Here is an 89,822-nt window from a genome sequence, read left to right as displayed (position 1 = left end):
CGCGCCGAAACGGCGCATCGAGCCTGTGGATAACTGACGGAGACACGCTAGTCAGGGACCGTTCGGAGAGCAAACCCCCAGCGTGAATCCGGCCCGCGTGTCCCCTGGGGATGCGCTGCGAGGTTGGGGATAATGTGCGCCTGCGGATCGGCCGGTTTGAGTTATCCCCCGTCCCGACGTAGCCTTAGTCGGTTGACTTATGCCTATACGGCAGTCCCCGATCCGCATCATCCCCGGTATGAGCTCCCGGGGAACACCACCTCCGGAGTGACCTCATGAGCAAGCGTACGTTCCAGCCGAACAACCGTCGCCGCGCCAAGAAGCACGGCTTCCGTGCACGTATGCGCACGCGCGCAGGCCGCGGCATCCTCTCCGCTCGTCGCGCCAAGGGGCGCACCGAGCTGTCCGCCTGACCTGCCCCAGTGCTCGCGAAACCGAACCGACTCACCCGCGGATCGGATTACAAGGCCACCGTCCGGCGAGGTACCCGGTGCGCAGGAGCGCACACCGTCACCTATGTCGGGCGTGCCGGTGATCCCGCGGTGGCTCGGTTCGGTTTCATCGTGAGCCGGCAGGTCGGACCGGCCGTCGTGCGCAACACCGTGCGCCGGCGCCTCAAGGCCGTGTGTGCCGAGGTGCTCCCCACGATGCGGCCCGACGTGGACGTCGTGATCCGCGCACTGCCGAGCGCGGCGACCGCCGATTTCGCATCCCTGCGCGCCGAGGTCACCCGGTGCCTGCAGCGGAGGGCAGCGGCGTGAGCGTCGCGACTCTCCCCACTGCCTTCGTCGGGTCGGCCACGCTCACGGCCCCGAATCTCGTGCGCGCACTGCCGCTCGTGCCGCGCAACGCCGGCCTGGCCCTGCTTCACGGCTATCGCGCAACCATCTCCCATGTATATGGCGATGTGTGCAAGTACTATCCCTCCTGCTCGGCGTATGCGGTCGGCGCTGTCCAGCAGCACGGACTGCTCAAGGGCGCGGCGCTGGCGGCGGCACGCCTGGCACGATGCCATCCCTGGGCTCAGGGCGGCATCGACGACGTGAAACCGCACCGCGCTTTCCGCTACGACCTCACCCCGCACGGTTTCGTCGTGCCCCCTGGAAAGGACTGATCCGTAATGGATCTCATCGGAATCATCCTCTGGCCGCTCAAGTGGGCCGTGGAACTCGTGCTCGTCGGGTGGCACGCACTCTTCACACTGATCGGCCTTCCGCCGGCGGACGGCATCACGTGGGTGCTGTCCATCATCGGCCTGGTGATCGTGCTGCGATCGGCGCTGATCCCCCTCTTCGTGCGGCAGATCAAGAGCCAGCGCAAGATGATGGAAATTGCCCCTGAACTGCGGAAAGTTCAGGAGAAGTATCGCGGTAAGAAGGATCAGCTCTCGCGTGAGGCGATGAGCCGCGAGACCATGGCGCTGTACAAGAAGCACGGCACGACACCGGTGTCGAGCTGCCTGCCCCTCCTCGTGCAGATGCCCATCTTCTTCGCCCTGTTCAGCGTGCTCAACGACGTGCAGAAGATCGCGAAAGACCCGACGTTCAGTGGTGTGGGTCTGCTCGACAACGCGCTCACTCAGGAGTTCTACGACGCCAAGCTGTTCGGCGTCGCCTCCCTCCACGAGACGCTCATCAACGCCGTCGAGACGAGCAACGGCGTGGCGATCACGATCCTCGTCGTGCTCGTGATCCTCATGATCGCCTCGCAGTTCTTCACGCAGCTGCAGATCATCTCGAAGAACCTGTCCCCCGAGGCCAAGACCGGCCAGGCCTACCAGATGCAGCGGGTCATGCTGTACATCCTGCCGTTGGCCTTCATCTTCTCCGGTGTCTTCTTCCCCCTCGGCGTCGTCATCTACTGGTTCGTGAGCAACCTGTGGACGATGGTCCAGCAGTTCATCGTGATCCGTGAAATGCCGACACCGGGTTCGGATGCGGCCAAGGCCCGCGAAGAGCGGCTTGCGCGCAAGGGCAAGGCGATCGATTCCAGCGGCAAGGTGGTCTCCATGGAGAAGTACCAGGCCGAGCAGCAGCGTCTCCTCGAGGAGGCCGAGCGTGCGCGTGCCGCGGCGCCCAAGCGCCAGCAGCCGGTCGGGAAGCAGCGTGCGAAGAAGCAGGCCCCCAAGCAGCCCGGAACCAAGCAGCCGGGACCGGGTCAGCAGGGACCCAAGCGCCCCTCATCCGGTGGCGCGCCGAAGCCCGCCGACGGGTCTCCCTCCCCCGACTCCCCCACCACCTCCTGACGTACGAAGGACGATCATGACCTCCGAATCCACTGACGTCGCCCCCGCCGCCGCGGTCGACGCCACAGACGAGCAGCTCGAGCAGGAATCCGACGTCGCAGCGGACTACCTGGAGGAGCTCCTCGACATCGCCGACATCGACGGTGATCTGGCGCTCGAGGTCCGTGGTGGTCGCGCCTACGTCTCGGTCGAGGCCGAGGCATCCGATTCGCTTTCGCGTATCTCGGACCCCGACACGGTGCAGGCGCTGCAGGAGTTGACGCGGCTCGCCGTGCAGAACCGCACCGGCCGGTTCTCGCGCCTCATTCTGGACATCGCCGGCTCGCGCGACATCCGGCAGCGGGAGCTCGAACAGTTGGTCGAGCGCGCCGTCGAGCGCCTGGACGAGGGCGCCTCACAGGCGTCTCTTCCGCCGATGTCGAGCTACGAGCGCAAGCTCATCCACGACATCGCGGCCGACCGTGGACTGGTGTCGGAGTCGTACGGTGAGGGCGCCGACCGCCACACCGTGCTGCGTCGCGCCTGACGTTTCACGTGAAACATCGATGATCGACGTCGAACCCGAACCCCCCGCCGCTGCTGCGGTCTTCGGCGACCGGATCGAGGTCGCCCGCGCATTCACGGATGCACTGGCGCGGCACGGCGAGGAGCGCGGCCTGATCGGACCCCTGGAGCCGGCGCGGATCTGGTCCCGTCATGTGCTCAACAGCGCGATCATCGCCCCTCTGTTCTCGGGACGGGTCGGCGATGTCGGCTCGGGGGCAGGGCTGCCCGGCCTGGTGCTCGCCATCGCCCGACCCGATGTGTCGTGGGTGCTGATCGAGCCGATGGAGCGCCGCACAGCCTGGCTCACCGAGCAGGTTGCGGAGCTGGGCCTGGCCAACGTCGAGGTGGTGCGTTCTCGTGGCGAGGAGTGGGCGGGAGCGGGCACCCTCGACGCGGTCACCGCCCGCGCAGTCAGTGCGCTGCGCACGCTCATCCCGTTCACCGCTCCGCTCGTGCGCGATGGCGGAGAACTGATCCTCCTCAAGGGCGCGAACGCGCAGAAGGAGATCGAGGCTGCGGCCAAGCAGATCCGTGCGCATCGTCTGACCGACGTGCGCGTGGAGACCATCGGGGCCGACGTCCTCGAGGAACCGACCAGGGTCGTACGCGCGCGGGTCCGCGCCTAGCTCGATCTTCGCTCTGCGAACGATTGGTGAGCCGACCTGCCCGCTCGGACAGACACACACCGGAGTTGGTTGTCCATGGAGCGGACGGCATGGCGGGGCCGGTTGAATTTCGCCGTGCCATCCTCGCTCAGGGGAGAAGCGACCCGAAGTCATGTGGCCCCGGTTGCGTATAGCGCCGTTTCACGTGAAACATCCTGCCCTGGGGCGTCAAAGGTGGCTTCGGCGATGTCCACCGGCCCAGGTGCCGTGGCCGCTGCGGCAGCAGCGTAAGGGGAGCGGGGCTCACGCAGAACTCCGGCGATCCGCCGTCGGGCGCCGGATGCAGCGGCGCAAGGCCCATCGCCCCGAGTTCTGCGCGACGTGACACGATCTGACACGACGCGGTGGCGGACCGCCGCGGCATGCCCGGCCCTTATTCGTAGGCGGCCGCAGCGGCAACTGGCGGCGGGCGTCCACGTGGTGGGCGGGCGGAGGCCTCGCAAGACGCGGCGCGGCACCCGTCATTCGCGCAGAACTCAGGCGATTCCGCCCGGGGCGGCGGATGCAGCGGCCCGAGGCCGATCGCACGTGAACTCCGCGCGGCGCGGCACCCGCCGTTTGCGCAGAACTCAGGGGATTTCGCGTTGTTCCGGGGATGTGGCGGCGTACGCCGAACGCACCTGAAGCCTGTGCGGCGCGATGGCCGCGACCGACTCATCCGGCACGACCGGCCCTATCCGTGGGGGCCTCAGCGCCCGGGCACCGAAGTCCCGGCGGGGCCGGCGCAGGCGCTGCGTGGCATCCGCTGTTCGCGCAGAACGCATGCGATTCCGCGCTGCGGCGGCTGATGCAGTGGCGTAAGGCCGATCGCGCCTGAATTCCGCGCGAAACGACGCGGACAAACCCGACGATGCCCGCCGCGGTGCCCCCTCGGGCCAGACGTCAAGTCCGGGCTGCGTCCCCGCCTGCCTCGATCCCGCGGCCGGATGGCTCAGTGAAACGGGCCGATGTTTCACGTGAAACGCGCGTGCGCAGGGGCGACGCCACGCCACACCCTCGTCATCTGGCGTCGGCGGTCGCGGGTAGACTGAACCGTCTGGATCCGATCGCCGAGGGAGAGCGTTTCACGTGAAACAATCCGACGACTCCGGGTCTGGCGTCACCTTCGACTCGCCGATCGCCCGTGAGTTGGCGGATCTCTCCGCCCGCCGGCGCGCACTGGAGGAAGTGGCGGTGGAAATGCCGACGCAGACCCGCGTCTTCACCGTGTCGAACCAGAAGGGCGGCGTGGGAAAGACCACGACCGCCGTGAATCTGGCCGCGGCCCTGGCCGGCGTCGGCGCCCGCGTCCTGGTGATCGACCTCGACCCGCAGGGCAACGCCTCCACGGCGCTCGGCGTCCCGCACACGGCCGACACCCCGAGCGTGTACGACGTCCTCATCGATGAGTTCCCCCTCGCTGACATCGTGCAGCAGAGCCCGGAGTCGGAGAACCTCTTCTGTGCACCGAGCACGATCCACCTGGCCGGTGCGGAGATCGAGCTGGTGTCGCAGGTGGCCCGCGAGCATCGCCTGCGCACGGCGCTCGATGACTACCTGGCTTCCGACGACCACCGCATGGATTTCGTGATCATCGACTGCCCGCCGTCGCTGGGTCTTCTCACGATCAACGCCTTCACGGCGGCATCCGAGGTTCTGATCCCGATTCAGTGCGAGTATTACGCGCTCGAGGGTCTCAGCCAGCTGCTGGGCAGCGTCCGGATGATCCAGCGGCACCTCAACACCGGCCTGCACGTCTCCACGATCATGCTGACGATGTACGACGGGCGCACCCGTCTGGCCCAGCAGGTGGCCGAAGAGGTCCGAGCGCATTTCCCCAAGGAGGTGCTCCGCACGGTGATCCCGCGGTCGGTGCGCGTGTCGGAGGCTCCCAGTTTCGGTCAGACCGTGATCGCCTACGACGGGCAATCGGCGGGCGCGGTGGCCTACCGCGAGGCAGCGGTCGAGATCATTCAACGCGGTACGAAAGAGAAGGAATCCTGATGGCGAAGCGGACTGGACTGGGACGGGGGATCGGCGCGCTGATCCCCACGACGGAGCTGTCGGAGGCACGGCCGGTCGACGTCTTCTTCCCCGGCGCGCCGGAGAGTGCGTCGGCGGATGCGGCGACCGAACGTGCGGCAGCGGAGAAGGCGCAGCAGCAGAGCGACCTCGTCGCGGTTCCCGGTGCGCGCCTGGTCTCCATCGACCCGCACGCCGTCGTACCCAACCCGCGACAGCCGCGCACGCACTTCGATGCGGATGACCTCGCGGAGCTGGTCCACAGCGTGCGTGAGTTCGGGGTTCTCCAGCCGATCGTCGTCCGTGACGTGGGGGAGGGCCGGTATGAGCTCATCATGGGTGAGCGCCGCACCCGCGCCGCCCGCGATGCGGGCCTGACGTCGATCCCCGCCGTCGTCCGCGAGACCGCCGACGAGCACCTGCTTCGTGACGCTCTGCTGGAGAACCTCCACCGGTCGCAGCTGAACCCGCTGGAAGAGGCGTCCGCCTACCAGCAGCTGCTGGAGGATTTCGGGATCACACAAGAGGAGCTGGCCTCCCGTATCGGCCGGTCGCGCCCGCAGATCAGCAACACGATCCGACTCCTGCGCCTCCCGATGCCAGTTCAGCAGCGCGTGGCAGCGGGTGTGCTCAGCGCCGGCCACGCGCGCGCGATCCTCTCACTCGAGGATGAGTCATCGATGCGGAAGCTCGCCGACAAGATCGTGAACGAGGATCTCTCGGTGCGTGCAGCGGAGGCAGCCGCGAAGAGCGCGGACGCCGGGGCGCGTCGTACTGCTCCCAAGGCCGGCTCGCGGCGCGGGCACTTGGAGGAGGTGGCCGAGCGACTCGGCGATCGCCTCAACACGCGTGTGCGTGTGTCCCTGTCCGCCAAAAAAGGCCAGGTCGTGATTGATTTTGCCACCATCCAGGACCTGAATCGCATCCTGGCTGAACTGGGTGAGGACGGATTCGGGGGCTGAGCGCGGCGTACATGCCGATGACGGCATGTACGCCGGATTATCCCCTGATCGGCAGTGGCGGTCGATGGCGCGACGGGCCGTCGTACGCTGGAGGTATGGCATCCCACGACGACTCCCCGCGCCGCAGGGCGAGCCTGGAGCTGTTGCGGGCGGAAGCCGCGGATGAGCTGTCGGTGCTGGTGCACGAGCGACTCATGGACGGCGAGGACCCGTGGGAGTTCATGGAAGACCTCCCCACCGTCGATGAACTCGTGGTGCTGACCCTCCGGGCCGAGAACATCGCCGAGAACGGCGGCGTGCGCCCCAATCGGGCACGTCACTATCGGGTGCTCCGCCAGATCGCGATCGAGTATCCCGCGCTCACCCGCGCTGTGTGGCGTCTGCTGGGCGAGGACGAGTCGTACCGCCGGTGGGACGCCACGGTCCGCTCAGACGCCACCTGAGCCGCGCCTGACGCAACGAAAACCCCCGGCACTCCGCAGAGGGCCGGGGGTGTGTCCGAGGGTTTCTCAGCCGATGTACTGGGCCAGGTCCTTCTCGAGGGCGAACTTGGGCTTGGCGCCGATGATGGTCGTCTTGACCTCGCCACCCTGGAAGACCTTCATCGCCGGGATCGACGTGATCTGGTACTTCATGGCCAGGTCGGGGTTCTCATCGACGTTGAGCTTGAGAACGGTGATCTTCTCCGGGTTCTCGGCCTGGATCTCGTCGAGGATGGGGGAGACCATCCGGCACGGGCCGCACCATTCAGCCCAGAAATCCACCAGTACGGGACCTTCGGCGTGCAGCACGTCCTGCTCGAAGGTCGCAGAGGTCGTTGCCTTTGCGCTCATCTTGTTCTCCTTTTCGGGAAGCTTGTCTTAGCGGTAACGCGCCGGCGCGCGCGATTGTTCCTCAGGCCGCTTCGGCGCCGGGGAGGCCTTCGATCTGGTCTTCGCTCACTTCTGGCTGGCCGGCCTGACCGCGCGCCGCGAGGTAGTGCTCGACATCGAGGGCGGCCACGGTCCCGGTGCCGGCGGCGGTGATCGCCTGCCGGTACGTGGGGTCGATGACATCGCCGGCGGCGAAGACACCCGGCACCGAGGTGCGGGAGGAGCGTCCGTCGACCCAGATCGTCCCCTCGGGGGTGAGGTCGAGGATGCCGTGCACCAGGTGCGTGCGCGGGTCGTTGCCGATGGCGACGAACAGGCCGTCCAGGGCCAGCTCGCGCGTCGATCCGTCGACCGTGGAGCGCAGGACGACGCCGTTCACCGCATCCTCGCCGAGGATGTCGGCGACTTCGGCGTTCCAGATGAACTCGATCTTGTCGTTCGCCAGCGCACGCTCCTGCATGATCTTGGAGGCGCGGAGGGTGTCCTTGCGGTGGATGATGTAGACCTTCGAGGCGAACTTGGTGAGGAAGGTCGCCTCCTCCATCGCGGAGTCGCCGCCACCGACGACGGCGATCGTGCGGTCGCGGAAGAAGAAGCCGTCGCACGTCGCACACCACGACACTCCCCGGCCGGAGAGCCGCTCCTCGCCCGCGAGGCCGAGCTTGCGGTACGCCGAGCCGGTGGCGTAGATGACGGATGCGGCGGTGTGCACCGCACCGCTTCCCAGCGTGACCGTCTTGACGTCGCCGTCGAGGTCGAGCGACACGACGTCGTCGTAGATGACCTCGGCGCCGAAGCGTTCGGCCTGCTCCTGCATGCGGGTCATGAGGTCGGGGCCCTGGATGCCCTCGGGGAAGCCGGGGAAGTTCTCCACGTCGGTGGTGTTCATGAGCTCACCGCCCGCCTCGACGGAGCTGGCGACCACGAGCGGCTCGAGGTTCGCGCGAGCGGCGTAGATGGCCGCGGTGTAGCCTGCGGGGCCGGATCCGATGATGATGACGTGACGCACGTGCGTCGCCCCCTTCGTGTGTTCCTCGAGTGTCAACCCATCGTATCCCCGGGTTATTCCGCGGCCCCGGGGGTCATCCGCGTGGCAGAAAACGGCGCAGCATCCCGGCCGCGGGGGCCAGTTCGGGAGCCCGCATGAGCGCGAGGACCCCGACGTACACCACGAGCACGACGGAGCCGATGATCCCGGCGCCGAGCGCCCCCAGAAGCTTGTCGGCCGTGGTCCACCCCCCGGTGCCGCCCAGCAGGAGGAAGACGCCCCATCCGGCGGCGGCAGCCGGCACCGCGGCGATGACGAAGCGACCCAACGCGGTGAGCCACGCGCGCACGCCGATCCCGCCCAGCCGCCGATGCAGGAGGATCGTCGCGATGATCACCTGCACGGTGCTCGCGAGCGCCTGGCCGAGCGCGATCGCGGCGGCGAGGTGTTCGATGCCCAGCACCCCGGCGTTCAGCGCCGCCTGCGCGCCCAGGGCCGTCGCGGCGACGAGGGCCGCCTGCAGGAGGGTGAAGAAGAAGGGCGTGCGGGTGTCGTCATAGGCGTAGAACGTGCGCTGAACGACGAACAGCACGGCGAGGGGGATCAGGCACACCAGGAAGCACAGCAGCACGCCGGCGGCAGCGACGGCTTCATCCGTGCTGCCGGTGAAGATCCGGGAGGCGGGCACCGCTGCCACGGCGAGGGCGGCGGTGGCGGCCACGACGAAGAGTCCCAGGATGCGGATGCTGCGGATGATGTCAGCGCGCACGTCGTCGTCGCGGCCGGCTGCGGCGTGCTGGCTGAGGCGGGTGAAGAAGGGGGTGCCGATCGAGAGCACGATGATCGAGTACGGCAGCATGAACAGCAGCCACGCGTTCTGCGACACCATGACGCCCGGGTACAGCTGGGCGGCGTCCGAGAGCACGCGCGACTGCACCAGTCCGGCGAGCTGACCGACGACGACCATGAGGAAGGTCCAACCCGCCAGGCGCCCGATCTGATCGAGCCCGACGCCGCGCCAGCGGAAGTCGGGGCGGACTTGCAGCCCGGTGCGGCGCCAGAAGGCGAACAGGATTCCCGCCTGGACGACGATTCCGAGCGTGGCCGTGCCGGCGAGGACGGCGATCATCTCGGGCGTCCAGGAGTCCACGGCCGAGATGGAGCCGAACAGCACGATGAACGCGCCGAAGCCGGCGATCGAGACGACGTTATTGACGATCGGTGCCCACGTGAACGGGCCGTAGACGCCGCGGGCGTTCAGTGATTCGCCGACGAGGGCGTACAGACCGTAGAACAGGATCTGCGGCAGGCACCAGTACGCGAACGCCGTCGCCAGCGCCTGCTGCTCCGGGGGGAACCCGGGTGCGTACAGCTGCACGAGAAGCGGTGCGGCGGCGGTGGCGAGCACCGTGACGGCCAGCAGTGCGACGGTGCCCAGGGTGAACAGCTTCGACACGAACGCGCGCCCGCCGTCGTCGTGCGCGGCAGCCTTGACGATCTGAGGCACCACCACGGCGCTCAGCAGGCCCGTGGAGATGATCGCGTAGATGTTGTTCGGCAGCTGGTTCGCGATCGCGAAGGCGTTGCCGGCCTCGGTGGTCGCGCCGACCGCGGAGACCAGCACGATCGCCCGCAGGAATCCGGTGAGCCGGGAGACGACGGTGCCGGCGCCGATGAGGAGGCTCGCGCGGCCGAGGCTGGTCACGAGGTCACCTCCGGTCCGGGGTCGTCGGTGCGGACCTCCGGTTCGAGCGAGGCTTCGGCCTGCTCGAGTGCCCGGGCGCGACGTCGCCGCACCGTGCGGAAGATCCCCAGTCCTACGAACAGCACCATGAGGCTGACGAGGATCACGAGGCCGATGGTCTCCCATTCGGCGCGCACTTCGACCTCGGCGCTCTGCACCGCGCCGATCGGCACGCCGGTCGGGCTGTACAGCTGCATCGTCAGGGTCACCCTGCCGTTGCCGATCCGCGCCTGCACCGGGATGGTGACGCGTGTGTTCTGGGCGGCGGCGGCAACGACCTCGGTGCGGTCGGTCACCACCAGGCGCGGGTCGTTGGGCTGGGCCATGAGGACCAGGTTCGCCTCGTAGGGGAGGTCGTTGCGCACCCACGGACCGAAGTTCGCGTCGTAGCTGATGAGGTTGAGCGTGCTGGAGGGCAGGATGCCGACGGCATCGAGGGTCTCGCGCGTCTGCTCGCGGTGTGCCGTCAGCGCGGCGGTGGCGGCGTCGGGGTCAGCCCGCCATGCCACGGCCAGGAGCTGCAGGATCTCCGCGCGCTGGCGCCCAGTGAGCAGGGCCGGATCCGTCAGGATCGTCGCGAAGCTCGCGATCTGGGCCTCGTCGCCGAGCAGCTGCGTGAGCTCGGCCACGCGGGCGGCGTCGGCGGCGATCTCCCCGACGGTCACGTCGACCGGTTCGGCGGCGGTGAGGGCCGGCAGCTCCACCGCGGTCACGCCGGGGGCCAGCGCCGCGGCGTTCAGCGCGGTGCGCAACCCCACGCGCTCGCGGTCGGTGCCGCGGTCGACGGTGACGAGGATCGGCTGCCCGCCGCTCTCGCGCGCCGCGAAGGCCAGGTACGCGGTGGCCTCGGTCAACGACGCGGCCCGGCGGGGCGTGTCGGTCTGGCCGGCCGCGCGGTGCAGCGCCGCGGAGATCTCGGAGTCGTACACGAGCAGCTGTGCACCTGCGGCCGTCGCGCGGGCGCGCACGGTGCGGTTGTCGCTGCCCGCCGAGGTCGTGTCCGAGGGGACCAGCGTGAGGGGGGAGCCCCGTCCACCGTGGTCGCGCCGAGCGCGGCGATCACATCGCCGCCGGCCGAACCGGTCGCCGGCCAGAAGATCCCCGCCTGGCTCGGATCTCCGATCGCGGTCAGCTGGGCGAGGTCGGGCAGAGCATCGGTGTCAGCCGGCTCGTCCGCGGCATCCGTGGGCGCGGGCGAGCCGGTGGGCGTCGCCGTGGGCGTGGGCGTGGGCGTCGGGGGGTCGGCCAGGACTTCGGGCGAGAGGTAGGACGCCAAGGACGTCGGCTGAAGGGGCGTGGGCAGGCCCCCGTGCACCTGCGTGGCGAGGTCGGCGTCACCGAACTGCAGCGCGAAACGGGTCAGCGGCGACGCCTCCAGGCGCGCGAGCCACTCGATGGCGCTGTCCGGCGCTGCCGATCCGCGCGCGCGGATCGCGGCGGGCAGGGCCGGATCCACGGCCAGGATGGCGTTCGTCCCCTCCACGGCATCCAGCTGCGCGGTGAGCTCGCCGTCGGGCGCGGTGAGCTCGGCGAGGTCGTCGATGCCGAGCAGACCCGCGGTTCCGGGTGGCGCGGTGATGGGCACGACCACGGCCACCGACGCCGCCACCGCGTCGTCGGGAACGATCACGACGCTCGTGGAGGCGAGCGTCTCTCCCGCCACGACGGCCGACGCACGCAGCGGGTACACCCCCGCCCCCCGCTCGGCCAGGGTCGGCGTTTCCGGGGGCACCACGATCGCCGAGGTCGCGTCGGCGCCCGAGGCCACCGCATCCACGGGCGCCTCCGCCACCGGAGTGAGCGGTGCCGGTGCCGAGTCGGCCAGCCACGAGGCCAGTGCGCTGCGGTCGGCGATCGGCTCGGGGCCCAGTTCCAGGGTCACGGTCGTGCCCGGCACGGTGGACGCGGTGCCGTTGACGATGGTCGCCGACACGGCCAGCTGCTCGCCGGGGCGCACGATGCCGTTGCCCACCGGTGACAGGGTCAGTTCGGTCTCGCCCGACAGCTCAGGGCCCGACGGCGTCGGCGTCGGCGTCGCGTGGGCGGGCACGGTCAGCATCGGCGCCACGAGGGCGGCGACGACCAGCGCGGCGCGGCCGGCGGCGCGGAGGCGTCGCAGCGGGCGGGAACGCGGCGTACGGGCCGGGGCGGATGTGGTGTCGGTCATGTGGCTCCGGCGCGGGCAGGAGGGCGACCGCACCGCAGCGATTCTAAGGGCGCCGCCTCCGAGAGGCCCGTGCGCCTCGCGGGGCGATTGAATGGACGGATGCTCCCGCACCCCGAACCCGCTCTCGCCGCGGCCCTCGCCGCCGATCTGCGCGCCGCCGGCTTCACCTCCGACGGCCTGCGCTCGGCGTGGACCGCGCAGGCGGACGACGCGATCGCGCGCGGCCTGCGCCGGCCCGCCCTGCGCGCGCTCGGGGAGCGCACCGACGCGCTGGCGGTGCTCGCGCGCCTGCTGGGCCTCGGGGTCGCCCAGCCGCGTGCGGCGGTGGATGCGGCCCTCCCCGCCACCGGCGCGGAGGGCCTGGCCCGGCTCGGTCTGGCCGAGATCGCCGGCGACACGGTGCGCCCTGCGGCCATGGTGCGCCCGCAGTCCTTCGCCGACCACGCCGGCGACGGCGAGTGGTGGATCGCGAGCGACCTCGACGAGGCGGCACGCGGCGGCGGCGCTCTGCCGGAGGACCACGTGCTCGGCGTGGGCGGGGCATCCCTCACCCTCGCCGGGCTGCAGCTGCCGGATGCGGCGGAGACGGGGCTGGATGTGGGCACCGGATGCGGCATCCAGGCCCTGCGGATGCGGCGGAGCGTGTCGCGCGTCGTGGCCACCGACGTGTCGGAGCGCGCCCTGGCGTTCACGCGGCTGAACGCGCTCCTCAACGGCGTGGACGGCATCGACGTGCGCGCGGGGAGCCTGTTCGACCCGGTGGCCGGAGAGCGGTTCGACCGGATCGCGACGAATCCGCCGTTCGTCATCACGCCGCGGCGTGCCGGCGTGCCCGCCTACGAATACCGCGACGGCGGGCGGGTGGGCGACGCGCTCGTGGCCGAGGTGATCGGTGGCGCCGGAGCCCACCTGACCCCCGGGGGCGTCGCCCAGCTGCTCGGGAACTGGGAGAGCCGCGACGGCGACGACGGGCTGGATCGCGTCCGGGGGTGGGTGGAGGCTTCGGCCGTGCCGCTGGATGCGTGGGTGATCGAGCGGGAACGACTCGACCCCCTCGCGTACGCCGAGCTGTGGGTGCGCGACGGCGGGACGGTGCCGGGGAGCGCCGAGTTCGCCGACCTCGTCGACGCGTGGCTGGACGACTTCGCCGCACGCGGGGTCACCGGTATCGGTTTCGGATACGTGCTGCTGCGCCGGCCCGCCGACGGCGCCCCGACCCTCGCGCGGTACGAGCGGGTGGCCGGCACGGTGGAGTCAGCCCCGGGGGCGCACCTGGCCGGTGCCCTCGCCGCGCACGACCGGCTCGCCGGGCTGGACGACGACGCGCTGGCGGCATCCCGCTTCCTCGTCGCGCCGGATGTGACCGAGGCGCGACACCACCGCCCCGGCGAGGAGGCGCCGACGGTCATCGAGCTGCGCCAGGGCGGCGGGTTCGGCCGGGCGCTGGCGGTGGATCCCGGCCTCGCCGCGCTGGTAGGCGCGAGCGACGGCGACCTCGCCGTGGGCGTCCTCGTCGATGCGATCGCCCAGCTGCTGGAGGTGGATGCCGCGGCGCTGCGCTCCGACCTCCTCCCGCGTGTGCGCGAACTGGCCTTCACCGGCTTCCTCCGCTTCGCCGACTGACCCGGCCCCGGGCCGCGGTTAGGCTCGACGCATGCTGAACATGGCCGAGGGTGTCGCGCGCCTGGACGCGCTCGCCGACTCCGCCGTCGTGGCCCGCCTGGGTCGCGCCTTCGCCGACGCCGGCCACGAACTGGCCGTCGTCGGCGGGCCCGTGCGCGATGCGCTGCTGGGACGCGAGACCCACGATCTGGACTTCACCACCGACGCGCGCCCCGACGAGATCCTGCGCATCGTCACGCCCATCTCCTCCGCGCGCTGGGACGTCGGGCGCGATTTCGGCACGATCGGCGCGCGCGTCTCGGGCGAGCAGGTGGAGATCACGACGTACCGGGCCGACAGCTACGACGGGATCACGCGCAAACCCACCGTCGAGTTCGGCGACACGCTCGAGGAAGACCTCTCGCGCCGCGACTTCACCGTCAACGCCATGGCGCTGCGCGTGCCGGGCAAGACGCTCGTGGACCCCACCGGCGGCGTCGAGGATCTCATCGCCGGTCGCCTGCGCACTCCCATCGAGCCGGCCGTGAGCTTCGGCGACGATCCCCTGCGGATGCTGCGGGCGGCGCGGTTCGCGTCGCAGCTCGGGTTCCAGGTCGATCCGGCTACCCTCGCCGCGATGGCGGAGCTGGGTGAGACCCTCTCGATCGTCAGCGCCGAGCGCATTCAGGCCGAGCTCGTGCGCACCCTCACCACCGACGACCCCGTGCGGGGCATCCGGATCCTCGTGGACACCGGGCTCATGGAGCGCTTCCTGCCGGAGGTGCCGGCCCTGCGGCTCGAGGTGGACGAGCATCACCACCACAAGGACGTCTACGAGCACTCGCTGACCGTCCTGCGTCAGGCGATCGAGCTCGAGCACGCGCGCCATCCCGGCGCCGCCCCCGACGTGCCGCTGCGGCTGGCCGCGCTCCTGCACGACATCGGCAAGCCCGCCACGCGACGCCTCGAGCCCGGCGGCGGCGTCACCTTCCACCATCACGACGTCAAGGGCTCCCGCATGGCGCGCAAGCGCCTGCAGGCGCTGCGATTCGACTCCGACACGATCGGCTCGGTCGCGACCCTCATCGAGCTGCACCTGCGCTTCTTCGGGTACGCCGAAGGGGCGTGGACGGATGCGGCGGTGCGCCGGTACGTCCGCGATGCCGGGGATCAGCTCGAACGGCTGCACATCCTCACGCGCGCCGACGTCACCACGCGCAACAAGCGCAAGGCCGCACGTCTCGCGGGCGCGTACGACGACATCGAGTCCCGCATCGCCGCGCTGCGCGAGCAGGAGGAGATGGACTCGGTGCGTCCCGACCTCGACGGCAACCGCATCCAGGAGATCCTCGGCATCCCCCCCGGCCGGGAGGTGGGCGAGGCATACCGGTTCCTGCTCGAACTGCGCCTGGACGAGGGCCCGCTCGGCGAGGAGGAGGCCGAACGGCGCCTGCGGGAGTGGTGGGCCGCGCGCGGCTGACCCGCCGCGCTGCGGCCGATCCGCCGCATCCGCCGCGCTGCGGCCGTGGCGTCGCACGCAAAGTCGGAGATTCGTCCCGGCGTCGGATGATGCGGCCGGAATCCTCCGACCTCGGTGCGAATCTCCGACGGCGTTCGTCAGCCCCCCAGTGACCCCATCACGCCTCTGACCACGTACCAGGCGATCACCAGGACGATCACCACCACCGTCCCCCACGAGAAGCCCCGCTTGAGCCGCCGTCCTCCGGGAGCGACACCGGCGGGAGGCGGGGTCAGCATCGGTGCGGCGGCCGCGCCGGCGGGCGCGGCATCGCCATCCGCGGCGGCCATCGGCGCATGGGCCAGCCGGTCGTCGCGCCACCGGGCCCACTGGTCGAACTTGTCGAGGAGGGCGGCGACCACCGAGAACAGCCACGCCCACGTCGCCGGATCGAGGGTGGACAGGTCGCGCTTGGCGTACAGGAAGAGCCAGTCGTCGACGATCTCCACATCCAGGGCGGCGGCGTTGTCGATGAAGCGCGCCATGATGTCGGGCGTGAACAGGTACAGCGCGTCGCGCTCGTAATCGGCCGGGCAATACAGCGAGAAGTAGCGGTCGAAATCGCCCTCGAGGCTCAGGCGCTGGTCGCGATCGAACGCCGCGGGAAGGTTGGAGACGCCGAACAGGCCGTTGTTGCCGATGGCGTCGAGCACGATGTGCGGCAGGGGCGTGTCCAGCTTGACCGCGACGTATCCCCACTTGTGAGTGGTGCGATTCTTGCCGGATCCCGTCGTGTAGCGGTAGTTCGCGAACTCGACGAAGCGCGGCTGCATCCCCGGACGATGTCGCTGGACGCCCGGGAGCTGCCGCGCCCGAAGATCAGCCCCGGCAGAGACGGCGCCGCGACGGCGGGGAGGAAGCTCATGCCGTTCGTGCGCGCGAAACGGTCCAGCCGGTACCAGCGCTCCCTCCCCCGCCGCTGCCGCGGATGATGGCCACGAGCACCACCGTGATGATGCCGCCGATGAAGAGGAACGGGGCCACGACGAACAGTGAGGCGAACCCGCCACCGCTGAGGATCAAGCCCCCCAGGGCAGTGAAGATCGAACCGAACACGCCCAGCATGAATACGCCGATCACCACGAACGCGACGATCGCTACGACCCCCATCCCGGCGGGCGCCTTCCCCTGGGAGCGGAGCTCGCGGGCGAACTCCTTCACCGCCGCCCGGTCGACGGGTTCGGTCAGTGGCCGCGCGTCGAAGGCGACCGGCGCCGGCGCGGTCACGGGCGGGCCCCCCGACGGCCGCTCGGCAGGCGGGTGTCCTCAGGGGCGGCATGGTCGGCGGTCCACAGCATGCGCCTTACGTTATCGAGCAAGGCCCGGTGAGACACCACATTCCGCCCGAGACATACCGCGTCGCGCGGTGTCTCGGACGGAAAGTGGTGTCTCACGGATGGCGCGAGGTCGCCGACGTGCACACGGCAGTGCCATCCGATACACTGTGAAGGTTGTCCGGCGACGCCTCTGCGCGCTCTCACCCGGACGACATGCACACACCCTCCTGCTGACGGGAAATGCCCGTCAGCCGTTCTAGTCCGAAGGAGGTGGGTTAGTGACGCACCAGTACGAACTCATGGTCATCTTCGACCCCGAGGTCGACGAGCGCCAGGTCGCTCCGAAGCTCGATGGTTTCCTCAAGGTCATCACGACCGACGGAGGCACCGTCGACAACATCGACATCTGGGGCCGCCGCCGTCTCGCGTACGAGATCAAGAAGAAGACCGAAGGCATCTACGCCGTCGTGAACTTCACCGCGAGCAGCGAGGCCACGCAGGAACTGGACCGTCAGCTCAAGCTGAACGAGCAGATCATGCGCACCAAGGTCCTCCGTGCCGAAGAGGCCATCGCGCTCGTCGCCTCCGAGGCGCTGCGCAAGGAGGCCAAGGCCGCCCGCAAGGCGGCGGCCGCCGAGACCCGGACGGCCCAGAAGGACGCCTGATGGCCGGCGAAACCGTCATCACCGTCGTGGGCAACCTCACGGCCGACCCCGAGCTGCGCTACACGCAGAACGGGCTGCCGGTGGCGAACTTCACCATCGCATCCACCCCCCGCACGTTCGACCGTCAGGCCAACGAGTGGAAGGACGGCGAGGCGCTGTTCCTGCGCGCATCCGTGTGGCGCGACTTCGCCGAGCACGTGGCGGGTTCGCTCACCAAGGGCGCGCGGGTCATCGCGACCGGTCGCCTGAAGCAGCGTTCCTACCAGGACCGCGAGGGCCAGAACCGCACCTCGATCGAGCTGGAGGTCGACGAGATCGGCCCCTCGCTGCGTTACGCCACCGCACAGGTGACGCGCGCGGCCAGCTCCGGTGGAGGCGGCGGAGGCGGCCAGCCGCGTCAGCAGCAGGTCGCCGCGGATGAGCCGTGGTCCACGCCCGGTTCCGCCGGCGGCGGTGCCAGCGGCGGTGCCAGCGGCGGTGCGGATGCATGGTCTGCGCCCGGCAACTACGGGGACGACACCCCGTTCTGATTCACGCCGGATGCCGCGTGCGCAGTGAGCCGCAGCATCCGCGTTCCATACGAAAGAAGGAAAGATGGCTGGAAAGTCAAGCGGCGACCGCCGCAAGCCGCGGAAGGGTGGCAAGCCCACCGCTCCCGCGAAGCCGACCCGCGTCGGCGTCATTGATTACAAGGACGTCCCGACCCTCCGCAAGTTCATCTCGGAGCGTGGGAAGATCCGCGCCCGTCGTATCACCGGTGTCTCGGTGCAGGAGCAGCGTCTGATCGCCCGCGCGATCAAGAACGCGCGCGAAATGGCGCTCCTGCCCTACGCCGGCGCCGGCCGTTAAGGGGCACCCGCATGGCAAAGCTGATTCTCACGAATGAGGTCGCCGGGCTCGGAAGCGCCGGCGACGTGATCGAGGTCAAGAACGGGTACGCCCGCAACTACCTCATCCCCCAGGGCTTCGCGGTGGCGTGGACCCGTGGCGGCGAGAAGCAGGTGACGTCCATCCGGGCGGCCCGCGAATCCCGCGCGATCCACGACCACGAAGAGGCCGTGTCCCTGAAGAACACGCTCGAGTCCAACAAGGTCAAGCTGTCGGTGAAGGCGGGTGCCGAAGGGCGCCTGTTCGGCTCCGTCAAGACCGGCGACGTCGCCGACGCGGTCAAGGCCGCCGGCTTCGGAGACCTGGACAAGCGCAAGATCCACATCACCTCGCCCATCAAGGCGATCGGTGAGCACGAGGCGACGATCCGCCTCCGTGACGACGTCACCGCAGTGATCACCCTCCAGGTGGTCGCCGCGAAGTAACGCGCGCAGCGTCCGCCCCGTCGGACGCCCCCGGATGCCGCGGACCCCAGTGGTCCGCGGCATCCGTCGTTCCGCGGCGGCGTGTGGCGCGCGGCGTGTGTCGCGTGTCGCGTGTCGCGTGGCGCGTGGCGCCGAGAGTGCATCACCTCGCCGAGCGTGCACCGTTTCTGGTGCACACTCGGCGTTTTCGTGCACCTTGGGCGGAAGGGGAGGAGTCTCGCGACCAGCAGCACCGCGGGCCCAAGACGACTTGACAGCGACCTCGATCGTCACTACGAGCACGCCGTTATCCCCCGATTTGTACACAACCCTCCACCCGCATCGGCGAACCTTCAACCCACACTTAAACCACATCGACGGTGAGCCCTTGTGGACAGAGAAGTGCCTGGTCAAGCGGCGATTCTGTGCACTCGATCCAAAAGTTGTCCGCGGTTGTCCACAGGCGTTGTGCACAGGTGCGACGGCGTTTCGCGCAGTTCCTCCACAGACTTATCCACAGCCCGGTTTGCGCGGGGTCTGACCCGTACATAGCGTGGGTGCAGTCCATCAAGGACGAGCCGCTGCAGGTCGACGAGGCCGTGTCGGGGGTCTGTGTTCCGATAGGAACGCGGGATGACGCGTGCCCGGAGACGAGTGCTCCCAGCGGTGTCTCATGCTGCCTTGATGGACCCACCCGTGCCCGACGGAGAATGGAGAGCGCGTGTCGATCGCCGACATCTCGGAAGAGCGCCTCGGCGGACCCCGCCAGGCCGAACGCACGCCCCCTCACGACCTGCTCGCCGAGCAGAGCGCCCTCGGCGGGATGCTGCTGTCGAAGGATGCGGTCGCCGATGTCATCGAGACGCTCCGAGGCGCGGATTTCTACATCCCCAAGCACGAGCTGATCTTCGAGGCGGTCCTCTCCCTCTACTCGCACGGTGAGCCCACCGATGTCGTGGCGGTCACCGACGAGCTCATCAAGACCGGCGAGCTGCAGCGCGCCGGCGGTGCGGACTACCTGCACACGCTGACATCCATCGTCCCCACCGCAGCCAACGCCGGCTACTACGCCTCGATCGTCGCGGAAAGGGCTCTGCTTCGCCGTCTGGTGGAGGCCGGCACGCGCATCGTGCAGATGGGGTATTCGGGGCAGGGCGACGCGCTGGACCTGGTCAACAACGCGCAGGCGGAGATCTACAACGTCTCCGGCGCGGAGACCGCCGAAGACTACGTTCCGCTGACGACGGCCGTGGATGCCGCGGTCAACGAGATCGAGGCCGCCCGCGGGCGAGACGGCCAGATGACCGGCATCCCCACCGGGTTCGCCGGCCTCGACCAGCTGACCAACGGCCTGCATGGCGGCCAGATGATCATCATCGCCGCCCGCCCGGCTATGGGTAAGTCCACTCTTGCGCTGGACTTCGCCCGCGCGGCGGCGATCAAGCACAACCAGCCGACGATCTTCTTCTCCCTCGAAATGGGCCGGAGCGAGATCGCCATGCGCCTGCTCAGCGCGGAGGGCGCCATCCCCCTGCAGAGCATGCGCAAGGGAACGCTGGACTCCCGCGACTGGACCACGATCGCGGCCACGCGCGGTCGCATCAACGACGCTCCCCTCTACATCGACGACAGCCCCAACATGACCCTCGTGGAGATCCGCGCGAAGTGCCGGCGGCTCAAGCAGCGCGAGGGGCTGAAGATGGTGGTCATCGACTACCTCCAGCTCATGACCAGCGGCAAGCGCGTGGAGTCGCGGCAGCAGGAGGTCAGCGAGTTCTCGCGTGCGCTCAAGCTCCTCGCCAAGGAGCTGCAGTGCCCGGTCATTGCGCTGTCGCAGCTGAACCGTGGACCCGAGCAGCGCGCCGACAAGAAGCCCGCGCTGTCCGACCTCCGTGAGTCTGGCTCGATCGAGCAGGACGCCGACATGGTGGTGCTGCTGCACCGCGAGGCCGCCTACGAGAAAGACAGCCCGCGCGCCGGCGAGGCCGACCTCATCGTCGCCAAGCACCGTAACGGCCCCACCGACACGATCACCGTCGCCTTCCAGGGCCACTACTCCCGCTTCACCGACATGGCCCCGGAGATGTAGCCGGTCGATTCGAACAGTTCCGTCGAGATGCGTGCCCGCGATGAGCGGCCGCAACTGGCGCCGTCGCACGGAATGCGCCGCAACTGATCGAAATTGCAAAGCCACCGATCGCGATCCTCATAACCGAACCGGTGGCCGTCCGCGGTGCCGTGGTGCTCGCGTGGGCCCGCGCGGGCGCCGATTCCTGCTCATCCGTCCCGCGTAGTGTGCATCCGCCGGCAGAGGTAAGAAACCCGTGTTGTTTACGCTTCGGGAAGGATGACGCCCAGGGGCGCGGGCGGCGAGAATCCTGGCCATGGACCCGCGCCAGTATCAGACACCGGACCCTCATCTGGCTCCTGGAGCCGTCCTCCTCTCGAAGGTGACGCGGGAGTTCGGGCGCGGACGACGCAGGGTCGTGGCCCTGGACGGCGTCAGCGTCACTTTTCCGCCCGGAAGCTTCACAGCGGTGATGGGGCCATCGGGATCCGGGAAGTCGACCCTCCTGCAGTGCGCGAGCGGCCTTGACCGCGTCAGCAGCGGGCGGGTCGCCGTCGACGGAAGGTGGCTTGGAGCGCTGTCCGAGGCCAGCCGGACCCGCTTGCGGCGCGCCCGTATGGGTTTCGTCTTCCAAAGCTTCAATCTGTTGCCGTCGCTGACGGCGGCGCAGAATGTCGAGCTGCCCCTGCGGTTGGCCGGTCGCCGAACGCGTAGGGCTGAGGTCCTCGAGGCCCTTGACGCGGTGGGGCTCGCCGACCGCGCGCGGCACCGTCCCGCTGCGTTGTCCGGCGGTCAGCAGCAGCGCGTCGCCATCGCCCGGTCGCTGATCACCCGTCCCGCGGTCTTGTACGCCGATGAGCCCACTGGGGCGCTCGACGCTCCCAGCACGCGCTCGGTCATGCAGTACCTGCGAGATCTCAGCCGTACGCGGGGTCAGACGGTCCTCCTCGTCACGCACGATGCAGACACCGCCGCGTACGCGTCCACGGTCATGTTGTTGAACGCCGGTCGAATCGCGGGCTGGATCCCCCAGCCGGATCCTTCGCGGATCTCGGCTCGCGTCGCCGCACTCGAGGCGGGAATCACGCATGCTTAGGGTTGCGATTTGGATCTCTGGCCGCCGGGTCGCGGGGGTGGCCGGCTCCATCCTCGCCCAAGGGTTCGGCGTCGCATTCACGATGACAGCGATCACTGTGACGATCGCTGCTCAGGCATCGTCGACCGGGGCGTCGGCTTCGGACCGGGCTGCCGCGGTCGCCGGCGGCTACCTGCTCAGCGTGATGGCCGTGTGCGTGTGGTTCATGGCTGTCGTCATCGTGGCCGGGTCTGCCGCATTCACCGTGACTGTGCGCCGCCGCGAGATCGCGCTGCTCCGCACCGTAGGTGCCACGCCCGGGCAGATACGGCGCATGCTGCTTGCGGAGGGTCTGTTGACGTCGCTGGTAGCCGGCGTCGGCGGAAGTCTGATCACTCCGCCTCTGACCGCCGTTCTGGCAGCGTGGCTCGCTACTCGCGGGATGATGCCGAGCAACTACTCACTCCCGTTCAACCCAGCTGCCGTGCTCGCGGGGTGTGGCTTCGCGGTATCGGTGGGGTGTGTGGGAACGGTGCCGTCTGCATGGCGTTCTGCCCGGATCCGTCCAGCGGATGCTGTCCGCCGAGGAACAGCGGAGGGCAGGGGAGTGAAGGTGTCGCGCGTGATGGGGGCGCTGCTGCTTTCGGTGCCGGTGGTGTGGCTGTGGTCCCGCACGTCGTCAGGCAGCCTCGTGAGCACCTTCACCACGGAGGTTCTGCTCGTCAGCATCCTCGTCATCCTCGCCCCGGTGATCGTGCCCCCACTCGCGCGGCTCACCCTTGCCCGGTCCACAGGAGCTCTCTTCTATGCCGGCCGGGATCTGTACCGTGAGGCGCATCGGAGCGCAGCCGTTGCCACGCCAGTGACGCTGGCGGTGGCGATCGTATTCTCGGTTGGCGTGGTGCTGAATGCGGCACAGGCAGGGGCTGCTTCCACTTCTGACCCGACCGACAGCAGCAACATGAACCCTGCGTTCCTTGCTCTGTTGGTGATGATGGTGACCGTCTACGCCACGATCGCGGTGTGCGGTGCGGTCGTGGCCTCGACATCGATCCGGGGCAGCGAGCTGGTCGCGCTTCGGCTCGTCGGCGAGACTCGCGCACAGACCATGAGCACGGTCGCGGCGCAGACCTCGGCCGCGGTCCTGACGGGAGCGGCGGTGGCCGTCTTGGTGTCGCTTCTTTCCGCGCTGCCCGCTATGGTCGGGGCGGGAACCGGCGGCGTCGGCGCCCTGCCCCTCGCACCCCTCGCTGCCACGGTGGCCGTGTGCGCCCTTGGGGGTAGCCTCACCTCGGTCGTCGCGGTTGCCCGCGGACCGGCGGGAGGCGAATACCCCACGGAGAGGCCGGTATGACGGGAAGCGCGGGAGTGCGCGCCGGCCTGATCTCCTAGCCGGTCAGCTCGTCGAGCGCGGTGTGCATGTGCCGGAGCACTCGCAGGGTCGCCTCGATGTCGGTGGCGGTGAGCGTTCCGCCGATGCGTGCCATGACCTCGTGCTCGCGGGCGACCACCCGCTCGATCGCTGTTCGGCCGTCTCCTGTGAGTCGCACGAGGGACGAGCGACGGTGTGCCGGATTGGCGACGAGCTCGACGAAGTCGTCCCCAGACGCATCGTTGACCATGCGCTGGATGTACTGCCGACTGAGTTCGAGGCTCTCGGCGATCTGGGGAACGGTCCGCTCGCCCTCGCGGTACAGGTGGTCGAGCACGGCGCGCACGCCGACCGACATCCCGCTGGCGGCTTCGCTGCTTTCCACCACCCGCGCCGCCTTGCGGTACACCGGTCCGATGGCGACGAAGATCTGGGCGAGACCTTTGGCCAGGTCGTCGGGACGGAGGGCTGCAGGCATACCACCATCATGACACCTGGGTTGCCAAACGGTCCTCAATAATGACACCTTGGTTGTCATGTCACCGAACCCGAACCCGAACCCGAACCACCTCGACCTCGACGACCAGGAGATCACGTACGCCGAAGCATCTGGTGGGGTGGCACACGCAACCCCACTCGTCTTCCTCCATGGCGGTGCGGTAGACCGTCGGATGTGGAACCCGCAGCTGGACGCCTTCCCCGAGCGGCGCGTCATCGCGCCCGATGCTCGGGGGCATGGCGGATCATCTGACGCCGACGTCCCTTATCGCCTCGCGGACGACGTGGTGGATCTGCTCGACGCCCTCGGCATCGAACAAGCCGTGCTCGCGGGGCTGTCCATGGGCGGGGGCACGGCGGTCGACGTCGCGCTGGAGTACCCCGACCGCGTGGCCGCTCTCGTCGTCAGCGGTACGGGCACCAGCGAGCCGGCGTACGACGACCCCTGGTGCCTGAGCGCCCTGCAACGCTGGCGGTCGGCCGAACAGCAGGGCGATCTCGAGGGATGGATCGACGGCTTCATGGCGTTCACCTCCGGCCCCGAACGCACACGGGAGGAGCTCAACCGCGAGGTCTGGGATCTGGTCGAGACGATGGCACGGGAGACCCTCGCTCACCACCTTCGCTTGGACGGCAACGGTGTGCCGCTTCCGCCCGTGCCGCCGACTCCCGTCGCAGATACGTGGGATCGGCTACGGGCCATCCACGTGCCGGTCCTCGCGCTCTGCGGCGCCCAGGACGGGAAGGACCACCTGCGGATGGGACGACGGTTGGCGAGCAGCGTGCAGCAGGGAGAGTTCGTGATCACCCCCGGTGCGCACTACCCGAACCTCGAGGACCCCGCGGCCTTCACTGCCGCGATGCGCGGGTTCCTCAGTCGCCACGGTCTCTGATCGGCGGCATGACGACCCCACCACTCGCGGACGTGGATCCTCTGGGCGCAGCAGTCACCGTCACGGCGGCGCCGCGCGCCGGCGAGGCCGACCTCATCGTCGCCAAGCACCGTAACGGCCCCACCGACACGATCACCGTCGCCTTCCAGGGCCACTACTCCCGCTTCACCGACATGGCCCCGGAGATGTAGCGGGCTGTCGGTTTGCAGGTCTTCTTCGGAGTTGTCCCTCTCGCAGTGGACGTGTCCACGCGATGTCCATCGGGACATTTCGACCGATCGCCCGCTATGCCAGGGATGGGCGGGGCCGATGGACGTCTGCGAACCCCGAGAAGCTGGGCCGGCTGCAGGCCGAGGCCGCCCTCAGCCGCTGACGCGCGCCGGGGCGCGGGGTGCCCGCGGCAGGACGGGCAGAATCTCCGTCGCGCGGCGGAGTTGCGAGGGCCCCGGCACGGGTACCGTCGCCGCTATGAGCGACGGAGTGCAGTATGAGCGGTCGAACGCCACCAGGAGTGAGGAACGTCGCCTGCACGCCGGCATGGGCTGGCTCGTCGCAGGGTCGGTGATCGCACTGACGGCGTTGGTCGCCTGGGGGATTCTGTCGGCGGCGAACGGATCGGCGGCAGGGATGGTTGCCGCCAGCTCGGGCTCCGTCGCGGTGGCTGTCGCCTGGAGCACCGGGTTCCTGGCGTTCAAGAGACGATTGAGCCAGATCAGGCCGTCGACCGGCGACGTGGAGTGAGCCGGCTCGTCACGTGGCGGGGACGGCGGGACGCACCTCCCCTCTGAAGACCGTGGGGACGGCGGTGGCGGCTTGCGGTCGGTCCGCGAGGACCGGCGTGGAGTTGTGCGAATTGTGTTCCGTGCAGTCGCACCTCTAACGTGAGGCAGGCCGGTTCAGCGGCATCCAACGGGGGCATGCACGTGATCACGACGACGAAGCTGCGGGCGGGCGCGGCGCTGCTCGCGCTGCTGACACTCGCAGGATGCAGCGCGACACAGGATGGTCGCAGTGGTGGGGCCCCCGCTCCCTCCGAAGTGGCGGTCGCCGTCGCTTCGTTCGACCACGCTGTCGCGGCGCTTCCCGGCCCCGATGCGCTGCCTGCGGGCTTCGTGATGGAGCGTCGCTGTCCCGGCGGCGAGTACTGCGGCCCGGCATCCGACCATGACGAGGTCATGCTGCTCGCCTCGATCCCGGCTCCGTCTGACGCGGCAGAGCCGGAGGTCTGGGGCGGACTGTACTTCGAGTTCAACGTCGCGCTCTACCCCGATGCCGATGCGGCACAGGAGGCGCTGGCAGAAAAGCGCGACCGGGCCGCTGCGAGGACGGGAGACTTCGACATCGCTCCGGAGTCGATCGAGGACGGCTTCACCGCCGGTGAGACAGGAACCGGGGAGTCTGACGACATCGAGATCACAGGCTGGGAGGGGGTGCAGGGTCAGTGGACCTCGGTGCTCACCGCACCGGAAGACGACCCGAGCGCTGAGCGCCAGTCGGCGCTCCTCGCCATCGTCCACGACTCCGCGCTCATCGCCTGCAGCTCGCAGCGCTACGCCGTGGACGCCGACGGCCTTGCGGAGGCCGACTGCGCGGAGGCCGTCGCCGACTATCTCGAGCGCCTTGCCACCATCGATCCCACCGATGCGCCCAGGGTGACTACGGTGAGTCGGCTCGCCGCGGCCCTGCCGACCGAGAGTGACCTCCCGCCAGGCCACCAGGTGTCGGTTCGGTGCCCCGGAGACCCGCCGTGCGAGGATGCTCGCCAAGGTCAGGATGCCTCGCTGAGCGTCGATCTCGCGCTGCCCGAGGGTGTGGTCCCGCAGGGTGACGGCCGCGATCGGTTCCTCGTGCCCGGCGGGGAGTGGAGCGAGCACCTCTGGCTGCGGGCGTACATCCAGCCCGACGAGGCGGCGGCGCAGGCCGCGGTGGCCGAGCACACGAGTGACTACGGTGGGCTCGTCGGGGATCTCGATACCGCCCCGAAGGCGACCGAATACGGCTACGACTACGGCGTGAGGGGACGCGGCGAGGTCATCGACGTCGCGGGTGAGGGGTGGAGCGGTCAGTTGAAGCTGTACGAGGGCCGCTTCATCCATCTCGACGGGCGCGTCGGTGACCCGCGGTTCGACATCCGCGGGGCGGTCTCGGGCGGAGACGTGCTGCTGGTCATCGAGAGTTCGTTCACCGTCGAGGGGCGTGATCAGGCGGATGCCGTCGGCACCGTCGAGGCGCAGATCGACGGATTCTTCCAGCGACTCGCTGCCGCCCCGTAGCGCGAGAAGGTCGGCGATGTCGCCAGGCGTTCGCTGGTCGCAAGTCAGCCGTCGCGCGGCGACAGCCGCAGGACCGGGATGATGCGCGTGGTGCGCTGCTCATAGGAACGGAACCCGGGGCTTGCCGCGAGGAACTGCGCCCACGCCGCATCCCGCTCTGCGCCGACCAGGTCGGTCGCGTGCACCGCGACTTTCCCGTCGTCGGGGGTCTCGATCTCGACATCGGGATGCGCGAGGAGGTTGCGGTACCAGGCGGGATGCTCGTCAGCCCCCGCCTTGGAGGCGGTGATCAGCCATGCTTCACCGTCCCGGATGCCCATGACGGGCGAGACGCGTTCGGTGCCGGTCTTCGCGCCGACGTGGTGCAGCAGCACGAGACTCCGGCCGAAACGGCCGACGGTGCCGCGGTTCGCGCGGAACTCCTCGATGATGGGGTCGTCGTATGACGGGGTCATCCCCTTTCCTCCTCCTTGATGGCCTGCCCGGACACATCCAGCATCACTTCGTTGTGGCGGAGGAAGGCGGGCCACAGGGGCGGATCGAACCGCGCGAACCGGGCGTCGCCCGTCGCAGCCAGTCCTTCCGCCGCGAGGGCCGCGCGCAGCCGGTCGAGATGTTCTTCATACGCGTCCTCCGTCCACCGGCCGCGATAGCGCAGCGCGGCGACGAGGCGCTCGGGGACGGCGTGCACGCGGACCCTGGCATTGGTGGGGCGCGGAGCGGTCGCCGCGGTGAGGGCGGCGGGAAGCACGAAGGCGACCAGGTAGTCGCCGCTGTCTGGGGTGTCGGCCCCGCCGTCGATCGGTTCCCGGACGACGGGAGCTGTCATGGCGATCTTCGTGCCTTGCCTCTCCTGGACGACCGGAGCGGTCATCGCCATCTTCTCGGCCGGCTCGTTCTCGCCGCTGATGTAGGAGAACAGGTACCGGAACGCGCGATTGCCCGCATCCTCGAACCGGCCGTCGACCATGACCTCAGCCACGGCATGCTCCGGGTAGTGCCGCAGCTCGAACTCGGCGAACGTGCGTACGACCTCGTATGGCTGTTGTTCGGTCATCTCTGACCCTCTCCGGTCAGGCGGCTCGTGCCGCGCTCCTCGCCGGGCGGGAGCGTGGGTTCACGCTAACCCCGCCGGGACGCGGGAGGAAGATCCGCGCGCATCGACACCGGGTCACAGGTACGTGGGATCGGCCACCGGCCATCCAAGCGGGCAGCAGGGAGAGTTCGTGATCACCCCGGTGCGCACTACCCGAACCTCGAGGACCCCGCGGCCTTCACTGCCGCAATGCGCGGGCTCCTCAGTCGCCACGGTCTCTGATCGGCGGCATGACGACCCCACCACTGGGGGACGTGGATTCCTCTGGGCGCTGCAGTCACCGTCACGGCGGCGCTGCGAGACGGAAGCCGACGGATTCGTGCGGGTCGGCGTCGAGGCTCTCGAGGTACTCGATCGACCGGCGCGAGCCGCGCACGAGTGAGCGGATGCCGTGGGTGCGCTCGTCCACGTCGGGGCGGTACGCCACGGCGAGGTCGTGCGTGATGCCGGCGGCGGCACGCCGCAGGAGCTCGACATACGGATGGGGTGAGACACCGTCGTTCGGCACGACGACGCCGATCGCGGCATACACGCCCCCGCCGGGGCCGGTGACGGCGACCGCTATGCCGCGCGACTCCGGGTGGATGTGCCCGTCCGTCACGGCGTACCCGTCGTCGCGCACCTTACGCAGGTGGGCCCGCAGCTCGGGTCCCGAGCGGATCGTGCGTTCGGTGTAGGTGCGGAGACCGTGAGCGATGACATCGTCGACCAGTGTCGCGTCCGCGTGCGCCAGGAGAACCAGCCCGCTGGAAGACGCGTGCAGGGGGATCCGCCCGCCGACGAGGGTCGCGTTGACGACCGCGTCGCGCGTGGAGACCCGGTCGATGTAGAGCACGTCCCGTCCGCTCAGCACACCGAGCTGCGCGTGCTCGCGCACGCGCTCGTGCACGGCGCTGAGCCAGGGCCGTGCGATCTCCCGGAGCCCGACGGCGCCGGGGGTGCGGCTGGCGAACTCCCACAGCCGCACGCCGAGGCGGTAGGTGCGGTCGGGCAGCCGCTCGAGCAGGCCCTCGCCCTCGAGTGCGGCGATCAGGCGGTGGGCCGTCGAGACGGCGAGACCGCTGGCCTCCGCGATCTCGCTGAGGGTCAAGAAGGGATGCCACGCATCGAAGCTCTCGAGCACGCGCATGTGGCGGCGCAGCACCGATTCACCGGCCGATTCTCGGGCCACCGCTTCCTCCTCAACGACGCCGCCATGCTAACCCCCGCTGAGGGTGGTGCCGCGGACGAGGAGGTCAGGCGTTCTGGCGATACACCGTCCGGGCGTAGTCGTGGTAGGGCGCCGGGGCCACCGTGGCACGGATGCGCACCTGTCGGTGATCGGCGTCGACCGATTCCTTGCGCGAGATGGGGCTCTCGCCCCACAGCACCTCGACTTCATCGCCGTCCGGTATGTCGGCGTCGAGGGTCGCCAGCGACATGTAGAGCTGGTCGTACGACACATACCCGGCGTCGGTGGAGATGCCGACCCGCTCGCCATTCCTCTGGATCTCGTCCATCTGGTAGAACCCGTAGCGCGCTTTCGGGAAGTCGAGGAACTTGGCAGGGGTACCCGGCTCGAGCTGCGAACGGACGACCCCGGCGACGTCGTCCGCGTTCCAGATCAGCGTGACCTTGCGTCGGCGGGTGTTCTCGGCGTGGTTCTCGAGGGCCTCGCGACCGTGGAATTCGTGGTCGAAGCGCACCGAGCGGCCGAGCCCGATGTCGAAAGGCGTCATGTAGTAGTCATGGATGTCCGCCGAGTGCAGTGAGCCTCCGACCGAGCCGATGCGGGCAGCGGGGAGCCACTCACGGTACTCGGCGAGGTCGTCGTCGAAAACGGCGGGGAACGGCGTCGGCACCCAGCCAGACTCCAGCGGCGACGACGAGTACGCCTTCGCCCCGACACGCCGGATGCCATACTCCTCGCCCGCCTCCATGAGTGCGTCGCGCACCGCGTCGGCGTCCTCCCACGGTCCGTAGAACTCGAAGCCCGGCTGACCGGCCATGCCGTGACGGAGGGCTCTCACCGGCCGTCCGGCTATCGTCACGTCGCCGATGTGGAAGAACTTGATGTGGGGCACCGGTCCGCCGAAGACCTTCTCCATGACGGAGTCGGCGTGCGGGCCCTGCAGCTCGTAGCGGTAGAACGTGGGCGGTCCCTGCCTCATCTGAGAGTTCGCTTCCAACCGGTAGCGCACATCCTCGCCTCGGGCTTGCGCCTTCTCGACGTTGAAGCGCACCCAGTCGATGAGGATGTGGTGCCCGATCAACACCCGGCCCTCTGGGCCTTCGGAGTTGTAGAACAGGATGCCGTCGCCGATGAGGTACCCGTCCTCGTTGACCGAGATGAGCTGCTTGGCAACCCCGGCACGGAACGTCGCGAACGTGTTGGGAGAGATGGAGCTGAGCAGGGGGATCAGGTCCGCCCCGTCGAGGAACAACTGCGTCATGTGGTGGGACTGGTCCATCAGCGCCACGGTGGTGTTCCAGGCGCGCTGCTCGTCGCGCCAGTTGGTGAACTCTGGCGCCACCGGAAAGGTGAACGCCGGCCAGTTCTGGTTCCGCAGCAGTTGCGTGGGACTGCCTGCCCGGGCGATCGCCTGCGCGAGCGACTCGGTTGTCGTATCGGTTGCGGCCGGTGTGGGATCCGTGGTCATCGTCGACCCTCCGTCTGTGTCGGGGAAGCGGATCCAGGCTACGAACAGACACACTCCTCGCCGTCGCGCTTTTCCATTGAGTGGGAATCGAGCCACCACGGCGGGCGCACCATTGGGGGGCCATCCGCGCGTTTGTCGGCCGGCACCGCGCAAGTCACCCGGGATGGAAAGGGAAGCGGCAGAGACCGGACCGCCCGAGGCGTACCCGGACGGTCCGGTCTCTGCGCGCGCGACCGCGATCGACAGGTCAGGCGCGGTCGGCGCGGTCCGTGCCGTCGTCGTAGTCGATCTGTTCCTTGCGGACCTGCTCGGTGACCGTCTCGTCCTCCGTCACGGTTTCCGTCCCCAGGCGGACACGCTCGACCGGAACGGTCTCCTTGGCGACGACGGGCCGCTCCTCAGTGAGGACGACCTCGTGCTCCTCCTCGCTGATGGCCGGCCCGTCCATGGCATCCGCGACGTTCGCGTCGGTGATGGGTTCGCGCTCCAGTCGCACCTCCTCATGCCTCACCGGGACAGTGACGGTCTTCTCCTCCGTGACGACGTACTTCCGCAGCCGTGCGCGACCGGTCTGAACCTTCTCGGTACCGACGCGGAGGCGCTCCTCGGAGCGGGTCATCGCATCGTCGGTGGTCGGACCGGACGTGTCATACCCGGTGCTCGTGTCCACCGCCCCGTCACTGGCGTCCCGGGCGGTACCGGTGCCTTCGGCGGCGCTGGTGCTGCGGGAACCGTTGCCGTAGTAGACGTACAGTTCATCTTCCTGCGCGTGCTCCAACGCCCCGTCCGCGTCGATGCGCGGTGCGTTCTTGACGAACTCCTTCGCGTAGCCCACCCGGAGGTTCTCGCCGTCCTGGTTGGCGTCGTCGATGGGCACGAAGGACTCCGAGGTGCCGAAGAAACCGGTGCGCACCGCCGCCCAGGTGGGCGCCCCGGTGTCGGTGTCGAGGTAGATCTGCTCGAGCGTGCCGATCTTCTCCCCGTCGGAGTCGATCACCGCTGCTCCCACGAGACCGCCGATGTTTTCTGTGCTGATCATGACTGTTCCTATCGTTCGTTTGTTCGTACGTGTTGAGACCGGCGCGGGCCCGCGACCGGGAGCCGTGTCACCGGGTTGTGGTGACCGGCGCGGCAGTGGTGTCGGGGTCACGCTTGACGACGCTCCGCACGCCGAGCATCCCGCCGAGGGCTGCGATCACCGCGCCGAGCAGCAGCCCGGCGAAGCCCCACCACGAGGCGGCCTGAGCAGTCTCGGCGGCATCCTCCGCCGTCTGCTGCGCGTCCTGCAGCGCCTCATCGGTCTGCTCCTGAGCTTCTTCTTCGTCGACGTTGCTCTGCACGTCCTCGACGACCTGGGTGACGTCAGTCCCGGACAGTGCCTGGGTGGCGGAGCTGACAACGCCCCCGAGCAGGCTGGCGCTGAGCCACACAGTCAGGGCGAGAGCAACAACCAGCGAGGTCGCCCAGGTCAAGAATCCGTGCAGCAGCCCGCTGCGCAAGGCCAGCGCGCCAGCGACGAAGCCGGCCGCGGCAAGAGCGATCACCAGGGCGATGACACTCCAGATGGTCGCCCCGATGCCTGAACCACCCAGGCCGATGCCGGCGGTGACGAGAGAGAGAAGGATGGTGACGGCCAGGAAGGTCACCACCCCGGCGATGATGGACCCCCATGACACGTTCGCGGTGCGGCCACCCCTTTCGGTGCCGATCAGCGACTCCTTCGCGGCGTCGTCGTTGCGGTCTGCGATGACAGGGCGGGCTGCGGCGCTGTCGGGGTGGTCGGTGCGATTGTTTGCCATTGTCTCGATCCCTTGGGTTGGGGCGTCGGAGCCGCAGAAGTCGAAACGTGCGGACCGGCTACCAGCCGGCTTACACCGTAAGCAGACTAGCGTGACAGTACAGCGCCCGAAATGACTTGGCGAGGGGGGTTGCGCGTGATGGGAGGGAATGTGCTATGACCGTCCGGGTGACGAAGAAGCCGACCGGTGCGCAGTCCCGTCGCCTGAGCCGCGGCCTGATCATCGAGACGGCGCTCGCGCAGATCGACCGGCGTGGCGCGCAAGGGTTGTCGATGCGCTCCTTGGGGCAGGAGCTCGGTGTAGAGGCGATGTCGCTCTACCGGCACGTACACGGGCGAGAGGATCTGCTGGAGGGGGTGGTGGCTCTCCTGATGGAGAACCTGACCTCGGATCTTGACGAGGAGCTCGCTGAACACTGGCAGGGGTTCCTGCAAACCGTCGCCCACCACGTCCGCCAGATCGCGATTGATCATCCGCTCGCGTTCCCGCTGGTTGCCACCCGGCACCCGGCAGCCCCCTGGCTGCGTCCCCCGCTACGCAGCGTCGAAGTGGTCGACACGTTCCTCGGCACTCTCATCGGGCACGGTTTCACCGATCAGCAGGCCGTGGATGCCTACCGGTCCTTCAGCAGCTTCCTGCTCGGCCACCTGCTCCTGGAATCGGCCGTCCGCGGCGCGGAAACCGGCCCGGTCGAAGAACCCCTCGACGAGGGCGACGCCACCATCCCGGAAGGCGACGGGAACGTCAGTTTGGCGGCTGCACCCGAAGTGAAACGCCTCCGAACACTCCTCAGCGAGGACCGCAGCGACGAAGAATTCGAAGTGTCACTGGAGGCACTGCTGGATCGGCTGAACCGCGAGCTCACCCAATAACGATCCACACCCGCCGACGGCGTTACTCATGCAGCAAGCGTGCGCGGGCGTGTCGCTGCCGCGGCTGTACGGAAGGGGCCGGGCCCGGCGCCGAGGGCGGGGACGAGGTTTCGCCTGCCAGCGGACCGCCGGTCGGCCGCCACCCGCCGGTGAGCGTGTGTCGAGCCCCTTGACCGACTCAGCTCCTGCCTGCCAAGGTGCGCGAGAGGCAGGTGATGTCGCAGACGAGATCCCTGCTGGATGATTCCGCGGCACGGGCGCCGCGGGTGAAAGGGGCGACTGTGGTTTCGAGATCCTGCAGGGGAACGCGCGCGCTGGCTCTCGGCGCAGCGGTCACCCTCACCGCGGCGCTGCTGGCGGGGTGCTCCGCCGACGGCCGCGAGACGATCCGCTTCACCTTCAGCAAACGTGAGGCGCTCGACGTCATGGGCGAGCTGGTCTCCGAGTACAACGCGTCGCAGGACCGCGTGCGCGTGGAGATGGACACCTCCGGAATCGACGTGGTCTCGGCCAGCTTCGTCCGCGGCAATCCGCCCGACTTCATGCTCGCGAACTACAACTACGAAGTCGCCCGGTTCGTGGACCGCTGCGCGCTGTCGGATCTGTCGGAGACGGATGCGGCGGCCACGATCCGTGACGATCTCGACGTGCTCATGGCTCAGTACGGCACGTGCGAGGGCCGCACGAGCGCGCTGCCCTACTCCGTGATGGCGTCGTCGGTCATCTACAACACGCAGATCTTCGAGGACAACGGCATCGAGGTGCCGCAGACGTGGGACGAGCTGATCGCCGCGTGCGAGGCGTTCGCCGCCGCCGGCGTCACGCCGTTCTACGCCACGTTCAAAGACGACTGGACGGTCGCACAGGGATGGTACGACTACACGATCGGCGGATCGCTGGACCTCGTGGAGTTCTTCGACGCGCTCGCCGAGCAGGGCGCAGACGTGGGTTCCGGGTCGGACGTGTCGTTCGAGGAGGGCTTCGCAGAACCGCTCCAGCAGATGGCCGAGCTCGCCACCTACACGAATGATGACGCCCCCAGCCGCGCCTACAACGACGGGAACACCGCGTTCGGCAAGGGCGAGGCCGCCATGTACCTGCAGGGACCGTGGGCCCTCGCCGAGATCGCCAGGACCGCCCCCGACCTCGAGCTCGGCACCTTCCCGCTGCCGATGACCGACGACCCCGCCGACCTCAAAGTGCGCGTGAACACCGACCTCGCCGCCATGATCCCCGAGGAGTCCCGTCACAAGGAGGCCGCGCGCGACTTCATGGAGTTCCTCTACCAGCCGGAGAACATCGAGTCGTACAACGAGTCGCAGCTCGGCTTCGCGCCCACCGAGAACGCACCACCCCGAGCGATCCGCGCATCGAGGGCATGACGACCTATTACGACGAGGGGCGCTTCTACCAGGGCCCCTCCGTCCTCGTGCCCAAGACCATCCCCGTCTTCGCCTACGCGCAGTCGCTCGCGCTGGGCGCCGACCCGGCCGGCACGCTCCGCACGATGGACGCGGACTGGGCGCGCCTCGCCTTCCGCTCGCCCATCCCCTCGAGCGAGACCGACGCCCAGGCTGAGGAGGCCGCGCGATGACCGCCACCGAGACGATCGTGAGCGGCACGCGGGCGGCCAAACGCCCCAAGGGCCGCGTCGAGCCGATCTACTACTTCTTCCTGCTGCCGACCCTCATCCTGTTCACCCTCGCGATCACGGTGCCGGGCATGGTGGGCATCTTCTTCAGCTTCACCGACTCGATCGGGCTGGGCGAGTGGAACTTCATCGGGTTCACGAACTACATCGCCCTGTTCAGCGACCCGGCCATCCTGCAGAGCTATCTGTTCACCTTCGGGTTCTCGATCGCGACCGTGATCGTGGTGAACGTGATCGCGTTCCTCCTCGCGGTGGGCCTGACCTCCCGCATCCGATTCAAGACGGGCCTGCGCACCATCTTCGTGATCCCCATGGTGATCTCGGGCATCATCATCGCCTACGTCTTCAACTTCCTCTTCTCCAATTCGGTGCCCGCGGTCGGGGAGGCGACCGGCCTCACGTGGCTGCAGTCCAGCCTGCTGGCCAATCCCGACCTGGCGTGGGTCGCGATCGTGATCGTGACGGCGTGGCAGGCCATCCCCGGCACGCTCCTCATCTACATCGCGGGGCTGCTGTCGGTTCCCGGCGAGGTGTACGAGGCCGCCGACATCGACGGGGCCGGCAAGAGGCAGCAGATGCTGCGGATCACGATCCCCCTCGTCGCGGGCTACGTCGTGATCAACGTCATCCTGAGCTTCAAGAACTTCCTCAACGCCTACGACGTCATCGTCGGTCTGACCGGCGGCGGGCCGGGAACGGCGACCCGCAGCATCGCGATGAGCATCATCTTCGGCTTCAACACCGGCGACTACTCCTACCAGATGGCCAACGCCACGATCTTCTTCATCGTGGCCGTGATCATCTCGCTCCTCCAACTCTCGCTCACGCGGGGAAGGAAGGTCTTCTGATGACCACGCAACCCGCCCTCGCCTCCGAGGCGGCCGAAGGCGAGCTCATCGCAGAGCGCGAATCCACCCCCGCCCGCTCACGTGCACGCGGGCGCACCGGGCAGGAGCGCAGGAGCTGGTCGTGGACGATCATCCTCATCCTGTGCGCCGTCACCGTGCTGCTGCCCCTGTACGTGACGATCACGATGTCGCTGAAGACCTCGGCGCAGGCGGTGGACGGCAACGCCTTCTCTTTTCCGGCGCCGTTCAGCTTCGACGGGTTCGTCGAGGCCTGGAACCTCACGAAGTTCCCCGTGGGCGCCGCCATTTCGCTGTTCGTCACGGCCGGCACGGTCGTGCTCACGATCGTCCTCGCGGCGTTCGCGTCGTACGCGATCGTGCGCAACTGGGATCGCAAGCTCTTCCGGTACTCCTTCTATTACCTCCTGGCGGCGATGTTCATCCCCTTCCCCGTCGTCGCGCTCCCGCAGATCCAGCTGACCGGCCGGGTCGGGCTCGACAACCCGGTGGGTGTCGTGATCCTCGCAACGATGTTCCAGCTCAGCTTCAGCGTGCTGCTGTTCACGGCGTTCCTGCGCTCCATCCCGATGGAACTCGAGGAGAGCGCGCGCATCGACGGCGCCTCGACGTGGCAGACGTTCTGGCAGCTGATCTTCCCGCTCCTGGCCCCCATGAGCGCCACCGTCGGCATCTTCGCGTTCCTGTATGCCTGGAACGACTTCATGATGCCCTCGCTGATCATCTCCGATCCCGAGATGCAGACCCTCCCGGTGCGCCAGAACCTCTTCCAGAACCAGTTCAGCAACAACTACAACGTCGCCTTCGCGTCGTACCTGATGGCGATGGCACCGGCGCTCATCGCCTACCTGTTCACGCAGCGGTGGGTCATGGAGGGCGTCACGCAGGGTGCGGTCAAGGGGTGACGGAAGCTTCCGAACCAGCCGTCGCGACCTGGCGGGTGCAGACGCGGGAGAACGCACGCCTGGCGTACGAGGTCCGGGGCGACGGTATGCCGCTGCTCGCGCTGCACGGCGCGTACTCGGCGCGTGGAGAGGTGCGCGGATTCCTCGAGCCGATGCTCGACGGGCTCCCCGTGCGGCGCGTCTACGTCGACCTGCCCGGGCACGGCGAATCCCGCCCGTCGGATGGCGTCGACGGCGCGCAGGGTGTGCTCGACCTCGTCGACCGGCTGCTGCAGGAGGAGGGCATCGACGGCCGGTTTCTCCTCCTGGGCCACTCGTTCGGCGGGCTCGTGGCCCGCGCGGTGGCGGCGCGGAACCCCGACCGCGTCGCGGGCCTGGCCCTGCTGTGCCCCTATCTGGACGGACCACAGCGCCCGGCGCAGCCGTCCGTCGTCCGCGACGACGGCGTGTCCGCCGACCTGGAGCGCGCCCAGCGCGACGCTTACGAGGGGTACTTCGTCGTGCGCACTGCCGAGACGCTCGCGCGCTTCCGCGAGGCGGTCGCCCCGGCATCCGGCGAGGTGGATGACGCGGTGTTCGAGCGTGCGCTGGACGCCCTCGACGCCGACGCCGGGGTGATCGAGGCGCCCGTGCTGGTCGCGTGCGGGCGCCAGGACGGCTGGGTGGGATGGGAGCGGCAGCAGGACCTGGGCACGGTCTACCCGCGCGCCACGGTGGTCACCGTCGCCGACGCGGGCCACGCCCTCCCGCACGAGCGTCCCGCGCTCGTGGCGGCATTGCTGGCCGACTGGCTCGCCCAGGCCGGCGTGTGACCGCCCCCGCAGCCGCCGCCGCGCACAACGGCGGGGATCGTCGGCGACACGCCGCGAAACGCGCCCCACCCCCGGCGCGTCGTGGACGATGTCCGCGGTTGTGCCGGGGGCGCCGGGGGCGGGGGGCGGATCGCTCGGCGGCGAGACGCCCCGCGGGCACTCAGGCGGGCACGACCTAGACTGGAGGCATCCTCCTTTCCCTTCTTCAGGACGTGTCGTGACCGCTTCACCATCCGTCCGCCCCTTCGAGGTGCGGCACCTGCAGCTCGCCCGCGCGCTCTTCGCCGCGCTGGCGGCAGTGATGGTGACCTTCTCGCCGGACCACTCCGCCGCCGTGGGGCTCGCGGTGTTCAGCGGATTCGCGATGGCGACCGGGCTAGTGTTCGCCCTGGCCGCGTGGCTCGTGTATCCCGCCGGTGACCGCGCTCCCGCGCTCGTGCTGGCTGCCCTCAACCTCGCTGCCGGCATGGTGGTCGGCATCGCGCCGTGGCGCACGACCACGATGCTGTTCGTCGTCTTCATCGCATGGGGTGCGCTCACCGGCCTCGTGGAGATCATCGCGGGCGTGCGTGAGCGCCGCGGACAGGCGAAGCGGCTCGCGCCCCGCGACACGCTGACCGTCGGCATCCTCAGCGCCGCCTTCGCCGTCGGCGTCGCCGTGGTGCCCACCGGATACGCGCTGGAGTACTACATCGAGGAGGCCGGCCAGTCGTTCACTCTGACCGGCACGATCATCGCCGTGGGGATCTTCGGGGTGTACGCCGCGATTCTCGCGGTGTACCTCGGCATCGCCGGATTCTCGCCGCGCCGCGACGCGGCGGCGGCCCCCACGTCTGCTGAGGAGGTCGACGCATGACCGACAAACCCACTCGCCGTGATCTGATGCGCCCGCTGCACCTGTTGGGGCTGGCGTTCCTGACGGCCGTGTTCGCCGGTGTCGTGACGCTGGTCACGATGGGGTTCTTCCAGGACGGCCCCGCCGGTCAGGCCCAGCGCGCGCTCGTGTTCGGCGCGATCGCCGCGGGTATCGCGTTCATCGCCGTGCTGGTGATCGTGGCGCTGCTGCTCCTTGCCATCGATCCCGCCGAGGTGGGCAAGACCGTCGACCGCCCGGTGCTGCTCCCCGACGAGGACGCCGCATCCGGCGACCCCGACGCCCCCGCCGGCCGGAACCCGCCCGCAGTCTGACCCGCACGCCGCACGCGCTCATCCTGTCGGCGAGAGTGCATCACCTCGCCGAGAGTGCACCGGATTCGATGCACTCTCGCGGGTTCGATGCACTTTCGGCGACACGGGCCTCGGCGACGCGCGGGCGGGATGACCCGGGGCGGGTCAGAGGTGCGAGACCACTGAGGACGCCAGGCCCGTGTAGGTCGCGGGGCTGAGGGCGAGCAGGCGCTCCTTCGCGGCATCGCCGATGTCGAGCCCGTGCACGAACTCCGCCAGCTCCGTGGCCCCCACCCGGCGGCCGCGCGTGAGGTCCTTCAGCAGCGCGTAGGGGTCGGTGATCGAGGAGCGACCGGCGGCGATCTCGGCGCGCACGACGGTCTGGATGGCCTCCGCCAGCACCTCCCAGTTGGCGTCGAGGTCGGCGCGCAGCACGTCGGGCGCGAGGGAGATCTCGCGCAACCCGCGCTCGAGGTTGTCCAGGGCGAGCAGGGAATGCCCGAACGCGACGCCGATGTTGCGCTGCGTCGTGGAGTCGGTGAGGTCGCGCTGCAGGCGTGAGGTCACGAGCGTCTGGGCGAGCGTGCCGAACAGTCCGCCGGAGATCTCCAGGTTCGCCTCGGCGTTCTCGAAGCGGATGGGGTTGATCTTGTGCGGCATCGTCGACGACCCGGTCGCCCCGGCGACGGGGATCTGGGTGAAGTAGCCCATCGAGATGTACGTCCACACATCGGTGGCGAGGTTGTGCAGGATGCCGCCGGCGTGGCGCACGCGGTCGTAGAGCTCGACCTGCCAGTCGTGCGACTCGATCTGGGTGGTCACGGGGTTGAAGCCCAGCCCGAGGGACTCGACGAACGCCCGGGAGATGGCGGGCCAGTCGGCGGCCGGATCGGCGGCGAGGTGCGCCGACCACGTGCCGGTGGCTCCGGAGAACTTCGCGAGGTACTCGGATGCGGCGACCTGGCCGGCCACGCGGCGCAGACGCCACGCGAACACGCCGATCTCCTTGCCCATCGTCGTCGTAGTGGCCGGCTGCCCATGCGTGCGCGAGAGCATCGCGACGTCGCGGGAGTCGCGGGCCATCCCGGCCAGCGCCTCGATCACGGCCTCCAGCCGGGGGAGCCACACGCGCGTCACCGCGCGCTGGACGGTGAGGGCGTACGCGGCGGAGTTGACGTCTTCGCTGGTGAGGGCGAAGTGCGTGAGCTCGGCGACGCCGTCGAGCCCGAGGGTGGCGAGGCGATCGCGCACGAGGTATTCGACGGCCTTCACGTCGTGACGCGTGACGGCCTCCTTCTCGGCGAGCCAGTCGATCTCACTCTGGCCGAACTCGAGGTACAGGGCGCGCAGCCGGTCCTTGTCGTCGTCGCCGAGGGGCGCCGTGCCGAACAGGGAGCGGTCGGTGAGGGCGATCAGCCACTCCACTTCGACCTCGACGCGCGCGCGGTTGAGCCCCGCCTCGGAGAGGTAATCCGCCAGGGGCGACACCGCGGCGCGGTAGCGGCCGTCCAGGGGGCTGAGCGGCTGCGGGGGCAGAGAGGTCACGGGTCTCCCGTCGGGGGCGGTCGAAGCGTCAGACCGCGGAGCGGATCGCGGGTTCGAGCTGGCGGAACAGGGCCCGGCTCGCGCCCTCGATCATACCGAGCACCTCATCGAACATCGCCGGCGACCCGTAGTAGGGGTCGGGCACGTCGAGCGACTTCGCCGACGAATCGAACGACATCAGCAGGGCGATCTTGTCGGCGTCGCCCTCGCTGCGCGCCCATCCTCGCAGCACCCGCTCGTGACTGTGGTCCAGCGCCACGACGAGGTCGTTGCGGTCGAAGTCGCTCGAGGTGAACTGCCGGGCGCGGTGGCGGGAGCCGTCGTAGCCGCGCCGCGCGAGGGCTTCGAGCGTCCGGGAGTCCGCCCGTTCTCCCACATGCCAATCCCCCGTGGCCGCCGATGACGATGCCACGCGCCGGCCCAGGCCCGACGCATCCGCGAACCAGCGGAACACGACGTCGGCCATCGGCGAGCGACAGATGTTGCCGCTGCAGACGAAGACGACGCGAAACGGCTGCGTGGCGCTCGCGGTCATCCCCTTATTGTGACGCCGCCGACCACTCCTGCACAGGCCCGAACCCAGGGGCGCGGTCCACCGATCCTCCCGGCACGGGCATTCCGCGCCGCGACAGAGGGCACGGTGGGGCGATGACCTTCCCCGTCCTCGCCCCGGCATTCGCGCACCTGCACACCATCGACGTCGTCCTGCAGGCGGTGGTGGCCGCCCGCGGCGACGTCGACGACCTCGCCGTCAGCGCCGCCCGTGCACGCGACGCGGTGCAGTGGCAGGCGCCCTCGGCCCGGGCGTTCGCCACGCAGGCCGAGGGGCTCGAACGGATGCTGCGCACCGTCCAGTCCACCCTCGAGCTCACCGCCGACGACCTCCGGCGCGCCCGGTACCGGCTCGCCGCGGCGGCGGTTCCGTGAGCGGCCTCGTCATCCGCTCCGGCGGCGCCATCGAGGTCGACACGGCGTCGCTGCGAGCGGCCGCCTCCCGATTCCGTTCGCTCGCCGGCGACGCGGATGCAGCGGCCTCGCTCGTGAGCGGCGCGCCCGAGCAGCTCCTCGGCGTGCCGGGGGCGCCGTCGGCCGGCGAACTGCTGGCCGTGCACACGCTCCTGCGCGACGCCGCCGCCCAGGCCGACGAACTCGCCGCGGCGCTGGAAGAAGCGGCGCACCTGTACGAGGCGGTGGAGCTGCTCGCCCAGCGCGCGGTGGCCGCGGCGGCCGGGGACGCCGCCGCGGTGGACCGGCTGGACGCGCGACTCGAGCGCGCATTCGCGGACCGCCCCGACCTGGCGCGGCGGGCCCAGGAGCTGATCGAGGCGGGCGGCGACGGCAGCGATCTGGCCCGCCAGGTGTGGTGGGGTTCACGCGGCTTCGACCCCGTCGCCGGCATGCTCGCGCCCTTCACCCTGGCCGCACTCGGGTTCGGTGTCGACGCGCTCGGCCTCGGGCCCGTGGCCGCGCGCGACCGGCTGACCGGGAGCGGCGACCCCGTGTCGGTCCGGCCGCTGGCCACCATCTCCGTCGCACCGCCGGCCTCCCTGGCCGCCGCGGCGGCGCGCATCCCTGGCGCCGGGGAGGGGCACGTGCGGGTGGAGCGGTACACGATGCCCAATGGCACGCAGCAGTTCGCCGTGTACGTCACCGGCACCCGCTCGGCGGGCGGATCCGATCCGTTCGACGTGCGTTCCAACCTGCAGCTGTACGCCGGCGAGAAGTCGGCGTCGTACGAGGCGACCCTTCGCGCCCTCCGCGACGCCGGCGCCCGGCCGGGCGACGTCGTGCACGCCTTCGGGCACTCGCAGGGCGCCATGGTCACCGAGCGCCTGGCGCTGGAAGGCCCCTACGACACCCGCACGCTGGTGTCGTTCGGCGCACCCGTGCAGGCCGACGTGGGTCGCGACACCCTCGCGGTGACGGTGCGTCACACCGATGACCCGATCGCCGCGCTCCAGGGCGGCGGGCATCCCGGCTCGGTCGGCGCCCCCGGCAGCTTCGTCGTCGAGCGCACGGCAGACCCGATGGCGGGCCTGCACGACGCCACCCTGCCCGCCCATCACATGTCGGCGTACGCCGAGACCGCCGCGCTCATCGACGGGTCCGACGACCCGAGGGCGCAGGGTCTGGCCTCGGTCTTCGACGGCCTCGCCCGTGCGGAGACGGCGGTGGCCCGGGAGTACTCCGCCGAGCGGGTCAGTCCCGACGGCTCGGGCGGAAGATGAGCCCCAGGACGCCGTTGATGATCGTGATGAGCAGAGCCGCCAGCACGCCCCACCAGAAGCTCTCGACGCGCAGCCCGAAGCTCCACAGCGTCGTGATCCACGCGGTCAGCCACAGCAGGAACCCGTTGATCACGAGGGAGATGAGTCCGAGCGTGAGGATGTACAGCGGAATCGCCAGCACCTTCAGCACCGTGCCGATGATGGCGTTGACGATGGCGAAGATGAGGCCCACCAGCAGCGCCGTCAGGGCCACCTGGAACCAGTCGCCCGGTGCGAACGGGATCAGGTACACCTGCAGGACCGGGATGAGCGATACCAGCCAGATCGCGAAGGCGTTCAGGATGACTCGGAGGAGGAAACTCACGCGCCCACTATGTCAGAGCGGCCTCGGCAGGGACAGGCCGCCCGGTTAGGCTCTACGGGTGATCGACGACGACGCCCCCGTCCTCCCCCGCATCCGGCCCGAGATCGCCTCCCTGCCGGTGTACCGTCAGGGGCGCCAGGCCGCCGCCGACGCGTTCAAGCTGTCGAGCAACGAGAACCCCTTCGAGCCGCTGCCGGGCGTGCTGACCGCCGTGCACGAGGCCGCCGAGCTCAACCGCTACCCCGACGCGATGGCGACGCGGCTGCGCGAACGTCTGGCGGCCCGCTACGGCGTCGCCGTCGAGGCCGTGCACGTGGGGGCGGGCTCCGTCTCCCTCATCGCGCAGCTCATCCTCGCCGCCGCGGGCCCCGGGGACGAGGTGGTGTACGCGTGGCGGTCGTTCGAGGCGTACCCGACTCTCGTGGCCGTCAGCGGCGCGACCGCGATCGAGGTGCCGCTCACCGACGACGCCCGCCACGACCTGCCCGCGATGGTCGCCGCGGTGACCGAGCGCACGCGCGTCATCCTCGTGTGCAGCCCCAACAACCCCACGGGCCCGGTGGTGACCCACGACGAGTTCGCGGCGTTCCTGGACGCCGTGCCGCGCGATGTCATGGTGATCCTCGACGAGGCGTACGCGGAGTTCGTCACGGCGCCGGATGCCGTCGACGGCATGCGGGTCCTCGGGCTGCTGGGCCGGCCCAACGTCGTGGCGCTGCGCACCTTCTCGAAGGCCTTCGGGCTGGCCGCGCTGCGCATCGGCTACGCCATCGGTCATCCGCGAGTGCTGGATGCGGCGCGCGCGACGATGATCCCCCTGTCGGTCACGGCGCAGGCCCAGGCCGCAGCCCTGGCGAGCCTGGACGCCGAGGGTGCGCTGCTCGAGCGCGTCGCGGCGATCGCTGAGCGCAGGGATCGCCTTGCGGCCGGGCTCCGGGAGGCGGGATGGCGCATCCCCGACGCGCAGGGCAACTTCGTGTGGCTGCCCGCCGGAACCCACACCGAGGCGTTCGCGGAGGCCTTCGCCGAGGAGGGGATCATCGTGCGCGCGTTCGCCGGCGACGGCCTGCGGGTGTCGGTCGGCGAGGAGGAGTCTGTCGAGAAGGTCCTACGGGTCGCCGCATCCGTTGTCCGTACCCTCCCAGAAGGGCATCCGGGGCGCACGTTAGCGTGGGAACTGTGACAGGGCTCGAAGAGACCGGAACGCACGACGACCAGGAAGTGGTGCGCCTGCTCGACGCGGACGGATCGTTCGCGCCGACGCCTGCCGCCGAGCCGTACCGCGCGATCGTCGATGCGCTCTCCGACGCCGAGCTAGAGCAGTTCTACCGCGACATGGTGTCGATCCGCGCGTTCGACCGGCAGGCGACCAACCTGCAGCGGCAGGGTCAGCTGGCCCTGTGGCCACCGAGCTGGGGTCAGGAGGCCGCTCAGGTCGGGTCGGTGCGCGCCGCCCGCGCGCAGGACCACCTCTTCCCCTCCTACCGTGAGCACGTCGTCGCGCGCGTCCGGGGCGTGGACCCGCTGCACATCCTCCGGCTCATGCGCGGGCTCACGCACGGCGGGTGGGACCCGTTCGACCCCGCGAACGGCAACACGCACCTGTACACGCTCGTCCTGGGGGCCCACACCCTGCACGCCACGGGGCTGGCGATGGGGCTGGTGTTCGACGGCAAGTGCGGCACGGGCGACCCCGAGCGCGACGAGGCCGTGATCGTCTACTACGGCGACGGCGCCTCCAGCCAGGGCGACGTGCACGAGGCGATGGTCTACGCCGCGAGCTTCAACGCACCCGAGGTGTTCTTCCTGCAGAACAACCAGTGGGCGATCTCCGTCCCGGTCTCCACCCAATCGCGCTCGCCGCTGTACCGGCGCAGCGCCGGCTACGGGATCCCCAGCATCCGCGTCGACGGCAACGACGTGCTCGCCAGCTATGCGGTGTCCAAGGTGGCACTGGATGAGGCCCGTGCCGGCGGCGGACCGCGCGCCGTCGAGGCGATGACCTACCGCATGGGCGCGCACACCACGAGCGACGACCCGACGAAGTACCGCACCTCCGACGAGGAGCAGTCGTGGGTCGCGCGCGATCCGATCCTGCGGATGCGGGCGTTCCTGGAGTCGCGCGGGGCGTCGCAGGCGTTCTTCGACGACGCGGATGCGGAAGGTCAGGCGCTGGCCGACGACATCCGCGTGCGCACCACCGACTCCGCCACGACCCTGGAGCCCGCGCTGATCTTCGACAACGTGTACTCGGAACCGCACCCGCGCGTCGACGAGCAGCGCCAGTGGCTCGCCGCATACGAGGCATCGTTCGAGGAGGGGGCGTCATGAGCGAGAACATGCCCCTGGGCAAGGCCCTGAACGCAGGCCTGCGCCGCGCGCTCGCCGAGAACGACCGCGTGCTGCTGATGGGTGAGGACATCGGACCGCTCGGCGGGGTGTTCCGCATCACCGAGGGCCTGCAGGCCGACTTCGGGCCCCAGCGCGTCATCGACACGCCGCTGGCCGAATCCGGCATCGTCGGCACCGCGATCGGGCTCGCCATGGGCGGGTTCCGTCCGGTGTGCGAGATCCAGTTCGACGGGTTCGTGTTCCCCGCCTTCGACCAGATCACGACGCAGCTGGCCAAGCTCACCTACCGGCACGAGGGGGCCGTGCAGATGCCCGTCGTGATCCGCATCCCCTACGGCGGGCACATCGGCGCGATCGAGCATCACCAGGAGAGCCCCGAGGCGTACTTCACGCACACCCCCGGGCTGCGGGTGGTGAGCCCCTCGACCTCCCATGACGCGTACTGGATGATCCAGGAGGCGATCGCCTCCTCGGATCCGGTGATCTTCCTCGAGCCCAAGAGCAAGTACTGGCAGAAGGGCGAGGTCGACACCACGGCGCCGGGCCTGCCGCTGCACGCCAGCCGCGTCGTCCGCCGCGGCACCGACGTGACGCTCGTGGGGCACGGCGCGATGGTCACGACGCTGCTGCAGGCCGCCGCGCTCGCCGAGGGCGAGGGCACGAGCTGCGAGGTCATCGACCTGCGCTCGCTGTCGCCCGTGGACTACGGGCCGATCCTGGACTCCGTGCGTCGCACCGGGCGGATGGTCTACGCCCAGGAGGCGCCCGGATTCACGAGCCTGGGCAGCGAAGTGGCCGCGACGGTCGCCGAGCGCGCGTTCTACTCCCTGGAGGCGCCCGTGCTGCGCGTATCGGGGTTCGACACCCCGTTCCCCCGGCCAAGCTCGAAGCCACCTATCTACCGGATGCCGACCGCATCCTCGAGGCCGTCGACCGCGCCCTCGCCTATTGATCGGTCGTCGGATCGGTCGTCGAAAGGACATGCGATGAGCACTCAGACCTTTCTCCTCCCGGACGTGGGTGAGGGCCTCACCGAGGCGGAGATCGTGTCGTGGCGGGTCGCGCCCGGCGACACCGTGGCCGTCAACGACGTGATCGTGGAGATCGAGACGGCCAAGTCGCTCGTGGAGCTGCCCTCGCCGTTCGCCGGGACGGTGGGCGACCTGCTCGCCGCCGAGGGCGACACCGTCAACGTCGGCGCGCCGATCATCACGATCGCGGATGCGGCCGCCTCCACGGCTGCGGACACGACCGTTCCCCAGCCCTCCGATCCGGGCGGGGCCGATGCCGGTGGCGCCGTGCTCGTCGGGTACGGCACCGGCGGGCACGTGCAGTCGCGGCGCCGGCGCACCGCGGAGCGCCCGGTCGCCGCATCCGTCGGGGTCATCGCCAAGCCCCCGATCCGCAAGCTCGCGCGCGACCTCGGCGTCGACCTCTCCGCGGTCGCCCCGAGCGGTCCGGCCGGCGAGGTGACGCGGGAGGACGTCGTCCGGCACGCGTCGCAGGCCAGCGTCTTCCGCAACATCGAGACGCCGGAGTGGGGCGCCGTGCGCGAGGAGACGATCCCCGTGCCCGCCGAGCCCGCTCCCGCGCCGGCCACCCCCGCGCCGGCGGGCAGCGATCGCGAGGAGTCGATCCCCGTCCGCGGCGTGCGCAAGGCGGTGGCCAGCAGCATGGTGCGCACCGCGTACTCCGCGCCGCACGTGTCGGTGTGGACCGACGTCGACGCCTCGCGCACGATGGAGCTGGTCAAGCGACTGAAGTCCTCGCCCGACTTCGCCGACGTGAAGGTCTCGCCGCTGCTGATCATGGCGCGCGCGGTCATCTGGGCGGTGCGACGCACGCCCATGGTGAACGCGGCGTGGGTCGATGGGGAGGGGGGCGCCCAGATCCGCCTCCACCACTACGTCAACCTCGGGATCGCGGCGGCGACCCCGCGGGGGCTCCTGGTGCCCAACATCAAGGACGCGCAGGACCTGAGCATGCGCGAGCTCGCCCGCGCGCTGGAGAAGCTGACGCTCACCGCCCGCGAGGGCAAGACAACCCCGGCCGACCAGCAGGGCGGCACGATCACGATCACCAACATCGGCGTGTTCGGGATGGATGCGGGCACGCCCATCATCAACGGCGGCGAGGCCGGCATCGTCGCGCTGGGAACGATCCGCCAGAAGCCGTGGGTCGTGGACGGCGAGGTGCGTCCCCGCTGGGTCACCACGGTCGCCGGTTCGTTCGACCACCGCGTGATCGACGGCGACGGCATGAGCCGCTTCATCGCCGACGTCGCCTCGATCCTGGAGGAGCCCGCCCTCCTGCTGGACTGACCCGCCCGCGCCGGGAAGGCTGGGTGATAACGATTCTCATTAGCGGGTAGGGTGGGGGCATGTCCCGCTCGCGCCTGGCTCCGCTGTCGCTCGTCGCCGTGTCCGCGCTGGCGCTGGCCGGATGCGCGAGCGCATCGGGCGACGGCGCCGACGACGGGGTGGTCCGGGTCGTCGCCTCCACCGACGTCTACGGGCAGATCGCGGAGGAGATCGGCGGGGATGCGGTGCAGGTCACCTCGATCGTCACCTCGGGGGCGCAGGACCCGCACTCCTTCGAGCCCAGCGCCCAGGACCAGCTCGCCGTGAGCCGCGCCGACCTCATCCTGGAGAACGGCGGGGGCTACGACGGCTTCATCGACGCGCTCGTCGAGTCTTCCGGCGTGGATGCGCCGGTCCTGACCGCGGCGGAGTTCTCCCACGACTGGCCGGGCAACGCCGGACACGAGGCGGAGGCCGCGCACACCGACGAGGCCGACGACGAGCACACCGCGCACGACCACGGCGACCACGCCCACGTCGAGGGGTTCAACGAGCACGTCTGGTACGACCCGGACGCCATGGCGCACTTCGCCGAGGCGATCGCCGACGAGCTCACCGCCCTGGACCCCGACGGCGCCGAGGAGTTCGCCGCGAACCTCGAGGAGTTCGAGGCGGGGACCGCCCAGCTGGACGAAGCGCTCGCCGCCGTCGCGGAGACCGACGCCGGCGCGGAGGTGTTCGTGACCGAACCGGTGGCGCTGTACCTCGTGGCCGCCGCAGGGCTGGAGAACGTCACCCCCGATGCGTTCACCGAGGCGGTCGAGGAGGGCCAGGACGTGCCGCCGTCGACGCTGCTCGAAGCCCTGCGCCTCCTCGAGGACGGCGATGTGCGCGTCGTGATCGCCAACGCCCAGACCGGCGGGCCGGAGACCGAGGGGACCATCCGCGCCGCCGAAAGCGCCGGCATCCCGGTGGTGGAGTTCGCGGAGACGCTCCCGGAGGGTCAGACTTACCTTTCGTGGATGGACGAGAACGTCGCGGCGCTGACCGACGCGCTGAGCCGGTGACGCCCGCGCCTCCCCTTCAGATCCGCGGGGCCGCCCTCCGCCGCGGTGACCACACGGTGTGGAGCGGGCTCGACCTGGAGGTGCAGCCCGGCGAGCTGATCGCCGTCCTCGGGCCCAGCGGCTCGGGCAAGACGACGCTGCTGCGCGCGATCCTGGGCCTGGAGCCGCTCAGTGCCGGCAGCATCCGCGCCCTCGGCGCCGAGGTCCGCCGGCCCGGCAATCGCCGCATCGGCTACATCCCGCAGCAGCGGCCGCTGCCCGCCGAGACCCCGCTGCGCGGGCGCGACCTCGTCGGCCTCGGCGTCGACGGGCACCGGTTCGGCCTGCCGATCCCGCGCCGCGGCGACCGGGCGCGGATCGATCGCCTCGTGCGGGAGGTGGGTGCCGAAGCCTTCGCCGACCGACCTGTGGGCCTCCTGTCCGGCGGCGAGCAGCAGCGGCTGCGCGTGGGCCAGGCCCTCGCGGATGCGCCGAAGCTGCTGCTGTGCGACGAACCGCTGACGAGCCTGGACCTCGCCAATCAGCAGGCCGTCGTGCGCCTGATCGACCGCCACCGTCGTGACACCGGCGCCGCCGTCATGCTGGTCACCCACGACATCAACCCGGTGCTCGGCAAGGTCGACCGCATCCTCTACCTCGCCGGCGGCCGCTTCATGCTGGGCCGCCCCGACGACGTGCTCAACTCGCGCGTGCTCAGCGACCTGTACGGGGCGCCCGTGTACGTGCTCCGTGCGGCCGACCGTCTCGTCGTGGTGGGCGCCCCCGATGCCGAGGACACGCACCATCACCACCACGACCACGAGGGCGGGCACTGATGGGCGCGGATGCGTGGGACGCGCTGTTCGGCGGGCTCCCCGACTACGGGGCGATCCTCGCCCTGGTGTCGAACTCCCTGATCGCCGGGGCGGTGCTGGGCCTGGTCGGCGGGCTCATCGGCGTCTTCGTGATGCAGCGCGACATGGCCTTCGCCGTGCACGGCATCAGCGAGCTGTCGTTCGCGGGCGCGGCGGCGGCGCTGCTGCTGGGCTTCGACGTGATCACCGGTTCGATCATCGGATCCGTGCTGGCCGCCGCGATCATCGGATGGCTCGGTGCCCGCGCGCGCGACCGCAACTCCATCATCGGCGTGCTGATGCCGTTCGGGCTGGGCCTGGGCATCCTCTTCCTCTCCCTCTACGACGGCCGCAGCGCCAACCGGTTCAGCCTGCTGACCGGCCAGATCGTGTCGGTCCAGAGCGGTCAGCTCGGCTGGCTCATCGCGATCGGCGGGGGGGTGCTGGTCGCCCTGCTGCTCATCTGGCGCCCGCTGCGGTTCGACTCCCTCGACCCGCAGTCGGCCGCCGCCCGGGGCGTCCCCACCACCGCGGTGTCGCTCGGGTTCATGCTGCTGCTCGGCCTCGTCGTGGCCGTGGCGGTGCACATCATCGGGGCGCTGCTGGTCATGGCGCTGCTGGTCACTCCCGCCGCTGCCGCGATGCGCGTGGCCACGGGGCCCGTGTCGGTGCCGGTGCTGGCGGCCGTGTTCGGGTTCGTCTCCGCCGTCGGCGGCATCCTCCTCGCCGTCGCCGGGACCCTCCCGGTGAGCCCCTACATCACCACGATCTCCTTCCTCATCTATCTGGTCTGCCGGGGCGTGGGCGCCCGGCGGGGTCGCGTGGTCCGCGTCCGCGACTGACCGCCGCCGCTGTCAGGGGCGTCCGCGCAGAGCGGCCTGCATCTGGACCAGGCCGTCGACGTAGGCGCCGGGGGTGACACCGGCGACCCTGCGGAAGTCGTTGGTCAGATGCGCCTGGTCGACGTAGCCGAGGTCGACGGCGATCCGGGGGATGTCCTCTTCCCCCGCCGAGAGGCGGCGGACGACCTCCTGCAGCCGGATGCGCCGGGCGATCTCGCCCGGACCCCGTCCCACGTGGGTCCGCAGCGCCCGCTGCAGGGTGCGCTCGCTGGTCCCTACCGCGGCTGCCACGTCGGGGACCCTCTGCACGTGCGGCTGGGCGGTGAGGGCGTCCAGAGCCGCGTTCGCGATCCGCTGAGACGCCCGCAGCGGCCGCTCGGCGAGCTGCGCGCGCACGAGCGCGTCGGCCCGCTCCGCGCGGCGGGCCGGGTCGGGTGCGGCGGCGATCCGCGCGAGCAGCGCGTGCGCACGCGTGTCGAGCGCGGGCGTCAGCTCCTGCTCAGGACCCGGCGACGAGGGGTCGAGATCCGACAGCACCGCGAGGCCGGCGGGCCGCAGCCGGATCGCGAAGACGTCGCCGTGGCCGGCGATGGTGCGGGTCCACGCGTGGGAGCGGGCGGAGGTCACGACGAACGGAGCATCCACGTCGCCGTGCTCGATGCTGAGGGTGAGGGAAGGGTGGTCGATGATGCGCTGCTCGATGCGCTCGCCGGCATCGAGGTGCCAGCGCACCGCCCAGTAGGTGTCGACGACATCGCGGACGTCGTCGGCCGGGGCGATCCACTGCGCGTGGAAGCGCTCGAGGTTCGCCGGCGCGAGGACGCCGGTGCGCTCGGTCGCGCTGATCGCTCGTGTCCGTGGCGCGTTCATTGGCGCAATTCTGCAATACGCGGCGCCCGGTGGGCGGCAGGATGAGCGCGTGACCACCAACTACCGCAACACATTCATCGCCGTCGCGCCGGACTGTCCCGCCCCCGCGGCGGAGGCGCCACCGGCCGCCGTCACGCCGACGGTGGCGTCGCTGCAATACGACCTGCTCCGCGATCGCCCGTACGAACTGACCTCCGACGAGGTGCTCTTCGCGGTGCACGCCATCCGCTCGGGCATCGACGACGCTCGGCGGGCGGAGGAGTGGGAACGGTTCTTCGGGAAGGATCAGGCCTGTCTGCGCGCCTCGCCCCTGGCCAAGCGGTACGGATGGGGCTTCCACCACGACGGCGAGGGGCGCGTCGCGCTCGTGGGCCTCGGCGCTCCCGAATACGACGAGTTCCAGCGCCGGTCCGACCTCACGCAGAAGGCCGCCCTGCGCGCCTCCCGGAAGGGTTGACAGCGCGTGCCCTGACAGCGACCATTCGATTCGTGCCGTGTCCGCGGCATCCGCTGGGTGCCGCGCCGATGCCGCGGCAGGATCGCGTGTACGGACAGGAGGCGCCATGACCACACCCACCCGCCCTTACGAGGTGACCGAGCTCGGGGCCCTGGACCAGTGGCGTGCGCACTTCGGCGGCTTCCGGCCGGAGACCTCCCGCGAGGGGCGCCGCGTCGTCGACTTCGATCTGCCCCTGCAGTACGTCGGGCTCACCGCCAACGCGCTCGAGCCGGGCGAGGAGGCCGGGTACTGGCACACGCATTCCCGCATCGAGGAGGTGTACCTCTTCCTCGGCGGACGCGGACAGATGGGGCTGGACGACGAGGTCGTCGACGTCGGCGCCGGAACGCTCGTGCGCGTGGGTCAGGGCGTGTGGCGCACGTGGCGAGCCCTCCCCGACGCCGACTCGGAGCTGCGGTGGATCTGCATCCGGGCCGGCGGGTACGAGCTGCCCGACCTGCCCGACGACAGCACGCGCGACAACGACCGCCCCGCCCCCTGGTGAGTCGACGCGACCCCGCGCCCTCCCTCCTCCCCGCCCTCCCTCCCCCCCGCGCCCTCCCGCCGCGCCCTCCCTCCTCCCCGCGCACAACAGCGGGAATCGTGCGCGACGCGCGCGCGCGGATGCTGCGGGCGCGGCGTGTCGCGGAGCATCCCCGCCGTTGTGCGGGCGGCACGCGCGCTGGCGCCGGGCTGGTCGCGCCAGGCCTGCGCTCAGGGGGCGCGGGTAGGATTCGGGGCATGGCCCAGCGCAACACGTGGCAGCGCGAACGCGTGCGTGAGGCGCTCACCGACGCCCGCGGCTTCGTGAGCGCCCAATCGCTGCACGCCACTCTGCGCGAGGAGAACACCGGCATCGGACTGGCCACCGTGTACCGCACGCTGGCGGGCATGGCCGCGCAGGGTGAGGCCGATTCGCTGCAGAGCCCCGAGGGCGAGAACCTCTTCCGCGCGTGCACGTCGACAGGGCACCACCACCACCTCATCTGCCGTTCGTGCGGGCTGACGGTCGAGATCGCCGCCACCGACGTGGAGCAGTGGGCGCGTGCCACCGCCGCCCAGCACGGGTTCATCGAGGCCGAGCACGTCGTCGACATCTTCGGCCGGTGCGCGTCGTGCGCCGCCGCATCGCGAGAGAAGGCGTGACCCAGACCCGACCGGCTCCACCGCGACAGCGCACGCGCGGTCGCGCGGCGCCGTGGCTCGTGGTCGGCGTCGCCGGCGTGGTGGCGCTGTTCGCGATCGACGCGTTCGCGCCGGCCCTGTTCGCCGATGCGCTCCCGACGCGGGCGCAGGACGGCCTGACCCTCGCCATCAGCGTCCTGATCGAATCGCTCCCCTTCGTCGTGCTGGGCGTGCTGCTGTCGGTCGTCGTGCAGGTGTGGGTGCCGCCGGGAATGATCGAACGGTGGATGCCGCGGCGGGCGTGGGCGCGGCGGGCCGTGCTGTCTCTGCTGGGGATGCTGATGCCGGTGTGCGAATGCGGCAACGTGCCGTTCGCGCGCGGCCTCATGATGCGCGGGTTCTCGGTGTCCGACACGCTGACGTTCCTCGTCGCCGCGCCCATCGTGAACCCGATCGTGATCCTCACCACGCACGCGGCGTTCGGGTGGAGCGACGGCGTCCTCGTCGCGCGCCTGGCCGGCGGCTTCCTCGTGGCCAATCTGCTGGGCTGGCTGTACAGCCGCCATCCCGATCCCGACGCGCTCGTGACCGACCGCTTCCGTCAGACGTGCGCCCTCAGCCTCGACGGCACGAGCGCGAGCGCGACCCGGACGCGGCGGAGCCTCGCCCAGTTCGTCGTCGAGCTGCGCGCGGTCATGCCCGCCCTGGTGATCGGCTCCGGCATCGCCGGGGCCGTGCAGGTGCTCGTCCCCCGGCAGACGCTCCTGGCCATCGGATCCGATCCGGCCCTGTCGATCGCGACGATGATCGTCCTGGCGATGGTGGTGTCGATCTGCTCGAACGTCGACGCGTTCTTCGCCCTGTCGTTCGCGTCGGCGTTCACGCCGGGATCGCTCGTCGCCTTCCTCCTGGTCGGCCCCATCGCCGACGTGAAGATGCTGGCGCTGCTGCGCACCACGTTCTCCACCCGCGTTCTGGTGGGTGTCACCGCGATCGTCGTGGCCGCCGCATTCGCCCTCGGAACGGTGGTGAACCTCCTTGTCTGACACCGTGCTGCACTCGCTCACGACCCGCTGGCTGGGGGTGGGCCTGGCCGCATCCCTCGCCGTCGTGACGATCGCACTGGCTGCCACCGATCGCCTCGCGCTCTACATCAACCCCGAGTCGGCCTGGTTCGCGGTCGGGATGGCCGTCATCGTCCTGATCGGCACGGTCGCGAGCTTCGCGCTGCCGCTGGGCGGCGAAGAGGATCACGGGCACGACCACGGCACGCGCCCCGCGGATGCGGCGGAGCATCCGGCAGAACCGGCCCACACCCCGCGCCGGGTGGCGACGGTGATGACGGCGACCGGCGGCGTCTTGGCATCGGGCGTGGTCGTGACGATGCTGGTCGCCCCGCCGGCATCCCTGTCGGCCGAACTGGCGATGTCGCGCGACGTGGGCGCGGCACCCCTGTTCGCGGGAACGGATGTGGTGACCCTCGCCGCATCCGGCGACACCGCGCGGTTCGGGGTGGGCGAGTGGGCCGGTGTCTTCGCCTCGGCCACCGACCCCGACCGCTTCGACGGCGATCCGGTCACCCTCACCGGATTCGTCACCCCCGGCGGCGACGGAGACTTCGCCCTCAGCCGCCTCGTGATCACGCACTGCGTCATCGACGCGCAGTCGGCCAGCCTCCCCGTCACCGCGAGCACGCCACCTCCGGGCACGGGCGAGTGGGTGAGCATCTCCGGCACGGTGCGCGCCGATGCCGACGGCTCGCTGCGCATCCACGCCGAACAGGTCACCCCCATCGACGAACCGCAGGACCCGTATGAGTACTGACTCCCGGCGCACGCGCGCGCGGCGGCGGCACGGCCGCGGGTTCGCCGCGGTCTTCGCCGCCGTGCTCGGTGCCCTCGTGCTGGTGGGGGGAGTGGGCGCGGCCGTGACGGTGGCGCAGGGGCCGCGGGTGACCGAGGTGCGCGTGGATCCGGCGGCAGCGGTGGCGGCGTCGGGGTCGCGCCTGATCGTCACCACGACGCAGTCGCTGCACGAGATCGACCCGGCGCAGGTGGAGGTCTCACCCGCCACGCCCTTCACGGTGGATACGTCCGGCCGCAGCATCGGCGTGCGGTTCGGCCTCCCGTTGCGCGACGACACCGTGTATACCGTGCGCATCCGCGACGTGCGAGGGCTCGGGGCGGGGCCTGCCGCGACGATCGAGGAGACCTTCCGCACCCCGGCATCCGAGGTCTTCCTCCTCCAGCGCGGCTCCGGCGGCGACGCGATCTACCGCACCGGACTGGCGGGGGAGGACAGCGCGGAGGTGTTCTCGCACCCGCACATCGAGGATTACCGTGCCACCGCGTCGCACCTCCTCGTCTCCGTCCTGGAGGACGAGCATTCGGCCCTCCTGGTGGTGGATGCCGCCACCGGCGACGTGCGGAGGCTGCCCCTTCCCGGCGAAGGCTTCGTGACCAACCTGCAGTCGGCCGACCGCGGCGAACGGATCGGCTACACCTTCTCCGACGCCGCCCTCGGTGAGGACGGGGGGCTGGAGAGCGTGCTGTTCACCGCGTCGCTGGCCGACGGCGCGTCCGACACGCCGCCGACCCGCGTCGCGCTCCCCGGCGGCGACCCGAGCGTGGCGGAGTGGCGCTTCGTGCCCGACACCGACAGCATCCTCGCCCTCACCTTCGACGGGGCTCTGGTGCTGGCGAGCGCAGACGGGGCGGACGCGGCGCCTCTGGGCACAGCGCTCGGCGTGGAGGGCATCGCCCGCGGGTCGGGCCAGGCCGTCGTCGAACGCAACGAGGGCATGGTCGTGCTCGATCTCACCGACGGCACGGAGGAGGCGCTGCCCGAGCCGGCGGACGACCTCGGTGCGCCCGGCTCGGTGGTCCCCGTGCCCGGCGCCGATGCCGGCACGATCCGCAGCTACGCCCGGATCGGCGGCGCGGGGACGCTGCTGTCCAGTTCGGTCGTGCACGTCGCCGCCGACGGGGCGGTGCAGACCCTTCTCGCCCTCGACCCCGCCGATGCGCTCGTGCAGACGTGCGTGTCGCCCAACGGCCGGTATGCCGCCCTGCTGATCTCACCCGACGCCGCAGCCAACCCCTACGACCGGTACCGGCTCCCGCTGCCGCAGCGGCTCGAGACGCGCGTGATCGAGATCGCCTCCGGGGCGGAGGTCGCCGCCTTCGGCGGGTTCGCTCTGTCGTGGTGCCAGGTGCCGCCGTCATGACCGGGCACCGTCCCGCCACGCGCGCCGACCTCCGCGGGCTGCCGGTCGAGGTGGCGCCGCGGCTGCTGGGCGCGCTGCTGCGCACCGAGGTGGACGGCGAGGAGGTCGTGGTGCGCGTGAGCGAGGTCGAGGCCTACCACGGCCGCGGCACCGGCGACGTGGCCGACCCCGGGTCGCACGCGCGCATGGGGCCCACCGCGCGCAACGCCACGATGTGGGGCGAGCCGGGCCATCTCTACGTCTACCTCAGCCACGGCATCCACTCGTGCGTCAACGTGGTCAGCGGCCCGGCAGGGGTCGCCGGCGGAATCCTGCTGCGCGGGGGCGAGATCGTGGCCGGCGAGGATGCCGCGACCCGGCGGCGCCTCGAGCGCCGGGGCGTGGTGCGCTCGCCGCGCGACCTGGCGCGCGGGCCCGGGCGCCTCGGCGACGCCGTGGGCCTGCGCCATCCGCAGCACGACGGCATCGACGCCGTCACCGGTGCTCCGCAGGCCGGCGCGACCGCGCGCCTCGAGCTGCGCGTGGAACCGGTGCCGGAGATCGCCACCGGACCCCGTGTCGGGGTCGCGGGCGTCGCCGGCACGGCGGTGTTCCCGTGGCGCTTCTGGATCCCGGGAGACCCGACCGTGTCGCCCTTCCGCTGGGGGCGCGGCGCCCAGGCGGCCGCCGGCGAGGGCGGGATCCCGCCCGTGCTAGACTGACTGTTTGTCTGCGCGCACTCCAGCACGCAGTTCGTACCCCTCCTCGTGCCGCAGCCCGGATCCCCGGTGCCTGAGCGTGTCGAAGGGTGCAGACAAGGGATCTTGGGTGAGGCCGTCCGGCTTCACGGTACAGAAGGAGACATCACCATGGCAGCAGTGTGCCAGGTGACTGGAGCGGTTCCCGGCTTCGGTCACAACATCTCGCACTCGCACCGCCGGACGAAGCGCCGCTTCGACCCGAACGTGCAGAAGAAGACCTATTTCGTGCCCTCGCTGGGTCGGAAGATCACCATCAACGTGTCCGCTAAGGGCATGAAGGTGATCGACGCCCGTGGCATCGAATCCGTCGTCAAGGACATGATCGCGAAGGGTGTGAAGCTCTGATGGCCAAGAAGGCTCAGGACGTCCGTCCGATCATCAAGCTGCGTTCGACCGCCGGCACGGGGTACACCTACGTGACGCGCAAGAACCGCCGCAACAACCCCGACCGCATCGTGCTGAAGAAGTACGACCCGGTGATCCGCAAGCACGTCGAATTCCGAGAGGAGCGCTGATCTCATGGCCAAGAAGAGCAAGATCGCGCGCAACGAGCAGCGCAAGGTAGTCGTCGCGCGTTATGCCGCGAAGCGCGCCGAGCTGAAGAAGCAGCTCGTCGACCCCACCTCCACCGACGAGCAGCGCGAGGCCGCCCGCCTCGGCCTGCAGAAGCTGCCGCGCAACGCGTCGCCGGTGCGCGTGCGCAGCCGCGACGCCATCGACGGTCGCCCCCGCGGCAACCTGTCGAAGTTCGGCATCTCGCGTGTGCGTTTCCGCGACATGGCCCACCGCGGCGAGCTGCCCGGTGTGACCAAGTCGTCCTGGTGACGCTTCGACGGTCTCAGCACAGCTGACGCGTCAAGGGCGGGGGTTCTTCGGAATCCCCGCCCTTATGCTTTTCCTCCACCGCTCCCGCACGGAGGTCCCATGCCGCTCGACCCGTTCTTCGCCGAACGTCTCCGCGTGCATCGCCGGTACCTCGTGGGCCAGGCGTGGACGAAGCTGCGCGCCCGCCTCCCCGGCGCCGCATCCGTCGGCTCGAGTCGTTCAGAACTCAGGAGATCCGCGCCCGCCGAGGCCGCGGCAGCCCCCCGCGTCGGCGTGTCTCCTGAATTCCGGACGACCGATGCCGCCGCCGCCGCCACGGACGCGCCGCCCGCTCCGAAGCGGGATGCCCCGGCCGCCCCGCTGACGCCGCGCCAGCACCACCGTCGCGCGGCGCTCGCGTGGGATCGTCAGGAGCAGCGTGCCGTCGGCCTCCCCGGCCCCGCGCTGCGGACGGTCGAGCACGAGGTGCCCGTCGACGGCTTCCCCTCCGTCCGCATCCGCGTGTACCTGCCGGACGAGCGGTCGGGGCCTTCGCCGGCGTGCCTGGTCTTCGGCGGCGGGGCGTTCCGCATCGGCGGGATCGACTATCCGACCGTCGACGCGGCGTGCCGCCGCCGCGCCGCCGCATCCGGCGTCACGATGATCGCCGTCGACTACGCGCTGGCGCCCGAGCACCGGCATCCGACGCAGATCGAGCAGGCGTACGCCGCGTGGGAGTGGGTGCACGCGCACGCCGTCGACCTGGGCGTCGACCCGCACCGCATCGGGGTGTCGGGAACCTCCGCCGGGGGGAACATCGCCGCGGTGCTGACCCTCATGAACCGCGATCGGGCGCAGCTGCCGATCCGGCTGCAGATCCTGGAGGTGCCCGTCACCGACCTCACGTGGCGGTGGATCGACCTGCGTGCGACCTGGGCCCTCGGCATCCCTGCGCTCCTGGCGCTGCGCGAACTGCGCTCGGTCGCCCGCACCTACCTGCACAACCCCGCTCGCGCGCGGCAGTCCTACGTCTCCCCGCTGCGCGCCCCCTCGCTCGCCCACCTTCCGCCGGCTGTGATCTTCACCGCGGAGTACGATCCCCTCCGTCGCCAGGGCGCCGCCTACGCTGCGGCGCTTCGCCGCGCCGGGGTCTCCGCCAGCGCGGTGCGGTACCTCGGCGTCACCCACGACACCCCCGTTTTCGTCGGTGCGCTGGCGTCGGCGAGGCGGTGGGAGGACGACGTCGTGACCGCTTTGCGCTCGCTGTGACGGCGGCGCAGGCGCCGCGCGGGGACGCCGCAGGGGCCACATCCGCCCCACTCGACACGCGACACGCCTGCAGTTCCGGGCGAAAGGGCCCGAGATCCGCGGAATTCCGCGGGTCTGTTGGTACATTCGAGGCGGTCGATCCGACCACCGGGGGCATCCGTCCCCGTCCGATGTAACGAAGGCGGCCGCTCGGCCGCCCGGGAGGACCACCGAATGGCTGACAAGTCCATCACCAAGACCGAACTCGTCGCGAGCATCGCCAGCGCGACGGGTCAGAGCCAGTCCGCCGTGTCGGGCGTGCTCGACTCCCTCTTCTCCACCGTGTCCGAGGCAGTGGCCAAGGGCAGCAAGGTCTCGATCCCCGGCTGGATCGCGTTCGAGCAGGTCGAGACCTCGGCGCGCACCGGCCGCAACCCGCAGACGGGTGAGGAGATCGCCATCCCCGCCGGCAAGCGCGTGAAGGTCACCGCGGGCTCCAAGCTCAAGGCTGCCGTCAAGTAAGACGGTGCCACGTCGAAGGGGGGATGCTGAGGCATCCCCCCTTCGTCTTCCCTCAGGGAGGCCCACGTAGGCTGGAGAGGTGACTCTCGCACCCACTCCGCACGGCGCTGCGCCGCCGCGCGCAGACTCGCGCCCCGCGACCGCGAACCGGTCGCTGCGCCTGGTGGGTCCGGTCATCCTGGTCGTGGCCGCCCTCGCCGCCCTCGTGTGGGGCCTGGCCTACGGCGGCGGCGCCGCGCCGCTCCTGCTGGGCGACCCCGGGCCGCTCGTACGGTGGGGGCTGCCGGTGGCGACCCTCGGGGTCAACCTCTCCGCCGCGGGCATGGTCGGCTCGCTCGTGCTGGCCCTGTACGCCCTGCCCGCGCGGGAGCGGGCCTTCGACGTCGCGCTGGACACCGCATCCGCCGGCGCGGCCGTCTTCACCATCTCGTCGGCCGCGACGGGGTTCCTCACGTTCGTCAACACGATGAACGCGTCTCCCAGTGCCGACGCGCTCTTCGGGCAGCAGCTCGGCCGGTTCCTCGTGGAGGTCGAAGTCGGCCGCACGTGGCTGCTCACGACCGTCGCCGGCGCCGTGCTCACGGTGCTCACCTTCGCCGTGCGCTCGTGGACGCCGACCTTCTTCGTCGCGATCCTCGCCGTCGTCGCCCTCGTCCCGATGGGGACGCAGGGGCACTCCGGGGAGGAGGCGAACCACGATTCGGCCGTGCTGGCGCTCGTGCTGCACATCATCGGCGCCGCCGTGTGGCTGGGCGGTCTGGTTCTGCTCGTGCTCATCCGCCCGCTCCTGGAGCGCGAGATGCTGGCGAAGGTGCTGCTGCGCTACTCGAGCCTGGCGCTGGTGGCGTTCGTGGTCGTCGCCGTCTCGGGCACCGTGCGCGCCTCGATCGGACTGGGCGGATGGGACGCGCTGTTCTCGCCCTACGGCGTGCTGGTCCTGGTCAAGGTCACGGCACTGCTGGCGATGGGGGTGCTGGGGGCGTGGTACCGCAAACGGCTCATCGGGCGCACCCACGAGGACGGATCATCCCGCCGCTTCTGGGGCCTCGTGCTCCTGGAACTGGCCTTCATGGGCATCGCCAGCGGCGCCGCGGCCGCCCTGGCCCGCACGCCTCCGCCCGGATCGGCGGCGGCGCCGACGCTCGGCACGCCCGCCGAGATCCTCACCGGCGCGCCGCTTCCCCCCGAGCTGACGGTGGCGCGGTGGTTCACGACGTGGGACATCGATCTGCTGTGGCTGTTCGCGGTGGCTTTCGGGCTGTTCTTCTACCTCGCCGGCGTGTGGCGTCTGCGGCGCCGCGGCGATTCCTGGCCGGTGTACCGCACGATCCTGTGGGTGGCGGGCATGCTGCTGCTGCTGTGGGTCACGTGCGGCCCCATCAACGCGTACCAGGACTATCTGTTCAGCCTCCACATGGTCGGGCACATGCTGCTGACCATGGCGATCCCGCTGCTGCTGGTGCCGGGGGCACCGGTCACGCTCGCCGCCCGCGCCATCCGCAAACGCGATGACGGCAGCCGCGGCGGGCGCGAGTGGATCCTGTGGGCCGTGCACAGCCCAGCCGCCCGCATCCTCACGAACCCCTACATCGCCGCCGGTCTGTTCATCGGCTCGCTGTGGCTGTTCTACTACACCGACCTCTTCCGCTGGTCGCTGTACGACCACCTCGGGCACGAGTGGATGGTCGCGCACTTCCTCATCACCGGGTACCTCTTCGTGCTCTCCCTCATCGGCATCGACCCGGTGCCGTACCGCCTGCCCTACCCGCTGCGGCTGGTGGTGCTCATCGCCGTCATGGCGATGCACGCCTTCTTCGGCGTCGCCCTCATGATGCAGACCGGGCTCATGGTCGCGGAATGGTTCGGTGCGATGGGACGCACGTGGGGACCCGACCCGCTCGACGACCAGTACATCGGCGGCGGTGTGGCGTGGTCGATCGGCGAGCTCCCGACGCTCATCCTCGCCATCACGGTGGCGATCCAGTGGAGCCGCTCGGACGACCGGATGCAGCGCCGCCGCGACCGGCACGCCGACCGCACGGGCGATGCCGAGCTCGAGGAGTACAACGCGCAACTGGCCGCCCTCGCCGAGCGCGACGCGCGCGCCTCCCGCTGACCCGCGCGCCCGCCGCATCCACCCCCGGGCCGGCGGGGCTACTCGGCGTTCTGGCCCTGCACCTGGATGGACGCGGTGCCGTCGGGCAGCACCGTGATGCCACCGGAGACCACGAAGCGCACGTCCTCCTGCACGGTGCGCACCGAGCCGTCGAACAGTGAGCGGACGTCGACGTCGATGTGCGCCACCGCCTCGGCCGGGATGATCCGCCACGCGGCGCCGTCGGGCTCCACGCGCACCTCCGGCTGCTGCACGATCGACCACGCGGGCGCGTCCACGATGCGGTTGCGCACCTGGAACCCGAAGGGGCAGCCGGTGGGCTGCAGCACCTGCTGCGCGGCGCACGCGCCGAGGAACTCGTTCATCCGCTGCTGCACGACCCCGACGAACTCCTCCGTCGCCTGAGCCTGGATGTCCACCGGCACCGTCGCGTGCGGCGCGTCGGCGAGCACCGCGACGCCCGGAGTCGCCGAGATCGCGGTGTCGACGGCGACGGAGTACATCCCCGGCGAGAACACCAGAAGCGGCAGTGCCGCCAGCGGATCGGCGTCCACGCCGTCGGCCGACACCTGCCGCTTGTCGATCTCGAAGCCGTTGACGTCGAAGCGCATCGAACCGCGCACTGTGAGGTCCAGGACGGCCAGCGGGCTCGTCGCGAAGCGCCAGGAGGGCACGACGCCCGTCCAGCCGTCCTGCACGACGGCGAAGGTGGTCTTCCCCTCCACGCCGGCGGCCCGGTAGCTGACGGTCACGCGGGTCAGGTCGCCGTCGACGCGCTCGCCGAGGGCTTCCACGTCGGTCAGCGTCGCGAGGGTGTCACGGCGCAGCAGCGCGTCGGATGCGGTGGCCGGGAGCCCCGCGGCCGCCAGCTGCTCCGCATCCAGCGCGACGCCGGGAACGGACCGGGCGTCGGTGGCGCGTCCGTCGGCGAGCAGATCGAGGTAGCGCAGGACGAAGGCGGTGGGGCTGTACAGCTCGCGGTACAGGGCCACGCCCCCGGCCGCGAAGGCGGCCATCAGCAGCGCACCCACCAGCGCGAGCGCGGTGAGGTCGGAGGCGAGGCGGCGACGCCGACGGCGGCGTGCGTGACGGGCGTCGTCCGCGACCGCTTCGGGCCGCGGAGCAGGCGTCGTCACGGGGCTCTCCACCGTCACAGTCTAGGAAAGAGCGCCTCCGAAACCGCTGGTCGGCTCACCCGGCGTCACGACTGAGCTCGGCGACCGCGAGGCCCTGCACGATGTCGAACGCCGCGAGCTGCCCGGTCGACATCGACAGGACGATCGAGGTCAGCGGAGCCGGCCACGCGGAGCTCTGGGCCATGTCGCCCACGGCCCACACCCCGTCCATGCTGGTGCGGCCGAGCCCCTCGGTGGCGACGACCCCGAACTCGCTCAGGGCGAGTCCCAGTTCGGCGGCGAACGGTGCGCGCTGCGCGGTGCGCGGTGCCGCGAACAGCCCGGCGACCTCCAGGTCGGTCCCATCGGCGAGGTGCAGGCGCAGACCGTCGGGAGTCTCCTCGACGCGGGCGAGCTCGCCGGGCGCGAGGATGCGGACCTCGGAGGCGATCGGACGGAGCTTGGCGGCCGTCATCGTGGCGGGCGAGGGCGCGTCCATGACCGCGACCGGGCGGCCGGCGAATTCGTGCCCGTGGCAGAACGCGCAGTGGGCGACGCGATCCCCCCACTGCGCGGCGAGTCCGGGGATGTCGGGGAGGGTGTCGGCGAGACCCGTCGCCAGGATCACCGTGCGCGCCGTGACCGTACTGCCGGATGCGAGGGTCACGGCGAACCCGTCCCCCTCCCGCCGCACGGACGTGACGGCGTCGCCCCGCACCTCGATGGAGTCGTACGCGGCGAGCTCCTCCCGGCCGCGTCGGCGCAGCTCGCCCGGTGCCACCCCGTCCAGGGTGAGGACGTTGTGCGCGTACGCCGTGGCGTCGTTGCGGTACTCGCCGGAGTCGAACAGCACGGCGGTGCGGTGCACGCGCCCGAGGGTGAGCGCGGCCTGAAGTCCCGCGGGGCCGCCGCCGATGATGACCGTGTCGTACATGTCTCTCCTCTGCTCTTGCGGCTTGGAACGAGGTCGGGAGATCGGCTATTCCCCGCCGTGGACGGCGTGCTCTCCGGTACCGCGGCGTGGTCGACACCGGGCACTGCTGCTCCTGTGCACGGCGCCGTGCCCGCCACATCCCTGTCCGGCCGCGGAACGGGGCGGCGAACGCGAACTAGCATGATGCGGTGAGCACGCCGTCCCTCTCCGCCGAACAGGAGGCGCTGTTCCGGCTCATCGAAGACACGCGCGAGCACGTGTTCGTCACCGGGCGGGCCGGAACGGGCAAGTCGACGCTGCTGCAGCACCTCGCATGGAACACCAGCAAGCAGATCGCGGTGTGCGCCCCCACCGGGGTGGCCGCACTGAACGTCGAGGGCCAGACGATCCATTCGCTCTTCCGCCTGCCGATCGGGCTGATCGCCAACGGCGAGATCGAGCAATCGGATGCCACGCGCAAGCTGCTCAACGCGATCGACACGCTCGTCCTCGACGAGGTCTCGATGGTCAACGCCGACCTCATGGACGGCATCGACCGGTCGCTGCGACAGGCGCGCGGACGCCGCGCCGAGCCGTTCGGCGGGGTGCAGATCGTGATGTTCGGCGACCCGTATCAGCTGGCCCCGGTGCCGCCCCGCGGAGATGAGATGCGTTACATCCGCGACCACTACCGCTCGTTCTGGTTCTTCGACGCCAAGGTGTGGGCCGGTGAGGGCGGTGACGACGGCATCCTCGATCTCGGCCGCCACGGCGCCGACCTGAACGTGCGCGAGCTGACGGAGATCCACCGGCAGTCCGACCCCGCCTTCAAGGCGCTGCTGAATGCCGTGCGCTACGGCCGCGTCACCGCCGAGATGGCCGGGATCCTCAACGGCGCCGGCGCGCGCACACCGCCCGACCCGGCCGACGGCGAGCATCCCATCATCACGCTGGCCACGCGCAACGACATCGTCAACACCATCAACCGCCGCCACCTGGACGAACTGGTCGGGCGGATGCAGACGGCCAACGCTGAGATCAGCGGCGACTTCGGCCGCGGCGAGGCCAACTACCCCGCCGACGTCGAGCTCCGGCTCAAGGTCGGGGCGCAGGTGATGTTCCTGCGCAACGACGTGTCGTCGTTCGGGGAGCCGCCCCGGTGGGTCAACGGGACGATCGGCACCGTCACGCGGATCGCCGGCGACACGGTGCGCGTCGAGGTCGACGGCACCGAGCACGATGTCGAGCCGGCCGTGTGGGAGAGGTTCCGCTACAACTACCACCCGGGCACGCGCACGCTCTCCCGCGATGTCGTTGCGGAGTTCACGCAGTTCCCCCTGCGCCTGGCGTGGGCCGTCACGATCCACAAGTCGCAGGGGAAGACGTACGACCGCGCCGTGATCGACCTGGGCTCCGGTGCGTTCGCCCCCGGCCAGACCTACGTCGCCCTCAGCCGCCTGACCTCGCTGGACGGGCTGTACCTGTCCCGCCCGCTCCGCCCGAGCGACATCCGCGTCGACCCCGACGTGCAGCGCTTCATGAGCACAGCCCTGCGCGCCCGCTCCTGACGCGCCCCGCCCGCCTCCCCGCCCGACCCGCGTCGCCCCTGCCCCGCCCCGCGCGTGCACAACGGCGGGGATCGTGCGCGACACGCCGAGCGGGATGCTGCGCGCGCGGGGTGTCGCGGGACATCCCCGCCGTTGTGCGCCGCCCGGCGGGGGAGAGCGGGTCAGGCGGCGGACTTGGCGCGCGCGAGGTCTTCGAACAGCTCGGTGTTGAGGCGGTAGGCCACGAGCACCTCGTCCACCACGCGCTCCTGCTCCGCCGCATCCCAGGGGGCGGCATCGAGCTGCGCGCGGTAGACGTCCTTGAATGCTTTCGGATCGGCGATGTCGTCGAAGAGGTAGAAGCCGATGCCGTTCGTCTCGAACCCGAAGCGGCGTTGCATCAACCGGCCGATGAAGAGCCCGCCGGAGAGGTCGCCGAGGTATCGCGTGTAGTGATGGGCGACGAATCCGCCCGCCCACGTCGTGCCGACCCTGCGGATGCGGTCGACGTAGCGCTGCGTCGTCGGCAGGGGCTGGATGCTCTCGCGCCACTGCGCTCCGACGAGGAACTCGAGGTCTGCCTCCAGGGCGGGCAGCCGAGTGAGCTTGTCGGAGATGAACACCGAAGCCACGGGGTCGTTGCGCATGCGGTCGGCGGCCTGTTCGAGGGCGTCGTAGATGAACCAGTGCTGCGCGACCAGCGCGACGTAGTCCTCTCGGGTGCCCTCGCCCGTCATGAGGTCGGACATGAACCCGGAGTGCTCGCTGGAGGAGTGGGCGGCGCTCGAGCGCTCGCGTAGCGCGGTCGAGAAGGGGATGACGTCACTCATAGCCGTCATCATAGGGGACGGGTTAGGGCAGCCTAACCCCGGGACGCCGCAGGTCAGTCGTGCGGACGAGGCTCGACGCCCAGGCGGCGGCACGCCTCGTCGTACAGGGCGACGATCTCCCGGCGCACCTCGCGGCGCTCGGTGATGGGGCCGCCCGGCCACGCCACGCGCAGCGGCGCGACGGTGCCGTCCGCGCCGGTCACCGCCCAGTCGCCCCCGTCGCCGTCGAAGCCGGTCATCACGGCGGCCGCCGCATCCGCCGGACCGAACGCGCGGGCGATCAGCACATTGTCGTCGGGGTGGTCGTCGTTCATATGGCCGGTCACTCCCGACAGGGCGGCGGCGTCGAAGGCGTGGGGCATGCGCACCACCTTAAGGACAGTTGTGATGTAGACGTGACCGGGCCTGCAGTCAAACCCGGCGGAGCGGGCGTGGGGGTGTGTTTCAATGCATATGCGCGTCATCCGGCGCCGGCTCGATTCCACCGGGGGTGAGGATGCGGTCTCTTCGCAGTCGCGGCGTCGCCGTCGCTGCGGGCCTGGTCACCCTGGTTGCGCTGTTGAGCGGATGCTCCGGACGGGACTCGGTCGAGATCGACCTCCCGCCGCAGGTCGAAGGTGCGCTGCCGGACGAGACGGCGCAGCAGCTGGAAGCAGCCGTCACCAGCGCCATGACCGCCACCGGCTCTTCCGGTGCGATCGTCGGGGTCTGGGCTCCGTGGAGCGGAAGCTGGGTCGCGGGCCTGGGCACGCAGCGCCCCGGCGGCGGAGGCGCCGTCGACACCGACATGGCGTTCCGCGCGGCCGACGTCACGCGCGCCATGACGTGCGACGTGATGTTCCAGGTCGCCGCGGAGGGCACCATCGAGCTCGATGACAGCGTCACCGAGTACGTCAACGGGTTCCCCGATCTGGAGAACGTCACCCTGCGGCAGCTGTGCGACGGCACCGGCGGGATCGGAGCCTACACACCGCAGCTGCAGTCGCAGTTCTTCTCCAACCTCGAGCGGCAGTGGGATCCCCGCGAACTGGCCGGGTACGGACTCGGGCAGGACCGCATCGAACCGGGCACCGCGTACCGCGACTCCGACTCCGGGTATCTGCTGCTCGGGTCGGCTCTCGAGCGGGCCACGGGCACGAGCATGCGCGAGCTGCTCCGGGAGCGCATCGCCGAACCGCTCGACCTCGCCGTCACCGGGCTGCCGGCCCGTACGGCCGCACCGCCGTCGGACGGTCCGGTCCTGCCGGGATACTGGTCCACCCCCGACGCCGAGGGTGCGTGGAACTGCACGGAGCCGCCCGAGGTCACCAAGATGTCGGCGAGCATCGGCGGCGCCGACTCCGGGGCGGTCACCGACATCACCGACCTCGGCCGGTACGCGCAGGCGCTGGCGACCGGCGCGCTCACGCCCGACGCATCCGACCGGTTCGAGGCCCCGCTTCCCGTCGCCCCGGATCAGCCCACATGGTTCACCGCGGCCGGAGGCGCCTACCAGGCCGGTGCGCTCATCGGCCAGTACGGTGCGATCCCCGGCTATCTCACCGCCGCCTTCGCCGACCCCCGCACGGGGATGACCGTCGCCGTCGTACTCAACAACTCCGGAGCGAACCCCTCCATCGGGGTATGGCTGGCGTGGGAGCTCGCCGCGATCGCGTCGAAGGCGCCGGCCATGGAGGGTGAGACGGTCCCCGAGGCCGGGTTGCCGTGGACGGCGCAGGAACAGCACGACGCGATCCTCGCGAACGCCATCTGCCAGCCTCCGGCCGAGTGACCGCCCCGAGCGGAGCGGGCAGTCGCGGCTCGAGCGTCGCGGTGCTCTTCGTCGTGGTGGGCCTGGCCTGCCAGGAGGTCGGCGCGTCGCTCGCGGTCATGCTGTTCCCGCAGCTCGGTCCGCTGGGCATGGTCATGCTGCGCCTGGTGTTCTCGTCGGTCATCCTCCTCGCGATCGCCCGGCCGCGGCTGCGTGGGCACTCCCGTGAGGGATGGCGCGCGGTGGTGCTCTTCGGCGTGGTCCTGGTGCTCATGAACGGCCTGTTCTACCTCGCGCTGGAACGGCTGCCACTGGGTGTGACCGTCACGATCGAGGTGCTCGGACCGCTCACGCTGTCGATCATCGCCAGCCGCCGGGCATCGGCGCTGGTGTGGGCAGCGCTCGCCCTGCTCGGTGTGGTCGCGCTCGGCGGGGGCGGATGGGACCGCCTCGACCTCCTCGGCGTCCTGTATGCCCTCGGCGCCGCCGCTGCCTGGGCGTTCTACATCCTGTGCTCGGCCCGCGTCGGCCGCGAGTTCCCGAGGCTGGACGGCCTGGCGCTGGCCATGGTGGTCGGTGCCGTGCTGTCGCTGCCCCTCGGGATCGCCGATGCCGGGACGGCCCTCCTGCGCGTGGACCTCCTCGCCCTGGCCGCAGCCGTGGCGGTGCTGTCCTCGACCATCCCCTACGCCCTGGAACTGATGGCGCTGCGCCGGCTTCCGGCAGCCGCCTTCGCGATCCTCATGAGCCTCGGACCCGCGACCGCCTCCATCGCGGGGTTCTTCCTCCTCGGCCAGCACCTGTCGCTCCTGGAGATCGCCGGGATCGCGCTGGTGATCGCCGCGAGCATCGGCGCGGTGCGTGCGGGCGCCCGCGGCGCTCGCCGGGATGCGCCGCCGGAGGGCGAGGCGCTGACCGAACCGATCGGCTGACCGCGCGGAGCGCCGGACTGCCGCGAACGTGGTGCCGGCGCAGGCGCACGTGGTGCCGGCGCACGCGCACGTGGTGCCGGCGCAGGCGCACGCGGTGCCGGCGCAGGCGCACGCACCGCGACCGCGCCACTTCCGTGCATCCGCGCCACATGAAAGCGGCGCGGATGCACCGGACTGGCGCGAACGTGGTGCCCACGCGGAGCGACGCGCACCGCCCGGGGCGACGCGCGGCGCGCGGGCCCCCGCAGCGCCGGGCCCCGCGCAGCGCCCGGGCTCGGGAGCGCGGTCCGGACCGTCCGGCCCCGGCGGGGGTGGGGCGCGATAGCGTGTGGTGTCCGCCGTCGAACGCGCCGCGGCATCCGGTCGTCCACACCCCGTCGAGGAAGCCACCATGTCCGCACGCCGAGCGCTCATCGTCCGAGGAGGCTGGGAGGGACACCGCCCCGTAGAGGCCACCGACATGTTCGTGCCTTTCCTGGAGACGGAGGGCTTCACCGTGCGCATCGAGGAGTCCAACGAGGTCTACGCCGATGCGCAGGTCATGGACGAGACCGACCTGATCCTGCAGTGCGTGACGATGTCGACGATCTCGGACGAGGCGCTGGCGGGCCTGCGTTCGGCGGTCGAGCGGGGGACGGGACTGGCGGGCTGGCACGGCGGCATCGCGGATTCGTACCGCGACAGCTCCGACTACCTCCAGCTCATCGGCGGGCAGTTCGCCACGCATCCGTCCAAGAGCCCCGATGCACGTCGGGGGGATGAGTCGGACAACTTCCTGCGCTACCGCGTCGAGCTCACCGACCTCGGCCGGAAGCACGAGATCACGGCCGATATCGGCGACTTCACGCTCGACACCGAGCAGTACTGGGTGCTCACCGACGACCTCAACGACGTGCTGGCCACCACGACGCATCCCGTTCAGCCGTACCATCCGTGGCACCGCCCGGTCGTCTCGCCGGCGGTGTGGACGCGCCGGTGGGGCACGGGCCGCATCTTCGTCGCCACGCCGGGGCACAGTCCCGCGGTGCTCACCGACGTCAGCGTACGCACGATCATCGAGAGGGGGATGCTGTGGGCGAGCCGCACGGCGTCGGAATAGTCGGCCTCGGGGTCATCTCCACGCAGTACCTGGCGACGCTCGGAACCCACCCGGGGGTGCGCATCGTCGCGACCGCCGACCTGGATCCGGCTCGCGCAGCCGAGGTCGCGGCGCGCTTCCCCGGATGCCGCGCGCTCCCGGTCGAGGAGCTCGTCGCCGATCCGGCCGTGGACACCGTGCTGAACCTCACGATCCCCGCCGCCCACGCCGAGATCGCCCTCGCCGCACTTGCCCACGGCAAGAACGTGTACGGCGAGAAGCCGCTGGCGGCGACCTTCGCCCAGGCCAGCGGTGTCATGGCCCGAGCGGCATCCGGATGGGTCGGGTGCGCACCCGACACCGTGCTGGGCGCGGGGATCCAGACGGCGCGGGCGGTCGTGGATGCGGGGGACATCGGCCGCCCGGTCGCCGCGGTGGCGACGTGGGTGTCGCCGGGGCACGAGGCGTGGCATCCGCATCCGGACTTCTACTACCGCCCCGGCGGCGGACCGCTGCTGGACATGGGACCGTACTACCTCACGTCGCTGTTCCACCTCCTCGGGCCCGTCGCCCGCGTGAGCGGAGCCTCGTCGCGGCCGAAGGCGGTGCGCCGTATCGCCACGGGCCCGCGGGCCGGGGAGCAGATCCCCGTCGAGATCGACACGCATGTGACCGGGGTGCTCGAGCACGTGGGCGGGGCGGTCTCCACCGTGACCTTCAGCTTCGACGCGGCCGGAACCGACGCCGCGCCGATCGAGGTGCACGGCGAGACCGGGTCGCTGTCGCTGCCTGATCCGAACTACTTCGACGGGCAGGTGCGTCTGCGCCCCTCCGGCGACGAGGACTGGACGTCGGTCGCGGTGGGGGCGGGCTACGAGGGCGCCGGGCGCGGCATCGGACTGCTGGACTTCGTCGCCGGTGGGCGCAGGGCCGACGGCGCGATCGCCCTGCACGTGCTGGAGATCATGACGGCGCTCATGGACTCCGCCCGCGAGGGCCGGCGCCTCGAGCTGACCACGACGGCCGAGCGTCCACCCCTCGTGCCGCTCACCCCGGCCGCGCAGTGGCGCGCGAGCTGAACCCCGGCCGCGCAGTGGCGCGCGAGCTGAACCCCGGCCGCGCAGTGGCGCGCGAGCTGAACCCCGGTCAGTCCTCCGGTGCGGCGCGCACCGCGTTGCGGTCGGCGATGAGGGTGTCGCGCACGCGCCGGCGGAGCACCTTCCCGATGAGGGTCGTGGGCAGTTCCTCCCACACGCGGTAGGCGGTCGGGCGCTTGTACTCGGCCAGATGCTCGCGCGCGGCCGCGCGCGCGGCGTCCTCGTCGAAGACGGCACCGGGTTCCAGCACGACGACGGCCGTGACGACCTCGGCGCCGCCGCCCCGGGGCACGCCGACGACGGCCGAACCGGCGACGCCCGGCACGGCGTCGAGCACCTTCTCGACCTCGCTGGGCGAGACGTTCAGGCCGCCGGTGATGATGATCTCCTTCTTGCGGTCGACCACCGTGACGAACCCGTCCTCGTCCTGCATCACGAGGTCTCCCGTGCGCAGCCATCCGCCGTCCAGCAGCGCCTGCGCCGTCTCCTCTGGACGGTTCCAGTACCCCTGGAACACCTGCGGACCCTTGATGAGCAGTTCGCCCGCCTGCCCGAGCTCCACCTCGCGGGCGGGGTCGTTGGGGTCGACCACGCGGATGTCGGTCGAGGGGAACGGAATGCCGATCGTGCCGATCTTCCGTGCGTCGTCGAAGGGGTTCGCCAGCGCGACGGGGCTCGTCTCGGTCAATCCGTACCCCTCGTTGAGCATGCTGCCCGCCAGTTCCTCCCACCGCTTCACCACGGCGGGGGTGAGGGTCATCGCCCCCGAGATCGAGTACACGACGCCGGACAGGTCGAGCCTGCCCTCGCGGGCCACGCGCGCGAGGCGGTCGAACATGGGCGGGACGGCGGGGATGAAGGTCGGCGGATGCTTCTTCGCCGCCTGTGACACCAGCTCAGGGTCGAACGTGGGGAACAGCACGGCGTTGGACCCGGTCTCCACGGCGTAGATCACCGACAGCAGCAGGCCGAACGCGTGGAACATCGGCAGGAGGCCGTAGATGCGGCCGTCGCCGTGCGTGAACCGCGGCATCCACGCGGCGCCCTGGCGCGCGTTGGCCCACAGGTTGCCGTGCGTGATGATCGCGCCCTTGGGCACGCCGGTGGTGCCGGAGGTGTACTGCAGGCACGCGATGTCGGTGACGCTGGGGCGGGGGACGGAGCCGGCCGGCAGCGGCGCGGACTTCTCCAGCCGCGTGAAGGGCACCGTCCCGGGGGCTGCGGCGGTCAGCTTCGCGCGCGATGCGCGGGCCTTCTCCACCGGGAGGCGCAGCGCCAGGCGCGTGGTCCACGGCATGGCACGGGTGATGTCGACGGAGACGACGGTGCGGATGCCGAGGTCGGCGGGGAAGGATCGGATGAGGGGAGCCATCTTGTCCCACGAGATGACGTGCGCCGCGCCATGATCGCGGAACTGCGCCTCGAGCTCGTCGCGCGTGTAGAGCGGGTTGTGCTCGACGACGATCCCGCCCAGCCGCAGCACCGCGTAGAACGCGATCACGTGCTGAGGGGCGTTGGGCAGCACGAGGGCGACGCGGTCGCCGGCTCTCACACCGAGCTCCCGCAGCCCGTTCGCGACGCGGGAGACCCGGTCGGCGAGTTCGCGGTAGGTCAGCGACGCACCGAAGAAGGTCACCGCCGGGCGGTCGGCGTATTGCGCCGAGCGGTCATCGAGCAGGTCGATGAGGGAGCCGGTCGGCTCCTCGATGTCGACGGGGGTTCCTTCGGCGTAGAAGCGGTTCCACGCGCGCGAGTCGTTCAGGTGCACTCGTCCAAGGTTACGGGGCGCCGCCGCTGTGCCCCTCACCCCGCGGCCCGAGGCGGCGGGCTCAGCCGGCGAGGATCGTGTCGACCAGGTGCTGGCCGATCGACGACCCGACGTCCAGGACCAGGCGCGTGCGGACGCCGTCGTGGTCGCGGACGCCGATGCGCTGGCCGCGGAGGTCGGCGATGGTCTGCCCCCGTCCTGGGCCGTCTGATACGTCGACCACGACAGGTACCCGCGGAGCGCGGGTGGGCGTGACCGCGCCGGCTGCGATGACCGCCGCGAGCGGATCGTGCAGCGCGCACGTGCGCCGGCCGTATGTGCCGACGTAGAAGTCGAAGTAGTGGTCGAGGACTTCGCCCACGGCCCGGACGAACGGGCGCTCGTCGGCCAGCAGCATCCGGCGCTGATCCTCGTCGAGGGTGTGCTCCATCGTCACGTCCAGTGGCACGAGGGTCACGTCCCAGTCCGCGGCGATGAGCGCGGCCGCCGCGTGCGGGTCGTTGAACACGTTGGCCTCGGCGGCGGGCGTGATGTTGCCCGGGACCAGGGCCGCACCGCCCATGGCCGTGACCTCGGCCACCCGTCCGGGCAGGGTGGGGTCGGCCTCCAGCGCGTGCGCGATGTTCGTCAGCGGCCCGATCGTGAGCACGTGCAGACGGCCCTCGTACTCGTGGGAGAGATCGATGAGCAGCTGAACCGCGGTCCGAGGATCCGGCTCGCGTGCACCGCGCGGCAGATCCACACCGCCGATGCCGTTCTCGCCGTGCACCCACCCCGCGCCGCCGCCGTAGGGATGGTCGAGGTGGTCGTGCGCGCCGACGGCCACGGGAACGGCGGGGGCGCCGGCGAGCGCAAGGAGGTCGAGCGTGTTGCGCGCGGCCTGCGCCGCCGATGTGTTGCCGCTGACGGTGCCGATGCCGACCAGCTCGACGTTCGGCGCGGCCAGCAGGTAGGCCAGGGCGAGCGTGTCGTCGATGCCGGGGTCGCAGTCGAGGTAGACGGGGATCGGGGTGGTCATGCGGCTCCTCGCGGACGTTGCGGATGCGGACCCCGTCGTCCACGCGCCGCCGAAAGCGGCACTGTTCGGTTATACAACGTGCGCCGCCCGATTCCCGCACAGGCAGCGTGGTGCAATGGTGGGATGGCCTCTCCCCTCGGCTCCCTGTGCGTGGTCGGCAGCATCAACGTCGACGTCACCGCATCCGTCGCCCGCCTCCCCGAGCCCGGCGAGACGGTGCTCGGCGGCACCCTGACCCGCGATGCCGGCGGCAAGGGCGCGAACCAGGCGGTCGCGGCTGCGCGCCTGGGCGGACGCGTGCGGATGGTCGGCGCCGTGGGCGACGACACCGACGGCCGCGCGATGCTGCAGAACCTCAGCGACGCGGGGGTCGACGCCGGTGAGGTCTGGCTCGTTGACGCGCCCACCGGCACGGCCCTCATCACGGTCGACGACGAGGGTGAGAACCAGATCGTGGTGTGCCCCGGCGCGAACCACGATGTGACCGTCGACGGTGTGACGTTCACGCCGGATGAGGCGGTGCTCACGCAGCTGGAGATCCCCCTGCCCGTCGTGGCCGCGCTGACCACTGCCGTGCCGGGATTCCTCGCCGTCAACGCCGCGCCCGCCCAGTCGCTGCCGCCGGAGCTCGTGGACCGCGCCGACCTGTTCATCGTCAACGAGCTCGAGTACGCCGTGCTTCCCGAACTCTCGCGGGCGTCCCTCGTGGCCGTCACGTACGGCTCGGCCGGAGCAGCGCTGTTCCGCCGCGGACGCGAGGCGGTCCGGGTCGCGGCGCCGACGGTGCGCGCGGTCAGCTCCGTGGGCGCCGGCGATGCGTTCTGCGCGGCGCTGACCCTCGCCCTCCACGCGGGCTGGGACCCCGAGCGGGCGCTGCGGGCCGCGTGCGCGGTGGGGGCGGATGCGGTCACCCGGCCGGGGGCGCAGCCCGACCTGCAGCGCCTCGACGCGTACGCCTGAGCGCGGACGGGAGATCCGTCAGCGCTTCGCGGGGTCGTCCGAGACGTGCAGATACTCGCTGATCCACAGGCCGGGGATCACTTCGCGATCCCCCCGATGGGCGAAGCCGAGTGACTCGTACAACCGGCGCGCCGGAGCGTTCTCACGGCCGGTGGAGACCGTGACGCGCGGGCCCTCGGCCAGCGCGCGTTTCACCAGCCGCGATCCGATGCCCCGCCGGTGACACGACGGATCGACGATCAGACGATCGAGGTCCACGACGCCGTCGTCTGTGCGGTACCCGAGCGCACCGACCACCCGGTCGCCGTCGACCTCGATCAGCCAGCAGAGGCCGGCCGAGCTGAGGTCGCTCTTGTCCTCGTGGAGGGGCGGGATGCGGTCGTCGCCGATCAGCGCGGCTTCGACGGCGTACGCCTCGCGCTGCAGCGGGAGCAGGCGGTCGACGAATGCGGGGACATCGCCCTCCGCCAGCTTCAGCTCGGCCATCCGCAGATCTTGACAGACGCCGCGGCCGGAAGTCGACCGGGTCCACCGAGCGATTCGCCTCCGTTGACGTCCGGTTCAAAGCGGTCGTCACGTACGGAACCCTGCGCGCGGCCGGCCGATTTCAGAGGGCGGCCGGGGGGCGATCCATCATCCGGCGTAGTGATCGCACATCGCAGGGTGATACTGCTCGAAGCGGATCTCCTGCAGATCGCCTCCGCTCAACGTCGCACCGAGTCGATCCAGGTAGTACTCCCACCCCGGCCCCATCATCGCCGGGTCATCGCTGCCGAGCGCCTGCGCGAAGGTGAGTCTCGTGGTTCCTCCCTCGTCCTGGAGGTCGAAGCGCACCTGCCAGAGGTTCGAGCCCGTGCGCGTCTCAGCGCGGAACCGCTGGGGCGGCACGCACTCCTGGATGCGGAACTCCTGGCCCTCGACGTCCTCGCCTTCAGCGGTCATGTAGAAGGTGATCGTCCCCGTGGCGGGGTCACCCTCCCATCGCCCGATCCAGCGCTCGAGTCGGGCCGACTCGGTCATCGCCGCCCAGACGGCATCCATCGGTGCGTGGAAGCGCCGGTGCAACCGGACTTCCCTGCCCAGTGGACCGTTCATGGTGCTTCCCGTCGGTGTCGGGGTCGTGCTGTCGGTCATGAGATCTCCTGTCGCCGTTCGTGCGTGAGGGAACGCTCACGGATCGTGCGACGAACCTCGAGGTCGAGGCCGTCGAGCGCCGCACTCGGGATGGGTGGCTGCACCAGCTCATCGAGGAACACCCGAACGGCCGAGAGGGGGTCGCGACGGAGTCGGTAGCGGCGGATCCGGCCGTCTGTTTCGACATCGACGAGGCCGGACTCGCGAAGAATCCTCAGATGCCTGCTGACGGCAGGGCGACTCGTCGGTTCGGTGGCGGCGAGTTCGCCGGCGGACAGCGGGCCGTCGGAGAGACGCATCACGACTCGCCGCCTTGTCGGGTCAGCCAAAGCCTCGAAGACGTCCATGGCCAAAGCGTAACCGCGAGGTTACGCGAATGAAAGGCCCCATGGATCCGTCACGGTCTTCGCGGTACGTGCTGTGCGACGGGCGCGCCGGGCAAGCGCGCAACGTCGCGTGGCCCGCCGATGAACGACGAGCTCGAGAAAGTGATGGTGTCATTTCCAGAGCTAGACCGGACTGCCCCAGCCGATATCGCGCCACTTCGGACTGACGATTCTGGGGATCGCGTTGGCGTGGTGGCTGGCGTATATCCAGAGTTACTTCAGACAAAGCTTTGAAAAAAGACCGGGTCCGAAGCGGTTTCGGTCACTCACGCGCAGTGGCCGCTTCGGGGTAAGGATCGGTATCCTCGTCGACGCGCCTGCTGCGAGCGTCACGGCCTCCTACTCCGTTAGCTCCCGCCGCTGGGTGTATGGCGCCAACATGTACCGGCGACGCGAACGTGCAGGCGCGCCACGACAGCCGCTAACTGGGTGGAGGGATGAGCTGGCCGGATGCGTCGGCCCGAGCGAGCGGCGCCGAGGCACACCCTGATGGGCGAGCGTACGGCCGCGGGCATACTGAACGTGTGCAGAGACGTACATGGGGGAGTTTTTCGGCGGCGGTTGCGCTTGTGGCTTTGTTCCTTGGTTCGCCGCCGGCAGCGATCGCCGTTGAGCCGAAAGCGGCACCTGCGACCGTCGCGGTCGAGGACTACGCCGGCGCCCGGGCGGATCACGTGACCAGCGAGCTCAAGGCGATGGACTTGGACTGGAAGTTCAGCAAGCGCGTGCTGAAAAAGTCGAACTGGTGGGTGACGAAGCAGTCACCCAAGCCCGGCTCATTGGTGAAGCCTGGCACAGTCCTCAAGCTCACCGTTAGCAAGAAGGCGCCATTATCCGAAGCCCAGGTGAAGGCCGCTCAGAACGCTGCTTTCGATCAGTTGCCAGACATCCCGATGTGGGACGGGGCAACCGTGAAGGGAACGGTTGTGAGCGCGTCCGAGGTGTGCGTGGACCGAAAGTACGGCGATGGGCGCAACGCTGGATTCGTAGTCGTAACCGTGCCGACCCTTGAGCTTGGTGAACCTCTGGACGGCACCTGCAAGAAGGACTACCGCCCCTCCCGGGCGAACGCGGCCGGCGTCGTGGACGTGCCGGCCAGCGTCGCAGGCGCCCCCGGTCTTCTCGTGAGCTCCGACTTCGGTACCGACTGGCCGCTGACGGTGCCCTACGCTGTCGTTCATTGCGCGGACTACAAGGCGGGCAGCCGGACCCTCCAGATCGTCACCGTGGTCGCACCGGACGGCACCACTTACGCTGTCAATGGCACGGCGATGACCTTCACGGACTTCCCCGAGATCGACGTGATCTGGGCGAACAGCCCGGAGATTCCGGATTCGAAGATCAGCATCTCCCCGGTAATCAACGCGGGCATGAGCCTATGCCGCTGACGTCCCTGGTGAACAAAGAACCGCAACGAGCTACTGGGGCCTGTCTCGACGCGGTGCGTCGGGACGCAGCCGCCTCCTATAGGCATCGGAGAGGTGGTCGCCAGACGGCCGACTCTAGGGAGCGGCCCCGCCGGTCGCGGTGACGATCAGCGACCAGGGGTACCCGCCGAACAGCACGCGGCCGTACGCAAGGCGCTTCTTGACCTGAGCAGCCCGCGGGCAGATCGCGCCGACAGGATGACGAGGCGGGCGCGACGCAATCGTCCAACGAGCCATTGGACGATTGCCGGGAGCCGAGGCGTGCCGATCAGCCGCTCATGCCCGGTTGATGTTCGGGCTTCAGCTCCGACTGTGGCGAGCCGCTAGGTGTACCCGGCCATGAGGTTGGTGGCGGTGCGGCATCGAAAGGCTTGTCGGTATCGCGCTCATGGTTCATAGTCAGGGGAGAATTGCAGGAGGATCTGTGACAACACAGCACGGAGGTGACAAGCAACATCGCGGAGGACGCGCCCGTCCGCGCCGCTGGCGATTCCGCGTTCATTGGGTCAAGAGGAGGAGGTGGCAGCCATGACGGTTTCGTCGATCGATATCGACATCGCTTTGCTGCAGCAGGCGAAGGAACTCGCTGGGACACCGTCGAACCGCGAGACGCTGGATCTCGCACTGAGGACGCTTATTGCTGTCCGCCAACAGCCTGCCGCAGTTGAGCGCATCATCGGTCGAAGCTTCGTGCCTGACCAGATCGACGCTCCGACCCGAACCCCGGACGCCTCGGGCTCCTCGTCATGACGGCAAAGGCGCCCTCTTAACGCAGGGCGGGACGGCGCGCTCCGCGGCGTGGAGCCGATCCCCGAGCATCTGCGCGGCCGTTTCGAGCAGGGCGCTTAGCCGCGCGTGGAGGCCTCCACTGTGGGTTGCACGCGGTGGCTGCCACGTTGAATCGGCAGGTCGACTATCCGGGACTTCCGGATGGTTCGCCGTCACGGTCTGATCCTTCAGGACGCGTGTATCGGGATGTCGAGAGACCACGCGCGACCGCCGCTGTTGCCGCCAACGCACAAGAAATCCTCACAGATTGGCAGCCCGGGGAACGGCCGAGCATTCCTCGGTAGTTGGGATCTCGGCGCGGGAGAGTGCCTCACTCGCGGAGCCCCCGCGCTAGATTCGCGGTCGCCTGGTCCGCCCTCCTCGGGTGATAAACCCCGACTGGGTAACGAGCATGACGAACGCGGTGTCCGTTCGGTTCAGACGCTTTCAAGCTCACTCGCCTCGATCGCCACGCCCCGCCGACTCAATGGCTCCGGCACAAGCTTCAGGTCGGCCCCCCATGGCAGCTTCACGCCGCGATCGGGCTCCCACAGATCGTTTGGATCACCGATGCTCGCGACCACCCAGTCGGGCAGAGGCGCTCCAGCTTCTCGAAGGCGGAGTTCGACGATTCCGGCGATCGCGTCGCTCCATCGCCCGACATTCGGCGGTTCTTCCGCGGCGAGGACTACGCGTCCAGCAGCATCCACGGCACGGAGGTCGTCGGCCAGTTGAATAAGCAGTCGGTACGCAAGCCGACCGTTTCCTCTGGCTACGGCCTTCGAGAGCTCAGCCGCGATCTCGGCCGCGCTGCTTCGACCCCGCATTCGGTTACAGTACCGAGCGGTCGCCTCGGCGCCTATTGCTCGCCGAAGGCAAGGGCTGTGGGTAGCGAGTCGGGAGACGGTATCCGGCGCATCGTTCCGAGGCGTGCTGTGATGCCGGGACCGGCCAAGAGCAAGGTGTGGCTCGCACTTATTCGGGTGTGCGGTGGGAGCCTGACAGAGGTCGAGACGTTGAGTTCCACAGCTCCCGGTCTCTTAGGAGCGGGACCCTGCGGTCATCGCTCGCTAGGAGGGTGGCGGGTCCGGCCAGGCCAGCTTTTACCGCGGCGGCACGCTGAACGGAGCTACATCCCTAGGCGCCGGGGGTGTCTGTGCCCGAGAATGGCGATATGGAGAACGCCCCGGCCGCGCACGACTCCCTGAGTGAGACGCAGTTCTGGGAGGCGCAGCCCGGGGTGATCGAGGACGTGGCGGCGGCTCGCCGGCAGGCGGCGGACGGCGAGCTCCATAGTGCCGCCGAGGTGCGCGCGCGGTACAGGCCGTGACACGCCCGGGAGAGGACTTGCTCGCAAGGTTTCGAGCGGCGCTCATCCGGCGGGGTGCCCGCCGAGGCAGCCGCCGAAGCGGACCCCTGGTCGTGGGCGCTGTGGCTGAACGGAGCTGACCGCGACGAGCGCGGCCAACCGGTCCCCCCGAAGATCGAACGACTGGCAGCCAGCGAGATTGCAGATGTTCTCCGCGACGCGCAGCGGGATGCTTGGACGTGGTCAACGTGACGGCAATCTGACGCGCCCAAAGCAGTCGCCGTCAGCCCTGTCTGACTCCATGTGGGGCCTCGCGGTCCGCATGGCGGCCAGTAGGTGGCCCGTTAATCTCGGTTAGGCCGCGTATAGGAAAACAGCGGCCCCGTTACTGTCGGTTAGGCGCCGAAGCGAAACCACTCGCCGCTTTGTGGCGGGTTCGAGGTCGTCCGGATGTGGGCGGGCGCCGCGCCCCGGGCAATCCGCTAACGAGGCGTTGGCGAATTGGGAAGCTCCTCGCCCCTGGCATTCGTCCAGTGATGCGTTGGACGAATTGCCCGGCGGATGGCGCGCAACAGCGCTCTCGATTCCCCTTCGATGTGAGGGCTCGACGGGTTAGCGCCCCCCGACGCCGCGGCGCATCCCGCGACGCGGCCGAACTCCGCGCTCCTGCCCGGTTCGACGAGTAGGTCGCCGCGAACGTGCTCAGCCATCCGCGCTCGCACTGCCGTCGGCGGAGGCGCCGAGGGCGAAGAACTCACGGGGCTGCCCGCTCGCGCTGTCCTGGGCGGCGTCTGCGGGCTCGTACTCCGCGGCATCCTTTTCGATGAGCGCGCGGGCCAGGTCCGGGTCCGTCTCGGCGAGAGCGGCCGCGTCCCACACCGTCTCGTTGCTGACGGACTTCTTGTCGAACGCGACGACCGCGCGCAGCGGCTTGAGCGGACGGCTCAAGGAGAGCTTGCGGCGACGGTTCTTGACGGCGAGCACCACACCGAACACGACGCCGACCAGTAGCGCGAGAGCCCCGAGGACCAGGATGATGACCGCGCGCTTGGAGTCGGCGGGGTAGAAGCGGGAGAACACGACGGCCTGCGCGGCGAGCACAGCACCGCTGAGGAGGAACACCGACCCGTGGGCGAAGTCCACCTGACGGTAGACGTCGACGGAGTCGGGGTTGATCACACGGTTGCGAAGAATGTTGGTTGCCATGCGCGCCTCTATGCGCACGTCACCGAATCGGACACTGTCGATGATCTGCCTGACACACTCAACTCCGAGGACGTCGTGGAACCGGATGCCGACTGCCCCGTTGCCTGACCGCTCCCTCGGCGGTGGCGGTCCCCCGTCACCCTGCGGCGCCTGACGCGCGTGTACGCTTCACCGCACGAGGGGGACAACGATGCCGAGAGCTCGCAAAGTGGCGATACGGGAACTGGCCGCGGACTTCGAGACCACCGAGGACCACATCCGCGCGGCCATCCACCAACTCGGGGAGTACGTGGAACGGTCATCGAAGACAGTCGACCCGTCCATAGCCACCCTCCTGCGGGAAGCGCTCGGTGACCCAGGGTTCGTCGTCAACGCAGAGAGCCTCGCACACGTTCGAGCCGCCCCGCAGAAGTACCACCAGCCGGCCCCCTTGGTGGCGGAGGAAGGGGCGGTGTTCGATGCCCAACGGGTAGTCGAGTCAGGCCGGGTCTGGCTGTACCGCGGCGGTGACGGCACCTACGAGGCGAAGCAGCCCCGAGAACCTGACGATCAGGTGATCGGACACCGCGACACCACGGTCACCACCGAGTCCCGCACTGTTGGCCGCGGTGGGCATTGGGTCACGGAGACCCAGACGACGCGAGAGCAGCACCCCGAGGTCTACTACTAGTGCGCTGGTTCGCCCGCCTCGGCGAATTGCGCAACGGGCCGTTGCGCAATTCGCGTCGCCCGTTGTCAGTCATATTGAAGGTCGTCGTCGATGTATCGGATAGCCGCCGCCGCAGCGTCGCCCCCGATGAGCAGGCATTGCGTGACGGACCGTCCACCGAGGTCTTCCCTGGGCTCCTGGAGGAAGGCGTACTTGTCTGGGTCGCTGAAGTCGCGAGGAAGCGCTGCAAGGGCTTCTCCGAGTCCCGGGATGACGTCTAGCCAGGACAGCGACTTCAGGTCGTCGAGCTTCTCGGCCTCGCTGCCGAGGTCGATGGCGGACCAGACGACCCATGCCAGCGCTCGCTGGTGTGCTGCGTCGTTGAAGGCCTCAGCGTCGACCCCTGCCGCGATAACGAAGTCCATCTCCTCGGGCTTAGCCCGGGGCCGTGACGCTCTTCGCACCGACGGACAACGTCAATCGCGTCGAGCAGCTCGCGCAGAACAGCTTCGAGCTTCTCCGTGACCACGAGGTAGAAGTCGAGACCGCGCTGGGAGGAAGGCATCGTCTGGACAGCGTCCAGCTGCCGCTTTGCCGCGTCGGTGGCGGTCAGTGTCCGCAGCGCATCGGTGACGTGGTCGTTTGGTTGCTTATGCTGCTCGGGCATCGCGGAGGTCCTTCCGGGTGGCGCTGGTAGAGGTGTTCGACGTGCGTCGCCGTGCGGCGCTGCGCTGAATGTCTTCGGACTGGAAACGCGCGTGGCCCACCCGGTCCTGAGGGCTGCATTCGGTGCAGCCGTGTGACTTGCGGCGGTTGGGGATGCTCTGGGAGGTTTCGTGGCCGTCCTTGCATCGCCACTCGAACTTCGTGGTCGACCCGGCCATGACCTGGTTGGGGTCTTTCCGGTTCTTGTAGGGGTGCCAGTCGGTGGCGAGGTCGGGGTGGGTGGTGGCGAAGTCGTTGAATCCGGCGAGGAGGAGGCGGCCGGCGCAGTACGGGCAGCCGCATCCTCGGGTCCTGGCCTCGAGTCGCATCAGGAATGGGTGGCCCGCTTCGCACCACCAGACGACGGATAGGCGTGACCCTTTGGTGCAGTCACCAGGGTCACGGCCTTCGTTGAGTTCGGGGAGCCAGGTTGCGGCGAGCTGGGGGTGGGTGTCGGCGAGGCTTCGCCCCGAAGCGCGGGTACGACGCTGCTTGCATCTCTTGCAGGACTTGCCGTTTCGGGTCCGCTCCCAGGCGGTCGCCTTGAACTCGTGGCCTCCCGGGCACAGCCAGAGCCGGAGCTTGGTGTCCGTAGCAGTGAAGGTGCTCGCCGACTGTCGACGGACGCTGGAGGGGTGCAACTCCCGCGCAATCCCTGGGTTGGTCGTGGCCAGGTCGTTGACACCCGTCCGCACGACACGGTTGAGGCATACCGCGCAGCCACTGTCGTTGAGTGTCCGGTTCGACGGCGATGCGGTGTAGGGGTGACCTTTGGTGCACAGCCACCAGACCGGTCTGCTGCTGGCGACGCTGATGTCCTCAGCGGTGAGGTCGCCGTTGAGCGTGGGGTGCAGCTGCTCGGCGGCGGTCGCGTTGACCGTGCGGAGGTCGTTCACACCGGGCATGACGTGGCGACGGGTGCAAGTCGGGCAGGGGGTTCGCGCCCCGGATTCGTCGTCGTTCACGGTGATGTCCATGTAGGCGTGGCCGTGGTCGCAGTACGCGCGACGCCGACGCGGTCGGGCGAGGGTGGGGCCCGAGTCATCGTCGAACTGGTAGATGTTCGTGTCACCCGTGCACGCGAGGTAGTCGCCCCAGCTCTGGAATGTCTCCGGCCGCGGGTACCAATCGGTGACGTCGGTGGGCAGCGCGAACTCGTGCGAATGGCGTGCGTGGTAGCCGCTATATCCCCGGAACGCGACCTGGAGCGAAAGGTGCGCGGGATGCAGGTGCAGCCACACGGCGCGGGCAGTCGCGGGGGAGGAGGCACGCACGAGGTTGGTGATGCACTCGCTCATCCACGCGAACGTCGACGCGTAGGGGGGAGCGGGGTCGAACAGGCGCACCAGGGTGTCGCGTCGGGTGAGCCACTGCATGACGGCCACCGCATACCTGAACCCTTCATGGTCCTGGACGCGGAGGTCATCCCGGAGCGATGCGATGAGCGCCAGGAGCAGTTCGATATCGACCCGGCTCTTCCGGCGAAGTTCGCGAAGCTTACGGTGCGCGGCGACCGTCTTTACGGAGACGGTGCCCTGCGTGGCGGGGGTGCTCCCCGGTCCGGTCCAGCGTCGGTGCCGCTCGCAGACGAAATCGTCGAGATGCGGGTGCTGTTGGACGTGAGCGCCCTGGTGGCACAGGGTGCACGCCCACCGCTCGGGCAGTAGCGATGCGCAGGTGCGGCAAGCGTCAGAGTCCTCGTGGATAGCGGTGGGGGGTGCGGCAACGAGGCGGTCGAGCGGTCGGCCGGTCTTCGCGGAAAGGAGGCTCGCCCAGGTGGTCGCGGGGTCGTGCTGGCGGGCCCGGGCGAGGAGTTCGCGAGCGGACCTATCCTGGAGGCCGTTGATGCCGAGGGTGCGGCGGCCGTACGAGTCGAGGTTCTCCCGGTGGCCGGGGCGAACGGTGAACGGGAGTCGACGGGTCAGGTCTTCGGTGTTCATGCGCTCATCACCAGCTCGGTGGCGGTCTTGTCCTTCTTGGTCTTCCGGGTGAGGACGTTGCGGTAGAAGTTCTCCGCGGTCAGGTCGAGCGTGTATCCATCGAGGACCGCGGGGTCGAGTCGTTCGCTGTCGGCGCCGCGCTGCACCAGGTCGATGGCGGCGCCGGTCAGCAGCCGCCCGAGCGAGCCGATGGAGCCACCGGTGCGGTCGTAGAGGTACCGGGCGTGCTCATCGAGGGTCTTCACCGGGTGGTCTCGAAGTTGGAGCATCTGCTCGAACCCGCGGATGAGCTTCTTCCAGGAGGCACGGTCGGACGGGTCGGACCAGACATACCGCTTGAGCTCCAGCACCGCGAACCTGCTGGACAGCTGCTGCCCGCGTGCCCCGCTCATCAGGTTCGAGGTGGTGACGTCGATACCGCAGTACAGGAACGTTGCGTTGACGTCGTTGTGCAAACCCTTCAGAAGGTCGACGGACTCACCGAGGCCGGAGCTGCGGCCGGCGAGGTTGTGAAGTTCATCCACCACGATGAGCTGGGTGCGGGCGCGACGGATGGCTGCGACGACCTTCGTGCGCAGGTCCGTCATGGAATCCCGGGTAAGCGCCGGCAGCCCGAAGAACGCCGCCATCTCCTTGAGCAGCGCCTTGCCGTTGCTGCCGGGCGGGATTTCGATGTACATCACCGGGACGTGTTCGAACTGCTGCCAGTCGGGGACCTGCTTGGTGTACTCGGCGAGAACCCAGCTCATCAGCCGTTTGGCCATCGTGGTCTTGCCAAGGCTGGAGTCGCCGGAGAGGATGACGCCGGCGTGCCCGGAGTTGCGTGCACGGTTCTCCTGGAACGCGCGGGTCAGCATGAGCTTCCCCTTCATGGCGCTGTCGGTGGCGAGCACGATGCCACCGGAGTAGTAGTCCATCCGGCGGTGGTCGTAGTCAGCCTTGGCGCTCGGGCTGTCGGTGCCGCCCGGGAGCTCTCCCGGCGCCACGGGCGGGTGCTGCAAGTAGTGCAGCAGTGACTCCCGGCGGTTCAGCGCGGTGGTGTTACCGCTGTCGGGGCTGGTGAACGCGAGGATGAGCGATTCAGCGATGTTGGTCATGGTCTTCTCCTAGAAGGCGGGGGTGAAGTCGTCGTCGTCGAGCTCGGGCTCCGGTGCGACGTACTCGGGAAGAGGGGTGAGTATGGGCGTGGGCATCGGGGTGCCCGTGATTTCCGCATCGGAACGTGCGGTGAGGATGCGGTAGTCGTCCTCGACCTCGGGGAAGTTGGGTTCGAGGAGGCTGTCCTCTTCGCCACGCTTGTGGCACTCGATGAGCGCCCCGTCGCGGTCGACTACCCACACGCATGCCGGGTTGTAGGGGTCGACCTTCACCTCCCATTTCCCGCCGTGGCGGGGATGCCGGGACTTCTCATAGCGGAGACGGTGGAGTTCGTCGGAGTCGTACTCGCGCGTCGCGACCGTGACGCCGGTGGAGCGGATGACACGGAAGTGGGAATCGAGCATGCGGATGTAGTCCTCGCGGGTGAGCGGGGCGCGGAACTGAGCGGCGGTCATCGCGGCGCGCTCTGCCACCTGGTTCGGGGAGAGCAGGCGGGTTGGATACAGCCGGTCACGCAGTCCCTCGTGCGGCCGGTTCTGCCAGGTGCGGATGACCCAGTCCTCGAAAAGTTCCCGGAGCATCTCCACCGTGAGGAGTTCGTCGGTCGACACTTTCGTGCCCCGGTGCTCTGTGCTGCGGCCGACGTAGCCCTCCAGGTATTGCGTGAACAGGCTGTTCACGCTCCCGAACGTGCGCTCCACGTGCGGCTTGCTGGTCGGCGTATGGGGTGCAGAGAGGACGAGGGAGCACTGCAGCTTCTCAGCGGCCGCGCGGAACGTGGTCGAGACGTAATCCTTTCCGCGGTCGGTGGTGATGTCGCGAGGGAAGATGAACGGCATCCCGTGCGCGTGCGACTCATACTCTTCCTGGGGCATGAGCGACAGCTTCGGGTTCTCTCGCTTCAGCAGGTCACGGAACCACTCCCGTGAGGGTCGCGCGGTGCGCGGGGTCGCAGCCTGCGCGAGCAGGAGCGCCTGGTCGATACCTTTGGTCGCCTTCAGCCGGATGGTGAACGCGAGGATGGACCGCGTGTGCACGTCGACCATGATGCTCAGCAGTGGCCGAACTCGCTCACCCTTCGGAGTGCGGACCTCGACGTCCATCGTGTTCGTATCGATTTCGACCTGAGCGCCGGGGAACAGTGGCGCCGCCTTCGCGAAGGTCCGGTCCGGGCGGTTGCCGAGCGACCGACGCGTCTTCGCGCTCCCGGTGGTGTGCTTCCCGCCGCCGAGCATTCGCACCAATTGGTAGAACCTCGACCGGGACGGCAGCTTCACCAGCCCGTAGGTGTCCCGGACCTGGTTCGAGGTCTCCTGGATGATGCGGCTGACGGTTCCGGTGGACCGGTTCTTCTGGGCGTTGACGACGTTCACCAGGATGGTGTAGACCCGCCAGTCTAGGCGGTCGACCGTGGTCTTGAACTCTCGGATGGCGCGGCCATCGACGAGACCGATGAGTCCGTCACGGCGGTACTTGGACAGCTTGTCGAAGAAGGTGGACCGGCTCATTCCACGGCCGTTGTCCGCCATCTCGTTGAGTTTCCGGATGACCCGTCGCTCCTGGGTCGTGGAGGAGAGGTCGTACTCGGGTCGACGGCGACCGTTGCGGCCGATGCCGGTCAGCACCTCCTCGATGTCGGCCGCGAGTATCGTCGCTGCTTCGACGATATGCCGGGGGAGGTTGTCGAATATCCGCGGGCTGCGGCCGTCGTCGGCCTCGAGAAGCTCCGCCAGCTCGCTGTGCGTGAGCGTCCGCTGTTCGTTCGTGACTCGGTGGACGAGGCTCACCCCACGGGTGTTGGTCTTTTCGATTTCGTAGACTTCGCCGCTGATGGTCAGAGCGATAGCTTCATGCGATGCCATCAACGTTCCCCTTCCGGCTCGGGTTGACCTGGACAGGGGTCGACGGGCGGAGGTGGATGCCGAGGTCGACGAGGAGCGACCGTGTCCACAGCAGGTGGAAGACCCGGCTGCGGGCGGCGGGGGTAGAGGCGGCCGGCATGTGGTCGACGGCGTCTTGAATCGTCCAGCCCGGTGCGGCTGCTTGGAGGACCTCCTCCTCGGCCTCGATGCCCGGGTGGTTCGGGGTCTGTCGGAACAGCGCCAGCCAGGCGAGGTTGACTCGCTCCTGGTCTGGTCGTTCGGTCAGTACTTTGTAGTTCCAGCCGACTGCCTCACAGACGTGGCGGGTCCACTCGAACTGCGCCTTTGCGCTCTCGTTGATGCGAGCGGCGGGCTTCACGTCGTACATCGTCTGGACCCCGCTGGCGTCGAGCGCGAGGAAGTCTGGGTAATGCCGCGTCCCGTCGGACGCGGTGAGCATCATCGGCTGCGCGGCCACGGCCACAATGTCCCCGGTGTGGTCCAGCCAGGTCAGGGAGTCCCGTTCGAGCAGCGACTCGTGCCAGACGTGGGACCCGGTCGAGGCCATCCAGTAATAGCCGTGGTAGTTCCGCTGGCGCGGGTAGGCCTTCCCGACACGAATCGCGTCAGCCGTATACAGGGACTGACCCAGGAGCTGGGAGTCCAGCGGGGCGGTGGAGGACGTGCCGTGCATCGTCCAGGTTGCGGTGTACGAGTACTTCCTGGAGAAGTTCGCCGCAGCAGAGGGCAAGCGGGGCGGTGAGTTCTACACGCCCGCCGGTGTGGTGCGGGTGCTCGTCGAGGTCCTGCAGCCGACGCGGGGTCGGGTGTACGACCCGGCGTGCGGGTCGGGCGGCATGTTCGTGCAGGCGGAGAAGTTCATCGACGCCCACCACGGTGAGGGCAGCGACATCTCGGTCTTCGGGCAGGAGCTCAACGAGCGCACCTGGCGGATGGCGAAGATGAACCTTGCCATCCACGGGCTGACGGGCAACCTCGGCCCGCGGTGGGGCGACACGTTCGCCCGCGACCTGCACCCGGACGTGCAGGCCGACTTCGTGATGGCGAACCCGCCGTTCAACATCAAGGACTGGGCGCGCAACGAGGACGACCCCCGCTGGCGGTTCGGCGTGCCGCCGGCGAACAACGCAAACTACGCCTGGATCCAGCACATCCTCTCCAAGCTCGCGCCCGGCGGGCAGGCGGGTGTGGTCATGGCGAACGGCTCGATGTCGTCGAACTCCGGCGGTGAGGGCAGGATCCGCGCCGAGATCGTCGAGGCCGACCTCGTCTCGTGCATGGTCGCGCTGCCGACGCAGCTCTTCCGGTCGACGGGCATCCCGGTGTGCGTGTGGTTCTTCGCGAAGGACAAGGGCAAGCGCGCCGGCGAGGTGCTGTTCATCGACGCCCGCAACCTCGGGCACATGGTCGACCGCGCGGAGCGTGCGCTCAGCGACGAGGACATCGCCAGGATCGCCGGCACGTTCCACGCCTGGCGCGGTGTCGAATCGGATGCCGCACCCGTGGAGTACGCGGACGTTCCGGGCTTCTGCTACTCCGCGCCCCTTTCCGAGATCAAGGCCGCGGATTATGCCCTGACCCCTGGCCGCTACGTCGGCGCGCCGGAGGTCGAGGACGACGGCGAGCCGATCGAGGAGAAGCTCGCGCGCCTGCGCGCCGAGCTCGAGGCGCAGTTCGCCGAGTCCGCGCGGCTGGCGGACGTCGTGCGCGAGCAGCTGGGGAGGGTCGAGTGACTGCCGTGAGCTGGCTTGAAGACCTCGTGGCGGACGGCCAGGTCTCATACGGAATCGTCCAGCCCGGAGCCCATCAAAACGACGGAGTACCAATCGTCCGGGCGGGAGACGTCCGGGAGGGGCGCATCGACACAAGCCGGCCACTGCGGGTGGCGCCAGAGGTCTCCGCTCGGCACGATCGAACAGTGCTCGTTGGGGGAGAGTTGCTCTTTACGCTGGTGGGTTCGGTCGGCGAGACCGCGCTGGTCCCGAAGTCACTCGCGGGCTGGAACGTAGCGCGCGCTGTGGCGGTACTTCGGCCCATTGGCGTCGATGCGAGATGGTTGCATTACGCGCTCAACTCCCAGCCTGCGCGTCGGCAGATTAACTCGCTGCTCAACACGACGGTCCAGCCAACTCTCAATCTCGCGGATCTGAAACGCCTCACTCTTCCAGCGTCATCGCTCCAGGAGCAGCAGGCGATCGCCGAGGTGCTGGGCGCCCTCGACGACAAGATCGCCGCCAACACCGCCCTCATTTCACAGCTCGATGCGATCATGCACCTCACTTTCCGCGGGCTTGCCAAGGCGAGCGCAGCGCCCCTTTCGACTACTGCGGAGTTTGTGAACGGGAAGGCGTTCACCAAGGGTGCAAGCGGGTCAGGGCGCGTAGTCGTTCGAATTGCTGAGCTCAACGGAGGAATCAGCGGATCGACGGTCTATTCGGATGCGATCGTCGACGACAAACACGTTGCGCGTCCCGGTGACATCCTCTTTGCGTGGTCCGGCTCGTTGACGCTTCACCGGTGGTTCCGAGGAGAGGCAATCGTGAATCAGCACATCTTCAAGGTCATTCCGCGTGAGGGGTTCCCCACGTGGCTCGTCTACGAGCTGCTCCGGCACAAGCTCGCCGACTTCAAAGCGATTGCGGCGGACAAGGCGACGACGATGGGACACATTCAACGCCACCATCTGGACGAGGTTGTCGCGGTACCCGTTGCCTCTGAGGTGCAGCGCGTCGATGCGCTGATGAACGGACTCTGGGCGCGCGCGCTCGGAGCGGAGCGGGAGTCGCTGACCCTCGCCGAGACGCGCGACGCGCTGCTGCCGCAACTCATGTCAGGGAAGCTCCGGGTGCGCGACGCGGAGCGGATCGCGGTCGATGCCGGGCTCTGAGCACCTGGCGGGATAGATTCACATGGCTGCACCGACGCAGCATCCGGGGGGATGAAGAGTATGACCGCGACCACTGCGCGCGCACCGGCGACGACACGTTCTCCGCGCCCGGCGCGGCGGACGCCCATCTGGGCGAAGGCATTGCTGGTGGGCGCACTCTTCCTGCTCGTTGTGGGCGCCGGGTTCGCCGGCGTCAGCGTCGGCAAGTTC

Annotated in this window: 94 protein-coding genes and 4 pseudogenes (1 of these 98 only partly in view); 64 read left to right on the top strand and 34 right to left on the bottom strand. The window is 69.9% G+C overall.

Going from position 1 to position 89,822, the window contains the following annotated elements:
* Nucleotides 1–275: 275 nt before the first annotated feature.
* The 9 genes from rpmH (at nucleotide 276) to F6J85_RS17545 (ending at nucleotide 6,862) form a co-directional block, all read left to right on the top strand.
* Nucleotides 276–413, top strand: coding sequence for a 50S ribosomal protein L34 (gene rpmH, locus F6J85_RS17585; RefSeq protein ID WP_055952712.1), 138 nt, complete (start codon nucleotides 276–278; stop codon nucleotides 411–413).
* A gap of 9 nt (nucleotides 414–422) precedes the next feature.
* On the top strand, nucleotides 423–761 hold the full coding sequence (rnpA, locus tag F6J85_RS17580) for a ribonuclease P protein component (RefSeq protein WP_150927057.1): 339 nt from the start codon (nucleotides 423–425) through the stop codon (nucleotides 759–761).
* A gap of 59 nt (nucleotides 762–820) precedes the next feature.
* A complete protein-coding gene (gene yidD / locus F6J85_RS17575; protein WP_420846149.1) occupies nucleotides 821–1,114 on the top strand; it encodes a membrane protein insertion efficiency factor YidD in 294 nt (97 codons plus the stop codon).
* A gap of 6 nt (nucleotides 1,115–1,120) precedes the next feature.
* Nucleotides 1,121–2,245 (top strand): membrane protein insertase YidC, encoded by a 1,125-nt coding sequence (gene yidC / locus F6J85_RS17570; protein WP_150920246.1) that lies wholly within the window; start codon nucleotides 1,121–1,123, stop codon nucleotides 2,243–2,245.
* A gap of 16 nt (nucleotides 2,246–2,261) precedes the next feature.
* Nucleotides 2,262–2,771, top strand: a complete 510-nt coding sequence (locus F6J85_RS17565) for a Jag family protein (protein WP_150920247.1) — start codon at nucleotides 2,262–2,264, stop codon at nucleotides 2,769–2,771.
* Nucleotides 2,772–2,790: 19 nt separating this feature from the next.
* Nucleotides 2,791–3,417: a 16S rRNA (guanine(527)-N(7))-methyltransferase RsmG gene (gene rsmG / locus F6J85_RS17560; RefSeq protein ID WP_150927052.1), complete on the top strand. Its 627-nt coding sequence runs from the start codon at nucleotides 2,791–2,793 to the stop codon at nucleotides 3,415–3,417.
* A gap of 1,107 nt (nucleotides 3,418–4,524) precedes the next feature.
* Nucleotides 4,525–5,439: a ParA family protein gene (locus F6J85_RS17555; RefSeq protein WP_150927050.1), complete on the top strand. Its 915-nt coding sequence runs from the start codon at nucleotides 4,525–4,527 to the stop codon at nucleotides 5,437–5,439.
* Nucleotides 5,439–6,419, top strand: a complete 981-nt coding sequence (locus F6J85_RS17550) for a ParB/RepB/Spo0J family partition protein (RefSeq protein ID WP_150927048.1) — start codon at nucleotides 5,439–5,441, stop codon at nucleotides 6,417–6,419. Before F6J85_RS17555 ends, F6J85_RS17550 begins: the two co-directional genes overlap by 1 nt.
* A gap of 95 nt (nucleotides 6,420–6,514) precedes the next feature.
* Nucleotides 6,515–6,862, top strand: a complete 348-nt coding sequence (locus F6J85_RS17545; protein ID WP_150927046.1) for a tryptophan synthase subunit alpha — start codon at nucleotides 6,515–6,517, stop codon at nucleotides 6,860–6,862.
* Nucleotides 6,863–6,928: 66 nt separating this feature from the next.
* Here the strand turns inward: F6J85_RS17545 and trxA are convergent, their stop codons facing one another.
* The 5 genes from trxA to F6J85_RS17520 all read right to left on the bottom strand — a co-directional run bounded on the left by trxA (nucleotide 6,929) and on the right by F6J85_RS17520 (nucleotide 12,190).
* Entirely contained in the window at nucleotides 6,929–7,252 is a 324-nt protein-coding gene (trxA, locus tag F6J85_RS17540) for a thioredoxin (protein WP_150927045.1), read from the bottom strand.
* Between the two features lie 61 nt (nucleotides 7,253–7,313).
* Complete coding sequence (trxB, locus tag F6J85_RS17535) at nucleotides 7,314–8,300, bottom strand: thioredoxin-disulfide reductase (protein ID WP_150927597.1); 987 nt, start codon at nucleotides 8,298–8,300, stop codon at nucleotides 7,314–7,316.
* A 73-nt stretch (nucleotides 8,301–8,373) separates the two neighbouring features.
* Complete coding sequence (gene murJ / locus F6J85_RS17530) at nucleotides 8,374–9,984, bottom strand: murein biosynthesis integral membrane protein MurJ (protein ID WP_150927043.1); 1,611 nt, start codon at nucleotides 9,982–9,984, stop codon at nucleotides 8,374–8,376.
* The gene (locus F6J85_RS17525) at nucleotides 9,981–10,952 is read right to left on the bottom strand and encodes a DUF6049 family protein (protein ID WP_150927041.1); all 972 of its coding nucleotides are present in this window, start codon (nucleotides 10,950–10,952) and stop codon (nucleotides 9,981–9,983) included. The genes murJ and F6J85_RS17525 overlap by 4 nt, the downstream gene beginning before the upstream one ends.
* Nucleotides 10,874–12,190, bottom strand: coding sequence for a hypothetical protein (locus tag F6J85_RS17520; RefSeq protein WP_150927039.1), 1,317 nt, complete (start codon nucleotides 12,188–12,190; stop codon nucleotides 10,874–10,876). The genes F6J85_RS17525 and F6J85_RS17520 overlap by 79 nt, the downstream gene beginning before the upstream one ends.
* A gap of 99 nt (nucleotides 12,191–12,289) precedes the next feature.
* On the opposite strand from F6J85_RS17520, the gene F6J85_RS17515 reads away from it, so the two are divergent.
* Nucleotides 12,290–13,813, top strand: coding sequence for a DUF7059 domain-containing protein (locus F6J85_RS17515; protein WP_150927037.1), 1,524 nt, complete (start codon nucleotides 12,290–12,292; stop codon nucleotides 13,811–13,813).
* 31 nt (nucleotides 13,814–13,844) lie between these two features.
* A complete protein-coding gene (locus F6J85_RS17510; RefSeq protein ID WP_150927035.1) occupies nucleotides 13,845–15,272 on the top strand; it encodes a CCA tRNA nucleotidyltransferase in 1,428 nt (475 codons plus the stop codon).
* Between the two features lie 137 nt (nucleotides 15,273–15,409).
* Here F6J85_RS17510 and F6J85_RS18245 read toward each other — a convergent pair whose 3' ends face one another.
* Nucleotides 15,410–16,084, bottom strand: coding sequence for a hypothetical protein (locus F6J85_RS18245; RefSeq protein ID WP_338037096.1), 675 nt, complete (start codon nucleotides 16,082–16,084; stop codon nucleotides 15,410–15,412).
* An 88-nt stretch (nucleotides 16,085–16,172) separates the two neighbouring features.
* On the bottom strand, nucleotides 16,173–16,538 hold the full coding sequence (locus F6J85_RS18240; RefSeq protein ID WP_338037095.1) for a hypothetical protein: 366 nt from the start codon (nucleotides 16,536–16,538) through the stop codon (nucleotides 16,173–16,175).
* Nucleotides 16,539–16,866: 328 nt separating this feature from the next.
* On the opposite strand from F6J85_RS18240, the gene rpsF reads away from it, so the two are divergent.
* From rpsF to F6J85_RS17470, 7 genes are all read left to right on the top strand, one after another.
* Entirely contained in the window at nucleotides 16,867–17,253 is a 387-nt protein-coding gene (rpsF, locus tag F6J85_RS17500) for a 30S ribosomal protein S6 (protein WP_150920258.1), read from the top strand.
* Complete coding sequence (locus F6J85_RS17495) at nucleotides 17,253–17,783, top strand: single-stranded DNA-binding protein (RefSeq protein ID WP_150927033.1); 531 nt, start codon at nucleotides 17,253–17,255, stop codon at nucleotides 17,781–17,783. The genes rpsF and F6J85_RS17495 overlap by 1 nt, the downstream gene beginning before the upstream one ends.
* 64 nt (nucleotides 17,784–17,847) lie before the next feature.
* Complete coding sequence (gene rpsR / locus F6J85_RS17490) at nucleotides 17,848–18,102, top strand: 30S ribosomal protein S18 (RefSeq protein ID WP_135070581.1); 255 nt, start codon at nucleotides 17,848–17,850, stop codon at nucleotides 18,100–18,102.
* 11 nt (nucleotides 18,103–18,113) lie between these two features.
* Nucleotides 18,114–18,566 (top strand): 50S ribosomal protein L9, encoded by a 453-nt coding sequence (gene rplI / locus F6J85_RS17485; RefSeq protein WP_150927030.1) that lies wholly within the window; start codon nucleotides 18,114–18,116, stop codon nucleotides 18,564–18,566.
* Nucleotides 18,567–19,266: 700 nt separating this feature from the next.
* Complete coding sequence (gene dnaB, locus F6J85_RS17480; RefSeq protein WP_150920567.1) at nucleotides 19,267–20,634, top strand: replicative DNA helicase; 1,368 nt, start codon at nucleotides 19,267–19,269, stop codon at nucleotides 20,632–20,634.
* Nucleotides 20,635–20,929: 295 nt separating this feature from the next.
* Entirely contained in the window at nucleotides 20,930–21,709 is a 780-nt protein-coding gene (locus F6J85_RS17475) for an ABC transporter ATP-binding protein (RefSeq protein ID WP_150927028.1), read from the top strand.
* A gap of 37 nt (nucleotides 21,710–21,746) precedes the next feature.
* On the top strand, nucleotides 21,747–23,042 hold the full coding sequence (locus tag F6J85_RS17470; RefSeq protein WP_191906681.1) for an ABC transporter permease: 1,296 nt from the start codon (nucleotides 21,747–21,749) through the stop codon (nucleotides 23,040–23,042).
* 34 nt (nucleotides 23,043–23,076) lie between these two features.
* Here F6J85_RS17470 and F6J85_RS17465 read toward each other — a convergent pair whose 3' ends face one another.
* The gene (locus F6J85_RS17465) at nucleotides 23,077–23,538 is read right to left on the bottom strand and encodes a MarR family winged helix-turn-helix transcriptional regulator (RefSeq protein ID WP_150927024.1); all 462 of its coding nucleotides are present in this window, start codon (nucleotides 23,536–23,538) and stop codon (nucleotides 23,077–23,079) included.
* A 58-nt stretch (nucleotides 23,539–23,596) separates the two neighbouring features.
* Between F6J85_RS17465 and F6J85_RS17460 the strand changes: the two genes are divergently transcribed.
* From F6J85_RS17460 to F6J85_RS17445, 4 genes and pseudogenes are all read left to right on the top strand, one after another.
* Entirely contained in the window at nucleotides 23,597–24,451 is an 855-nt protein-coding gene (locus F6J85_RS17460) for an alpha/beta fold hydrolase (protein WP_150927022.1), read from the top strand.
* A gap of 68 nt (nucleotides 24,452–24,519) precedes the next feature.
* Nucleotides 24,520–24,642, top strand: a pseudogene (locus F6J85_RS17455) (DnaB-like helicase C-terminal domain-containing protein); the annotation flags it as partial.
* 277 nt (nucleotides 24,643–24,919) lie between these two features.
* Complete coding sequence (locus tag F6J85_RS17450; protein WP_150927020.1) at nucleotides 24,920–25,192, top strand: hypothetical protein; 273 nt, start codon at nucleotides 24,920–24,922, stop codon at nucleotides 25,190–25,192.
* Nucleotides 25,193–25,368: 176 nt separating this feature from the next.
* Nucleotides 25,369–26,724 (top strand): hypothetical protein, encoded by a 1,356-nt coding sequence (locus tag F6J85_RS17445; RefSeq protein WP_150927018.1) that lies wholly within the window; start codon nucleotides 25,369–25,371, stop codon nucleotides 26,722–26,724.
* A gap of 44 nt (nucleotides 26,725–26,768) precedes the next feature.
* Here F6J85_RS17445 and F6J85_RS17440 read toward each other — a convergent pair whose 3' ends face one another.
* From F6J85_RS17440 to F6J85_RS17415, 6 genes are all read right to left on the bottom strand, one after another.
* Entirely contained in the window at nucleotides 26,769–27,179 is a 411-nt protein-coding gene (locus F6J85_RS17440; protein ID WP_150927016.1) for a nitroreductase/quinone reductase family protein, read from the bottom strand.
* Nucleotides 27,176–27,781 carry an SOUL family heme-binding protein gene (locus tag F6J85_RS17435; RefSeq protein ID WP_150927015.1) on the bottom strand — a complete coding sequence of 202 codons (606 nt, stop codon included), beginning with the start codon at nucleotides 27,779–27,781 and terminating at the stop codon, nucleotides 27,176–27,178. Before F6J85_RS17435 ends, F6J85_RS17440 begins: the two co-directional genes overlap by 4 nt.
* A 322-nt stretch (nucleotides 27,782–28,103) precedes the next feature.
* On the bottom strand, nucleotides 28,104–28,991 hold the full coding sequence (locus F6J85_RS17430; RefSeq protein ID WP_150927014.1) for an IclR family transcriptional regulator: 888 nt from the start codon (nucleotides 28,989–28,991) through the stop codon (nucleotides 28,104–28,106).
* A gap of 64 nt (nucleotides 28,992–29,055) precedes the next feature.
* Nucleotides 29,056–30,459 (bottom strand): aminomethyltransferase family protein, encoded by a 1,404-nt coding sequence (locus F6J85_RS17425; RefSeq protein ID WP_150927013.1) that lies wholly within the window; start codon nucleotides 30,457–30,459, stop codon nucleotides 29,056–29,058.
* 247 nt (nucleotides 30,460–30,706) lie between these two features.
* A complete protein-coding gene (locus F6J85_RS17420; RefSeq protein WP_150927011.1) occupies nucleotides 30,707–31,498 on the bottom strand; it encodes a DUF2382 domain-containing protein in 792 nt (263 codons plus the stop codon).
* A 67-nt stretch (nucleotides 31,499–31,565) separates the two neighbouring features.
* On the bottom strand, nucleotides 31,566–32,258 hold the full coding sequence (locus F6J85_RS17415; protein ID WP_202980851.1) for a hypothetical protein: 693 nt from the start codon (nucleotides 32,256–32,258) through the stop codon (nucleotides 31,566–31,568).
* Nucleotides 32,259–32,413: 155 nt separating this feature from the next.
* Between F6J85_RS17415 and F6J85_RS17410 the strand changes: the two genes are divergently transcribed.
* The 7 genes and pseudogenes from F6J85_RS17410 to F6J85_RS17380 all read left to right on the top strand — a co-directional run bounded on the left by F6J85_RS17410 (nucleotide 32,414) and on the right by F6J85_RS17380 (nucleotide 38,552).
* Entirely contained in the window at nucleotides 32,414–33,130 is a 717-nt protein-coding gene (locus tag F6J85_RS17410; protein WP_150927009.1) for a TetR/AcrR family transcriptional regulator C-terminal domain-containing protein, read from the top strand.
* 281 nt (nucleotides 33,131–33,411) lie between these two features.
* Nucleotides 33,412–34,724, top strand: a pseudogene (locus tag F6J85_RS17405) (ABC transporter substrate-binding protein).
* Nucleotides 34,721–35,629: a carbohydrate ABC transporter permease gene (locus tag F6J85_RS17400; RefSeq protein WP_150920409.1), complete on the top strand. Its 909-nt coding sequence runs from the start codon at nucleotides 34,721–34,723 to the stop codon at nucleotides 35,627–35,629. The pseudogene F6J85_RS17405 and the gene F6J85_RS17400 overlap by 4 nt, the downstream one beginning before the upstream one ends.
* The gene (locus tag F6J85_RS17395; protein ID WP_238707007.1) at nucleotides 35,629–36,552 is read left to right on the top strand and encodes a carbohydrate ABC transporter permease; all 924 of its coding nucleotides are present in this window, start codon (nucleotides 35,629–35,631) and stop codon (nucleotides 36,550–36,552) included. Before F6J85_RS17400 ends, F6J85_RS17395 begins: the two co-directional genes overlap by 1 nt.
* Nucleotides 36,549–37,364, top strand: a complete 816-nt coding sequence (locus F6J85_RS17390; protein WP_150927007.1) for an alpha/beta fold hydrolase — start codon at nucleotides 36,549–36,551, stop codon at nucleotides 37,362–37,364. The genes F6J85_RS17395 and F6J85_RS17390 overlap by 4 nt, the downstream gene beginning before the upstream one ends.
* Before the next feature lie 217 nt (nucleotides 37,365–37,581).
* Nucleotides 37,582–38,220 (top strand): acyl-CoA synthetase, encoded by a 639-nt coding sequence (locus F6J85_RS17385; protein ID WP_150920411.1) that lies wholly within the window; start codon nucleotides 37,582–37,584, stop codon nucleotides 38,218–38,220.
* On the top strand, nucleotides 38,217–38,552 hold the full coding sequence (locus F6J85_RS17380; RefSeq protein ID WP_150927006.1) for an amino acid transporter: 336 nt from the start codon (nucleotides 38,217–38,219) through the stop codon (nucleotides 38,550–38,552). Before F6J85_RS17385 ends, F6J85_RS17380 begins: the two co-directional genes overlap by 4 nt.
* Before the next feature lie 144 nt (nucleotides 38,553–38,696).
* Here the strand turns inward: F6J85_RS17380 and purB are convergent, their stop codons facing one another.
* Together purB and F6J85_RS17370 are read right to left on the bottom strand one after the other, a co-directional pair.
* Nucleotides 38,697–40,076, bottom strand: coding sequence for an adenylosuccinate lyase (purB, locus tag F6J85_RS17375; protein ID WP_150927004.1), 1,380 nt, complete (start codon nucleotides 40,074–40,076; stop codon nucleotides 38,697–38,699).
* Nucleotides 40,077–40,104: 28 nt separating this feature from the next.
* Complete coding sequence (locus F6J85_RS17370; protein WP_150927001.1) at nucleotides 40,105–40,611, bottom strand: low molecular weight protein-tyrosine-phosphatase; 507 nt, start codon at nucleotides 40,609–40,611, stop codon at nucleotides 40,105–40,107.
* Nucleotides 40,612–40,724: 113 nt separating this feature from the next.
* Here F6J85_RS17370 and F6J85_RS17365 point away from each other — a divergent pair, with 113 nt between their 5' ends.
* Nucleotides 40,725–41,003, top strand: coding sequence for a hypothetical protein (locus F6J85_RS17365; protein WP_150926999.1), 279 nt, complete (start codon nucleotides 40,725–40,727; stop codon nucleotides 41,001–41,003).
* Nucleotides 41,000–42,304 (top strand): hypothetical protein, encoded by a 1,305-nt coding sequence (locus F6J85_RS17360; protein ID WP_150926998.1) that lies wholly within the window; start codon nucleotides 41,000–41,002, stop codon nucleotides 42,302–42,304. The genes F6J85_RS17365 and F6J85_RS17360 overlap by 4 nt, the downstream gene beginning before the upstream one ends.
* On the opposite strand, the gene F6J85_RS17355 is transcribed toward F6J85_RS17360, so the two are convergent.
* Nucleotides 42,276–42,668: a phage holin family protein gene (locus F6J85_RS17355; protein ID WP_150920417.1), complete on the bottom strand. Its 393-nt coding sequence runs from the start codon at nucleotides 42,666–42,668 to the stop codon at nucleotides 42,276–42,278. The genes F6J85_RS17360 and F6J85_RS17355 overlap by 29 nt on opposite strands.
* A 58-nt stretch (nucleotides 42,669–42,726) precedes the next feature.
* On the opposite strand from F6J85_RS17355, the gene F6J85_RS17350 reads away from it, so the two are divergent.
* The 7 genes and pseudogenes from F6J85_RS17350 to F6J85_RS17320 all read left to right on the top strand — a co-directional run bounded on the left by F6J85_RS17350 (nucleotide 42,727) and on the right by F6J85_RS17320 (nucleotide 50,062).
* Nucleotides 42,727–43,851, top strand: coding sequence for a histidinol-phosphate transaminase (locus F6J85_RS17350; protein WP_224793506.1), 1,125 nt, complete (start codon nucleotides 42,727–42,729; stop codon nucleotides 43,849–43,851).
* Entirely contained in the window at nucleotides 43,848–44,999 is a 1,152-nt protein-coding gene (locus tag F6J85_RS17345; protein WP_150926996.1) for a thiamine pyrophosphate-dependent dehydrogenase E1 component subunit alpha, read from the top strand. The genes F6J85_RS17350 and F6J85_RS17345 overlap by 4 nt, the downstream gene beginning before the upstream one ends.
* Nucleotides 44,996–45,972 (top strand): annotated as a pseudogene (locus F6J85_RS17340) (alpha-ketoacid dehydrogenase subunit beta). The gene F6J85_RS17345 and the pseudogene F6J85_RS17340 overlap by 4 nt, the downstream one beginning before the upstream one ends.
* A gap of 34 nt (nucleotides 45,973–46,006) precedes the next feature.
* The gene (locus F6J85_RS17335) at nucleotides 46,007–47,341 is read left to right on the top strand and encodes a dihydrolipoamide acetyltransferase family protein (RefSeq protein WP_150926994.1); all 1,335 of its coding nucleotides are present in this window, start codon (nucleotides 46,007–46,009) and stop codon (nucleotides 47,339–47,341) included.
* A gap of 59 nt (nucleotides 47,342–47,400) precedes the next feature.
* Nucleotides 47,401–48,387, top strand: a complete 987-nt coding sequence (locus F6J85_RS17330; protein ID WP_150926992.1) for a metal ABC transporter substrate-binding protein — start codon at nucleotides 47,401–47,403, stop codon at nucleotides 48,385–48,387.
* Complete coding sequence (locus F6J85_RS17325; protein ID WP_150926990.1) at nucleotides 48,384–49,202, top strand: metal ABC transporter ATP-binding protein; 819 nt, start codon at nucleotides 48,384–48,386, stop codon at nucleotides 49,200–49,202. The genes F6J85_RS17330 and F6J85_RS17325 overlap by 4 nt, the downstream gene beginning before the upstream one ends.
* The gene (locus F6J85_RS17320) at nucleotides 49,202–50,062 is read left to right on the top strand and encodes a metal ABC transporter permease (protein ID WP_150926987.1); all 861 of its coding nucleotides are present in this window, start codon (nucleotides 49,202–49,204) and stop codon (nucleotides 50,060–50,062) included. Before F6J85_RS17325 ends, F6J85_RS17320 begins: the two co-directional genes overlap by 1 nt.
* A gap of 12 nt (nucleotides 50,063–50,074) precedes the next feature.
* Here the strand turns inward: F6J85_RS17320 and F6J85_RS17315 are convergent, their stop codons facing one another.
* Nucleotides 50,075–50,932: a helix-turn-helix transcriptional regulator gene (locus tag F6J85_RS17315; protein ID WP_150926985.1), complete on the bottom strand. Its 858-nt coding sequence runs from the start codon at nucleotides 50,930–50,932 to the stop codon at nucleotides 50,075–50,077.
* A 49-nt stretch (nucleotides 50,933–50,981) separates the two neighbouring features.
* On the opposite strand from F6J85_RS17315, the gene F6J85_RS17310 reads away from it, so the two are divergent.
* From F6J85_RS17310 to F6J85_RS17250, 13 genes are all read left to right on the top strand, one after another.
* Nucleotides 50,982–51,389, top strand: coding sequence for a DUF6157 family protein (locus tag F6J85_RS17310; protein WP_150926983.1), 408 nt, complete (start codon nucleotides 50,982–50,984; stop codon nucleotides 51,387–51,389).
* Between the two features lie 106 nt (nucleotides 51,390–51,495).
* A complete protein-coding gene (locus tag F6J85_RS17305) occupies nucleotides 51,496–51,936 on the top strand; it encodes a cupin domain-containing protein (RefSeq protein WP_150926981.1) in 441 nt (146 codons plus the stop codon).
* 236 nt (nucleotides 51,937–52,172) lie between these two features.
* Nucleotides 52,173–52,577, top strand: coding sequence for a Fur family transcriptional regulator (locus tag F6J85_RS17300; RefSeq protein ID WP_150920427.1), 405 nt, complete (start codon nucleotides 52,173–52,175; stop codon nucleotides 52,575–52,577).
* Entirely contained in the window at nucleotides 52,574–53,602 is a 1,029-nt protein-coding gene (locus F6J85_RS17295) for a permease (RefSeq protein ID WP_238707006.1), read from the top strand. The genes F6J85_RS17300 and F6J85_RS17295 overlap by 4 nt, the downstream gene beginning before the upstream one ends.
* Nucleotides 53,595–54,380 (top strand): TIGR03943 family putative permease subunit, encoded by a 786-nt coding sequence (locus F6J85_RS17290; RefSeq protein ID WP_238707005.1) that lies wholly within the window; start codon nucleotides 53,595–53,597, stop codon nucleotides 54,378–54,380. Before F6J85_RS17295 ends, F6J85_RS17290 begins: the two co-directional genes overlap by 8 nt.
* The gene (locus tag F6J85_RS17285; RefSeq protein ID WP_150926979.1) at nucleotides 54,370–55,782 is read left to right on the top strand and encodes a hypothetical protein; all 1,413 of its coding nucleotides are present in this window, start codon (nucleotides 54,370–54,372) and stop codon (nucleotides 55,780–55,782) included. Before F6J85_RS17290 ends, F6J85_RS17285 begins: the two co-directional genes overlap by 11 nt.
* Entirely contained in the window at nucleotides 55,779–56,483 is a 705-nt protein-coding gene (locus tag F6J85_RS17280; RefSeq protein WP_150926977.1) for a DNA-3-methyladenine glycosylase, read from the top strand. The genes F6J85_RS17285 and F6J85_RS17280 overlap by 4 nt, the downstream gene beginning before the upstream one ends.
* 147 nt (nucleotides 56,484–56,630) lie before the next feature.
* Entirely contained in the window at nucleotides 56,631–56,867 is a 237-nt protein-coding gene (gene rpmB / locus F6J85_RS17275; protein WP_135071608.1) for a 50S ribosomal protein L28, read from the top strand.
* Nucleotides 56,867–57,037 carry a 50S ribosomal protein L33 gene (gene rpmG / locus F6J85_RS17270; RefSeq protein ID WP_005051772.1) on the top strand — a complete coding sequence of 57 codons (171 nt, stop codon included), beginning with the start codon at nucleotides 56,867–56,869 and terminating at the stop codon, nucleotides 57,035–57,037. Before rpmB ends, rpmG begins: the two co-directional genes overlap by 1 nt.
* A gap of 4 nt (nucleotides 57,038–57,041) precedes the next feature.
* Nucleotides 57,042–57,347 carry a 30S ribosomal protein S14 gene (gene rpsN, locus F6J85_RS17265; protein ID WP_150920430.1) on the top strand — a complete coding sequence of 102 codons (306 nt, stop codon included), beginning with the start codon at nucleotides 57,042–57,044 and terminating at the stop codon, nucleotides 57,345–57,347.
* A 99-nt stretch (nucleotides 57,348–57,446) separates the two neighbouring features.
* Nucleotides 57,447–58,595 (top strand): alpha/beta hydrolase, encoded by a 1,149-nt coding sequence (locus F6J85_RS17260; protein ID WP_150926975.1) that lies wholly within the window; start codon nucleotides 57,447–57,449, stop codon nucleotides 58,593–58,595.
* A gap of 213 nt (nucleotides 58,596–58,808) precedes the next feature.
* Nucleotides 58,809–59,096 (top strand): HU family DNA-binding protein, encoded by a 288-nt coding sequence (locus F6J85_RS17255; protein WP_125133173.1) that lies wholly within the window; start codon nucleotides 58,809–58,811, stop codon nucleotides 59,094–59,096.
* 160 nt (nucleotides 59,097–59,256) lie between these two features.
* On the top strand, nucleotides 59,257–61,212 hold the full coding sequence (locus tag F6J85_RS17250; protein WP_150927585.1) for a bifunctional copper resistance protein CopD/cytochrome c oxidase assembly protein: 1,956 nt from the start codon (nucleotides 59,257–59,259) through the stop codon (nucleotides 61,210–61,212).
* A 38-nt stretch (nucleotides 61,213–61,250) separates the two neighbouring features.
* Here the strand turns inward: F6J85_RS17250 and F6J85_RS17245 are convergent, their stop codons facing one another.
* Both F6J85_RS17245 and F6J85_RS17240 read right to left on the bottom strand, forming a co-directional pair.
* The gene (locus tag F6J85_RS17245; RefSeq protein WP_338037092.1) at nucleotides 61,251–62,360 is read right to left on the bottom strand and encodes a hypothetical protein; all 1,110 of its coding nucleotides are present in this window, start codon (nucleotides 62,358–62,360) and stop codon (nucleotides 61,251–61,253) included.
* A 43-nt stretch (nucleotides 62,361–62,403) separates the two neighbouring features.
* Nucleotides 62,404–63,261: an NAD(P)/FAD-dependent oxidoreductase gene (locus F6J85_RS17240; protein ID WP_150926973.1), complete on the bottom strand. Its 858-nt coding sequence runs from the start codon at nucleotides 63,259–63,261 to the stop codon at nucleotides 62,404–62,406.
* Nucleotides 63,262–63,449: 188 nt separating this feature from the next.
* On the opposite strand from F6J85_RS17240, the gene F6J85_RS17235 reads away from it, so the two are divergent.
* The gene (locus F6J85_RS17235) at nucleotides 63,450–64,808 is read left to right on the top strand and encodes an ATP-dependent DNA helicase (RefSeq protein ID WP_150926971.1); all 1,359 of its coding nucleotides are present in this window, start codon (nucleotides 63,450–63,452) and stop codon (nucleotides 64,806–64,808) included.
* Nucleotides 64,809–64,969: 161 nt separating this feature from the next.
* On the opposite strand, the gene F6J85_RS17230 is transcribed toward F6J85_RS17235, so the two are convergent.
* Both F6J85_RS17230 and F6J85_RS17225 read right to left on the bottom strand, forming a co-directional pair.
* Nucleotides 64,970–65,617 (bottom strand): biliverdin-producing heme oxygenase, encoded by a 648-nt coding sequence (locus tag F6J85_RS17230; RefSeq protein ID WP_150926969.1) that lies wholly within the window; start codon nucleotides 65,615–65,617, stop codon nucleotides 64,970–64,972.
* Nucleotides 65,618–65,670: 53 nt separating this feature from the next.
* Nucleotides 65,671–65,979: a DUF2470 domain-containing protein gene (locus tag F6J85_RS17225; protein ID WP_150926967.1), complete on the bottom strand. Its 309-nt coding sequence runs from the start codon at nucleotides 65,977–65,979 to the stop codon at nucleotides 65,671–65,673.
* Between the two features lie 134 nt (nucleotides 65,980–66,113).
* On the opposite strand from F6J85_RS17225, the gene F6J85_RS17220 reads away from it, so the two are divergent.
* From F6J85_RS17220 to F6J85_RS17205, 4 genes are all read left to right on the top strand, one after another.
* The gene (locus F6J85_RS17220) at nucleotides 66,114–67,388 is read left to right on the top strand and encodes a serine hydrolase domain-containing protein (protein ID WP_150926965.1); all 1,275 of its coding nucleotides are present in this window, start codon (nucleotides 66,114–66,116) and stop codon (nucleotides 67,386–67,388) included.
* Complete coding sequence (locus F6J85_RS17215) at nucleotides 67,385–68,299, top strand: EamA family transporter (protein WP_238707004.1); 915 nt, start codon at nucleotides 67,385–67,387, stop codon at nucleotides 68,297–68,299. The genes F6J85_RS17220 and F6J85_RS17215 overlap by 4 nt, the downstream gene beginning before the upstream one ends.
* Nucleotides 68,300–68,690: 391 nt before the next feature.
* Complete coding sequence (locus tag F6J85_RS17210) at nucleotides 68,691–69,398, top strand: ThuA domain-containing protein (protein ID WP_150926963.1); 708 nt, start codon at nucleotides 68,691–68,693, stop codon at nucleotides 69,396–69,398.
* The gene (locus F6J85_RS17205; RefSeq protein WP_150926961.1) at nucleotides 69,371–70,456 is read left to right on the top strand and encodes a Gfo/Idh/MocA family protein; all 1,086 of its coding nucleotides are present in this window, start codon (nucleotides 69,371–69,373) and stop codon (nucleotides 70,454–70,456) included. The genes F6J85_RS17210 and F6J85_RS17205 overlap by 28 nt, the downstream gene beginning before the upstream one ends.
* A gap of 67 nt (nucleotides 70,457–70,523) precedes the next feature.
* On the opposite strand, the gene F6J85_RS17200 is transcribed toward F6J85_RS17205, so the two are convergent.
* Together F6J85_RS17200 and F6J85_RS17195 are read right to left on the bottom strand one after the other, a co-directional pair.
* Entirely contained in the window at nucleotides 70,524–72,242 is a 1,719-nt protein-coding gene (locus F6J85_RS17200) for a long-chain-fatty-acid--CoA ligase (RefSeq protein WP_150926959.1), read from the bottom strand.
* Between the two features lie 61 nt (nucleotides 72,243–72,303).
* Nucleotides 72,304–73,260, bottom strand: a complete 957-nt coding sequence (locus F6J85_RS17195; RefSeq protein ID WP_150926957.1) for a nucleoside hydrolase — start codon at nucleotides 73,258–73,260, stop codon at nucleotides 72,304–72,306.
* A 123-nt stretch (nucleotides 73,261–73,383) separates the two neighbouring features.
* Here F6J85_RS17195 and F6J85_RS17190 point away from each other — a divergent pair, with 123 nt between their 5' ends.
* Nucleotides 73,384–74,220 (top strand): ribokinase, encoded by an 837-nt coding sequence (locus F6J85_RS17190; RefSeq protein ID WP_150926955.1) that lies wholly within the window; start codon nucleotides 73,384–73,386, stop codon nucleotides 74,218–74,220.
* An 18-nt stretch (nucleotides 74,221–74,238) separates the two neighbouring features.
* Here F6J85_RS17190 and F6J85_RS17185 read toward each other — a convergent pair whose 3' ends face one another.
* From F6J85_RS17185 to F6J85_RS17175, 3 genes are all read right to left on the bottom strand, one after another.
* The gene (locus F6J85_RS17185) at nucleotides 74,239–74,706 is read right to left on the bottom strand and encodes a GNAT family N-acetyltransferase (RefSeq protein WP_150926953.1); all 468 of its coding nucleotides are present in this window, start codon (nucleotides 74,704–74,706) and stop codon (nucleotides 74,239–74,241) included.
* A gap of 147 nt (nucleotides 74,707–74,853) precedes the next feature.
* Complete coding sequence (locus tag F6J85_RS17180) at nucleotides 74,854–75,354, bottom strand: SRPBCC family protein (RefSeq protein ID WP_238707003.1); 501 nt, start codon at nucleotides 75,352–75,354, stop codon at nucleotides 74,854–74,856.
* The gene (locus F6J85_RS17175; RefSeq protein WP_150926952.1) at nucleotides 75,351–75,701 is read right to left on the bottom strand and encodes an ArsR/SmtB family transcription factor; all 351 of its coding nucleotides are present in this window, start codon (nucleotides 75,699–75,701) and stop codon (nucleotides 75,351–75,353) included. Before F6J85_RS17175 ends, F6J85_RS17180 begins: the two co-directional genes overlap by 4 nt.
* A gap of 608 nt (nucleotides 75,702–76,309) precedes the next feature.
* On the opposite strand from F6J85_RS17175, the gene F6J85_RS17170 reads away from it, so the two are divergent.
* Together F6J85_RS17170 and F6J85_RS17165 are read left to right on the top strand one after the other, a co-directional pair.
* The gene (locus F6J85_RS17170; RefSeq protein WP_238707002.1) at nucleotides 76,310–77,128 is read left to right on the top strand and encodes a PASTA domain-containing protein; all 819 of its coding nucleotides are present in this window, start codon (nucleotides 76,310–76,312) and stop codon (nucleotides 77,126–77,128) included.
* Nucleotides 77,129–77,695: 567 nt separating this feature from the next.
* Entirely contained in the window at nucleotides 77,696–77,917 is a 222-nt protein-coding gene (locus F6J85_RS17165) for a type II toxin-antitoxin system VapB family antitoxin (protein ID WP_238707140.1), read from the top strand.
* Nucleotides 77,918–78,372: 455 nt separating this feature from the next.
* Here F6J85_RS17165 and F6J85_RS17160 read toward each other — a convergent pair whose 3' ends face one another.
* On the bottom strand, nucleotides 78,373–78,762 hold the full coding sequence (locus F6J85_RS17160; protein ID WP_150926946.1) for a hypothetical protein: 390 nt from the start codon (nucleotides 78,760–78,762) through the stop codon (nucleotides 78,373–78,375).
* A gap of 347 nt (nucleotides 78,763–79,109) precedes the next feature.
* Between F6J85_RS17160 and F6J85_RS17785 the strand changes: the two genes are divergently transcribed.
* On the top strand, nucleotides 79,110–79,265 hold the full coding sequence (locus tag F6J85_RS17785; protein WP_191906680.1) for a hypothetical protein: 156 nt from the start codon (nucleotides 79,110–79,112) through the stop codon (nucleotides 79,263–79,265).
* 681 nt (nucleotides 79,266–79,946) lie between these two features.
* Here F6J85_RS17785 and F6J85_RS17155 read toward each other — a convergent pair.
* Nucleotides 79,947–80,450: a hypothetical protein gene (locus F6J85_RS17155; RefSeq protein WP_150926944.1), complete on the bottom strand. Its 504-nt coding sequence runs from the start codon at nucleotides 80,448–80,450 to the stop codon at nucleotides 79,947–79,949.
* Nucleotides 80,451–80,640: 190 nt separating this feature from the next.
* Between F6J85_RS17155 and F6J85_RS17150 the strand changes: the two genes are divergently transcribed.
* Entirely contained in the window at nucleotides 80,641–81,120 is a 480-nt protein-coding gene (locus F6J85_RS17150; protein ID WP_150926942.1) for a hypothetical protein, read from the top strand.
* A 65-nt stretch (nucleotides 81,121–81,185) separates the two neighbouring features.
* Here the strand turns inward: F6J85_RS17150 and F6J85_RS17145 are convergent, their stop codons facing one another.
* The 5 genes from F6J85_RS17145 to F6J85_RS17125 form a co-directional block, all read right to left on the bottom strand.
* Nucleotides 81,186–81,524 carry a hypothetical protein gene (locus F6J85_RS17145; RefSeq protein WP_150926940.1) on the bottom strand — a complete coding sequence of 113 codons (339 nt, stop codon included), beginning with the start codon at nucleotides 81,522–81,524 and terminating at the stop codon, nucleotides 81,186–81,188.
* A gap of 225 nt (nucleotides 81,525–81,749) precedes the next feature.
* Nucleotides 81,750–83,744, bottom strand: coding sequence for a zinc-ribbon domain-containing protein (locus tag F6J85_RS17140; RefSeq protein WP_150926938.1), 1,995 nt, complete (start codon nucleotides 83,742–83,744; stop codon nucleotides 81,750–81,752).
* Nucleotides 83,741–84,841 carry a TniB family NTP-binding protein gene (locus tag F6J85_RS17135; protein ID WP_150926936.1) on the bottom strand — a complete coding sequence of 367 codons (1,101 nt, stop codon included), beginning with the start codon at nucleotides 84,839–84,841 and terminating at the stop codon, nucleotides 83,741–83,743. Before F6J85_RS17135 ends, F6J85_RS17140 begins: the two co-directional genes overlap by 4 nt.
* 9 nt (nucleotides 84,842–84,850) lie before the next feature.
* Nucleotides 84,851–86,704: a Mu transposase C-terminal domain-containing protein gene (locus F6J85_RS17130; protein ID WP_150926934.1), complete on the bottom strand. Its 1,854-nt coding sequence runs from the start codon at nucleotides 86,702–86,704 to the stop codon at nucleotides 84,851–84,853.
* Nucleotides 86,691–87,398 (bottom strand): TnsA-like heteromeric transposase endonuclease subunit, encoded by a 708-nt coding sequence (locus tag F6J85_RS17125; protein ID WP_150926932.1) that lies wholly within the window; start codon nucleotides 87,396–87,398, stop codon nucleotides 86,691–86,693. The genes F6J85_RS17130 and F6J85_RS17125 overlap by 14 nt, the downstream gene beginning before the upstream one ends.
* A 13-nt stretch (nucleotides 87,399–87,411) precedes the next feature.
* Between F6J85_RS17125 and F6J85_RS17120 the strand changes: the two are divergent.
* From F6J85_RS17120 to F6J85_RS17110, 3 genes and pseudogenes are all read left to right on the top strand, one after another.
* Nucleotides 87,412–88,458: pseudogene (locus F6J85_RS17120) on the top strand (N-6 DNA methylase family protein); the annotation flags it as partial.
* 5 nt (nucleotides 88,459–88,463) lie between these two features.
* The gene (locus F6J85_RS17115; protein ID WP_191906678.1) at nucleotides 88,464–89,612 is read left to right on the top strand and encodes a restriction endonuclease subunit S; all 1,149 of its coding nucleotides are present in this window, start codon (nucleotides 88,464–88,466) and stop codon (nucleotides 89,610–89,612) included.
* Between the two features lie 60 nt (nucleotides 89,613–89,672).
* Nucleotides 89,673–89,822, top strand: the 5' end (the start) of a protein-coding gene (locus F6J85_RS17110) for a hypothetical protein (protein WP_150926928.1). It continues 507 nt past the right edge of the window; 150 of the gene's 657 nt are visible here — the first part of the coding sequence; it begins with the start codon at nucleotides 89,673–89,675; its stop codon lies beyond the right edge, outside the window.

The sequence above is a fragment of the Microbacterium lushaniae genome (assembly GCF_008727775.1).
Lineage (GTDB): Bacteria > Actinomycetota > Actinomycetes > Actinomycetales > Microbacteriaceae > Microbacterium > Microbacterium lushaniae.
Note: the sequence above shows the minus strand (reverse complement) of the source record. Positions and strands in the feature narration are given on the sequence as shown.

Excerpts from the sequence above, each read along its gene's own strand:
- rpmH (WP_055952712.1), top strand. The coding sequence starts at position 276 with ATGAGCAAGCGTACGTTCCAGCCGAACAACCGTCGCCGCGCCAAGAAG.
- yidC (WP_150920246.1), top strand. The coding sequence starts at position 1,121 with ATGGATCTCATCGGAATCATCCTCTGGCCGCTCAAGTGGGCCGTGGAA.
- F6J85_RS17565 (WP_150920247.1), top strand. The coding sequence starts at position 2,262 with ATGACCTCCGAATCCACTGACGTCGCCCCCGCCGCCGCGGTCGACGCC.
- rsmG (WP_150927052.1), top strand. The coding sequence starts at position 2,791 with ATGATCGACGTCGAACCCGAACCCCCCGCCGCTGCTGCGGTCTTCGGC.
- F6J85_RS17550 (WP_150927048.1), top strand. The coding sequence starts at position 5,439 with ATGGCGAAGCGGACTGGACTGGGACGGGGGATCGGCGCGCTGATCCCC.
- F6J85_RS17545 (WP_150927046.1), top strand. The coding sequence starts at position 6,515 with ATGGCATCCCACGACGACTCCCCGCGCCGCAGGGCGAGCCTGGAGCTG.
- trxA (WP_150927045.1), bottom strand. The coding sequence starts at position 7,252 with ATGAGCGCAAAGGCAACGACCTCTGCGACCTTCGAGCAGGACGTGCTG.
- F6J85_RS17520 (WP_150927039.1), bottom strand. The coding sequence starts at position 12,190 with ATGACCGACACCACATCCGCCCCGGCCCGTACGCCGCGTTCCCGCCCG.
- F6J85_RS17515 (WP_150927037.1), top strand. The coding sequence starts at position 12,290 with ATGCTCCCGCACCCCGAACCCGCTCTCGCCGCGGCCCTCGCCGCCGAT.
- F6J85_RS17510 (WP_150927035.1), top strand. The coding sequence starts at position 13,845 with ATGCTGAACATGGCCGAGGGTGTCGCGCGCCTGGACGCGCTCGCCGAC.
- F6J85_RS18245 (WP_338037096.1), bottom strand. The coding sequence starts at position 16,084 with ATGCAGCCGCGCTTCGTCGAGTTCGCGAACTACCGCTACACGACGGGA.
- F6J85_RS17495 (WP_150927033.1), top strand. The coding sequence starts at position 17,253 with ATGGCCGGCGAAACCGTCATCACCGTCGTGGGCAACCTCACGGCCGAC.
- rpsR (WP_135070581.1), top strand. The coding sequence starts at position 17,848 with ATGGCTGGAAAGTCAAGCGGCGACCGCCGCAAGCCGCGGAAGGGTGGC.
- rplI (WP_150927030.1), top strand. The coding sequence starts at position 18,114 with ATGGCAAAGCTGATTCTCACGAATGAGGTCGCCGGGCTCGGAAGCGCC.
- F6J85_RS17475 (WP_150927028.1), top strand. The coding sequence starts at position 20,930 with ATGGACCCGCGCCAGTATCAGACACCGGACCCTCATCTGGCTCCTGGA.
- F6J85_RS17465 (WP_150927024.1), bottom strand. The coding sequence starts at position 23,538 with ATGCCTGCAGCCCTCCGTCCCGACGACCTGGCCAAAGGTCTCGCCCAG.
- F6J85_RS17460 (WP_150927022.1), top strand. The coding sequence starts at position 23,597 with ATGTCACCGAACCCGAACCCGAACCCGAACCACCTCGACCTCGACGAC.
- F6J85_RS17450 (WP_150927020.1), top strand. The coding sequence starts at position 24,920 with ATGAGCGACGGAGTGCAGTATGAGCGGTCGAACGCCACCAGGAGTGAG.
- F6J85_RS17445 (WP_150927018.1), top strand. The coding sequence starts at position 25,369 with ATGCACGTGATCACGACGACGAAGCTGCGGGCGGGCGCGGCGCTGCTC.
- F6J85_RS17440 (WP_150927016.1), bottom strand. The coding sequence starts at position 27,179 with ATGACCCCGTCATACGACGACCCCATCATCGAGGAGTTCCGCGCGAAC.
- F6J85_RS17435 (WP_150927015.1), bottom strand. The coding sequence starts at position 27,781 with ATGACCGAACAACAGCCATACGAGGTCGTACGCACGTTCGCCGAGTTC.
- F6J85_RS17425 (WP_150927013.1), bottom strand. The coding sequence starts at position 30,459 with ATGACCACGGATCCCACACCGGCCGCAACCGATACGACAACCGAGTCG.
- F6J85_RS17420 (WP_150927011.1), bottom strand. The coding sequence starts at position 31,498 with ATGATCAGCACAGAAAACATCGGCGGTCTCGTGGGAGCAGCGGTGATC.
- F6J85_RS17415 (WP_202980851.1), bottom strand. The coding sequence starts at position 32,258 with ATGGCAAACAATCGCACCGACCACCCCGACAGCGCCGCAGCCCGCCCT.
- F6J85_RS17410 (WP_150927009.1), top strand. The coding sequence starts at position 32,414 with ATGACCGTCCGGGTGACGAAGAAGCCGACCGGTGCGCAGTCCCGTCGC.
- F6J85_RS17400 (WP_150920409.1), top strand. The coding sequence starts at position 34,721 with ATGACCGCCACCGAGACGATCGTGAGCGGCACGCGGGCGGCCAAACGC.
- F6J85_RS17395 (WP_238707007.1), top strand. The coding sequence starts at position 35,629 with ATGACCACGCAACCCGCCCTCGCCTCCGAGGCGGCCGAAGGCGAGCTC.
- F6J85_RS17380 (WP_150927006.1), top strand. The coding sequence starts at position 38,217 with ATGACCGACAAACCCACTCGCCGTGATCTGATGCGCCCGCTGCACCTG.
- F6J85_RS17370 (WP_150927001.1), bottom strand. The coding sequence starts at position 40,611 with ATGACCGCGAGCGCCACGCAGCCGTTTCGCGTCGTCTTCGTCTGCAGC.
- F6J85_RS17365 (WP_150926999.1), top strand. The coding sequence starts at position 40,725 with ATGACCTTCCCCGTCCTCGCCCCGGCATTCGCGCACCTGCACACCATC.
- F6J85_RS17335 (WP_150926994.1), top strand. The coding sequence starts at position 46,007 with ATGAGCACTCAGACCTTTCTCCTCCCGGACGTGGGTGAGGGCCTCACC.
- F6J85_RS17330 (WP_150926992.1), top strand. The coding sequence starts at position 47,401 with ATGTCCCGCTCGCGCCTGGCTCCGCTGTCGCTCGTCGCCGTGTCCGCG.
- F6J85_RS17320 (WP_150926987.1), top strand. The coding sequence starts at position 49,202 with ATGGGCGCGGATGCGTGGGACGCGCTGTTCGGCGGGCTCCCCGACTAC.
- F6J85_RS17315 (WP_150926985.1), bottom strand. The coding sequence starts at position 50,932 with ATGAACGCGCCACGGACACGAGCGATCAGCGCGACCGAGCGCACCGGC.
- F6J85_RS17305 (WP_150926981.1), top strand. The coding sequence starts at position 51,496 with ATGACCACACCCACCCGCCCTTACGAGGTGACCGAGCTCGGGGCCCTG.
- F6J85_RS17300 (WP_150920427.1), top strand. The coding sequence starts at position 52,173 with ATGGCCCAGCGCAACACGTGGCAGCGCGAACGCGTGCGTGAGGCGCTC.
- F6J85_RS17285 (WP_150926979.1), top strand. The coding sequence starts at position 54,370 with ATGAGTACTGACTCCCGGCGCACGCGCGCGCGGCGGCGGCACGGCCGC.
- F6J85_RS17280 (WP_150926977.1), top strand. The coding sequence starts at position 55,779 with ATGACCGGGCACCGTCCCGCCACGCGCGCCGACCTCCGCGGGCTGCCG.
- rpmB (WP_135071608.1), top strand. The coding sequence starts at position 56,631 with ATGGCAGCAGTGTGCCAGGTGACTGGAGCGGTTCCCGGCTTCGGTCAC.
- rpmG (WP_005051772.1), top strand. The coding sequence starts at position 56,867 with ATGGCCAAGAAGGCTCAGGACGTCCGTCCGATCATCAAGCTGCGTTCG.
- rpsN (WP_150920430.1), top strand. The coding sequence starts at position 57,042 with ATGGCCAAGAAGAGCAAGATCGCGCGCAACGAGCAGCGCAAGGTAGTC.
- F6J85_RS17260 (WP_150926975.1), top strand. The coding sequence starts at position 57,447 with ATGCCGCTCGACCCGTTCTTCGCCGAACGTCTCCGCGTGCATCGCCGG.
- F6J85_RS17255 (WP_125133173.1), top strand. The coding sequence starts at position 58,809 with ATGGCTGACAAGTCCATCACCAAGACCGAACTCGTCGCGAGCATCGCC.
- F6J85_RS17240 (WP_150926973.1), bottom strand. The coding sequence starts at position 63,261 with ATGTACGACACGGTCATCATCGGCGGCGGCCCCGCGGGACTTCAGGCC.
- F6J85_RS17230 (WP_150926969.1), bottom strand. The coding sequence starts at position 65,617 with ATGAGTGACGTCATCCCCTTCTCGACCGCGCTACGCGAGCGCTCGAGC.
- F6J85_RS17225 (WP_150926967.1), bottom strand. The coding sequence starts at position 65,979 with ATGCCCCACGCCTTCGACGCCGCCGCCCTGTCGGGAGTGACCGGCCAT.
- F6J85_RS17220 (WP_150926965.1), top strand. The coding sequence starts at position 66,114 with ATGCGGTCTCTTCGCAGTCGCGGCGTCGCCGTCGCTGCGGGCCTGGTC.
- F6J85_RS17210 (WP_150926963.1), top strand. The coding sequence starts at position 68,691 with ATGTCCGCACGCCGAGCGCTCATCGTCCGAGGAGGCTGGGAGGGACAC.
- F6J85_RS17195 (WP_150926957.1), bottom strand. The coding sequence starts at position 73,260 with ATGACCACCCCGATCCCCGTCTACCTCGACTGCGACCCCGGCATCGAC.
- F6J85_RS17190 (WP_150926955.1), top strand. The coding sequence starts at position 73,384 with ATGGCCTCTCCCCTCGGCTCCCTGTGCGTGGTCGGCAGCATCAACGTC.
- F6J85_RS17185 (WP_150926953.1), bottom strand. The coding sequence starts at position 74,706 with ATGGCCGAGCTGAAGCTGGCGGAGGGCGATGTCCCCGCATTCGTCGAC.
- F6J85_RS17180 (WP_238707003.1), bottom strand. The coding sequence starts at position 75,354 with ATGACCGACAGCACGACCCCGACACCGACGGGAAGCACCATGAACGGT.
- F6J85_RS17175 (WP_150926952.1), bottom strand. The coding sequence starts at position 75,701 with ATGGACGTCTTCGAGGCTTTGGCTGACCCGACAAGGCGGCGAGTCGTG.
- F6J85_RS17165 (WP_238707140.1), top strand. The coding sequence starts at position 77,696 with ATGACGGTTTCGTCGATCGATATCGACATCGCTTTGCTGCAGCAGGCG.
- F6J85_RS17160 (WP_150926946.1), bottom strand. The coding sequence starts at position 78,762 with ATGCGGGGTCGAAGCAGCGCGGCCGAGATCGCGGCTGAGCTCTCGAAG.
- F6J85_RS17785 (WP_191906680.1), top strand. The coding sequence starts at position 79,110 with ATGGAGAACGCCCCGGCCGCGCACGACTCCCTGAGTGAGACGCAGTTC.
- F6J85_RS17155 (WP_150926944.1), bottom strand. The coding sequence starts at position 80,450 with ATGGCAACCAACATTCTTCGCAACCGTGTGATCAACCCCGACTCCGTC.
- F6J85_RS17150 (WP_150926942.1), top strand. The coding sequence starts at position 80,641 with ATGCCGAGAGCTCGCAAAGTGGCGATACGGGAACTGGCCGCGGACTTC.
- F6J85_RS17145 (WP_150926940.1), bottom strand. The coding sequence starts at position 81,524 with ATGGACTTCGTTATCGCGGCAGGGGTCGACGCTGAGGCCTTCAACGAC.
- F6J85_RS17140 (WP_150926938.1), bottom strand. The coding sequence starts at position 83,744 with ATGAACACCGAAGACCTGACCCGTCGACTCCCGTTCACCGTTCGCCCC.
- F6J85_RS17135 (WP_150926936.1), bottom strand. The coding sequence starts at position 84,841 with ATGACCAACATCGCTGAATCGCTCATCCTCGCGTTCACCAGCCCCGAC.
- F6J85_RS17130 (WP_150926934.1), bottom strand. The coding sequence starts at position 86,704 with ATGGCATCGCATGAAGCTATCGCTCTGACCATCAGCGGCGAAGTCTAC.
- F6J85_RS17125 (WP_150926932.1), bottom strand. The coding sequence starts at position 87,398 with ATGCACGGCACGTCCTCCACCGCCCCGCTGGACTCCCAGCTCCTGGGT.